The organism is Streptomyces kanasensis, from assembly GCF_043077165.1.
GTDB lineage: Bacteria > Actinomycetota > Actinomycetes > Streptomycetales > Streptomycetaceae > Streptomyces > Streptomyces changanensis.
Genome location: NZ_JBIBSF010000012.1, coordinates 57,672 through 170,035 on the forward strand (window position 1 = coordinate 57,672; position 112,364 = coordinate 170,035).

Below are 112,364 nucleotides of genomic sequence, written 5' to 3' on the forward strand. Positions count from 1 at the left end.
TCGCGGTCGACGTGACCGTGGCCTGCATGCCGCCGATGTCGTTCGCGATGCGGGACTGCACCTCGCCCGTCCGCGTCCGGGTGAAGAAGGCGAGCGGCATGCGCTGGAGCTGGGCGTAGACGGCGGTGCGCAGGTCGTGCATGACGCGCTGCCCGACCGTGGTGGAGATCAGCGTCTGCAGGACGCCGAAGACGCTGGTCACCACCGCGGTGAGGATCATGCCGAGCGCGAGGAGGGTCAGCAGCCCCGTGCGGCCCTGGGGGATGGCGGTGTCGAGGATCTCCCGCAGCAGGAACGGCGAGGCGACCCCCACCAGGGAGGAGGCGCCGACGAGCAGGCCCACGAAACCCAGGCGGCCGCGGTACGGCCGGAAGAGCCGGAGGATGCGGCGGATCTGCGCCGGGGGCTGGTCCGGGTCGTGGGGCGGTGGCGTCCAGGTGGACTCGGCGTGGATGCGCATGGCTCCTTCGAGAGGTCGTCGTGTCCCGCGGCCACGGGACGCGCCTGCGACGGAGAGCATAGCTCATTGTGAGGACAGGTAACAGTGAACATGCTCCTGCTACCCTGCCGATTATGAACGCACCCGACGCCGACGGCCTCCTCGCCGAGCAGCTGCTGCGGCTGACCCGCCGGCTCCACCGCAGCCAGAAGCGGCAGTTGGAGGCCGTGGACATCCGCATCACGCCCGCCCAGTCGCGCCTCCTGCGGACGGTCGCGCACTACGAGTCGCCGCCGCGCATGGCCGACCTCGCCGAGCGTCTGGAGGTGGTGCCCCGGGCGGTGACCAGCCTGGTCGACGGGCTGGAGGCGAGCGGCCGGGTGCGCCGCGTCCCCGACCCGGCCAACCGCCGGGTGATCAGGATCGAGCTCACCGAGGAGGGCCGCGCCACGCTGCGGCGGCTGAGGAGCGCGCGCCGGGCCGCCGCGGAGGACGTCCTGGCACCCCTGACCACCGGCCAGCGCGAGGTGCTCGGCGGGCTGCTGTCCGCCCTGGTCGACGGGGTGCCCGACCAGCGCTGCTGAGCCGGCGAGCGCCCCGGGGCGAGGCGACCGCCCGCCCGCCCCGAGGCGCGGTACCGGCAGGTCCTCGACGATCCTCCCGGGGCCCGCACTCGGCACGGCCACCGGCACCGCCTCGGCACCCGGCGGCGTTCCCCGCCCAGGCCGGCGCCGCCGTCCCCGGCCGCCCGTCCCCGGCCGCACGCGCCGAGCCCACCCGGCACGCCCACCCGGTACGAACACCCGTATCCGGCCGGTCGCGGTCCCCGGCGCACGCACGCGCCGCGGAAGGCCGATCCTCTCCCTTGCGCACCCCCGGCCGGGCGGCCAGGGTCCTTCCCGGGACAGGTGAACCAGCCGTGCACGTCATGTACTGGAGGTTCCATGAGCGACTCGGTTCCCGGCGACGACGCGGTGCCCGGTGCCCCCCGGGTCCCCGCCGCGCCCTCACGCCGCGGCGTGCTGCGGACCACGGCGGGCGCGGCGGGCGCCGGGCTCGGACTCGCCGCCCTCGGCGCCGCACCGGCCGCGGCGGCCGCCCCGCGCCCCGCCGGCGGAACGGCGGCGGGCCCGGCGGAGCCCGCGCCGCCACCCCGCCAGGGCGCCACGATGGCGGGCGTGCCGTTCGAGCGGCGCAGCACCGTACGGGTCGGGATCGTCGGACTGGGGAACCGCGGCGACAGCATGATCGACCTGTTCCTCGCCGTCCCCGGCACGCGCGTCACCGCCGTCTGCGACCCGGTCCGGGAGAAGGCGGCGCGGGCGGCCGCCAAGGTGGTGGCCGCCGGGCAGCCGGCGCCGGCGGTGTACACGCACGGCGACGGCGCCTACGCGCGGCTGTGCGAGCGCGGCGACGTCGACCTCGTGTACGTCGCCACTCCGTGGGAGCTCCACTTCGAGATGGCGCGGACCGCCCTGCTCAGCGGCAAGCACGTCGGCGTCGAGTGCCCCGTGGCGATGACCCTGGACGAGCTGTGGGCCCTGGTCGACCTGTCGGAGCGGACGCGGCGCCACTGCATGCAGCTGGAGAACTGCTGCTACGGCAGGACCGAGACGCGCGTGCTGCGCATGGCGCACGCGGGGAAGTTCGGCGAGCTGCTGCACGCCGCCGGCGCGTACCACCACGACCTGCGCGAGCTGCTGTTCTCCCCGACCTACTACGAAGGGCCGTGGCGGCGGCTGTGGCACACCCGGCTGCGCGGTGACCTGTACCCGAACCACGGCTTCGGGCCCGTCGCCAACTACCTGGACGTCAACCGGGGCGACCGCGTGGTCGGCATCAGCAGCTTCGGCACGCCGGCCCTGGGGCTGGCCGAGTACCGGGCGGCCCACATGCCGCCGGACCACCCCAGCCGGAAGGAGTCCTACGTCGGGAGCGACCGCACCGTCAGCATGCTGCGGACCGCCAAGGGCCGGGTGATCCGGCTGGAGCACGACGTGTCCACGCCGCACCCGTACAGCCGGGTCAACAGCCTGGGCGGCACCCGCGGGGTCTTCGAGGACTACCCGGCCCGCGTCTACCTCGAACCTGACCACAAGGACCACCAGTGGGGCGACTTCTCGGTCTACGCCGGGGAGTTCGACCACTGGCTCTGGCGGGAGCACGCCGACCCGCCGGGCGGGCACGGCGGCATGGACTACCTCATGGTGTACCGGCTGACGCAGGTCATGCGGCTGGGTCTCGTACCGGACTTCGACGTCTACGACGCCGCCACCTGGTCGGCGCCGGTGCCGCTGAGCCACTCCTCGATCCGGGCCCAGGGCGCCCCCGTGGCGTTCCCGGACTTCACCCGCGGCGAGTGGCGCCGTTCGCGGCCCGGGGTGGACTCGGAGCGCCCGGCCGAGGCGTAGCCCGCGGCGCCCCCGCCCGCGCCCCCGCCCCGCCGGCCCGGTGGCGGGCGCGCGGAGGGGCGGGGCGGTGGCGGTGGGGTGCCGGCGGAGGGTTCAGCAGCGTGTGCGGTCCTCCGTCACCACCCCCTGCGCGGTGCGCACGAGGCGGTCGTGGCAACCGGCTGAGCCGCGGAGCCGGTAGTGCTCGGCGGACGAGCCGACCGCGTGGCGCTGGTCGCGGGGGACGCCCGTCGTGTACGTCGCGTCGCCGGTGTACGTGTCGTCCAGCCGTGACCAGGTGGGCGGCCGGCCGCCGCGGGTCGCGACGGTGTGGGCGTGGTCGCCGAGGGTCAGCACCGTCCGCAGCCGGTCGCCGGCGCCGACGGTCGTCGTGCCGTCCATGGTGTACGTCCTTCGGGTGCGCGTGGTCGCGCCGCCCGCGGTGACCGTCTCGTGGTCGCTCCAGGTGGCGTCGAGGGCGTCGGGGTTCTCGTCGGCGCCCCAGCGGTGGACGGAGGTGTGGGTGAGCGCGCGGGTGACGGTCGTGGCGGTCCTGCCGCGGGAGGTGTCGACGTGTCCGGCCACCGTGAGCCGGTGGGCCGCCGCCGTGTCGACGCGGTGCTCGGCGCCGGGGGTGTGGCGGGAGGTTCCGGTGGCGCCGCCGTCCTCGTGCCGGGTGAGGGCGCCGGTGACGACGGCGCGGCCCTCGTCCCGCCACAGCAGCAGGTTCGTCGGGGTGCTCCAGCCGGGCCGTCCGGCCGGCACCCCGGCGACGGTCACCTCGACGCGGTGCGGGCGGCCGTCGTTGAGGAGTCCGGCGAACGGCGTCAGGTCGAGGACCACGGGCTGGACGTCGAAGGCCCGGGGGCCGGGGACGACGTACCAGAGGAACGGGTTGGACCAGCCGCCCGTCCAGACCGTCGGGAAGGGCGCGGCGATGCCGGCGAGCCGGCCGTCGACGCTGACGCGGACCTCGCGGTGGGGGCCGCCCTCGGCGGTGCAGCCGTAGGGCGCCCCGGTGGGGACGGTCAGGTACCAGTACTCCTCGCAGCCGCCGCCCGAGCCGGTGGCGTACACCTCGGCGAGGATCCGTTCGGTGTTGCGCGGGGTGGTGACGGAGCCGCCGTCGCCGAGGGGGAGGACGAGCTCCGGGGTCGCCGCCGGGTCGGGGGCGGTACGGCCGGGTGCGGTGCGGTCGCCGGGTGCGGCACGTCCGGGGGCGGCGTAGAAGGTGAGGGTCACGGTGACGTCGATGACGCCGGTGTGGGTGTCGTCGACGACGTTGCCGATGAGCATCTCGACCGGCTGGGGCCGGCTCAGGGTGTCGCTGTAGCGGGTGACGTCCTTCTCCACCGACCAGGCGATGCCGTCGGGGGACGGCTGGGGCGTGGACGTGCGCAGGACCTCGACGCCCCCGACGGCGAGGTGGCCGAGCCGGTCGTACTGGCGTCCCCGCACCCGGCCGTCGAGCCGGAGGACGACCGCGCTCCACCGGTCGCCACACCCCTCGGGTGGCGTGTAGGCGCCACGGTAGGGGGTGAAGTCGCGGAACTGCGCCCGGGCGACGGTGACCTCGCAGGAGGGCACCCCGCGCGGCCGGTGCACCGGGGGCGCGGCGGTGAGTGGGTCGTGCCAGTCGGTGCCGAACTCGGCCGGTGGCTGCGGGAGTCGGCCGGCGGTGGCGGCCGGCGGGCCGGTGAGGAGCGCACCGGCGGCGAGCGCCAGGGCGCTGAGCGTGCTCATGACTGCGCGTCGTCTCATGGGGCGGAAGTGAAGCGCCGGACGGAGTCGGGCGCCAGGGACGGGACGCGGCGTTGGCGCGTTCCGTGCGAGGCGGCGGAAAACCCTTTGCCCCGGGCCCGTCGGCGGGGTGAACCTGACACGTCTCCGCCGCGCCCCGGCCGTCGGCGGTGTCCTCCGCCCTGCCCGCCGCCCCCGCCTGCGCCGCCGACCGCCGTCGACCGCCGTTTCCGCCCGCCGCCCCCCTCGCCCCGCCCGCACGCACCCGCCCCCGCCCGTACCCGCCGAGAATGTCTGGGACGCCATGCAGATCCGCCACCTCCCGTACGCCGACCCCGGCGAACCCGACGTCCGTTCCGGTGCCCGCTTCCTGGTGTGGCTGGGCAGGCGCCAGCTGGGCGGGCAGCTCGCCTCGCTCGGCTGGGGGCTGGTGATGAACCTGGGCATCATCGGGCTGCCGGTGGGCGTCGGCCTCGCCGTCCAGGCGGTCGTGGACGGGTCGGGTGTCCGGCTCTCGCTCGCGGGCGGGCTGATCGCCCTGCTCGGCGTGACCATCGCCGTCGGGGATGTGATGCTGCACCGGACCGCGGTGACCAACTGGATCACCGCGGCGACCCGCGTGCAGCAGTTGCTCGCCCGCAAGGCCGCCGAGTTGGGCTCCGTGCTGACCCGCAGGGTGGCGGCCGGTGAGGTGGTGGCCGTCTCGACCGGTGACGTCGAGAAGATCGGCTGGTTCGTGGAGGCCCTGTCCCGGTTCGCCGCGGCGGCCGCCACGCTGGTCGCCGTCTGCGCCGGCCTGGTGCTGTACCACCCCGCCCTCGGCACCGTCGTCGCGCTGGCCGTGCCGGTACTGGCGCTGGCGCCCCTGCCGCTGCTGCCCCGGGCGACCCGCCGCGCCGACGAGCAGCGCGAGAAGGCGGGACGGGCGACGGAGCTGGCGACCGACACGGTCGCCGGACTGCGGGTGCTGCGCGGCATCGGGGGCGAGGAGCTGTTCCTCGACCGCTACCGCGCCGCCTCACAGGAGGTGCGCGGCGCCGCCGTGCGCAGCGCCCGCTCGTGGGCGCTGATCGCCGCCGTACAGGTGGTCCTGCCGGGACTGCTGCTGATCGGCGTGGTGGGGTACGGGGCGCGGCTCGCGCTGGACGGACGGATCGCGGTCGGCGACCTGGTGGCCGTGTACGGGGCGGTGCTGCTGATCCAGCACCCGCTGCGCCAGTTCGAGGAGATCGCCATGGCCTACTCGTTCTCGCGGCCCTCGGCGCGCCGCGCCGCGCGGGTGCTGGCGCTGTCGCGCACCGGGCCGGGGACCGGCGGAGGTGCCGTGCCGCCGGGCGGGGACGGGTCCCCGCCTCGGCACGAGGGCGGGCCCCTGCCGTCGGGTGAGGGCGGGTCGTGGCCGCCGGAGGGGGAGTTGCACGACCCGCTGACGGGTCTGCGGGCCGCAGCCGGGCGGTTCACCGCCGTGGTGTGCGGCGACCCGGACGCCGCCGGGCGGCTCGCGGAACGGCTGGGCGGCCATCCGGCCGACGGCGGCCCGGAGCACGTACCGGTTCTCGTGGGCGGCGTCGCGCTGGACGGGCTGCCCTTGTCGGTGGCCCGCACCGCGGTGCTCGTGCAGGACAAGGACCCGGTGCTGCTGTCGGGGACGCTGCGGGAGCTGCTGGACGTGCCCTCGTCCGGTGCGGTGACCGCCGCCCGGGCGCTGGAGGCCGCCCGGTGCGGGGACGTGCTGGACGCCCTGGCGCAGGCGTCCGCCGAACCGGACGGCGACCCGATGGAGACCCCGATCACCGAGCGCGGCCGGTCCCTGTCGGGCGGGCAGCGGCAACGGCTCGCCCTGGCCAGGTCGTTGGTGACCGACCCCCCGGTGCTGGTGCTGGACGAGCCGACGTCGGCGGTCGACTCGCACACCGAGGCGGCGGTCGCGGCCGGGATCCGGCGCCTGCGCGAGGGGCGCACGACGGTCGTGTTCACCTCGTCGCCGCTGCTGCTGGACGTGGCCGACCGGGTGGTCCTGGTCCACCGGGGGCAAGCGGTCGCGGCGGGCGCCCACCGGGAGCTGCTGCGCACCGAGCCACGCTACCGGGCGGTCGTCTCCCGCGACACCGGCCCCGACGCCGCACCCGGCACCCGGCCCGACGCCGGACCGGACGCCCAGCCCGGCACCCCCGCCGACGCCAGAGCCGGCACGGGCACGCGCACCGGCACCCCGGCCGACGCCGGCGGCCCGCCGAGCGCTGTCCCCGTGCCCGTACCGGGCACCGAGGCCGTGCCCGTGCCCGCCGCCACGGAGCCCGCGGCGGCCGAGTCCGCCGCCCGTGCCCGTACCGCACCACTCCCCGGACGGGAGGAGTCCGCATGACCGGGCACGCCCTGGTACCACCGCAGTACGACCCCGCGGCGCCGCGATCCGCCACCACGCTGCCCGTCGGCAGCCCCGCCACCGTGCGCCGGTACGTGCGGGAGCTGCTGCGCCGCCACCGGCGGGCGTTCACGCTGCTCGTCGCGGTCAACGCCGTGGCGGTCGTCGCCTCGATGACCGGCCCGTACCTGCTCGGCTCGCTGGTGGACCGGCTCGCGGCCGGGGAGGACCGACTGCACCTCGGGCGGACCCTGCTCCTGTTCGCCGTCGCGCTCGCCGTGCAGACGCTGTTCGTGCGGCTGGTGAGGCTGCGCGGGGCGATGCTCGGCGAGGAGACGCTGGCGGACCTGCGCGAGGACTTCCTCGTCCGGTCGGTCCGGCTGCCGCCCGGCGTGCTGGAGCGGGCGGGGACGGGGGACCTGCTGTCGCGCGTCACCACCGACGTCGACCGGCTGGCCGAGGCCATGCGGCAGGCGGTGCCGCAGCTGGCGATCGGGGTGGTCTGGGCGGGCCTGCTGCTCGGCGGGCTCGCGGTGACCGCGCCCCCGCTGGCGCTGTGCGTCCTGGTGGCGGCGCCGCTGCTCGTCGTGGGCTGCCGCTGGTACTTCCGGCGGGCGCCCGCCGCGTACCGCTCGGAGGCCGCCGGGTACGCGGCGGTGGCCGCCGCGCTCACCGAGACGGTCGACGCGGGCCGCACGGTGGAGGCGCACCGGCTCGGGGCGCGCCGCGTGGCGCTCTCCGACCGTCGGATCGGGCAGTGGACGGCGTGGGAGAGGTACACGCTCGCCCTGCGCTCGGTGTTCCTCCCGGTCATCAGCCTCACCCACACCACGGTGCTCGCCTCCGTGCTGCTGATCGGCGGGGCGTTCGTGCTCCAGGGCTGGCTGGACGTCGGCCGGCTGACCACCGGGGCGCTCCTCGCGCAGATGCTGGTGGAGCCGGTGGGGATCATCCTGCGCTGGTACGACGAGCTCCAGGTGGCGCAGGTGTCACTGGCCCGGCTGGTCGGCGTGCGGGAGATCGAGCCGGACGCGGGGGACGCGTCGGTGCGGCCCGAGGGGCGCGAGGTGCGGGCGGACGAGGTGCGCTTCGGCTACCGGGAGGGCGTCGACGTGCTGCACCGGGTGTCGCTCGGGGTACCGCCCGGGACGCGGCTCGCGCTGGTCGGCCCGTCGGGCGCCGGCAAGTCGACCCTGGGCCGGCTGCTCGCCGGCATCTACGCGCCGGGCTCCGGCCGGGTCACGCTGGGGGCGGCGGAGTTGGCGCGGATGCCCGCCGAGCGGGTCCGGGAGCACGTGGCGCTGGTCAACCAGGAGCACCACGTCTTCGTCGGGTCGTTGCGGGACAACCTGCTGCTGGCCCGGGCCGGGGCGGACGACGGCGCGCTGTGGTCGGCGCTGGCCGCGGTCGGCGCCGACGGCTGGGCACGGGCGCTGGAGGGCGGTCTCGACGCGGAGGTCGGTTCGGGCGGACAGGGGCTCACCCCGGCGCAGGCCCAGCAGGTGGCGTTGGCCCGGCTGGTGCTGGCGGACCCGCACACGCTGGTGCTGGACGAGGCGACGTCGCTGCTCGACCCGCGGGCCGCGCGGCACCTGGAGCGGTCCCTGGCCCGGGTCCTGGAGGGGCGTACGGTCGTCGCCATCGCGCACCGGCTGCACACCGCGCACGACGCCGACCTGATCGCGGTGGTGGAGGGCGGCCGGATCACCGAGCTGGGCGGCCACGACGCGCTGGTGGCCGCGGACGGGGCGTACGCGGCGCTGTGGCGGTCCTGGCACGGGTAGCACCGACCCGCTCCCCCGCCCGGCGCTCCGGCAGGACACCGCCGCCCCGCTCCCCCGCCCGTCCCGCGGGACACCGCCCCCACCCCGCTCCCCCGCCCGTCCCGCGGGACACCGCCCCCACCCCGCTCCCCCGCCGGGGCGCACGCGCCCCGGCGGGGTCAGACCAGGCCCAGCGCGAAGGCGCCGCCCACGCCGCCGAGCACCATGAACACCGGCATGAGCACCCGCACCTCGACCCAGCTGCCCGCCCGGAAGCGCAGCACCTTGGGGGGCCCGATCGGGTACCAGCGCTTGCCGCCTATCGGTATCGGCCACAGGATCGGGCAGCCGGAGACGGTGAGCGCGTCACCGACGTCGTGGACCAGCGCGCCGAGCACGACGGGCAGCCCCAGCCACAGGTACTCCTGGCCCGGCGCCTCGAACAGCCAGTTCGCGCCGTTGCCGGGCTGGTCCAGGATGCCCGCGAGGATCCAGGCGCCGGCCGCGCCCAGCAGCCACACGAGGATGTCGCTGGAGACCCGGGCGGCCCGCCACAGCAGGCCCTCGACGGCCAGGACGACGTGGACGAAGAGGAGCGCGAGGACCCCCCACCGGCCGCACTGGACGGCGAGCGCCGAGGCGCCGGCGCCGATCGCGGCCGCCCACACCCAGGTGTGGGTCAGGGTGCGGTGGCCGCCGCTCCGGCGCGCGTCGGCGCGGGTGCGGGTGGCCTTGTAGACGGCGTAGGACAGCTTGTCGACGACCTCGCACACCCACTTGGACAGCGGCCCGAAGGCGCGCGAGATCGTCGCCGACTTGTGGTCGAGGTCCGGGGCGAGGGCCGCACCGGCGCAGATCAGCGCTCCGGCGACGAGGACCGGCCACGGCATGGCGTGGCCGGCCGCCGCGGTGGCGGCGCCCACGCCGAGCCAGGCCGCCGCCCCGGAGAGTGAGTGCGCCGGTCCCATCATGTGCGTGCCGCCCCCGTGGTCGTGTGGTGGTGCCGAGTTGACGGCACAGGCTACCGCTCGTGATCTTGGTGCCGGTGGCCGGTTCCCGCTTCACGGGGGAAGCCAGGCAAGATGGGGTCGTGACCCTTATCGATCAGCTGCCGCAGACCGCCGATCCCGACGCCCTCTTCGAGGCCTTCTCGTCCTGGGCGGAGGGCCGTGGCATCTCCCTCTACCCGGCCCAGGAGGAGGCGCTGATCGAGGTCGTCTCGGGCGCCAACGTGATCCTGTCCACGCCCACCGGCTCCGGCAAGAGCCTGGTGGCGGCGGGGGCCCACTTCACGGCGCTCGCCAACGACCAGGTCACGTTCTACACGGCGCCGATCAAGGCGCTCGTGTCGGAGAAGTTCTTCGACCTGTGCAAGCTCTTCGGCACCGAGAACGTCGGCATGCTCACCGGCGACGCGTCGGTGAACGCCGACGCCCCGGTGATCTGCTGCACGGCGGAGGTGCTCGCCTCGATCGCGCTGCGCGACGGCAAGGACGCCGACATCGGCCAGGTCGTCATGGACGAGTTCCACTTCTACGCGGAGCCCGACCGCGGCTGGGCCTGGCAGATCCCGCTGCTGGAGCTGCCGCAGGCGCAGTTCGTGCTGATGTCGGCGACGCTCGGCGACGTGTCGATGTTCGAGAAGGACCTCACCCGCCGCACGGGCCGCCCGACGGCGGTGGTCCGCTCGGCGACGCGACCGGTCCCCCTCTCGTACGAGTACCGGCTCACGCCCATCACCGAGACGCTGACGGAGCTGCTGGAGACCAAGCAGGCGCCCGTCTACATCGTCCACTTCACGCAGGCGCAGGCCGTGGAGCGCGCGCAGTCGCTGATGAGCATCAACATGTGCTCGCGCGAGGAGAAGGACCGGATCGCCGAGCTGATCGGCGGTTTCCGCTTCACCACGACGTTCGGCAGGAACCTCTCGCGGTACGTGCGGCACGGCATCGGCGTGCACCACGCGGGCATGCTGCCCAAGTACCGGCGGCTGGTGGAGAAGCTCGCCCAGGCCGGCCTGCTGAAGGTCATCTGCGGGACGGACACCCTCGGCGTCGGCGTCAACGTCCCCATCCGCACGGTGCTGTTCACGGCGCTCACCAAGTACGACGGCACCCGGGTGCGCACGCTGCGGGCCCGCGAGTTCCACCAGATCGCGGGCCGTGCCGGCCGGGCGGGCTTCGACACGGCCGGGTTCGTGGTGGCGCAGGCGCCCGAGCACGTCATCGAGAACGAGAAGGCGCTCGCCAAGGCGGGCGACGACCCGAAGAAGCGCCGCAAGGTGGTCCGCAAGAAGGCCCCGGAGGGGTTCGTCGGCTGGACCGAGAACACCTTCGAGAAGCTGATCGCCTCCGAGCCGGAGCCGCTGACCTCCCGCTTCCGCGTCACGCACACCATGCTGCTGTCGGTGATCGCCCGCCCCGGCGACGCCTTCACCGCCATGCGCCGGCTGCTGGAGGACAACCACGAGCCGCGCAGGAACCAGCTGCGGCACATCCGCCGCGCCATCGCGATCTACCGCTCGCTGCTGGACGGCGGCGTCGTGGAGCAGCTGGACGAGCCGGACGCCGAGGGGCGCAGGATCCGGCTCACCGTCGACCTCCAGCAGGACTTCGCGCTCAACCAGCCGCTGTCGACGTTCGCGCTCGCGGCGTTCGACCTGCTCGACCCGGAGTCCCCGTCGTACGCCCTCGACATGGTGTCGGTGGTCGAGTCGACGCTCGACGACCCGCGCCAGATCCTCGCCGCCCAGCAGAACAAGGCGCGCGGCGAGGCGGTCGGCGCGATGAAGGCGGACGGCGTCGAGTACGAGGAGCGGATGGAGCGGCTCCAGGACGTCTCGTACCCCAAGCCGCTGGAGGAGCTGCTGTGGCACGGGTACAACACCTACAAGACGTCGCACCCGTGGGTCGGTGACCACCCCGTCTCGCCGAAGTCCGTCATCCGCGACATGTACGAGCGGGCGCTGACCTTCACGGAGTTCACGTCCTTCTACGAGCTGGCGCGGACCGAGGGCATCGTGCTGCGGTACCTGGCGTCCGCGTACAAGGCGCTGGACCACACCATCCCGGACGACCTGAAGACGGAGGACCTTCAGGACCTGATCGCCTGGCTGGGCGAGATGGTGCGGCAGGTCGACTCCTCGCTGCTGGACGAGTGGGAGCAGCTGGCCAACCCGGAGGTGGAGACGGCCGAGGAGGCCCAGGAGAAGGCCGACCAGGTCAAGCCGGTCACGGCCAACGCCCGCGCCTTCCGGGTCCTCGTGCGCAACGCCCTGTTCCGCCGCGTGGAGCTGGCCGCGCTGGACCAGCTCGCCGAACTGGGCGCGATGGACGGCGAGTCCGGCTGGGACGAGGAGCGGTGGGCGGAGGCGATGGACGCGTACTGGGACGAGTACGACGACCTCGGCACCGGCCCGGACGCGCGCGGCCCGAAGCTGCTGTCCATCGAGGAGGACGCGGAGCACGGCCTGTGGCGCGTCCGGCAGACCTTCGCCGACCCGAACGGCGACCATGACTGGGGCATCAGCGCGGAGGTGGACCTGGCGGCCTCGGACGAGGAGGGCCGCGCGGTCCTCCGCGTCACCGACGTCGGCCAGCTCTGAGAGGACCCACGGATGACGAACCCCGCCGAGAGACTCGTCGACCTGCTCGACCTGGAGCAGATCGAGGTCGACATCTTCCGCGGCGCCAGCCCGCAGGAGTCCCTGCAACGGGTCTTCGGCGGGCAGGTCGCCGGGCAGGCCCTGGTCGCCGCCGGCCGGACGACGGACGGCGGCCGGCCGGTCCACTCGCTGCACGCGTACTTCCTGCGGCCGGGCATCCCCGGTGTGCCGATCGTGTACCAGGTCGAGCGGGTCCGGGACGGCAGGTCGTTCACGACCCGCCGGGTCACCGCGATCCAGCAGGGCAAGACGATCTTCAATCTGACGGCCTCCTTCCACCAGCCGGAGGAGGCGGGCTTCGAACACCAGCTGCCGCCGCGGCTGGACTTCCCGCCGCCGGAGGAGCTGCCTTCGGTCACGGACGAGATCCGCGAGCACCTGGGCGCTCTGCCGGAGTCGCTGGAACGGATGGCGCGCCGCCAGCCGTTCGACATCCGCTACGTCGACCGGCTGCGCTGGACGGCGGAGGAGGTCGAGGAGGCCGACCCGCGCAGCGCGGTGTGGATGCGCGCGGTGGGCCCGCTCGGCGACGAGCCGCTGATCCACACGTGCGCGCTGACGTACGCCTCCGACATGACCCTGCTGGACGCGGTCCGCATCCCCATCGAGCCGCTGTGGGGCCCGCGGGGCTTCGACATGGCGTCGCTGGACCACGCGATGTGGTTCCACCGCCCGTTCCGCACCGACGAGTGGTTCCTGTACGACCAGGAGTCGCCGATCGCGACGGGTGGGCGGGGCCTGGCGCGCGGCCGCATCTACGACCGCGGGGGCCGTCTGCTGGTGTCGGTGGTCCAGGAGGGCCTGTTCCGGCGCCTCTGAGCGTCACAGCCCCGGCAGCGCCTCCTGATCGACCTCGTGGCGCCGCGTCCTGATGTCGGGGCCCGCCGGACGCAGCTTGGCATCGCAGGCGGGCCCGAGTCCGGTGCGCCGGGAGGCGGCGCCGGTCAGCGGCCGCCCGCACAGCCGGCACCGCACCGGCCGTGGGCCGGGGGCGACGGTCTCGGTCTCCAGCGGAGGCTGTTCCTGGTCCACACCCGCCTGTCTACCAGGCGGGGCGTGTTTTGATCGACCCTGTTGGCAGTGCCCTTGGAGGAGGAGTCCCGCATGTCCCTGTACGACATCCCGCTGCACGGCCTGTCCGGTGAGGCGACGACCCTGGCCGAGTACGAGGGCAAGGTGGTCCTGGTGGTCAACGTCGCCTCGAAGTGCGGGCTGACCCCGCAGTACGAGGGTCTGGAGCGGCTCCAGAAGACGTACGGCGCCCGGGGCTTCACGGTGCTGGGCGTGCCGTGCAACCAGTTCGGCGGCCAGGAACCGGGCACGGCGGAGGAGATCGGCGCGTTCTGCTCGGCGACCTACGGCGTGACGTTCCCGATGCTGGAGAAGACGGACGTCAACGGCCCGGGCCGGCACCCGCTGTACGCGGAGCTGACGAAGACCGCGGACGTGGACGGCGAGGCCGGGGACGTCCAGTGGAACTTCGAGAAGTTCCTGATCTCCCCGCGGGGCGAGGTCACCCGCTTCCGCCCGCGCACGGAGCCGGAGGCGGCCGAGCTGGTGGCGGCGATCGAGGCGCGGCTGCCGCGGGCCTGACGGGCGTCAGGGGGCCGGGCACGCGGACCACAGGCCCGCACCGGCCTGGCGGGCCGCGGCCTGGGCCTCGGTCATCGTCTTCCCGTGCTTGTCGTTCGGCTCGAACAGCACGCTGGTGGCGTGACCGCTGCGGACGAGGGACTCGTTGACGAAGACGCCCCTGTCGTTCCAGACGTAGAGCAGGTACCGGCCGTAGCGGTCCTTGAGCTCGACGTCGCGTTCCGTGCGCAACCTGCTGCCGACGGGCAGGAGCTCGGCGGTCCGGGCGGTGGCCTCGCGGCTGAAGCAGTCGCCCCGTTCGGGGGCGTCGACCTCCAGCAGGCGGACGCGGGCGACGGTGCCGTCGGGGATGACCCTGCCGTCGCCCCGCACTTCGACGGTGTCACCGTCGATGACGCGCAGCACGACCGGTCCGCGCGGCCTCACCCGGTCCGGCTCGCCGGCGGTCGCGGTGGGCACCGGCCCGGCGAGGCCCACGGCGACGGCGAGGGAGACCGCGACGGCGCCGGACCGGCTCCTGCGGCGCGGTGAGTTCCCTGAACAGGAGTGCATGGCGCCCCCTCTCGTCCGGGTTTCCCTCCTTCAGTACAGCGCCGTGACGCGGGTCACGCGAGCGCGCTGAGGGTGTCCGCCAGGCGGCGGCGGGCGGCCCGGGCGGCGGGGAGGACGGCGAGGGCGACCGCGCCGGCGACGGCGGTCACGATGAGCGCCAGGAGGTGGAGCGGTGTCGGACCGTGGGCGATGCCCGCGCCGACGCCGCTGGTGCGGCCCTCCTGGTCGATGAGCCAGTGGGCGAGCGGTACGCCCAGGGCCGTGCCCGCGGCGGCCGCGGTGAGGGTGGTGAGGCCGACGGCGGTGAGCGTCACCGCGGTGACCTGCCGGGGCGACAGGCCGATGGCCTTCAGGGCGAGCAGGTCGCGCTCGCCGTCGCGCACGGCGCCGCCGATGGCGGTGGACACCTCCGTGAGGCCGATGAGGGCGAGCACGGCGATGAGTCCGGCCGCCACGCCGCGCAGGGCGGCCAGCCGGTCGGCGGGACCGGAGACCTCGTGGATGTCCAGGCGGCCCCGCGCCTCCCGGAGGAGTTCGGAGCGGACCGTGCCCGGGTCGGCGTCGGGGCGCAGCCGCAGGTGGTAGACGGCGGGTTCGAGGGCCGGGTCGTTCTCGCGGAGGGTGTCGAGGGACGTGGAGACGGTACGGCCGCCGTTGCCGGGTTCGATGCTGCGGCCGACGATGTGCAGCACCTGCGGCCGGCCGCCGACGGTGAGCCGCACCCAGTCGCCGACCCCGACGCCGAGCAGGTCGAGGAGGCCCTGCCCGGCCACCGCCTCGTCCGGTCCGGCGGCCGGCCGGCCCTCGGCGACGGTGTACGGGTAGGGGTCCTGCCGGGTGCCGAGGCCGCGCAGGGCGATCGTGCCGGTCTGGCCGGGGACGAGCGCGGCGACCTCCAGTCCGCGGTGGGCGTCGAGCACGTCGGGGCTGCGCTGCAGGAGGGCGCGGGCCTCGCGGTCGCCGAGGCCGTCGGCGGGGCGGGCGGTGAGCGCGGCGGGCAGGCCGAGCTGCTCGGGCCGGGTGTCGAAGCGTTCGATGGTGGTCCACGCGCCGAGGACGACGGTGATCAGCAGCAGGGGCAGGGCGAGCCGGGCGACGGTCGCCGGGGCCTGGCGGCCGCGGCCGAAGGCGCGGTGCCAGCCGAGGACGAGCGGGGCCGGCACGCCGGGCAGGGCGAGCGCGCGGAGCGCGGGCCGGGACAGGCCGCGTCCGGCCGGGGCGGCGGCCGCGGATCCGGCGGGTACGGGGGGCACGCGTCCGGCGCGCCAGGCGGCGAGGCCGGTGGCGGCGCCGATGAGGGCGACGACGGCGGCCGGGACGCCGAGCAGCGCGGCGGTGTGTCCGGGCAGGCCCTGCCAGACGCCGACGGCGTCGCCGGGCCGCCCGGGGAGCCGGCTGCCGAGCGCTTGGACGGCCGTGGTGGCGAGGGCCGCGCCGAGGACGGCGTAGGCGAGGTGCTGGGCGAGGAAGACGCGGACGACCTGGCCGGGGGTGAAGCCGATGGCCTTGAGGACGGATATGTCGCGGAGGTGGCCGCGTACGCGGGTGCTGATCGCGCCGAACACGGCGAGCGCCGCGGCGGCGAGCGCGCCGAGCCCGAAGAGTCCGAGGACCCGGCCGAGGAGCCGGGTGTCGCCCTGCGCCTCGGCGCGGGCCTGCTGCCAGTGGGTGACGTCGGTGACGGCGTCGGCGCCGAGAGCGGTGACGGCGCGCTGGACGACGTACTCGGCGTCGTCGCCGTCGGTGAGGCGCAGCCCGGTGACGCGGCCGGGCCGGCCGGGGGCGGCGCGTACGGTGTCGGCGGTCGCCCAGACCGTGCCGGCGCGCTCGCCGGGGCGGTAGCGGGGTTCCGCGGTGTCGGCGACGCCGACGACGGTGAGGGCGCGGGCGGCGGCGCCGGGCAGGGTGAGGGTGTCGCCGGGTCCGGCGACGAGGGCGGCGGCGAGACCGCTCTCCAGGACGACGCCGTCGGGGGTCGCCGGGTCGAGCCAGCGGCCGGCGGTGATCAGGGGGCGGCCGGTGGCGGGGGGCCGGGCGGGGGCGGCGCGCAGTTCGACGGCGGCGCGGGCGCCGCGGGAGGCGACGGTGGTGGCGACGGTGTCGTAGGGGCCGGCGACGGCGGCGACACCGTCGAGCGCGGCGAGGCGGGCGGGATCGGCGGTGCGCGCCGGGTCGGTGGTGCGGGCGAGGTCGGTGGTACGGCCGGTGTGGAGCCAGACGTGGGCGCCGTGGGACTGGGCGAAGACCCGCTGCCAGGGGTTGGTGGCGTAGCCGAAGAGGGCCGCCGCGACGAGCAGCGAGGCGACGATCCCGGCGGTGGCCGAGACGAGGAAGAGCGCTTCGCCGCGGTGGGTCCGCAGGTCGGCGTGTGCCCAGCGCAGCATGGCCCGCACGGCGGTCAGTCCCTCAGCTCGACGACGCGGGCGGGGCCGGCGGCGGCCTCGTCGGCGAAGGTGACGTCGTCGGTGACGCGGCCGTCGAAGAAGCTGATCACGCGGTCGGCCGCGCTGGCGAGCCGGGCGTCGTGGGTGACGAGGACGATGGTCTGGCCGCGCTGGTGGAAGCGGGCGAGGAGGCGCATCACCTCGCGCGTCCCCTTGCTGTCGAGGCTGCCGGCCGGCTCGTCGGCGAGGAGCAGGCGCGGCTGGTTGACCAGGGCGCGGGCGAGGGCGACGCGCTGCTGCTCGCCGCCGGAGAGCTCGCCGGGCATGCTGCGGGCCTTGGCGGCGAGGCCGAGCTCGTCGAGGAGCCGTTCCCGTTCGGCGCGGGCGTGGCGCGCGGAGGCCCCGGCGAGCAGGGCGGGGAGCTCGACGTTGTCGGCGACGGCGAGGTTGGAGACGAGGTTGAAGAACTGGAAGACGAAGCCGATGCTGCGGCGGCGCTCCACGGCCCAGCGGGCCTCGGTGTAGCCGTCGGTGGACTCGCCGTCGAGGCGGATGGTGCCGGCGTCGGGGCGCTGGAGCCCGCCGAGCATGTGCAGCAGGGTGGACTTGCCGGCGCCGGAGGGGCCGGTGACGGCGACGAACTCGCCGCGCCGCACGGTCAGGTCGACGCCGCGGACGGCGTGGACGGGGCCGCCCTCGCCGTGGTGGGTCCTGACCAGTCCGCGGGCCTCCAGGAGGGGCGGGGGCGCGGCGGGCGCGGGCGTGGGGGCGGGGGTGTCGCTCATCGTCCCTCCGTCCCTTCCAGCTCCTCCTGGCAGCGCTCCAGCCAGTCGAGGTCGGCCTGGAGGTGGAGCATGGCGCCCTCGATGAGCAGGTGGGCCGTGCGGTTGTCCCGGTTCTCGGTGGCGGCCAGCTTGGAGAGGGTGCGCATGGTCCTGAGGTACTCGCGTCGCTGTCGGTTGATGAGGGTGATCTGGTCGGCGAGGCCGGTGCGGGGGGCGAGGGCGAGCTTCATGAAGAACTCGTCCCGCACCCGGGGTTCGTCCGCGGTCTCCTCGAACCAGGCGTGCAGTGCCTCGCGGCCCGCGGCGGTGAGGCGGTAGATCTTCTTGTTGGGCCGGCTCGACTGGGCGACCTCCTCGCCCTCGATGAGCCCGCTCTTCTCCAGCCGGCCGAGGGTGACGTAGACCTGGCCGACGTTGGGCTGAGGGTACGCGGCGCCCAGCAGCTGCTCAAGGTCCTGCTTGAGCTCGTACCCGTGCGCCGGCCCGCCGGCGAGGAGAGCGAGCAGCTGCATGCGCACGCGGGGGCTCTCCTTCGGTCGCGATACGGGCTCGATGTGCTGTGCGCCCTAGTATCGCGCAATGCCTAACAGGTATACATGCCCCTGACCTGACGAGGACGTCCGGTGCCGGTGCCACAGGGAGGAACCTATGCGGTGGACGCGTGCCGCGGGTAGGGGCCTCCTGGTCGCGGCCTTGCTGCTGGTGGCGGCGGTGGCGTCCGGCGTGCCCGGCGAGGGGCGGCGGGAGGGCGGACGCGGCCCGGTGACGCTGGCCACGGCGGGCGACCTCACCGGCTACCTCGGCCCGCTGCTGGAGGACTGGAACCGGCGGCGGCCCGCGGAGCGGGTGACGCTCGTGGAACTGCCCGACTCGGCGGACGAGACGCGCGCGCAGATGATCACCGATCTGCGGTCGGGTGACGGCGGCCGGTTCGACGTGCTCAACATCGACGTGGCGTGGACGTCGGAGTTCGCGGCGGCCGGCTGGATCGCCCCGCTGGAGCGCCGGCGGTTCCCCCTGCAGGCGTTCCTGCCACCGGTGGTGGACACCGCGACGTACGAGGGGCGGCTGTACGCCGTGCCGTACGTGACCAACGCCGGGATGCTGTTCTACCGCGCGGACGTGCTCCGGGCGGAGGGCGAGCGGCCGCCGCGCACCTGGGCGGAGCTGGCGCGGCAGGCGCGCACGCTCGCGCCGCGCCACGGCCTGGAGGGGTACGCGGGCCAGTTCCTGCCGTACGAGGGCCTCACGGTCAACGCCACGGAGGCGGTGTACTCGGCGGGGGGCGCCGTCCTCGACGGCGAGGGCGGGCGGGTGGCCGTGGACTCGCCGGCGGCGCGCGCGGGGGTGGCGTTCCTGGCCGGGGGCGTGCGGGAGGGGTGGATCCCCCGTGAGGCGCTCACGTACACGGAGGAGGAGTCCCGGCGGGCCTTCCAGGACGGCGGGCTGCTGTTCCTGCGGAACTGGCCGTACGCCTGGGCGGGCGCCTCGGGTCCCGGGTCGAAGGTCGCGGGCCGCTTCGGCGCGGTGCCGCTGCCGGGTCGGGACGGACCGGGGACGAGCGTGCTGGGCGGGTCGAACCTCGCCGTGTCGCAGCGGGCGCGGCACGCGGAGACGGCCGCGGACCTGATCGCGTACCTGACGAGCGACGCCGTACAGCGCAGGGTCCTGACGGAGGGCGCCCTGCCGCCCGTGCGGGCCGCGCTGTACCGGGACGCGGCGCTGGTGGAGCGGTTCCCGTACCTGCCGGCCCTGCGGGAGAGCGTGCTGGCGGCCCGGCCGCGGCCGGAGAGCCCCCGCTACCAGCAGGTGAGCCTGGCCGTGCAGGCCGTGCTGCACGACGCGCTGGCGCAGCGCATGACGCCCGGGGCCGCGGTGCGGCGCCTCGCGGCGGAGCTGGACGCGGTCGCCCGCCGCGGCTGACCGCGCGCCCTCCCACCACCCGCGCTCTCCCTTCCTTCTAGTTACCTGTTAGGCAATAGGCGCTGCTCTGCAGCGCCTATTCTTCATGTCCGGCCGGGGTCAAAACACCACAAATACCGGTAACCGGCCGGTGTTTATGACTTCGTCGTTGACACGAGGTGAACCGCGCTACCTAACATGCATGCATAACCGCTGCTCCTCTGAGCGGCGCGCACCCTTCACGCAGAACAGGTCAACGGGTGATGCTCACAGCCCCGGCCGGCGACGGCCTCTCGCACCGCCTCACGCACCCCTGGTGGCGCGACGCAGTGATCTACCAGGTGTACGTCCGCAGCTTCCTCGACAGCACCGGCGACGGCATCGGCGACCTCGCCGGCGTCCGCACCGGTCTGCCGTACCTGAAGAAGCTCGGCGTGGACGGCGTCTGGCTGAGCCCCTTCTACCCCTCGCCGCAGCACGACCACGGCTACGACGTCGCCGACTACCGCGACGTCGACCCGGTCTACGGCGACCTCGCCGAGTTCGGGCAGCTGGTGGCCGACGCCCATCGGCTGGGGATCAAGGTGCTGCTGGACGTCGTCCCGAACCACTGCTCCAGCGAGCACCCCTGGTTCCGCGAGGCGCTCGCCTCCGCGCCCGGCTCCGCGGCCCGCGCCCGCTTCCACTTCGCCGACGGCCGCGGGCCCGGCGGCTGCGAGCCGCCGAACAACTGGCACGCGATGTTCGGCGGGCCCGCGTGGAGCCGGGTGACCGAACCGGACGGCACGCCCGGCCAGTGGTACCTGCACATGTTCACCCCCGAGCAGCCCGACCTGAACTGGCGCGAGCCGGCGGTCGGCGCGTACTTCGAGGAGGTGCTGCGGTTCTGGCTGGACCGCGGCGTGGACGGCTTCCGCATCGACGTGGCGGCGGGCCTGTTCAAGCACCCGGACCTGCCGGACTCCCCCGACCCCGAGGCCGACGCCCGCACCCGCGACTCCGTGAACCCGCTCGCCTGGAACCGCCCCGAGGTGCACGACGTGTGGCGCAGGTGGCGGGCGGTGTGCGAGGGGTACACCGCCCGCGACGGTCGCGAGCGACTGCTCGTCGGCGAGGTCTCGGTGCCGACGGCCCGCGAGCACGCCCTGTACGTCCGCCCCGACGAGCTGCACCAGGCGTTCTTCTTCGACCTGCTGGGCGCGCCCTGGGACGCCGCCGCCTTCCGCGGCGTCATCGACGAGGCGCTGCGCGACATCGCCGGCACGGGCTCCAGCGTCACCTGGGTGCTGAACAACCACGACCAGGTCCGCACCGTCACCCGGTACGGGGAGTCCGGCACCGAGGGCAGCGGGCTCGGCGCCGCCCGCGCCCGCGCCGCCGCCCTGCTGATGCTGGCCCTGCCCGGCGCCGCGTACATCTACCAGGGCGAGGAGCTGGGCCTCCCGGAGGTCGTGGACCTGCCGGACGAGGTGCTCACCGACCCGATCTTCCGCAGGACCGGCAGCCGCGCCCGGATACGCGACGGCTGCCGCGTGCCGCTGCCGTGGTCGGGGCACGCCTCGCCGTTCGGGTTCAGCGGCGGGGCCGAGGCGCGCCCGTGGCTGCCGCAGCCCGGCTGGTTCGCCGAGCACGCCACGGACCGCGCTCTCGCCGACACCCGCTCGTTCTGGCACCTGTACCGCGAGGGCCTCCAGCTGCGGCGCGGCCTGCCCCAGCTGGGCGAGGGGCCGCTGCGCTGGCTGGAGGCGCCGCCGGGCGTCCTCGCCTTCGAACGCGGCGAGGGCCTGGTGTGCGCCGTGAACTTCGGCACCGCTCCGGTGCCCGCCCCCGCCGCCGGGCTCCCGCTCCTGTCGAGCGGGCCGTGCCCGCCCGGCACGCTGCCCGGTTCCACCGCCGCCTGGTGGATCTCCGGCGGCACCCCCTGCCCCACCCCCTGACGTCCCACCGCCCTCCCGAACCCGAACCCCCTTCGAAAGGTACGGACATGATGAGACGACGCTTCACCACCGCCTGCTGCTCGGCCCTCACCCTCGCCCTGGCCCTGGGCACCACCGCCTGTGGCGGCGACCCGGTGACCGCGGCGGGCGGCGGCGGGAAGGACCTCGCCGGGAAGACCCTGACCGTCGCCGGCGTCTGGTCGGGCGCCGAGCAGAAGAACTTCCAGAAGGTGCTGGACGCCTTCACCGAGAAGACCGGCGCCCAGACCCGGTTCGTGTCGACCGGCGACAACGTCTCCACCGTCGTCGGCAGCAAGATCGAGGGCGGCAACGCCCCGGACGTGGTGATGGTCCCGCAGGTCGGGGTCCTGCAGCAGTTCGCCGCCCGCAAGTGGCTCAGGCCGCTCTCCGAGAAGGTCGGCACGTCGGTCGACGCCGGGTACGCCCCGGTGTGGAAGGAGTACGGCTCCGTCGACGGCACCCTGTACGGCCTGTACTTCAAGGCGTCCAACAAGTCGACCGTCTGGTACAGCCCGGAGGCCCTCGACCAGGCGGGGGTCAAGCCGCCCCGGACGTACGAGGAGATGCTCGCCGCCGGCCGCACGGTCGCCGACTCGGGCCTGCCGGCCTTCTCGGTGGCCGGCGAGGACGGCTGGACGCTGACCGACTGGTTCGAGAACGTCTACCTGTCGCAGGCGGGGCCGGAGAAGTACGACCGGCTCGCCCGGCACGAGATCCCGTGGACCGACCCCAGCGTGGTCCGGGCGCTCACGACGCTCTCCGCGCTCTTCTCCGACGACCGGCTGCTGGCCGGCGGCCGCAAGGGCGCCCTCGCCACCGACTTCCCCGGCTCGGTCGAGAAGGTCTTCGGCCCGAAGCCGGGGGCCGGGATGGTCTACGAGGGCGACTTCGTGGCCGGGATCGCCGCGACCGAGTTCGGCCGGAAGATCGGCGAGGACGCCACGTTCTTCCCGTTCCCGCCGGTCGGCACCGGAGCCGCGCCGGTCGTCAGCGGCGGTGACGCGGCAGTCGTCCTGAAGGACGGCAGGAACCAGGAGGCCGCGATGGCGTTCCTGGAGTTCCTCGCGACGCCGCAGGCGGCCGCGGTCTGGGCGGCCGAGGGCGGTTTCATCTCCCCGAACAAGGGCCTCGACCTCGGCGCGTACGGCGACGCCACGCTGCGGGCGACCGCCAAGTCCCTCGTGGAGGCCGGGGACTCCGTCCGGTTCGACATGTCGGACCAGGCGCCTGCGGCGTTCGGCGGGACGAAGGGCGCCGGCGAGTGGAAGATCCTCCAGGACTTCCTGCGCGACCCGTCCGACCCCGCGGCCACCGCCGCGCGGCTGGAGGCGGCCGCGGCCAAGGCGTACCGCACCGCGAACCAGGGCTGAGGCGGCCGGCCACATGACCGACGTCACCACACCCGTCCGGCGCGGACCCGCGGACCCGCGGCGCCGCGCCGGACGGCGCCGGCGCACCGTCGCCGTCGCCTTCGTCCTGCCCGCGCTGCTGCTGCTCGGCGCGCTGGTGGTGTACCCCGTCCTCTTCTCCGTCGGCCGCAGCTTCTTCGACGCGTCCGGGACCCGCTTCGTCGGTGCCGACAACTACACGGCGATGTTCCGCGACCCGGCCACGCTCCAGGCCGTCCGCAACAGCACGATCTGGGTGGTCGTCGCGCCCACGCTGCTGACCGGCCTCGGGCTGGTCCTCGCGGTGCTCGTCGAGAGGATCCGCTGGGCGTCCGCGTTCAAGCTGCTGCTCTTCCTCCCCATGGCGGTGTCGTTCCTCGCCGCGGGCATCATCTTCCGGCTCGCGTACGAGGAGGACCCCGACAAGGGCGTGCTCAACGCGGCGGTGGTCGGCGTGCACGACGTGTTCGCCGAAGGGTCCTCGTACCCCGGTGCGCGCGCCCGGGACGCCGAGGGGCTGCGCCGGACCGCGGACGGGGCGTACGAGACGGCCGGGCCACTGGCGCCCGGCGGTACGGCGCTCCCGCTCGGGCTGGTCGGCGTCAGACCGGCGGACGTCCCCGACGGGGCGCGCCCCGCCACCGGGGCGGCCTCGGCCCGGCCGGGCCCCGGCGAGCTGCGCGGCGTCGTCTACCTCGACTTCACCCCGGGCGGCGGGGGGCGCCCGGGACGGGTCGACGCGGCCGAGCGCGGCCTGCCCGGCCTGACCGTGGAGGCGGTGCGCGACGGCGACGCGGTCGCCACCGCCACCACGGCGGCGGACGGGGCGTTCCGCTTCGACGGCCTGGACGCGGGCGGCACGTACACGGTCCGTCTGCCGGCGGAGAACTTCGCCGCGCCGTTCTCCGGCGTGTCGTGGCTGGGCCCGGCCCTGGTCACCCCGGCGATCATCGGCGCGTACCTGTGGATCTGGACCGGCTTCGCCATGGTCCTCATCGGCGCGGGCCTCACGGCGCTGCCTCGCGACGCCCTGGAAGCGGCGCGGATGGACGGGGCGAGCGAGTGGCAGGTGTTCCGCCGGATCACGGTGCCGCTGCTGGCGCCGGTGCTGACGGTCGTCTTCGTCACGCTGGTCATCAACGTGATGAAGGTCTTCGACCTGATCTACATCATCGCGCCGGGCCCGGTGCAGCAGGACGCGACGGTCCTGGCCACCCAGATGTGGCTGGTGTCGTTCGGCGGCGGCAACGACCAGGGGCTCGGCAGCGCGCTGGGCGTCCTGCTCCTGCTGCTGGTGGTCCCCGCGATGGTCTTCAACGTCCGCCGCTTCCGCAGGAGCCAGTCATGACCGCGACCGCGACCGCCCCCGTGACGCCGCCGGCGGCGGCGCCCGCCCCGCCGGCACCCCGCCCCCCACGCCACCGTCCCCGCCGCCGGCTGCGGCGGTGGCTCGGCAACGGCCTCGTCCAGGCGTTCCTGCTGGTGGTGGGGCTGGTCTGGATCACTCCGGTGGCCGGTCTGCTGCTGTCGTCACTCCGCTCGGCGCAGGACAGCGCGTCGAGCGGCTGGTGGACGGCGCTGGCCGACCCGGGGTCGCTCTCCTTCGCCAACTACGCGTCCCTGCTGGAGAACGCGGGCATGACGCAGGCGTTCTGGAACACCGTGCTGATCTCCGTACCGACGACCGTCCTGGTCGTCGTCATCGCGGCGCTCGCCGGGTACGCCTTCGCCTGGCTGGAGTTCCCGGGCCGGGACTGGTTGTTCCTGCTGGTGGTGGCCCTGCTGGTGGTGCCGGTCCAGGTGGGCCTGCTCCCGGTGGCCAAGCTCTTCGGCCAGCTGGGCCTGTTCGGCACCATCCCGGGCGTCGTCCTCTTCCACGTCGCCTACGGGCTGCCCTTCGCCGTCTTCCTGCTCCGCAACTACTTCGCGGAGATGCCGCGCGAGATGCTGGAGGCGGCCCGGATGGACGGCGGGGGCGAGTGGCGGATCTTCACGCACCTGGTACTGCCGGTGGGCCGCCCGGCCATCGCCAGCCTCGCCGTCTTCCAGTTCCTGTGGGTGTGGAACGACATGCTCGTGGCGCTGCTGTTCGCCGACTCGTCGTCCCAGCCACTGACCGTGGAACTCCAGTCGCAGGTACGGCAGTTCGGCAGCAACGTCGACGTCCTGGCGCCGGGCGCGTTCCTCTCCCTGGTCGTCCCGGTGGTCGTGTTCCTGGTGTTCCAGCGCCACTTCGTGCGGGGGGTGATGGCCGGTTCGGTGAAGTGACGCGTCAGCGGATCGGCACGCCGGAGAGGGTGCGGGCGATGACCAGGCACTGGATCTCGCTCGTGCCCTCGAAGACGCGGGTGTGCGTGGCACCCCGGGGATGCGCGAGTGGCCGGCGTGGAATGGCGATGCCCCGCTCGGTGGCGGGGCATCCGGTTCCGCTGAGGTCGGCCGTCAGAAGTTGCCGTTGGCGAGGATCTCGCCTGCCGAGTCGTACACGGTGACAAGACCGTTCTCGGAGCTCTTCCACTCGGCGAACGCGCTCGCCAGGAGCTTTCCGTTGCCGCCGTGCGGGCCGAGGAGTCCGCCGGTGTAGTCGGTGTGGATCTCGGCGGTGTCCAGGATGTTGTTCTGTTTGTCGGCGCCCTGGACACGGGTCACGTGCTTGACGGCCTTCTTCTCGGCGGCGGTGCCGTTCTTCTCCACGAACGACTTGAACTGCTCCGTCTGCGATTGCGCCTTGGGCTTTTCGGCCGGCGGCTCCTCGGCCGGCCGCTTCTCGGCCGGGTCGGATGCCGGGCTGCTGGTCGCCGGGGCGGGCTTGTTGCTCGTGTCGCCTGTGTCGCTGGTGCCGGTGAGGGCTGAGCCGATGGCGCCGATGACGACGAACAGGACGACGACGCCAAGGCAACCCAGGCCGACGACCTTGCCGGTGCTGGACTTCTTCGGCGGGGGCGGGGGCGTGCCCCCTGCGGGATTCTGGGGCGGGTTGGGCTGCTGGCCGGGCGGCGGCTGGTTCACGGTGTCCCCTGTGAGCGGTGGTAGCGGTGGTGTGGGGGGGGGTGGCGAACGTACGTCAGCAGCGCGGGACATGTGGGCTGTTCGGGTGATCTGTCACTCGCACGTGTCCCGCCCGCGGGGGCGCTGTTCCGGCGGGCGGGTCCGGACTCCTGCGTGCAGGAGTTGTGGGAGGAGTTCCGGCGGGTCGCGCCGGACCGAGGGGAGTTCGGCCCCTGTCCCCCGCTGGTGCCGACGGAGGACCAGCGGCGGAAGCGGCGTCACCGTGTAGGCAGACGATCTCCGGATGATCTCCCAGAGATGTTCCGAGCAGACCGTCCGAGCGAAGTCGGCCCCCTTCCGCAACGGGAAGGGGGCCGACTTTTCGAGACGGTCCTCTGCGCGTCCTCCTGCTGTGACGCGTCAGCGGATCGGCACGCCGGAGAGGGTGCGGGCGATGACCAGGCGCTGGATCTCGCTCGTGCCCTCGAAGATGGTGTAGATCGCGGCGTCCCGGTGCATGCGCTCGACCGGGTACTCGCGGGTGTAGCCGTTGCCGCCGAGGATCTGGACGGCCTGGGCCGTGACCTCCTTGGCCACCTCGCTCGCGTACAGCTTCGACATGGAGCCCTCGGCGGCCGTGAAGGGCTTGCCGCTGGTGGCCATCCAGGAGGCGCGCCACACGAGGAGGCGGGCGGCGTCGATGCGGGTGCGCATGTCGGCGAGCTGGAAGGCGACGCCCTGGTTGTCGATGACGGGCCGGCCGAACTGGTGGCGGGTGGTGGCGTAGTCGAGGGCGACCTCGTACGCGGCGCGGGCGGTGCCCACGGCCATCGCGCCGACGGCCGGGCGGGACGCCTCGAAGGTGGCCATGGCGGCGTTCTTCACGCTCCCCCCTCCTCCGGCGGGGGAGCTCGTCCCGCCCTTGCGGGCCTTCTCCCGGGCGCGGGCGAGGCGCTCGTCCAGCTTCTCCTTGCCGCCCAGGAGGCAGGACCCGGGGACGCGGACGTCGTCCAGGACGACCTCGGCCGTGTGCGAGGCGCGGATGCCGTGCTTCTTGAACTTCTGCCCCTGTGCGAGGCCGGGGGTGCCGGGCGGGACGATGAAGGAGGCGTGGCCCCGGGAGCCGAGCTCCGGGTCGACGACGGCCACGACGACGTGGACGCCGGCGATGCCTCCGTTGGTGGCCCAGGTCTTGGTGCCGTTGAGGACCCACTCGTCCTTGGCCGCGTCGTACACGGCGCGGGTGCGCATGGCGGCGACGTCGGAGCCGGCGTCGGGCTCGGAGGAGCAGAACGCGGCGACCTTGACGTCGTCGGGAGTGCCGTACATCTGCGGGATCCAGGTGCCGATCTGCTCCTCGGTGCCGTTGGCGAGGACGCCGACGGCGGCGAGGCCGGTGCCGACGATGGACAGGGCGATGCCGGCGTCGCCCCAGAACAGCTCCTCCATCGCCACCGGGATGCCGAGGCCGGTCGGGTCGAAGTACTGCTGCGCGTAGAAGTCGAGGGAGTAGATGCCGACCTTGGCGGCCTCCTGGATGATCGGCCAGGGGGTCTCCTCGCGCTCGTCCCACTCGGCGGCGGCCGGGCGGATCACGTCCTCGGCGAATCCGTGCAGCCAGTCACGGACCTGCTTCTGGTCGTCGTTGAGCTCGAGCGTGAACCCGGCCATGCGTCCTCCTGCGGCGTACATTGTTACTAGCGGTAACCGCAGTCTGTTACCGGTAAGTAGAGGCTGTCAACCGGCAGCGGGCACCGGGTCGGTGTTACGTTGCGCTGGCCTCAGGAACAGCGACGGGCGGGGAGAGACGCTATGGAGACCACACACCGGACCGAGCAGCAGCGGTCGGCCGAACAGCGGCGGCGCGAACTGCTGGAGGCGGCCGACCGGGTGGTCCTGCGCGACGGACCGCAGGCGTCCATGAACGCCATCGCCGCCGAGGCCGGCATCACCAAACCGATCCTCTACCGCCACTTCGGCGACAAGGGCGGGCTGTACCGCGCACTCGCCAAGCGCCACACCGACGCCCTGCTCGCCGCGCTGCGCGCCGCGCTGGACGCCCCCGCCGGGCGCCGGCAGCGCGTCGAGGCGACCCTCGACACGTACCTCGCCGCGATCGAGGCCCGCCCGCAGGTGTACCGCTTCCTGATGCACCCCTCCGAGGACGCCGCCCAACAGCAGGAGCAGGGCTTCGACGTCGGCCGCCACTCGGCGCCGGTGCTGCGCCGGATGGGCGAGGAGCTCGCCGACGTCATCGCCGAGCGCATAGACCTGGGCGAGGGCGGCGAGGCCGTGGCCCGGGTGTGGGGCCACGGCATCGTCGGCATGATGTACGCGGCCGGCGACTGGTGGCTGGGCGAACGCCCCTGCGGCCGCGCCGCGCTGGTGTCGGCCCTGGCCGACCTGTTGTGGGGCCGGCTCGCCGAGGCCGAGGACCGCATCGGCGTCCCGCGCTTCTGAGCAGCCCGGCGGGGTCAGCGGGCGCGGCCCCATGCCGGGAGGGCAAGCCGGGCAGGCAGGGTCAGCCGACGCCGCCGCACGCCGGGAGGGCCAGCCGGGCCACCCGCCCACACCGGCGGGGTCAGCCGGGCACCACCCCACACCGGGGGTCAGCCGCGCCACCCCACACCGGCGGGGTCAGCGGGCGCCGCCCCAGGGGGCCCGGCGGGCCGCCCGCAGCACCCGGGCGCGGCGCCAGCCGCCGAGGCGGTCGGGGTAGACCAGCCCGTCCAGGTGGTCGCACTCGTGTTGGAGGCAGCGGGCGAAGAACCCCGTGCCCTCGACCCGCACCGGCTCGCCGCGCACGTCGACGCCCTCGACGACGGCCCGGTCGAACCGCTCGGTCCCGGCCTCCAGCCCGGGCAGCGACAGGCAGCCCTCGGGACCGCGCACCGTGACCCCGTCCGCCTCCACCAGGCGGGGGTTGACGACGTGGCCGAGGTGACGGACGTCCTCGTCGTCCGGGCAGTCGTAGACGAAGACCCGCTGGGCGACCCCCACCTGGTTCGCCGCCAGACCGACACCTTCGGCCGCGTACATCGTGGCGAACAGGTCCTCCACCAGACGGGCGAGGGAGGGACCGAAGTCGGTGACGGTCTCACAGGGGGCGTGCAGCACGGGCGAGCCGAGCAGGCTCATCGCCCGCACGGCGCCGGAACTGCCGGGGATCGGCCGGTTTCGCATGGCGTCAGGGTACGTTCCGGTCCGCCACCAGCTCCTCGGCAGGTGGCGGGGTTCGGGACCACGACCGGATCTCGATAGGCTGAGGCGGACCCACGCTAGGAGGAACAAGGACGATGGCAGGCAACTCGGAGCCGCTGTCGCCGCGCGCCAAGCTGGCCGTGACGGCGGGCAAGGCCGCGGCGGCGGTGTCTCGCGCGGCGGGACGCGGCAGCGGATCGGTGATCGGCGGCCGGGTGGCGCTCAAGCTCGACCCCGACCTTCTGGGCCGGCTCGCGCAGCACCTGGACGTCATCCTGGTGTCGGCGACCAACGGCAAGACCACCACCACGCGACTCATCGCCGAGGCGCTGCGCGCCAGCGGCCCGGTCGTCTCCAACGCCCTCGGCGCGAACATGCCCGCGGGCATCACCTCCGCCCTGGCCGGCGGATCGGACGCGAAGTACGGCGTCATCGAGGTGGACGAGAAGTACCTCGCCGGAGTCGCCCGTGACACCACGCCGAAGGTGATCGCGCTGCTGAACCTCTCGCGCGACCAGCTGGACCGCGCCGCGGAGACCCGCATGCTCGCGGAGAAGTGGCGCGAGGGCCTGGCCGGCACGAAGGCCGTGGTCGTCGCCAACGCCGACGACCCGCTCGTCGTCTGGGCCGCCTCCTCCTCCCCGAACGTGGTGTGGGTGGCGGCCGGCCAGGAGTGGAAGGACGACGCCTGGTCGTGCCCCGCCTGTGGCGGTGTGATGCAGCGCCCCGGCGACGACTGGTTCTGCGGCGAGTGCGGCTTCCGCCGCCCGGCCCCGACGTGGGCGCTCAGCGGCGACCACGTCCTCGACCCGCACGGTTCGGCCTGGCCGATCCACCTGCAGCTGCCGGGCCGCGCCAACAAGGCCAACGCCGCCAGCTCCGCCGCGGTGGCCGCCGTGTTCGGCGTGCCGCCCCAGGTCGCGCTGGAGCGCATGTACCAGGTGCAGGCGGTCGCCGGCCGGTACGACGTCGTGTCCTTCGAGGGCCGTGACGTGCGGCTGCTCCTGGCGAAGAACCCCGCCGGCTGGCTGGAGACGTTCTCCCTCATCGACCGGCCGCCGACGCCGGTGGTGCTCTCGGTCAACGCGCGCGGCGCGGACGGTACGGACACGTCGTGGCTGTGGGACGTCGACTACACGCGGCTCGCCGGCCACCCGATCTTCGTGATCGGCGACCGCAGGCTGGACCTCGCCGTCCGGCTGGAGGTCGCGGGCCTGGACTTCCGGGTGTGCGAGACGCTCGACGAGGCGGTGCAGCTGGCCCCGCCCGGGCGCATCGAGCTGATCGCCAACTACACCGCGTTCCAGGACGTACGCCGCCGCGTCGGCAACTGACCCCGACCTCCGATAGGACGAGAGAGCATGAGCGACAGCAGCCTGCGTCTGGTGTGGGTCTACCCCGACCTGCTCAGCACCTACGGCGACCAGGGCAACGCCCTCGTCGTCGAGCGCCGCGCCCGGCAGCGCGGCCTGGACGTGCAGCGCGTGGACGTCCGCAGCGACCAGCCGGTGCCGACCTCCGGTGACATCTACCTGATCGGCGGCGGCGAGGACCGGCCCCAGCGGCTGGCCGCCGAGCGGCTGCGGCGCGACGGCGGTCTGAGCCGCGCCGCCGAGAACGGCGCGATCATCTTCTCGGTCTGCGCCGGGTACCAGATCCTCGGCCACGAGTTCATCAACGACCTCGGCGAGCGGGAGCCGGGCCTCGGCCTGATCGACGTGGTCTCCACGCGCGGCGAGGGCGAGCGCTGCGTCGGCGACGTGCTCGCCGACATCGACCCGCGCCTGGGCCTGCCGCAGCTGACCGGCTTCGAGAACCACCAGGGCGTCACGCACCTCGGCCCGACGGCGCGCCCCTTCGCGCGCACCGTCTTCGGCAAGGGCAACGGCACGGGCGACGGCACGGAGGGCGCGTACAACGACACCGTCTTCGGTACGTACATGCACGGCCCCGTCATGGCCCGCAACCCGCAGATCGCCGACCTGCTGCTGAAGCTGGCCCTGGACGTGAACGCGCTGCCGCCGACCGACGACCGGTGGTACGAGGCGCTGCGCGCCGAGCGCATCGCGGCGGCCAGCCAGCCGGCCTGACCGCCGGCCGGGGACGCCCGGCCGAGGACGCCCCGGGGCGGCCGCACGACCCGTGAGCGGGCGGCGGCCGCCCCCGCGCGTACGTCTTCGTCTGTTCCTCCGAAGTCCGTCCACGGGTCGGACGTCCGGTTCGGCTGCCCCGCCCCTCGCCGGTAGGGTGGCGGTGATCCAGGCCGGACGACGTGGTCCGGGAGTCGGCCCACGTTGCAAAGGTATTTCGGGCTATGCGCATTGGTGTGCTCACCTCCGGCGGCGACTGCCCCGGTCTGAACGCAGTCATCCGTTCCGTCGTGCACCGCGCCGTCGTCGACCACGGTGACGAGGTCATCGGATTCCACGACGGGTGGAAGGGTCTGCTCGAAGCCGACTACCGCAAGCTCGACCTCGACGCGGTGGGCGGCATCCTCGCCCAGGGCGGCACGATCCTCGGTTCCTCCCGGGTCCAGCCGGCGCACCTCGTGGACGGGGTGGAGCGGGCGAAGGGGCACGTCGCCGACCTCGGCCTCGACGCAATCATCCCGATCGGCGGCGAGGGCACCCTGAAGGCCGCGAACCTGCTCTCCGAGGCGGGGCTGCCCATAGTCGGCGTCCCCAAGACGATCGACAACGACATCGCCTCGACGGACGTCACCTTCGGTTTCGACACGGCCGTCGGCGTGGCCACCGAGGCGCTGGACCGGCTGAAGACGACGGCGGAGTCGCACCAGCGCGTGCTCATCGTCGAGGTCATGGGCCGGCACACGGGGTGGATCGCGCTGCACTCCGGCATGGCGGCCGGCGCGCACGCCATCGTCGTACCGGAGCGGCCGTTCGACATCGACGAGCTGACCGCCCGCGTCGGCGCCCGTTTCGCGGCCGGCAAGCGGTTCGCGATCGTCGTCGCCGCCGAGGGCGCCAAGCCGCGGGCCGGCTCCATGGACTTCGACGAGGGCGGCAAGGACATCTACGGGCACGAGCGGTTCGCGGGCATCGCGCGGCAGCTGTCGACCGAGCTGGAGCGGCGCCTCGGCAAGGAGGCCCGCCCGGTGATCCTCGGCCACGTCCAGCGCGGCGGCACGCCCACCGCGTACGACCGCGTCCTCGCGACGCGCTTCGGCTGGCACGCGGTGGAGGCGGCGCACCGCCGGGAGTTCGGCATGCTGACCGCGCTGCGCGGCACGGACATCGTCATGGTGCCGCTCGCGGAGGCCGTCGAGACCCTCAAGACCGTCCCCACCGAGCGGTACGCGGAGGCGGAGACCGTCCTCTGACCCGACGCCGCCGTGAAGCCGCCCCCGGTCGCCGACGCGACCGGGGGCGGTTCTAGTCTGGTGCCGCAAGCGGACAAGCCAGCACGAACCAGGAGCCGCCGGATGGATCACGGGCACGGCATGACGTCGGACCTGCCGCCGTTCACGCTGGAGCGGGGGCTCGCGTACTCGCCGGACACGTTCTTCCTGGTCGGCTGCCTGCTGGCGCTGGCCCTGTACGGCTGGGGCGTGCTGCGGCTGCGGCGGCGCGGTGACGCCTGGCCGGTCGGCCGCGTCGTCTTCTTCACGCTCGGTGTGCTCTCGGTGGCGCTGGTGATGTGCACCGGGCTGAACGACTACGGCATGGTCATGTTCAGCGTCCACATGGTGCAGCACATGGTGATCAGCATGCTGTCGCCGATCCTGCTGCTCCTCGGCGCCCCGGTCACCCTCGCGCTGCGGGCGCTGCCGGTCGCGGGCCGCGGCCGCGGCAAGGGACCGCGCGAGCTGCTGCTGTGGCTGCTGCACAGCCGGTACATGCGGGTGATCACGCACCCCGCCTTCACGATCCCGCTCTTCATCGCGAGCCTGTACGCGCTGTACTTCACCCCGGTCTTCGACTTCCTCATGGGGTCCACGACCGGGCACATCGTGATGATGGTGCACTTCCTCGCGGTGGGCGTGGTCTTCTTCTGGCCGATCATGGGCGTGGACCCGGGCCCGCACCGCCCCGGCTACGTCATGCGGATGCTGGAGCTGTTCGCGGGCATGCCCTTCCACGCCTTCTTCGGCATCGCGCTGATGATGGGCTCGGAGCCGATGGTCGGCACGTACGCGAACCCGCCGGCCTCGCTCGGCATCGACGCCCTGGCCGACCAGAACGCCGCCGGTGGCATCGCGTGGGCGTTCAGTGAGATCCCGTCCGTGGTCGTGCTGGTCGCGCTGCTGTACCAGTGGTACCGGTCCGAGCAGCGGGTGGCGAAGCGCGCCGACCGGGCCGCCGACCGGGACGGTGACAAGGAGCTCGCCGCGTACAACGCCTACCTCGCCTCCCTCCAGGTGCGCGGCCGGTAGAGCCGGGGAGCCGGCCGGTGGCGCCGGGGGGCCCTGCGGGGCGACCATGGCAGCAGGCCCGCGGGCCTGGAGGAGGGCGCCATGTCCGGAACCAAGACCATGGGGACGCTCACGGTGGGCGCCCTGGTGCTGATCACGGCGTACACGGTCGGGCTGGGCAGCAGCGGCTGGCTGTGGTTCGCCTGGATCGTGCTGGGCCTGGTGACGCTCGGGATGGTCGCGACCCGCGACGGCTGAGCGACGGGCCGATTTTCTCTTCCTCACGGGCGGCAACCCATCCGGTGGCGGCGGCGACCACCGGGTGCACGTACCCCCCAGCAGAGGAATCACATGAGTTCGACCACACAGCCGCGCGCCCGGCACCGCCGTACGCTCACCCGCCGCCGCGCGCTCGTCGGCGGGGCCGCCGCGCTCGGCCTCACCGGCGCCGCGCTCGCCGGGACGGGTCTGCTGAGCCCCGCGGGCGCCGCTTCCGCCTGGCCCGCGCCGAAGGAGAACGTGCCCGTCACCAAGACGATCACGTTCGGCGGCACGTACGACGGCAAGCTGCAGCGCTTCCGCGGCAGCGGCGCGCTGGGCGACGGCGGGCAGGGCGAGAACCAGGCGCCGCTGTTCACGCTGAAGGACGGCGCGGTCCTCAAGAACGTCGTGATCGGCGCCCCCGCCGGGGACGGCGTCCACTGCCTGGGCAGCTGCACGCTGCAGAACGTCTGGTGGGAGGACGTCGGCGAGGACGCCGCGTCCTTCAAGGGCAAGTCCGCCTCCGCGGTCTACCGGGTCGAGGGCGGCGGCGCGCGGAAGGCGTCCGACAAGGTCTTCCAGTTCAACGGCGCGGGCACCCTGCGGATCAGCGGCTTCCAGGTCTCCGACTTCGGCAAGCTGGTCCGCAGCTGCGGCAACTGCTCCAAGCAGTACAAGCGGACGATCGTGCTCGACGGGGTGGACGCGACCGCCCCCGGCAAGCAGCTGGTGGGCATCAACTCCAACTACGGCGACACGGCGACGCTGCGCAACGTCCGCATCCACGGGGACAAGGGCCGCAAGCTCCAGCCGTGCGCCCACTACCAGGGCAACAGCAGCGGCAAGGAGCCGAAGCAGCTGGGCAAGGGCCCGGACGGCAGCTTCTGCCGGTACGCCGCGTCGGACGTCACGTACCGGTGACGTCGTCGGACGTCACCCACCGCTGAGGTGACCCGCGCCCGGGCGGCGCGGGGAGGCACGCACCGAAGGACCCGGGGGGGCGGGGGGGGGGGGGGGGCCCCCCCCCCCCCCCGGGGGGGGGGGGGGGGGGCCCCCCCCCCCCGCCCCCCCGGCACGTGTCCGGGGCGGTGCTGCGCCGAACGGGGTGGTGCGGTCGGCCATTGAGTACGCGTACGGATGAGAGGAACCGGGCGGGCCGGGAAGATGCAGAGGAGGAAACCTTTCCGCCGCGGTCGTGGCCGCAGTAGGGAGCAGGACCGTGTTCTATTACGTGCTCAAGTACGTGCTCCTCGGGCCGCTGCTGCGGCTGCTGTTCCGGCCGAGGACCGAGGGGTTGGAACATGTGCCGGAGACGGGTGCGGCCATCGTGGCGGGCAACCACCTGTCGTTCTCCGACCACTTCCTGATGCCGGCGGTGCTGAAGCGCCGCATCACCTTCCTGGCGAAGCAGGAGTACTTCACGGGGCCGGGTCTGAAGGGGCGGCTGACCGCCGCGTTCTTTCGCAGCGCCGGGCAGATCCCCGTCGACCGCTCGGGCAAGGAGGCCGGGCAGGCCGCGATCCGGGAGGGGCTCGGGGTGCTGGACCGGGGTGAGCTGCTGGGCATCTACCCGGAGGGAACCCGCTCCCACGACGGCCGGCTGTACAAGGGCAAGGTGGGCGTCGCGGTGATGGCGCTGAGGGCGGGCGTCCCGGTGGTGCCCTGCGCGATGGTCGGCACGTTCGAGATCCAGCCGCCCGGCAAGGTCGTCCCGAGGATCCGGCGGGTGACGGTCCGCTTCGGCGAGCCGCTGGACTTCTCCCGGTACGCGGGCATGGAGAACGACAGGACCGTCGTCCGCGCGGTGACGGACGAGATCATGTACCGGATCCTGGAGCTGTCGGGCCAGGAGTACGTGGACGACTACGCGGCGGACGTGAAGGCCGCGGCGGCGCGGGAGCGGCCGACCGGGCTCCGCGCCGCTCGCCGGCGCTCCGGTCCGGGCGCGACGGCGGCCGGGCCGGGCGGGACGGCGAGCGAGCCGCGGGCCTCGACGGGCGAACCGGGGGTGACGGCGACCGGGGCGGAGGCCGCCACCGCCGGGCCCGGCGCCGCGGCGACCGGGCCGGAGGCCGCGCGCAGGCAGGACGGCTGACGCGCTACCCGTCGTCGCGCGTGAGGCCGGCGAGGGCCTTGTCCAGGACCCGGCGCAGGGCGCGGGCGTCGGGGGCCAGGGCGGTGACCAGTGCGGCCGGACCGGTCAGCGGGGTGAGGACGGCCGTCGCGCCCAGCTGTCGCGGTACCACCGGTTCCGCCTCGAACGCCCCGTCGACGACGAGGAGTTGCCCCACCGCCCGGTGCCCCGCCAGGACGGCGGGGCCGTCCCAGCCGCCGGGGGCGCCCGGGCCGCAGGCGAGCTCCTGGTCGAGGAGGGGTCGCCCGGCCCGGTGCACGGTGAGGCGGGTGAGGAGGGTGCCCGGTTCCTCGTCGGTGCGGCCGAGCACCTGCTCCTCGCGCAGGACGAGGCAGGCCGTCGCGGAGAGCTCGACCGTCGTGCGCATCCGGAGCGACGAGCCTTTCGCGGCGATCAGCTGCTCGGGGAGCCACACCAGCCGGGCCCGCTCACCGGCGGCGAGGTGCACGTCGTAGTGGGCGGTCGCGCCGGTGGGGCCGGGCAGTGACACCGTCGCCGCCGCCGCGTCGACGGTGAGGTGGGCGCCGTCGCCCGCGCGGGCCTCCAGGGCGAGCCGGTCGCCGCCGAGCGGCGCGCTCATGGCGCCGACGACGGTGACCCGCGCGGTGCCGGCTTCCCGGGCGCGGGTGCGGCGTACGGCGAGCGGGCCGTCGCTCTCCAGGACGGGGAGCGCCCCGCCCGCCCGGGCGACGATCCGGGCGGTGGCGCGGACGCTCACGCGACGGGGGTCGACGTCCACGCGGCGAGCCGCTCCCGGACCCAGTCGACGACCGGGGCGACGCCGTCCTCGGCGGTCAGCGAGGTGAAGGCGACGGGCAGGTCGCCGCGCTGTGCGCGGGCGTCGCGGGCCATCCGGTCGAGGTCGGAGCCGACGTAGGGGGCCAGGTCGGTCTTGTTGACGACGAGGAGGTCGGCAGTGGTGACACCGGGCCCGCCCTTGCGGGGGATGTCGTCACCACCCGCCACGTCGATGACGAAGACCTGCGCGTCGACCAGCCCCTTGGAGAACGTCGCCGTGAGGTTGTCCCCACCGGACTCCACCAGGATCAGATCCAGCGGCCCGACCGCGTCCTCCAAGTCCTCCACCGCTTCGAGATTGGCGGAGATGTCGTCACGGATCGCCGTGTGCGGACAGGCACCGGTCTCCACCGCCGCGATCCGCTCCGGCGGCAACACCGCCTCCCGCAACAGGAACTCCGCGTCTTCCCGCGTGTAGATGTCATTCGTCACCACCGCCAGGGACAACTCCTCCCGCAGCGCACGGCACAGCGCCGCGACCGTCGCCGTCTTGCCCGACCCGACCGGACCCCCCAGACCGATGCGCAACGCCCGGCGCGTGCCGTCCGGGCGGGTCACGTCGGCGCTGAGGGCGCCGGGGCCGGTGTCGTCGTGGGTGTGGGTCAGGTGCACGGTGCGGCTCCCATGGGTGTTCCGAAGGGGTGTGCGGGTGTCAGGAGGCGAAGAGGCGTACGGGCCAGGCCGCGTGCTGCTCCGCCGTGATGTCGAGCAGCGGCGCGGAGGCCGCGGGGAGCGCGTCGACGCCCTCCCGCGCGGCCGCGGCGGCGCGGGCGGCCACGCGGTCCGTGTCCCCGGCGAGCCGGGCCAGGACGGCGGTGGCGAGGAACGGGTCGAGGCCGAGCAGCCGCACGGCGGCGGTGGCCGGCCCGCTGACCGTCTCGTACGCGGCGCAGTGGGCGGCGTCCTCGGGTCCGAGCCCGGCGGCGCGGGCGGCGGTGCCGAGGACGACGGGCTGGTGGGCGCCGCGGGGGAAGTCGCGGGCCAGCGCGTCGAGTCCGGCGTCGGGCCAGGCGGCGCGGGCGGCGCGCAGGAGTTGCCGTCCGAGGCGCCGCGCCGCGGCCCGGAGGGCCGGTGAGGGGGTGCGGGCGTCGGCGGCGGCGTCCAGCGCGGCGGCGTCGTGCCCGAGGGCCGCCGCGGCCGCGAGGCCGGCCGTGGTGAGGCCCGTGGTGTGCAGGCGGCCCCGGCAGAAGTGCTCCAAGTCGGCGGCGTCGCGCAGGCGGCCGGCCTTGACGGCGGCCTCGGCACCGCCGGAGTGGGCGTGCCCGCCCGCGGGGAACCGCCCGTCGGCGAGGACGAGGAGTGCGGATCGGCTCATGGCGTACGCCCGCTTCAGAAGAGGAAGTAGCGCTGGGCCATGGGGAGTTCCGTGGCGGGGGCGGGTTCGACCGGGTCGCCGTCGATGGTGACGGTGAAGGTGTCGGGGTCGACCTCGACGCGGGGCGTGGTGGCGTTCTCGCGCATGTCCGCCTTGGTGACGCCGCGGGTGCTGGTGATGGCGGCGAACCGCTTGCCGAGGCCGAGCCGGTCGGGCAGTCCGTCCTCCAGGGCGGCGGGTGCGACGAAGTTGACGGAGTTGGCGGCGGGCGCGCGGCCGTGGGCGCCGAACATGGGGCGGGGCAGGACGGGCTGGGGGGTGGGGATGGAGGCGTTGGCGTCGCCCATCTGGGCGTAGGCGATCTGGCCGCCCTTGAGGACGAGCAGCGGCTTGACGCCGAAGAAGGCCGGTTCCCACAGGACGAGGTCGGCGAGCTTGCCCGTCTCGACGGAGCCGGTCTCGTGGTCGATGCCCTGCGCGACGGCCGGGTTGATCGTGTACTTGGCGACGTAGCGGCGGGCGCGGTGGTTGTCGGCCCGGCCGTCGCCGGGGAGGGCGCCGCGGCGGCGCTTCATGACGTGCGCGGTCTGCCAGGTCCGGGTGACGACCTCGCCGATGCGGCCCATGGCCTGGGAGTCGGACGAGATGATCGAGATGGCGCCGAGGTCGTGCAGGACGTCCTCGGCGGCGATGGTGGTGGGCCGGATGCGGGACTCGGCGAAGGCGAGGTCCTCGGGGACGGCCGGGTTGAGGTGGTGGCAGACCATCAGCATGTCGAGGTGCTCCTCGACGGTGTTGACGGTGTGCGGGCGGGTCGGGTTGGTGGAGCTGGGCAGGACGTACGGCTCGGAGACGACGGTGATGATGTCCGGGGCGTGGCCGCCGCCCGCGCCCTCGGTGTGGTACGCGTGGATGGTGCGCCCGGCGATGGCGGCGAGGGTGTCGCCGACGAAGCCGGCCTCGTTGAGGGTGTCGGTGTGGATGGCCAGCTGGGCGCCGGTCTCCTCGCACACGCCCAGGCAGGCGTCGATGGCGGCGGGGGTGGCGCCCCAGTCCTCGTGGATCTTGAATCCGAGGGCTCCGGCGCGCAGTTGGGAGTGGAGCGCTTCGCGGGACAGGGTGTTGCCCTTGCCGAGGAGGCCGATGTTGACGGGGAAGCCGTCCAGGGCCTCCAGCATGCGGGCGAGGTGCCAGGGGCCGGGGGTGACGGTGGTGGCCTTGCTGCCCTCGGCGGGTCCGGTGCCCCCGCCGACGAGGGTGGTGATCCCGGAGGCGAGGGCCTGGTGCACGAGGGTGGGTGAGATGAAGTGGACGTGGGCGTCGACGGCCCCGGCGGTGAGGATCCTGCCGTTGCCGGCGATGATCTCCGTCTCGGGGCCGATGACCAGGTCGGGGTGGACGCCGTCCATGGTGTCGGGGTTGCCGGCCTTGCCGATCCCGGTGACGCGGCCGTCGCGGATGCCGACGTCGGCCTTGACGACGCCCCAGTGGTCGAGGACGACGGCGCCGGTGATGACGGTGTCGGGCGCGCCCTCGGCGCGGGTGAGGCGGGACTGCCCCATGGACTCGCGGATGACCTTGCCGCCGCCGAAGACGGCCTCGTCCCCGGCCCGGCCGGGTCCGCCGCAGCGGTCCTCCTCGATCTCGACGAGCAGGTCGGTGTCGGCGAGGCGGACGCGGTCGCCGGTCGTGGGGCCGTAGAGGTCGGCGTGGACGGCGCGGTCGAGCAGGAGGGGGCGGGGGTCAGCCATCGAGGGCACCTCCGGTCGCGCCGCGCAGCCCGGGGACGATCCGCGCGCCGGCGAGGGGGACGAGGTCGACGTCGACGGGGACGCCGGGTTCGAAGCGGACGGCCGTGCCGGCGGGGACGTGGAGCCGCAGGCCGTGTGCGGCGGCGCGGTCGAAGCGCAGCCCGGGGTTGGCCTCGGCGAAGTGGTAGTGGGAACCCACCTGGACCGGGCGGTCGGCGGCGTTCAGCACGGTGAGGCGGGTGACGGGGCGGCCCTCGTTGACGGCGACGGGCTCGTCCGCGTACAGGATCTCTCCGGGTGTCACGGCGGCCCCTCAGACGATGGGGTCGTGGACGGTGACGAGCTTGGTGCCGTCCGGGAAGGTCGCCTCGACCTGCACGTCGCGGATCATCTCGGCGATGCCGTCCATGACGTCGTCGCGGCTGAGGACCTTCCGGCCGGACGCCATGAGTTCGGAGACGGTGCGGCCGTCCCGGGCGCCCTCCAGGACGTGCGTGGTGATCAGCGCGACAGCCTCGGGGTGGTTGAGGCGCACGCCGCGGGCCCGGCGCTTCGCGGCCACGTCGGCGGCCACGTGGAGGAGCAGGCGCTCTTGTTCATGGGGGGTCAGTCGCACGGCTCCACCTCACAGTTCCCGCCCGGCGGCGTCCCGGGCACAGCGGGACACTATCCGGCTTCAACACCTTGTTGACCTGCGGGGACGACTGTGACAGGGATTTATTTCCATCTCTCGCAGAAGTCTTTCCGGCGCGTTAACCAGCCTTTTGCCGGCCCATGGACATCAGCCCCCGCAGCCCGTCCTGGAGCACCGACACGGGGGCCGCGCCGAAGAGGGCCTGCTGGGCGGCGAATCCCTGGGCCGCGGCGATCAGCGTGCGGGCCACGTGCTCGGCGGGCACGTCGTCACGCATGAGCCCGGACGCCTGGTAGGCCTCGACCACGCCGACCCACGCCTCGTGGACGCGGGAGTACCCCTGCCGCATGGTGGCGGAGAGCCGGTCGTTGCGGAGGGTCTCGGTCCACACCTGGATCATGAGGCGGGGCAGGCTCTCCTCCCCCTCGTACGGCAGACCGGAGCGCTCGGTGAGGACCTCCGTCATGACCCGGCCGACGAGGACGTCTGGCGGGGGCGGCGGGGTCTGGGCCGCGGCCGACTCGAAGGTGTCGCGGATCGCGTCGAGCACCTCGGTGACGATGGCCTCGATGAGCTGCTCCTTGCCGCGGAAGTACCGGTAGACGGCTCCGGCGGACAGGTCGGCCTCGCGGAGCACGTCCTGCATCGACGTGGCGTGGAAGCCGTTGCGCGCGAAGCAGCGCGCGGCGCCGTTGAGGATCTGGCGGCGCCGGGCGTCGAGGTGTTCCTGGGATACACGAGCCATGATCAAAAGGGTAAAACGAACGTTCATTCTTGACAAGAAGGCCCCCGCGGCGGGAAATTGAGGGCAGTAAAACGAACGATCCTTCTCTTTCCCTGGTACGCCCTGGAGGCACCCCATGTCCGCCACGCCCCAGCGCCGCATGACCGCGGCGATGGTGCTCGTCCCGGTGTTCGCCGCGCTCGCCGTCTGGGCGTTCGTCTGGCCCGCCGCCCGCGTCGCCCCGCGCGACCTCCCCGTCGGCGTGGCCGGCCCGGAGACCGCCGTCACCCAACTGGAGAAGGGCTTCCGGCAGGGGGGCGGCGCATTCGAGCTGCACCGCTACGCCGACGCCGACGCCGCCCGCGCGGCGATCGAGGACCGCTCCGTGTACGGCGCGGTGGTCGCCGGCCCCGCCGGCCCGGAGGTCCTCGTGGCCTCGGCCGCGGGCCCCGCCGCGGCGCAGCTGCTCCAGCAGGCGGCCGCGGCCCAGAGCCCGGACGGCCGGGTGAAGGTCACCGACGTGGTGCCCTCCCCGAGCGGCGACCCGCGCGGCAGCGGCATGATCGCGAGCATCCTCCCGCTCGCCCTGGCCGGTCTCGCCGCCGGCGCCGTGGTGACGCTGCTGGGACTGCGGGGCTGGCGCGCGGCGACCGCCCTCGTCGGAGCCTCGGCCCTGGTGGGCCTGGTGGCGGCCGCGATCACCGACAGCTGGCTCGGCACGATCGACGGGCCCTGGCTCGCCGAGGCCGGCGTGCTCGGGCTGACCGTCCTGGCCACGGGCTCCGCGGTGGCCGGGTTCGCGGCGCTGATCGGCCCGCCCGGGATAGGGATCGGCGCCGTCCTGATGGTGCTGCTGGGCAACCCCTTCTCCGGGGTGACGAGCGCGCCGGAGATGCTGCCCGAGCCGGTGGGGACGCTGGGTCAGCTGCTGCCGCCGGGGGCGGGGGCGTCCCTGCTGCGCTCCGTGGCGTTCTTCGACGGGGCGGAGGCCGCGGCGCCGCTGATCACGCTGGTCGTGTGGGCGTTGCTCGGGCTGGCGCTGGTCCTCCTGGGCGCGCGCCGAGCCCCGGCCGGACCGGGCGGGCGCCCGGCGCCCGGCGCGGCCACGCCGGAGCCGGCACCCGTCGGCTGACCCCACGCGTGGACGGCCGCGCGCCCCCTGCCCATCGGGCGGGGGGCGCGCGGCCTTCGCGTGTGCGCGGCAGGGGGCCGTCAGCCGCCGTGGGGCCGGTGCTCCGCGGCGATGCCGAAGCGACGGTGTTCGCGGGGAGCGGACGGCGCGTTCCCGAGCTCCACCACCGAGCCGGCGACCGACTCCGGCGCGGAATCCCGGTCCGCCTCCAGTCGTTCGAGGTCAGCGGCGGAGACGAGGGCGACGAGGGGCTTGCCGTGGCGGGTCACGACGACCCGCTCGCCGCCGTAGACGACGCGGTTGATCAGGTCGGCGAGCTCCGCCCGCGCTTGCGTCACCGGAATCTCGTAGGTCATGCTCCCATTCTAACCTCCTGTACATCCTGTACATTTTTTAGCGATGGAGACGCCCATGGACCCGACCTCGCGCCACGTGCTCCCCGAGTTCACCGAGCGGACCGCCTGGGGGACCCGCACGCTCGACCCGTACGCGAAGCTCCTCGAGGGGCGGATCGTCCTCGTCGGCGCGCCGCTCGACGCCACCACGGCCAACGACGTGATCGCCCAGCTCGTCCACCTGGAGTACGCCGCCCCGGACCAGGACGTCTCGCTCTACATCAACTCCCCCGGCGGCCCGCTCGACGCCATGACCGCGGTCTACGACGCCATGCAGGTCATCGCCTGCGACGTGGCCACCACCTGCGTCGGTCAGGCCGCGTCCACGGCCGCGCTGCTGCTCGCCGCCGGTGCGCCGGGCAAGCGCGCGGCGCTCCCGGGTGCCCGGGTCGTCCTGCGGCAGCCGGCGCTCGACGAGCCGCTGCGGGGCCGCCCCTCGGACCTGGAGGTCCACGCCCACGAGGTGCTGCGACACCGCGAGTTCTTCACCGGGCTGCTGGTCCGGCACACCGGCCGCGACCGCGACCTCGTCGAGGCGGACCTCGACCGGGACCTGGTGCTCGACGCGACCGGCGCACGGGCGCACGGACTGGTGGACCACGTCGTCCCCGGCCGCCGGAGCTGACCGTGCGCCCTCCGGAGCCCCCGCCCCTGCCCGCGCTGACCCGCGCCGAAGGCGCCTACGTGGACGCCTACCTCGACGTCGTCGACCAGCTGGGACGGCTCAACCCCGCCCGGGCCGCGCACACCTACGGCGCACTGCGGGCCGCCCAGGCGCTGGTCGCGGGGGCGGAAGCGCTGCGCGCGGCACTGACGCTGATGCACGGCAGGGGCGAGGCCGAGGTGCACGCGCGGACCCTGGCGCGTGCGCTGCGTGCGCTGGACGGTGAGCGGCGCACCGAACGCGTGACGCTGCCTCACGATCGTTGCGACTGACCGGTTTCGGACCCACTCGGAGGAAGACCCCTCGGCCGTTCGGTTGAGGCAAAGGGGGGAACTTCGTCCCGGACGAGTTGCGGACCGCGTGTACGTGGCGCTCGGCCCACGGGCCCTCCACCGCAGGTGCGGGGGTCGGCAACGCACCGCCCGCGGGCGCGGAACGGGCCGTGTCCACCCGTTCGGATCAGTCGTGACGAGGCTCACACAGGCTCGTCGGACCTCGGGAATCCGGGGTCCGGCGGGAAAGATCCGTCTCGACGACAAGCCCCCGCCACCCCGGCGGGGCGGTCCGGACGGACGCCGAGTCCTGCCGCCGTCCGGACGCCTGGTCGACACCAGTGGATCGGCAGGAGTGGAGGACCCGAGCAGTACGGGAGGCCACCGCACGCGGTGCGGGCCGGTCCCCCTTGGGGTGAAGCCGCGTCAGCGGCCGGGCATCTTCGTCCTGTCCGAACCCGACAGGCAATCCTTCACAGGCGGGTTGACGAAGGGTACTGCATTGTCCGCGCAGAATCAGGTCCCGGTCCAGCCCTCCGACACCGCACCCGCTCCGGTCGGGCTGTCCTCCCCGGCCCCCTCCCCCACCCACTCGATGCCCGTCCGGATCACCCGGGTCACCCGGGCGTTGTCGGCCCTCACCCTGGCCGCGGTCGGCGGCACGATGCTCGCGCCCGGCGCGGTGCCGGACGCGCACGCCGCTCCGGCCGCCGCCGGCAAGGCGCTGAACGTCGCCGCGTCCAAGCGGGGCGCCCCCTACCAGTGGGGCGCGATCGGCCCGCACCGCTTCGACTGCTCGGGGCTGACGCTCTACTCGTACAAGCGCGCCGGGAAGAAGCTGCCCCGGACCGCGCAGGCCCAGTACAACAAGACGCGCCGCATCGGGCGTTCGGAGCGGCGCAAGGGCGACCTGGTCTTCTTCCACGGCCGCGGCGGCGTGTACCACGTCGGCATCTACGCCGGGAAGAACAAGATCTGGCACTCCCCCAAGTCCGGTTCGTGGGTGAAGCTCGACCGGATCTGGACGGGATCGGTCTCCTACGGACGCGTGCGCTGACGGCACGCCACGGCGCGGGTGCCGCGTGATCCGCGGTGCGGGGGCCGGGCGGCGGCCGGGCCGGCGTCCCCGTACCGCGGGCCGCGGCGCCGGGGTCCGCGGTCGGCACGGCCGGCACCCGCCGGCCGGGGGCCTTCCGCGGCGGGACCCTCGTGCCGGCTCGGCGCCTCGCGCGGCGGAGGACGTCCCCCGCCGGGGGCTTCCGCCGGGAGCCGGGGGCTTCCCGCGACGGGCCCGTTCGTACGGGCCGGAGCCTCGCGCGGCGGAGGGCCGCCCCCGGCCGGGGCCTTCCGCCGGGAGCCGGGGGCGCTCGGGGTCAGCCCTGGACCGGCGCCGTCCAGGGCAGGGCGATCCACACCGTCTTGCCGCCCTCGTCGGTCGGCGTCACCGACAGGCGACCGCCGCACTCGGCGGTCAGCCAGCGGACGATGACCATGCCGCGGCCGTTGTCCTGCTGGACGGCCGCGGGGAGCCGCTGCGGCCAGCGCGGGTGGCTGTCCGTCACCCCGATGCGCAGCCGCTCGTCCCGGTCGAGCCTGAGGTCGACGGTGAAGGTCGGTGACTGGCCGAACGTGTGCTGCACGGCGTTGGTGGCCAGTTCGGAGACGATCAGCCGGACGGTGTCCGCGGCGTCGGCGTCGTCGGGGAGCCCCCACTGGGTGAGCACGTCGGACACGTACCTCCGGGCCTCGGAGACCGAGGCGGGATCGCTCGGCAGAGTGACGGACGCTTCTTGATGGTCTGCCATGGCGACGCTGTCCCTTTCCCACCGAGGCCCGACTCCGACATGTCGTGGATTTCAGGTCAGACCGGCCTCGGATTACGCTTCGCGCCAGACTGCCACTCCTGTCGCCGCGGGGGGAGGGATCCACCGGGATAGGGAGATATCTGTCGCTCGATGCGGTGAACCCTGCGACGGGAGAGCGGATTCGCGGGACGGACCGGCGGGTCCACGCCCGGTTGACGGCCGGTCAGCCGAGGTCCGCCGCGGCGGGCGGGGCGGTACGCACCACCGTGGCCACCGCCCACGCGATCTGCTCCTCCGTCAGGTCCGCCCGGGCCGTGAGCCGCAGCCGCGACACCCCGTCCGGTACGGACGGGGGCCGGAAGCAGCCGACCGCCAGCCCCTCGGCGCGGCAGTCCGCGGCCCAGCGCACGGCCTCCGCCGCCGAGGGTGCCCGTACCGACACCACCGCGGCGTCCGGCCGTACCGCCGACAGACCCGCGGCGGTGAGCCGCCCGTGGAGCGCCGCCGCCACCGCGCGGACCCGGTCGGCCAGCTCGGGCCGGTCGCGCAGCAGGCGCAGGCTCGCCAGGGCGGCGCCGGCCGCGGCCGGGGCGAGCCCGGTGTCGAAGATGAAGGTCCGGGCGGCGTTCACCAGGTGGTCGACGACCCGGGCCGGGCCGAGGACGGCGCCGCCCTGGCTGCCCAGGGACTTGGAGAGGGTGGCCGTGGCGACCACGTCGGGCGCGCCCGCCAGGCCCGCGGCGTGCAGGGCGCCGCGTCCGCCCGCACCGAGGACGCCGAGGCCGTGGGCGTCGTCCACGACGAGGGCCGCGCCGTGTGGCCGGCAGGCGGCGGCGAGCGCGGCGAGCGGGGCCGCGTCGCCGTCGACGGAGAACACGGAGTCGCTGACCACGAGCGCCCGCCGCCCGGGGTGGGCGGCGAGGGTCTTGCGCACGGCGTCGGGGTCGGCGTGCGGCACGACCTCGGTGTCGGCACGGGAGAGCCGGCAGCCGTCGACGATCGACGCGTGGTTGCCGGCGTCGGAGACGATGAGCGACCCGCGCGCGGTGAGCGCGGTGAGCGCGGCCAGGTTGGCGGCGTACCCGGAGGAGAAGACCAGCGCCGCCTCGAAGCCGCAGAAGGCGGCGAGCTCCCGTTCCAGGGTGGCGTGCAGCTCGGTCGAGCCGGTGACGAGGCGGGAGCCGGTCGCGCCGGCGCCCCAGCGGCGGACGGCCCCGGCGGCGGCCCCGGTCACGTCCGGGTGGCGGGTCAGCCCGAGGTAGTCGTTGCCCGCGAGGTCCAGGGCCTCCGCCTCGGCGGGACGGGGGCGCAGCGTGCGGACGAGGCCGGCGTCGGCCCGGCGGCGCGCCTCGGCGCCGGTCCAGTCGAACGGGGCCTGGGGCTCGGCGGCGTCACCGGGCACGTCCATCGGCATGAGTGGGTCCCCTTTGTAGGCAGCGCACAGACCCTAACGAAGAACAGCCGTGGTCAGAGTGTGGTCATCCACACACCCCAGACCGGCTCCGTTGTCGGCTTCCTCCTTGGCCGCGGGGCGTGCCGTAGGCCAGGATCAGCGCCATGGACCTGTTGAACACGCTGGTGGACAAGGGGCTGCGGCGGGAGCTGCCGACCCGTGGAGAGGCGCTCGCCGTGCTGGCGACCTCCGACGACGAGCTGCTGGACGTGGTGGCCGCGGCCGGGAAGGTGCGGCGCCACTGGTTCGGGCGGCGGGTGAAGCTCAACTACCTGGTCAACCTGAAGTCGGGGCTGTGCCCCGAGGACTGCTCGTACTGCTCGCAGCGGCTCGGGTCGAAGGCCGACATCCTCAAGTACACCTGGCTGAAGCCGGAGGACGCCTCCAAGGCCGCCGCCGCGGGCATCGCGGGCGGCGCCAAGCGGGTCTGCCTCGTCGCCAGCGGCCGGGGGCCCACGGACCGGGACGTGGACCGGGTGTCGAAGACGATCGAGGCCATCAAGGAGGAGAACGAGGACGTCGAGGTCTGCGCGTGCCTCGGCCTCCTCTCCGACGGCCAGGCGGAGCGGCTGCGGTCGGCGGGCGCCGACGCCTACAACCACAACCTCAACACCTCCGAGGGCACGTACGGCGAGATCACGACGACCCACACCTACGCGGACCGGGTCGACACGGTGCAGAAGGCCCACGCCGCGGGCCTGTCGGCCTGCTCGGGCCTGATCGCGGGCATGGGCGAGAGCGACGAGGACCTGGTCGACGTGGTCTTCGCGCTGCGCGCGCTGGACCCGGACTCGGTGCCGGTGAACTTCCTCATCCCCTTCGAGGGGACGCCGCTGGCCAAGGAGTGGAACCTCACCCCGCAGCGGGCGCTGCGCATCCTGGCGATGGTCCGCTTCGTCTGCCCGGACGTCGAGGTCCGGCTCGCCGGCGGGCGGGAGGTGCACCTGCGCACGCTCCAGCCGCTCGCCCTGCACCTGGCCAACTCCATCTTCCTCGGCGACTACCTGACCAGCGAGGGCCAGGCCGGCGCCTCGGACCTGGAGATGATCGCCGACGCGGGCTTCGAGGTGGAGGGCGCGGAGACGACGACGCTGCCGGAGCACCGCGCGGACGCGGCGGCGCGGGGCTGCGGTACGGGCGGCGGCTGCGGCTCGGACGACGCCGGCGGCGGCGTGTGCGGGTCCACGGCCGCGGGCCCGGCGACCACGGCGAGCGCCCCGGCCGCCGGGGACGGGCCGGCCGACGGGACGGCCCCGACCGGTGGGGACGGCGGGGAGGGGGCCGCGACGGCGGCACGCCCCGACCTGGTGGCGGTGCGCCGCCGCGGCGCCGGCACCGACCTCGCGCCCAATGCCTGAGCCCCGCCACACCCCGGGCGAGCTGCTCGCCCTGGACCGGGAGCACGTCTGGCACCCGTACGGCCCCATGCCCGGCCGCGACGACCCGCTCGTGGTGGAGTCGGCGTCCGGGGTGCGGCTGCGGCTCGCCGAGCCGGCGCAGGGACGGTCGGAGCTGGTCGACGGCATGTCGTCCTGGTGGTCGGCGGTGCACGGCTACAACCACCCGGTGCTCAACGAGGCGGTGCGCGGCCAGCTCGACCGGATGAGCCACGTGATGTTCGGCGGGCTCACCCACGAGCCTGCCGTCCGCCTCGCCGCCCGCCTCGTGGAGATCACCCCCGAGCCGCTGCGGCACGTCTTCCTCAGCGACTCGGGATCGGTCTCCGTCGAGGTCGCCGTGAAGATGTGCCTCCAGTACTGGCGGTCGACCGGCCGCCCGGCCAAGCGGCGGCTGCTGACCTGGCGGGGCGGCTACCACGGGGACACCTGGCAGCCGATGTCGGTCTGCGACCCCCAGGGCGGGATGCACGACCTGTGGTCCGGGGTCCTGCAGCGGCAGGTCTTCGCCCCGCCGCCCCCGGTCGCGTACGAGGAGGGGTACGCGAGGGAGCTGCGCGCCCTGATCGCCCGGCACGCGGACGAACTGGCCGCGGTGATCGTCGAGCCGGTGGTGCAGGGCGCGGGCGGGATGCGCTTCCACTCCCCCGACTACCTGCGGGACCTGCGCGAGGCGTGCGACGCGCACGACGTGCTGCTGGTGTTCGACGAGATCGCCACGGGCTTCGGCCGCACGGGCCGGCTGTTCGCGGCCGAGCACGCGGGGGTCACGCCGGACGTGATGTGCCTGGGCAAGGCGCTGACCGGCGGGTACCTCTCCATGGCGGCCACCCTGTGCACCCCGAGGGTGGCGGACGGGATCTCGCGCGGTGACGTGCCGGTGCTCGCGCACGGCCCCACCTTCATGGGCAACCCGCTCGCCTCGGCGGTGGCGTGCGCCTCGATCGACCTGCTGCTGGGCCAGGACTGGGCACAGGAGGTCAAACGGATCGAGGCGGGACTCGTCGAGGGCCTCGCCCCCGCGCGGGAGGTGCCGGGCGTCCGGGACGTGCGGGTGCTCGGGGCGATCGGCGTGGTCCAGCTGGACCACCCGGTGGACGTGGCCGCGGCCACCGCCGCGGCCGTGCGGGAGGGCGTGTGGCTGCGCCCCTTCCGCGACCTGGTGTACGTGATGCCGCCGTACGTCACGGGAGACGAGGACGTGGCACGGATCTGCGGCGCGGTGGTCGCCGCCGCGAGGGAGGGGTGACATGGCGGTCCTGGTGGTGAGCGGTACCGGTACGGAGATCGGCAAGACGGTCGTGACGGCCGCCGTCGCCGCGGCGGCACGGGCGGCGGGCCGTTCGGTGGCCGTGCTGAAGCCCGCCCAGACGGGCGTCGCGCCGGGTGAGCCGGGCGACGCCGACGAGGTCGTACGGCTGGCCGGGGACGGGGTGACGGGCCGGGAACTGGCCCGGTTCCCCGAGCCGCTGGCACCGGAGACCGCGGCCCGGCGCGCCGGCATGGCGCCGGTGCGCCCCGCCGCGGTGGCCGCCGCCGCCGAGGAGCTCGCCGCCGGGCACGATCTGGTGCTCGTCGAGGGCGCGGGCGGTCTGCTGGTGCGGTACGACGGGGAGGGCGCCACGCTGGCGGACGCGGCGCGGCTGCTGGGCGCGCCCGTGCTGGTCGTGGCCGCCGCCGGGCTCGGCACGCTGAACCTGGCGGCGCTGACCGGGGAGGCGTTGCGGGCGCGGGGCATCGCCCAGGCGGGGGTGGTGGTGGGCAGTTGGCCCCAGGCGCCCGGTCTGGCCGAGCGGTGCAACCTGGCCGACCTGCCCGCCTCGGCGGGCGCCCCGCTGCTGGGCGTGGTCCCCCAGGGCGCCGGGGCGCTGGCGCCCGCCGCCTTCCGCGCGGCCGCGCCGACGTGGCTGGCCCCGGCGCTGGGCGGCGACTGGGACGCGGCGGCGTTCACCCGCGCGCACGCCTGACGGACGGTCGTGGACGCCCCGAGGAGGGCCTGGGGCGCCTACGCTGGCCGGTATGCGCGTGACAGTGAACGAGATCGTCTTCGACTGCGCGGACCCGGCCGCGCAGGCGAGGTTCTGGGCCGGACTGCTCGGCGGGGAGCCGGTGGACCGGGCGGCGGACTGGTCGTACGTCGATCCGCCGGGGTTCGTGCGGGTGGCGTTCCAGCGTGTGCCGGAGGGCAAGGCGGTGAAGAACCGGCTCCACCTCGACCTGGACGCGAGGGACGTGGCCGGGGCCGCCGACGCCGCGGTGGCGCGGGGCGCCGAGCGGGTCGGCGGAATCGTCCGGGACGAGCAGGGGTGCTTCCAGGTCCTGCGCGACCCCGAGGGCAACGAGTTCTGTTTCGTGGGCGACTGACCAGCTCCGCGCGCGTGCGGGGAGCGGGTGCGGGCCGCGTCAGGTCGGGGGGCCGGGGCGGTTCGGCCGATCGGTACAGGTCCGATCGGGGCGGGTCGGGGCCGACCGGGTCGGGTCCTCTCGGGTCGGGTATCGATCGCTGTGCGCGCCCCTCCCGCCGGACGTCCCGGGCTCCCCGGGCGTCGAACGGGCGGTCCCGGGCGCGGGCGGACACGCTGCCGGAGGAGGAACCGTGATGACCGAGAGCAGGAGCGAGGCCGGTCCGGACGCCGTGCACCACCCCTGGTTCGCCCGCTTCTACGCCCGCCTCAGCGTGCGGGCCGAGACCGGGGCCGGCGTGGGGCCGCTGCGTCGGGAGTTGCTGGACGGGTTGTCCGGCCGGGTCGTCGAAATCGGCGCCGGCAACGGGTTGAACTTCCCGCACTATCCCGCCGCCGTCTCCGAGGTGGTCGCGGTCGAACCGGAGCGGGTGCTGCGGCGGCTCGCCGTCGAGGCGGGGCTGCGCGCCGGGGTGCCGGTGGACGTGGTGCCCGGGACGGCGGAGGCGCTGCCGGTGCGGAGCGAGGCGTTCGACGCGGCGGTGGCGTCGCTGGTGCTGTGCAGCGTGCGGGACGTGCGGCGGTCGCTGGCCGAGGTGTGGCGGGTCCTCAAGCCCGGGGGTGAGCTGCGCTTCTTCGAACACGGCCGCGCGCGGGGCCGGGTGGCTCCGATGGTGCAGCGCGGCCTCGACCTCACGGTGTGGCCGCGCCTGTTCGGTGGCTGTCACACGGCGCGGGACCCGCTGGACGCGATCGCCGCGGCAGGATTCGAGATCGTCGCATTCCGGCGGCTCCGCCTGCCGGAACGGGGTGTTCCACTGCCGTCGTCGCCGTGTGTGCTGGGTGTGGCGCGCCGGCCGTACGCGTCGGGCGGCGGCGCCTGAGCCGGCCACGCCCGTGGCCGCGCAGCTGCGCCGGGGTGACGTGGGCGCGGCCGCCGTTGGTGATGAGGGCGTTGACCGGGGTCATCGGGTCGGCGGCCATCGCCTTGGCGAACAGGACGCCGAGGGCGAGCGGCAGGAGCGCTCCGGCGAGGGCCGTGCCGAGCGCGACGAGCTGCCCCGGTGCGGGGCGGCGGACGGGTGCGCGGTTCATGGGCCCATTCGACCGGCCGGGCGGGGCCGGGGACATCCGGTGGCGTACTCAGCCGCCGGGCCGCGGGTACTCAGCGGCCGACCGGTCAGAGGGTCCAGCGTTCCAGTTCGGCCGCGATGTCACGGATGTCCGCGCCCCTGCCCTTGACGAGCCGCGCCAGGTCCCTGACCCGTTCCGGCGAGGTCGTCACGCGCAGCCCCGCCGCGACGAGGTAGCCGTACGCGACCGCCGACGCGAACAGCGCGTTGGAGTGTTCCAACGCCGGGACGTGCAGCAGTAGTTGGAGGAGGGCGGCGGCCCGGACGTGCGGGTCGTCGTACACGGGCATGCCGAAGATCTCCGCGTCGTGCCGACCGACGGCGGCCACGAGGGCGCCCCAGTCGACGACCTGGGGGTCGTTGGGGGCCTTCTGCTCGGCGACCATCAGCAGCCAGGCGAGGTCGATGGAGAGGTTCATGCGTGCGCGGACGCCCTCACCGACCGCCCTCCGGCCGGGGTGCGGGCCCGAGCGCCGGTTCGCCGCGGAACTCCTCGGCGAACACCGACTCGTACTGCTTCATGAAGTCGGCCGCCGCGTCCACGAAGGTGCGGCCCGTCTCGCCCACGTCGCGCTGGACGAGCTCCTCGATGTACCGGTTCACACTGACCCCCCGCTGCTGCGCCCTGCGGCGGGCGGCCTCGGCCGTCGCCTCGTCCACCCGTACGTTCAGCTGAGTCTTCGCCACCTCATCACGCTAGCGCGAAGACGCTAGCGCCCGCAAGGGGAAGGCGGGCGTCCCGACGGGACGGAACCGGTTCCGCGCCTCGGAGGCGGAAATTCCGTCGCCCCGGCCGGACGGGCGGTGGTGGGATGTCCCACGTGAGCGATCTTCGGATGAACGGCACTCCCCCGCCCCCTCCCCCGCACGACCGGACCGGCACGGACGCCGCCGGGGACGGCACGGGCAGCGCAGGCGGCACGGGCCGCGGGGGCGGCGCAGGCGGCACGGGTGGCCTGCGGGTGCGCCCCGCGACCCCCGCCGACCTGGACGCCGTGCTGGCCTTCTGGAAGACGGCCGCCGAGGGCACGAGCATCAGCGACGACCGGGAGGGCGTCGAGCGGCTCGTCGCCCGCGACCCGGAGGCACTGCTGCTCGCCGAGGACGCCGACGGCGTGCTCGCGGGGACCGTCATCGCCGGGTTCGACGGCTGGCGGTGCCACCTGTACCGGCTCGCCGTCCGCCCGGCGCTCCGGCGGCGGGGCGTCGGGACGGCGCTGCTCGCAGCCGCCGAGGAGCGCTTCGCCCGGCTGGGCGGCCGCCGTTCCGACGCCATGGTGCTGGACCGCAACGACACCGCCCACCACGCCTGGCGGGCTGCCGGGTACGCGCCGCAGCCGGAGTGGAGCCGGTGGGTCAAGCCGCTCGCCCCCTGACCGGCGCCGGGGACACCGCGTGCGGCCGCCCACGCCGCGCGCACGCCCCGCCCCGACACGCGGAAGGTGTGTGAACGTGCGCGCACGGGCGACGCTCCCAGTGGTCGTAGCCGGCATCGCGGAGATCCGCCCTCTGGGCGATCATGGGACGGAGGTGAACCGATGACGGAAGTGCTGCTGCTGCTCCTGGCGCTGCTGCTCGCGCTCGCGTGCGGGGCGTTCGTCGCGGCGGAGTTCTCGCTCACGACGGTCGAGCGGGGCGCGCTGGAGGAGGCGGTGGAGCGCGGTGAGCGTGGCGCCGCCGGGGCGCTGCGGGCCGTACGGTCGCTGACCTTCCAGTTGTCCGGCGCCCAGCTGGGCATCACGGTGACCAACCTGGTCGTCGGCATGCTCGCCGAGCCGTCCGTGGCCCGTCTGATCAGCGGCCCGCTCCGCGACCTGGGTGTGTCCCCGTCGGTGGCCTCGTCGCTGGCGCTGGTCATCGGCACGGCCCTGTCGACGGTCGTGCTGATGGTCGTCGGCGAGCTCGTGCCGAAGAACTGGGCCATCTCCTTCCCGCTCGGGGTCGCCAAGGTGGTGGGTACCCCGCAGCGGATCTTCAGCGCCGCCTTCAAGCCGCTGATCAGCCACCTGAACAACACCGCGAACCGCATCGTGCGCCGGCTGGGCATGGAGCCGGCGGAGGAGCTGGCGTCGGCCCGCAGCCCGCAGGAGCTGGTCGCCCTGGCCCGCCACTCGGCGCGCGAGGGCGCGCTGGAGCCGGACACCGCCGAGCTGTTCGTCCGTACGCTGAACCTCGCGGAACTCACCGCCGAGAACGTCATGACGCCCCGCGTGCAGGTCATCGCCCTGGAGGCGCGGGCGACGGCCGAGGACGTGGCCAACGCGACCCGGGCGACCGGTCTGTCCCGCTTCCCCGTGTACCGGGGCGTCCTGGACACCGTCATCGGCACGGCCCACATCAAGGACGTCCTGGCCGTGCCCGCCGACCGGCGCCACCGGACACCGGTGGTGGAGCTGCTGCGGGAGCCGGTGCTGGTGCCGGAGAGCCTCACCGTGGACCGGTTGCTCGACCGCATGTACGGCAGGGCCACCATGGCCGTGGTCATCGACGAGTACGGCGGCACGGCGGGCGTGGTGACGATGGAGGACATCGTGGAGGAGGTCGTCGGCGAGGTGCGCGACGAGCACGATCCGCACGAGACGCCCGACCTGCTGCGGGCGGGGGACGACGCCGACGGGCGCGCGTTGTGGTCCGCCGACGGTGCCGTGCGCACCGACCAGCTGCGCTCCCTGGGGCTGAACGCGCCGGAGGGCCCTTACGAGACGCTCGCCGGACTGGTCGCCACGGAGCTCGGCCGCATCCCGGAGGTCGGCGACGCCGTCGAGGTCGCCGGGTGGCTGCTGGACGTGGTCGACGCCTCGGGGCGCCGGGCGGCGCGCGTACTGCTGCACGCCCCGACGGCAGGGACCGCCGAGACCGCCGGGGACGCCGGGGACGCCGGGACCCGCCGGGACGGCGGAGGCGGCCGGGACGACGGAGGCGGCCGGGACGGCGGGGACGGCCGGGACGGCGGGGACGGCGGCCGCCGGGGCGGCGCGCGGACCACCGGCCGCACCGGGGGGAGGGCGGGACGGTGATCGTCATCCAGTTGCTGGTGGGACTGCTCACCCTGGTCCTTAACGCCTTCTTCGTGGGGGCCGAGTTCGCCCTCATCTCCGTTCGCCGCAGCCAGATCGAGCCGCAGGCGGAGGCCGGTGACCGTCGGGCGCGCGGCGTCCTGTGGGGGCTGGAGCACGTGTCGGCGCTGCTGGCGGCGGCGCAGCTCGGCATCACCCTCTCCACGCTGGTCCTCGGCATCGTCGCCGAACCGGCCATCGCGCACCTGCTGGAGCCGTTGTTCGAGGCGGTGGGCGTGCCGCACGGCCTCGTGCACCCGATCTCCTTCGTGATCGCCCTGTCGGTCGCCACGTACCTCCACATGCTGCTGGGCGAGATGGTGCCGAAGAACGTCGCCCTCGCCGAACCGGTGCGCACGGCGCTGCTCCTCGGGCCGCCCCTGGTGGCGGTGGCGCGCGCGCTGCGTCCGGTGATCTTCACGGTGAACGCGTCCGCCAACGCGCTGCTGCGGCTGATGCGGGTGGAGCCGAAGGACGAGGTCGGGGCGACGTTCTCGGACGACGAGCTGGCCCGCATGGTGACCGACGCCGGAGACGCGGGTCTGCTGGACGACCGTGCCGCCGAGCGGCTGCACGACGCGCTGGAGCTGGGCCGGCGCCCGGTGCGGGACGTCGTCATGCCGTTGGAGCGGGTCGTCTACGTGCAGCTGGGAGCCACACCGGAGGAGGTGGAGGGGCTGGCCGCGCGGACCGGCTTCTCCCGTTTCCCGGTGGTGGACGCCACCCGCCGCATCCTGGGCTACCTGCACGTCAAGGACGCGCTGGACGTCGGCTCCCGCGACCTGCCCTTCCCCGTGGCGGCGATGCGGCCGATCGCCCGGGTGCGGGCCGCGACCCCGCTCGATGACGTGCTGACGGCGATGCGCCGCAGCCGTACGCACCTGGCCGCCGTCCTCGACGAGGACGGCCGGCTCGCGGGGCTGGTCACCATGGAGGACGTGCTGCGCGAACTGGTGGGCGGACCAGCCGCCTGAGACACCACACCGTCCGGACGGTACGATCGCTCCGCCATGGAGATGAATGCTACGTACACGAGTTTTGTCGCGGTGGGCGACAGCTTCACCGAGGGCATGTCGGACCTGCTGCCCGACGGCTCCTACCGGGGGTGGGCGGACCTCCTCGCGGCCCGGCTCGCCGCCCGCACGCCCGGGTTCCGCTACGCGAACCTGGCGGTCCGCGGGAAGCTGATCGGCCAGATCGTCGCCGAGCAGGTGGGGCCGGCGGCCGCGATGGGCGCCGACGTGATCACCCTCGTCGGCGGGCTGAACGACACCCTGCGCCCGAAGTGCGACATGGGGCGCGTGCGGGGGCTGCTGGAGGAGGCGGTCGAGCGGCTGGCGCCGGTGTGCAAGCAGCTGGTCCTGATGCGCAGCCCCGGCCGCCGCGGCCCGGTCATGGAGCGGTTCCGCCCGCGCATGGAGGAGCTGTTCCAGCACGTCGACGACCTGGCCGCGCGGCACGACGCGCTGGTGGTGGACCTGTACGGCGCGCACGTGATGGGCGACCCGCGGATGTGGGACGTGGACCGGCTGCACCTGACGGCGGAGGGCCACCGCCGGGTCGCCGAGGCGGTGTGGCAGGCGCTCGGCCTCGACGCCGCGGAGGACTGGCGGGTACCGCTGCCGCCGGACCTGCCGGGCCCGTGGGCGGACCGCCGGCGTGCGGACCTGCGCTTCGCGCGGCAGCACCTCGGCCCCTGGATCGGCCGGCGGCTGACGGGCCGCTCCTCCGGCGACGGCCGGCCCGCGAAGCGCCCGGACCTGCTGCCGTTCGAGGAACCGACGGCGTAGGGCCGCCCGGCGGCAGCGGCGGCGGTCCCGGTGACCGCATGCGCACGGGCGCGTGCCGGGGAGGCGGGGCGTGCGGGCCCGGGGTGCGCGCACGGGGGGTGGCGTGCGTCTCGTAGCAAGGCACGAACCGGGCCGCCGCGCCGACCTGCAGGAACCGCCAGTAGAATCCGTCCACGTGACTGCAAAGCCTCGTATCCCCAATGTCCTCGCCGGCCGCTACGCCTCCGCCGAGCTCGCCGTCCTCTGGTCCCCCGAGCAGAAGGTGAAGCTGGAGCGCCGGCTGTGGCTCGCCGTGCTGCGCGCCCAGAAGGACCTCGGGATCGAGGTGCCGGACGCCGCCCTCGCCGACTACGAGCGCGTCCTCGACCAGGTCGACCTGGCGTCGATCGCCGAGCGGGAGAAGGTGACGCGGCACGACGTGAAGGCCCGCATCGAGGAGTTCAACGACCTCGCGGGCCACGAGCAGGTACACAAGGGCATGACGTCCCGCGACCTGACGGAGAACGTCGAGCAGCTCCAGGTCCGGCTCTCCCTGGAGCTCGTGCGCGACCGCACGGTGGCGGTCCTCGCCCGGCTCGGCAAGCTGGCCGGCGAGCACGGCGAGCTGGTCATGGCGGGCCGCTCGCACAACGTCGCCGCGCAGGCCACGACCCTCGGCAAGCGCTTCGCGACCGCGGCGGACGAGCTGCTCACCGCGTACGCGCGGCTGGAGGAGCTGCTGGGCCGCTATCCGCTGCGCGGCATCAAGGGGCCGGTCGGCACCGCGCAGGACATGCTGGACCTGCTCGGCGGCGACGCGTCGAAGCTGGCGGAGCTGGAGCAGCGGATCGCCGGGCACCTGGGCTTCGCCCACGCCTTCACCTCGGTCGGCCAGGTCTACCCCCGTTCGCTGGACTACGAGGTCGTCACCGCGCTGGTGCAGCTGGCGGCCGCCCCGTCCTCGCTGGCGAAGACGATCCGGCTGATGGCCGGGCACGAGCTGGTCACCGAGGGCTTCAAGCCCGGCCAGGTCGGTTCCTCCGCGATGCCGCACAAGATGAACACCCGCTCCTGCGAGCGCGTCAACGGCCTCATGGTCATCCTGCGCGGTTACGCGTCGATGACCGGCGAGCTGGCGGGCGACCAGTGGAACGAGGGGGACGTCTCCTGCTCGGTGGTGCGCCGGGTCGCGCTGCCCGACGCGTTCTTCGCGCTCGACGGGCTGCTGGAGACGTTCCTGACCGTGCTCGACGAGTTCGGCGCCTTCCCCGCGGTCGTCGCCCGCGAGCTGGACCGGTACCTGCCGTTCCTCGCCACCACCAAGGTGCTGATGGCGTCGGTGCGCGCCGGCGTGGGCCGCGAGGTGGCGCACGAGGCCATCAAGGAGAACGCCGTCGCGTCGGCGCTGGCCATGCGCGAGCAGGGCGCCGAGCGCAACGAGCTGCTCGACAAGCTCGCCGCCGACGACCGCATCCCGCTGGACCGCGCGCAGCTGGACGCGGCGATGGCGGACAAGCTGTCGTTCACGGGCGCCGCAGCCGACCAGGTCGGCGCGGTGGTCGCCCGGATCGAGGAGATCGCCAAGCGGCACCCGGAGGCCGCCGGTTACGTCCCCGGTGCGATCCTCTGACACGGGGCACACGTCCCGCATGACACCTGAGGAACTCCAGGCCGCCCGTGACCGCGTCGTCCCCGACGTGGTGGCGGGCGGTCTGTCCGTGCTCTTCTGCGGCATCAACCCGGGGCTGATGTCGGCCGCGACGGGCCACCACTTCGCCCGCCCCGGCAACCGCTTCTGGCCCGTGCTCCACCTGTCGGGGTTCACGCCGCGCCGGCTGGTGCCGGCCGAGGAGCGCGAACTCCTGGCGTACGGGCTGGGCATCACCAACGTCGTGGCCCGGGCTACGGCCCGCGCGGACGAGTTGACGGCGGAGGAGTTCCGCGAGGGCGGCCGGACCCTGACCGCCAAGGTGGAGCGGCTGCGTCCGCGCTGGCTGGCGGTCGTCGGCATCACCGCCTACCGCACCGCCTTCGGGGAGCCGAAGGCCGTGATCGGACCGCAGGAGCGGACGATCGGTGACACCCGGATCTGGGCGCTGCCCAACCCCAGCGGTCTCAACGCGCATTGGACGGCGGCGACGATGGCGGAGGAGTTCGCCCGGCTGCGCGTCGCCGCTACGGCGGATCGGTCTCGGTGACGACGGCGAGCAGCTGGTAGGGCAGCTCACGGTCCCACTGCGAGACGCCGAGGGCTATCCATCGGCCGTCCACCCGCCACAGGTGGACGTCGGGGACGTGGGCGGCGAGCCCGGCCCATGGCTCGGAAAGCTCCTCGCCCTGCTCGCCCCGGAGGAACACCGACCAGAGGGAGAACACCTGCGGCTCCCCCCACCGCGCGCTCAGACAGGCCGCGAGGGCGTCGCGCTCCGCCTCGTACTGCTCCGCCACCTCCTCGGCGCGGCCGGGGTCCTCCCAGAAGTCCTCGCTCGTGGCGAGCTCGGCGACGTGGTGGCCGGGGCCGCTGTCGCCCGCGTCCGACCGTCCGCGCCGCCCGGGGAAGGGGCGGCTGCGCAGCAGGTCGATGGTCGCCAGGTGCCGGGCCGTGGTCATGACTCCAGTAAACCGGCCCCCACTGACAATTGGCGGCGCGTCAGGAGGCCCGCGCAGCGACCCTCCCACCGGCCGGCCCGCTCGCGGTACCGCCCTCTCCCGCGGGGTCGACGTGGTCCGCGTGGCCCGTGGGGTTGCGCGTCGCCACGCGTGGCCCGCGTGTTTGCGCGTGGCTCCGTGCCGGGACGGTCGCGGCTCGCCCGGCCCGGCCGCCCGGCACCACGGGCGACGCCTGGGCTCCGCGGGGGCGGCGCGTCGGGTGCCGTGGGACGGCGCGGGAGCCGGCCGCCGGGGAGGGCCCGCCGGTGCGACCACCGGCGCGGTCCGCGGGCGGCCGGGCGGGGCCGCCCGGCGCGGACGGCCCGCGCTCGCCGCTCCACCCGGCATTGAGTACGATCCGGCAGACACGCGGCACGAGCTGGGAGGACAGACGGTGGGGCGACTTACCGGCGGTGACCCGTCGCTGCTGCGGCGGATCAACTCCGCGGTGGTACTCCATGCACTGCGCGGCGGTGACGCCCGCACGCTGACCGACCTCACGCGTCTCACGGGCCTCTCGCGTCCGACGGTGGAGGGGGTGACCGAGGGGCTGATCGAAGCGGGTCTCGTCATCGAGGCGGGCCCCGAGGAGGGCGAGGTACGGCGCCAGGGCCGACCGGCCCGCCGGTTCCGCTTCCGTGCCGAGGCGGGGCACCTGCTGGGCATCGAGATCGGGCCCCACCGGGTGGCCGCGCTGCTCTCCGGACTGGACGGCCGGATCATCGGGGCGGGCACGCGGGAGGTGTCCGAGACCGCGTCGGCCGACGAGCGGCTGGAGCGGGTCCGCGCGGCCGTCGCCGACGTACTGCGCCGCACCGGTGTCGCGCGCGGCACCCTGCGGGCGGTCGGCGTGGGCACGCCCGGGATCGTCGAGGCGGACGGCAGGGTGCGGCTGGGGACGGCGCTGCCGGGGTGGACGGGGCTGGCCCTGGGCGAACGGTTGAGCCGGTCCTTCCGCTGCCCGGTGCTGGTGGAGAACGACGCCAACGCCGCGGCGGTCGCCGAGCACTGGAAGGGCGCCGCGATCGACTCCGACGACGTCGTGTTCGTCCTGGCGGGACTCAGCCCGGGCGCCGGGGCGCTGATCGGCGGGCGGCTGCACCGGGGGTTCGGCGGGGCGGCCGGGGAGATCGGCGCGCTGCACCTGCTCGGGCGCGGCGCGACCCCCGAGACCCTGCTGTCGACGACGGGCGAGCCGCTGCACCCGCTGGACGAGCACGCGGTGGCCGAGGTGTTCGCGCGGGCGCGGCGGGGCGACGCCGGGGCGCTGGCGGCGGTGGACCGGTTCACGCAGCGGCTGGTGCACGACGTGGGCGCGCTGGTGCTGGCGCTCGACCCGGAGCTGGTCGTGGTGGGCGGCTGGGCCGCCGGCCTGGACGGGGTCCTGCCGCCGCTGCGGGAGGAATTGGCGCGGTTCTGCCTGCGGCCGCCGCGCGTGGCGCTGTCGCTGCTGGGCGAGGCGGCCGTGGCGACGGGCGCGCTGCGCCTGGCCCTGGACCACGTGGAGGAGCAGTTGTTCGCCGTGGAGGGCACGGTCACCGCCCGGCGCTGACCGCACCGGCGACCTGGCGGTGGTGTCAGCGGTGACCGCGGAACGGCCCGGCGGGACGCACGGGCGTCCCGGGCCGGGCCGGAGTCGCACGGCGTCGCCCATGGGTCGGGCCCGGGGCAAGCGGCCCCTCGGACGTGGGTTTCCAGGGACCGGGCGGGAAGGCCCTTGAGCTGGCTCGGAAGGGCCCCTCAGGCGTGGTTCAGGAGGCGATCCGGAGGTCGCCCGCGTCGCCGAAGGTCAGGCGGCAGGTGTCGGCGCGGTAGGTGGCGACGGAGACCGCGGCGGTACGGCCGCCGGAGAGGTACCGCGTGGTGACGACGAGGACCGGCGCGCCGGGGAGGCGGTCGAGCTCCTTGGCGTCGTCCGCGCGGGCCGAGCCCAGCTCGACGGCGCGGTCCTGGCCCTCCAGGGGCAGCCGCTCCAACTCCCGCAGTACGCGGTGCGCCAGGGCGGTGCCGCTCTGCGTCCCGGGCACCACCAGGCCGGGCACCGAGGAGGCGGGCACGTACAGCTGCTCCGCCGCGACGGCCTGGCCGTGCGTCGCCCGCAGCCTGCGGACCACGTACACGGGACGGTCGACGTGCGCGGCACCGGTACCGGCGTCGGACTCGGCGTCCAGGAGGCGCAGGACGGCGACGGGCGGCTCGGCGGCGGCGCAGTCGACGGCCTGCCAGTTGTCGTCGCCCGCGGCGGGCCAGCGGTGCCGGGCGGTGGAGACGTCGACGCCTACGCGCGGCGGGGCGACGGTCGTGCCGACGCCGCGGCGGCGCTGCAGGCGGCCCTCCAGCTCCAGCTGTTCGAGAGCCTGGCGGAGCGTGGCGCGCGCGACGCCGAAGCGCGCGGCGAGCTCGCGCTCGTTGGGGAGGATCTCCCCGACCTGGAACTCGGAGTCGAGCGCCTCGCCGAGCACGGTCTTCAGGTGCCAGTACTTGGGCTCCGGCACCGCTTCCAGCTGCGTGGTCCCCACCCTGATCCTCCGCGATCGCCGTGTACCGGACGACTTTTTCCTCGGCCTTGTTTATTAAAGGACCCTGCACTATCCCTGCGACCATAGGACGGGGCACCCGCTTGGTCAAGACCAATCGTGGCCGAAGCGGGGAACGCGGCGGCGGGGCGTGGCCGAGCTTCGGCCGAACACGGGGCTACCGCCCGGTAATCGCGGCTGACAAGCTGTCCGCGCGAAGCGGGGCGGGCATCGGCCGGGGCGCGGCGGGCGAGCGTCCGCGGGCCCGGCCCGACGGACGGCAGGGAGGGCGACATGGCCGCGGAGGTCTCGTTCACGGTGGACACGCCGCGGGGGCCGCGTGCGCTGTCCGTGCGGTACGAGCGCAGGGGCGGAGGGGAACCGCTCCTGCTGCTGCACGGGATAGGGCACCACTGGCAGGCGTGGGAGCCGGTGCTGGACGTCCTGGCGGGCGAGCGGGACGTGATCGCCGCGGATCTGCCCGGGTTCGGGGCGTCGGGGGCGCTGCCCGACGGGCTCGCGTACGAGGCGGCGACGGTCGTGCCGGCCCTGGGGGCTCTCTGCGCGGCGCTGGGGGTCGACCGTCCGCACGTGGCGGGCAACTCCCTGGGCGGCCTGCTGGCGCTGGAGATGGGCCGGGCCGGGCTCGCCCGGTCGGTCACGGCGCTGTCGCCGGCCGGATTCTGGTCGGAGGGCGAGCGGAGGTACGCGTTCGCGACCCTCCGGGCGATGCGGCTGGGCTCCCGCGCGCTGCCGGTGCCGCTCATCGAGCGGTTGTCGCGGTCGGCCGCCGGGCGGGTGGCGCTGACCGGCGCCGTCTACGCCCGGCCCGCCCGCCGCTCGCCGGAAGCGGTGGTCGCCGAGACGCTGGCACTGCGTTCGGCCGCCGGCTTCGAGCAGACGCTGGCGGCCGGGCGGGGCGTGCCGTACCGGGAGGACGTGCCCGGCGTGCCCGTGACGATCGCCTGGGGCACGCGGGACCGCCTGCTACTGCCGCGGCAGGGCGTCCGCGCGCGGGGCGTGCTGCCCGGGGCCCGTCTGGTGCGGCTGCCGGGGTGCGGGCACGTGCCCATGCACGACGACCCGGCGCTCGTCGCGCGCGTCGTCCTGGACGGCAGCGGCGGCCGGGCCGGCCGCCGGGCCGACCCCGGCCGCGGCGCCGGCCGTGCTCCCGGCGCCACGGCTCCCGGCACCCCGGCCGCGGAGGATCCGGCGCACCCCTGACAGACCGCGCGGGACGACACCCGTGAGCACCCCGGAGCCGAACGCCACCCCGGCGCCCACGAGGGCGCTGCCCACCGCCTGGGCCGGTCCGTACGAGCCCGCGGCCACCAGCGGCGCGGTGAGCGCGGCGGACACCGGGATCAGACCGGAGAAGAGCGTCGCCCGCTCGGCGCCGATCCGCTGCACGCCCATGTACCAGCAGACGAAGCCGACGACCGTGACGACGACGGCCTGCCACAGCAGCGCCACCGCCTCCGCCGGGACGGGGAGCCGCAGGGCGTCCGCCCCGCCGGTGACCGCCGCGAGCAGGGCGGACTCCACGGCGGCGACCCCGCACACCGTCGCCGCCAGCAGCCTCGGGCCCAGCGGCTTCAGGACCGGGACGGCCAGCACCGCGAAGCCCACCTCGCCGGCGAGGGCGCACACCGAGAAGAGCACGCCGGCCGCGTCGGTGCGCCCCCACCCCTGCACGGTGAGGGCGCCGACGGCGACCAGCACCGATCCGTACAGGACGGGCCGCGTGGGCCTGCGGCCGTCCAGGAGCGGTACCAGGACGGCGACCACGACGGGCGCGCAGCCGACGAGGACGCCCGGCACGGCGGGTTCCGCGGTGCGCTCGGCGGCGAGCACCGCGAGGTTGAAGCCGACCATGCCGATGGCGGCCAGGGCGGCGAGGCGGACCCACGAGGCGGCGGACAGGGCGCGCAGGGGCGCCAGTCCGCCACGGCCCAGCAGGGGCAGGAGGAGCAGGCAGGCGAGCCCGTACCGGAGGGCCTGACCGCCCGCGTACGGGTAGGAGCCGAGGACGCTGTTGGCGGTGAAGGAGGCGCCGACGAGGACGCAGGCGAAGGCTGCGAGGAGGGCGCCGCTCCGTGAGGTGGTCATGACGTCGACGCTAGGGAACGTGGTTGTCCTGCTTGAGGACCACTTTCCTCCTTTCTTCGGGGACCACTTTCTGCTCCGCAACCTAGTGCGCGGCACTGACAACGCCCGCCGGCCCGCCGCCTTGTAGGGTCCCGGTCATGTCGGTACGCGAAGAGGGCGGCGGAACATGGGAGTTGCTGGCCCCGGCGGCGGCCGCGCCGACCCGGCGACGGGGCCGCGCCCTCCAGGAGTCCCTGCGCGGCGCGGTGCGCTCCGGGCGGCTCGCGGCCGGCACGCGCCTGCCGTCGACCCGGGAGCTGGCGGCCGAACTGGGGGTGTCGCGCGGGCTGGTGACGGAGGCGTACGAGCAGCTGACCGCCGAGGGGTACCTGCACAGCGCCCGGGGGGCGGGGACGTGGGTCGGTGACGCGGTGCGCGCGGCCGCGCCGGGCGGCGTGCGGGACCTGGCACCGCACTCCCCCGGCGTGCGCGTGGACTTCCGGCCGGGGGTCCCGGACCTGTCGCTGTTCCCGCGCGCGGCGTGGGCCGCGGCGTACAAGACGGCGCTGGGCGGGCTGGCGCACCGGCAGTTCGGCTATCCGGACCCGCGCGGCCTGCCGGAGCTGCGGACCGCCCTGGCCGCTCTCCTCACCCGGCGGCGGGGCGTGGTGGCGGACCCGGAGCGGCTGGTGGTGTGCGCGGGCGTGGCGCAGGCGCTGACGCTGGTGGGGGCAGTCCTGCGGGAACGCGGTGAGCGGTCGGTGGCGGTGGAGGACCCGGGCAGCCCCAACCACGGCACGCTCTTCGCGGCGGTCGGGCTGCGCGCCGTCGGGGTGCCGCTGGACTCCGAGGGGCCGGAGCCGGCGGCGCTGGCCGCCTCGGGCGTCCGGGCGGTCGTGACGACACCGGCGCACCAGTTCCCGCTGGGGATCGGGTACTCGGCGGGGCGGCGGGCCGCCCTGCTCGACTGGGCGCGCGGGGTGGACGGGTGGGTGGTCGAGGACGACTACGACGGCGACTTCCGCTACGACCGGGAGCCCGTCGGCGCGCTGCAGGGACTCGACCCGGAGCGGGTCGTCTACACCGGCTCGGTGAGCAAGTCGCTCGCCCCGGGGCTGCGGCTGGGATGGCTGCTGCTGCCGGAGTCCCTGGCGGAGGCCGTGGTCGAGCGGAAGCGGATGGCGGACCTCGGCTATCCGGTGCTCGACCAGGCGGTGCTGGCGGACTTCGTCACGCGCGGCGGCTACGACCGGCACCTGCGGCGGTGCCGCAGCGCGTACCGCGAGCGACGGGACGCCCTGGTGCGCGCACTGGCGGCGGACCTGCCGGGCACGGAGGTCAGCGGCATCGCCGCGGGCCTGCACATCATCGCGCGCGTACCGGCGCGGTACGGGCCGGCGCCCGTGCTCCTTGAGCGGGCGGCCGCGGCGGGCGTCGGGCTGCACACCCTCACCGACTACGGCGCGGACCGGGACGACGCCTGCGGACGCCCGGCCCGTGCTGCGGGCGGAGGCGCGGGCCGGGGCGGTGTGGCGTTGGTGCTGGGGTACGCGCACCTGGCCCCGGCGGACATCGCGCGCGGCGTCCGCACCCTCGCGGAAGCCGTGCGCGGGACGGGGCCGGGCGCCCCTTAGACCGGTACGGACGGGCCCGCGTGGCCCGGCGGGCGGCCGACGCCGCTTCCCTGGCCGGCCCTACGGGGCGCCGGGGGTGTTGGTCCAGGCGCGCTCGCACAGGACGAGCCGGTAGCCGTCCGGGTCCTCGACGGTCACGCCCCACTCGTTCCAGTACGGGTTGGGGGAGGTGACGCGGCGGCCCCCGTGCGCCTCCAGACGGGCGACGAGGTCGCCGGGGACGGGCTCCTCCAGGTACAGGACGAGGAGGTCCTCGTCGGTGGGGCGCGCCTCGGCGTGGCGGTCGGGGGCGCCGACCAGTTCGAGGTGCCAGGAGGCCCCGGGCAGGCCGAGCATCAGCAGGTCGTGGGCGCCGGGCTCGCCGTCCGCGGGCTTGCGGTACACGACCCGCAGGCCGAGCCCGTCGGTCCAGAACCGCTCGGCGGCCGCCAGGTCGCGCGACGGGCGGGCGACGCGGACGTGGGTGCGGGCGTGGACGGACACGGGTTCCTCCTGGTGTGCCGGTCCGCGCCGGCGGGGTGGGGGGCGTGGTGGGAGCGTAGGCCGCGGGCGGGCGGCCGGTCGATCGGCCCTTCGGCCTCGGCCGCCGGTCGCCCGTCTCCGGTCGCCGGTCCTCGGTCTTCGGTGGCCGGTCCTCGGTCGCCGGTCCTCGGTCTTCGGTGGCCGGTCTTCGGTGGCCGGTCTTCGGTGGCCGGTCCTCGGTCGCCGGTCTTGGTTCGTCGGTCTTCGGTCGCCGGTCCCGGTCGCCGGTCTCCCGTCCCTCTCCGGTCGTACGGGAGGCGGGGTCCGTGGGCGGTCGGATGTCCTCGGCCGCGGGTCCGGCCGGTGCCACGGGCCGCCGGGCGGGGGGTGGTTGGCGCCCGGGCGGCGCTGTCAGTGGTGGGGCCTACCGTCGGAGACATGACGCGATCCGTTCGGGCACTCGCCCACGCACGCCCGCCCGTCCCGGACTCCTCACGCCCGGGGCGATCACTCCTTCCGGAGACGTCGGGCGGGCTCATCCCGCACGGGACCGCCGGCGCCGGGGCGCGCCCCCGCTTCTCCTCCGGCCGGCTGACGCCTCCTCGGACACCGGCGCGGGCGCCGCTCGCCGTGGCCGACGCCGCCGTGGGCGAGCGCCGCCACCGGGTGCGGGAGGCGGACGGCGTCTCCGGCCGCACGTGCCGGTGGGGGGCGGGGCACCGGGCCGGGCACGGCCCCCGGGGGCACGCGTTCGCGGCGCGGCCGGCGCGCCGCGGTACGACGGTCGGCGGGGGTGTGCGGTGACGGAGCTGCTGGACGCGGTGCGACAGGGCCGGTTCCGGGACGTGCCCGGGCTCGTGAGGGGGCTCGCCCCGGCGGACCGGGCGGCCGCGCTGGGCGGGTTGAACGCACTGCGCGCGGAGGTGCGCGACTGGGGCTGGGGCCGCTGGGACGAGGGGTGCGCCGTCCAGCGGGCCCTCCTCGTGGCGGGTGCCGCCTGCCACGGCGACGCGGCCGCGGCGGGCGCGTGGATCGCCGCCCGCGACCTCCGGCGGTGGGTACCGGTCCCCCACGAGCAGGTGCTGGAGGCGGTGGCCGACCGGGACCCGGCGTGGCTGGGTGACCTGGCGCACCGGCTCGCGGGCCGCTCGGCCACGGCGCGGGACGACTACTCCCTCATCCGCGAGCTGGTGCGGCGCGCGGGGTGCGCGGTGCCGAAGACGGACGGCTACGTGCACGGCTGGGTGGACTCGCTGTCGCGGCGCGGGGCGCGGCCGGACCTGGTGTCCGACCCGCAGGCGCCGGAGCTGGTGCCCCGGCTGTTCGAGACGGCGGAGGCGGCCGAGGGCCTGGTGTGGCGCAAGGACTGGACGGAGGCGCTCGTGGCGCTGCCCGCCGCGGGCACCGTCACCCGGCCGGTCCTGGTGGACGGGTGCGTGTCGCGGCTGCTGCGCGGCGGCCGGCAGGGCGACGTGCGGTTCTTCCTCGGGCTGCTGTCGGCCCTGGAGCTCACGGCGGACGAGGAGCGGGCGCGCGCGGCCGACTGGGCTGCGCTGGCGGCGGACGCCCCGTCGACGGTGGCGGGGTACGCCCTGGAGGTGCTGTCCCGGCTGGCCGCGTCCGGTCACCTGCCGGTGCGGCAGGCCGCCGAGGCGTCCGCCTCGGTCCTGTTCCGCACGGAGAAGAAGCTGGTGCGCGCCCAACTGTCGCTGCTCGGCCGGATCATGCGGGACGACCCCGGCGCGGCCGGGGAGTTGCTGCCCGTGGTGGCCGAGCTGTTCGGGCACGAGGACACCGACCTGCAGGAGCGGGCGGTGAAGCTGGTGGGCCGGCACCTCGGCGCGGTGGACGCGGACGTGCGCGCCGTCCTGGTCGGTACCGCCGTCGAGTTGCTGAGCCCCGTGCACCGGGACCTGGCGGCGGAGGTGTTCGGGGGGCTGCCCGAGCAGGCCGGTGCGGACGGCCCGTACGAGGAGCTGCTGCCGCCCGCCCCGGAGCGGCAGCGCGTGGCCCCGGCCGCGGGGACGCTGCCGGAGCTGGTCCGGGACCTGGCCGTGGCGCTCCGCCCCGGCGAGCCGGACCCGATCGACGACGAGCGGGTGCTCGACGGGCTCGTACGCCACGCCCACGCGGACCCTGACGCGCTGCGCGAGGCGGTGTCGGCGCTCCTGCCGGGCGTGTGGTGGCGCGACGAGACGCGGCTCGGCCCGCAGCGGCTGGACGGGCTGCACCTCGTCCTGGCCGCGCTGCTGGGCCGGGTCGACCCCGGGGACCTGCGCCGCGCGCTGCGGCGGGAGGCGGCACCGGAGGCGTGCGTCCACGACCGCCTCGCGCACGTCCGGCTCGCGCGGGCGCAGGAGGTGGCACTGCGGGTGCGGACCGAGCCGCTGCCCTTCCTGCTGGCCACGCCCACCTGGCACACGGGGGCGGTGGACGCCGCCGAGCTGGTCGCGCGGCTGGCGGAGTACCGGCGGCTGGACGTGCGGCCCGCGGAGTGCGACCTCGCGCAGGCGTTGCTGCGCGTCGAGCGGAGGGGCCCGGGGACGGCCGCGGCCGCTGAGGCGGCGGCGGCGCTGGGCACCCCGGCGGGAGAGCGCCTCGGCGCCGCCCTGCTGGAAGGCCGGCCGGGGTACGGCCCGGGCACCCGCGTGGTCGTCGAGGCCGCGCGGGACGCCCGGGCGCGGAACGCGGGCCGCCCGCCCGTGGTCCGCGCGGCCGTGACGACGCCGGAGCCGCCCGGGATGCGGCAGTGGTTCCCGCCGGGGCTGCGGGCCCTGGCGCGACCCTTCGCGGGTACGGACGACGGCTGCCACTGCTGGGGGACGGTGAGCGGGCACCTGTTGACGGTGCTGCCCGAGGACCGGGAGACGCTCGCGACGTGGCTGCTGCCGCAGGTCACGCGCGCCGTCGACGACGAGGGGCGGGACGGCGCGCGGTTCCTGCCGGCCCTCGCCGAGGCGGGCGGTGAGGCGGGCCCCTCACTGCACCTCGTGCTGGCGTGCGGGCTCGGCGCGCGGCACTCGGAGGACCGGCTCGCCGCCGTCGACGCGCTGCTGGTGCTGGCGACGCGCGGGGAACTGGACCCCGCCCGCCTCGGCCGGGACCTGGCGGAGCTGGTCCGCCTCGGCACGGTGAAGGTGAACCGGCTGGCCGACGCCGTGCGCACCGCCGCGGCGACGGGCGCGTACGCGACGGTGTGGACGGTACTCGCGGCCGCGCTGGCGCCGCTCCTCACCGGTGGTGAACCGCCGCGCGGTCTGGGCGAGGTGCTGGCGGTGGCCGCGGACTGCGCCGAGCGGTGCGGTGACGCCCGGCACCTTCCCGGCGGGCCGCCGGAGGGGCTGGCCGGGACGGCGGCGCGGCGGGGGTCCTCGCGGCTCGTCGTCCAGGCGAGACGGCTCGCGGCGGCACTGGGGATAGCGGAACAACGACCGGCGCGTCGATCGACAGAGCCGCAAACTGCAAAAATCAACCATTAAACATGCAGATCCATGCTTAACCAGGCAGTCACAAAGCGTTCGTGATCGCGCAACACCACTGCGCGAGAGTGCTGCCATGACCGACACGACCCCCGCGACGACCGTCGCCCCCGCTCCCGCGCAGCGTACCCGCCGTCAGCACCACTGGCGGCGGGACCTCGTCGAGCTGGCCGCCCTCTTCACCGCCGTGGCGGTCGCGGACGCGATCGCGAACACCATCGCGCACGGTCCGGACGGGCCGTACCTGCTGGTCGTCTCCGCGGTGGCCCTGGTGGCCACGGCCGCCTTCCACACCTGGTGGGCGCGGCGGCACAGCCATGCCCCTCCCACACCACCCGCCACGACCACCCCGCCCACCACGGCCGCAACCACGGTCGCAGCCACAGGAACGGGAACCGTCACAGGGACGGTCCGCGGGACGGAGGAGACCGTCCTGTGGCGGATGCGGACCACCGTCCGCGACGCGCCCGGCAGCCTGGCCGTCCTGTGCGCCGCCCTCGCGGAGCTGCGGGTCGACATCCTCACCCTGCAGACCCACCCCCTGGCCGACGGCACGGTCGACGAGTTCCTGCTGCGCGCCCCCGAGCCGCTGCAGCCGGCCGAACTGACCCGCCGGGTCGCCGCGGCGGGCGGCGCGCACACCTGGGTCGAACGGGCCGACGCCCACGACCTGGTCGACTCCCCCACCCGGGTCCTCACCCTCGCCACCCGCACCGCCCTCGATGCCGCCGAACTCCCCCTCGCGCTGCGACAGTTGCTGGGCCGCTGCGCCATCCGCTCCCACCCGGCCGTCTCCCCGACCGGCCGCCCCAGCGAGCGCACCGCACCGGTGGAGGGCGCGTTGGAACAGGGCGACACGGTCATGCTGCTGCGCGACCCGTACGGCGGCGTGCTCACCGTCGAGCGCCCCTACCTGCCGTTCACGCCGAGCGAGTTCGCCCGCGCCCGCGCCCTCGTCGAGCTGGACGCGCGGCTCGGGCCGCGGGTGCCGCGCAGCCAGGACGTCCTGACGCTGCCCGAGGGTGGCGAGATCACCGTCCGCCGCGCCGACCAGGACGACCTGGAGGCCGCGCGCGCCATGCACGACCGCTGCTCCGAGCGCACCCTCGGGCTGCGGTACCACGGCCCCGTCGCCGACGCCGACCGCTACCTCGGCCACCTCCTCAGCCCGCGCTTCGGGCAGACGCTCGCCGTCCGGTCCGCGTCCGGCCGGCTCGTCGCCCTGGGGCACCTGCTGTGGGACGGCGACGAGACCGAGGTCGCCCTGCTCGTCGAGGACGACTGGCAGCGCCGCGGCATCGGCTCGGAGCTCCTGCGCCGCCTGGTGGGCCTCGCCGTGGACGCCGGGTGCGACAGCGTGTACGCGGTCACCCAGTCGTCCAACACGGGCATGGTCGCCGCGATGCGCGCGCTGAACCTGCCGCTCGACTACCAGATCGAGGAAGGCACCCTGGTGATCACCGCCCGGCTGCACACCCTGCACGCCGAACGTCACAAGTCGGCCGGGGACCACGATCGCCGCGGTCCGTACGCCGAGCGGTCCGCCGGGCAGGGTCCCGCCGGTCAGAGCGCCCCGCACCGGCCCCGGCCCTGATTCCCGTCCTGCGGGAGGGACACGATCCGGCCAAAGTCGGCCACCCCGCGAACCGGGCCGCACCTCCGCCCCACCCGGCCGGCGGCCCGCCCGCCACACGCCGGGACGGCCGGGCCGCCCCCGTCCCGCCGGCCCGGCACCCGGCCGGCGGGACGGTCCGGCCCGGCTCCGTCACAGGTCGCGCCGACCCCCGGCGCGCCCGGTCCCGGCGCCGCGCCGCGGCGGACGCACCGACGCCCCTCCACCCCCCGGCGGTCCGGCGCGGCGCACCGCGCGACCGGGGTGCGCGAGGGTCGCTCGTTTGTCAGCCGACTGTGATCGAATGAGGTGACGCGGGCGGCGGCCGCGTACCAGGATGGGGGCATGCCAGATACCCCCAGCAGCGCTCTTCCGCGACAGGTCGCGGACGCCTTCGTGGACGCCCTCGTCGCCCTCGACCCGGTCACCGGCACGTACCTGGGCGTGCGGGAGTGCTCCGCGCTCCTCCCCGACTTCTCCCCCGCCGGCCAGGAGGAACTGGCCGTCCTGGCCCGCGAGACGCTCGCCCGACTCGACGCGGCGGAGCTCCTGCCGGGGGCCGCAGGAGACGCCGAACGCCGCTGTGGGCGGCTCCTGCGGGAGCGCCTCACCGCCGAACTGGCCGTCCACGAGGCACAGGAGGGCCTGCGCACCGTCAGCAACCTCCGCTCCCCCGCGCACAGCGTGCGGATGGCGTTCACGGTGATGCCGACGGAGACGGACGAGGACTGGGGGGCCGTCGCGGAGCGGCTGCGCGCCGTTCCGGCCGCGCTCGACGGGTACCGGGAGTCCCTCGCGCTGGGGCTGGACCGCGGGCTGCCGGGCGGACCGCGCGCCACGGCCACCTTCGTGGACCAGCTGGGCAAGTGGGCCGGCAGCGCCGAGGGTGCCCGCGGCTGGTTCGAGGAGTTCGCCGCGGCCGGGCCGTCCGCGCTGCGCCGGGAGCTGGACGTGGCGGCGCGCGGCGCCACCGCGGCGGTCGCCGGGCTGCGGGACTGGATGCGCGACGTGTACGCCCCCGCCGTGGCGGACGCGCCGGACACGGTGGGCCGCGAGCGGTACGCCTGTTGGTCCCGGTACCACAACGGCACCGACTTCGACCTGGACGAGGCGTACGCCTACGGCTGGGACGAGTACCACCGGATCCTCGGCGAGATGGAGAAGGAGGCCGCCAAGATCCTGCCGGGCGCCGGCCCGTGGGAGGCGCTGGCCCACCTCGACGAGCACGGGACGCACATCGAGGGCGCGGAGGAGGCCCGGGTCTGGCTCCAGCGGCTCATGGACGAGGCGATCGACGCCCTCGACGGCACGCACTTCGAACTCGCCGAGCGGGTCCGGCGCGTCGAGTCGCGCATCGCGCCCCCGGGCAGCGCGGCGGCGCCGTACTACACGGGCCCGTCGGAGGACTTCTCCCGGCCCGGCCGGACCTGGCTCCCCGTCAACGGCGAGACGCGCTTCCCCGTGTACGACCTGGTCTCCACCTGGTACCACGAGGGCGTGCCGGGGCACCACCTCCAGCTGGCTCAGTGGGCGCACGTGGCGGACCGGCTCTCCCGCTACCAGGCGACGGTCGGCATGGTCAGCGCCAACGCGGAGGGCTGGGCGCTGTACGCGGAGCGGCTCATGGACGAGCTGGGCTTCCTCCCCGACCCGGAGCGGCGGCTCGGCTACCTCGACGCGCAGATGATGCGGGCGTGCCGGGTGATCGTCGACATCGGCATGCACCTCGGGCTGGACATCCCCGCGCACTCGCCGTACCGGCCCGGTGAGCGGTGGACGCCGGAGCTCGCGCAGGAGTTCTTCCAGCGGCACAGCAGCCGGCCGCCGGAGTTCGTCGAGAGCGAGATGGTCCGCTACCTGTCGATGCCGGCGCAGGCCATCGGCTACAAGCTGGGCGAGCGGGCCTGGCTGCTGGGCCGGGAGAACGCACGCCGGGCCCACGGCGCCGCGTTCGACGCGAAGAAGTGGCACATGGCGGCACTCTCCCAGGGCCCCCTCGGCCTGGACGACCTGGTGGACGAGCTGTCCCGACTCTGACGCCGCGCAGGCGGGGGCCGCGGGCGGGGCGCTGCCACGTCACGGCCCGGCCCGCGCCCGGCCGCGTGTCGGAGGCGCCCCGCCCGGCCCGCCGCCCCGGCCCGAGCCGCGGGCGCGGGCGGGGCCGCGGGCGCGGGCGGGGTCAGCAGCCGCAGGCGTCCGCGGCGACGGGTGCGGTGAGGGGGTCGGCCTCCCGGTGGCGCCGGCCCTCCCGGGTCTCGTACGGGAACCCCTCGCGGACCCAGTACTCGAAGCCGCCGAGCATCTCCTTCACCCGGAAGCCCCGTTCGGCGAGGGCGAGGGCGGCGCGGGCGGCCCCGTTGCAGCCGGGGCCCCAGCAGTAGGTGACCACCGGGACGGCCCGGTCGAGGAGCCGTTCGGCGTGCTCGGCGACGAGGGCCGTCGGGAGGTGGACGGCGCCGGGGACGTGCCCCTGCTCCCACGCCTCGGTGGAGCGCGAGTCGAGCACGACGAACCCGGGGTCACCGTCGGCGGCGAGGGCGGCGGCGACGTCGGAGACGTCCGTGTGGAAGGCCAGGCTCGCGGCGAAGTAGGCGGCCGCCGCGGAGGGTGCGGCGGGCGGCACGCGCAGCACCGGGCTGACGGCGGCGGCGGGGGACGCGGCGGGGGACGGGGCGGCGGGGGACGCGGGGTCCTCGGCGTGCGTGGTGGTCGCCGCGGGGTCCGTGGAGGTGGTCATGGCAAGGAATCTACGGTCGACGATCATTCCGGTGAAGTGACGATCCCCGGCCCGGCCCTTGAACCGCCGGGGAATCCCCTGCTATTCCTCGTCCATGACGGAACATTCACCGGACGCCACGGACTGGCGCATACTCCAGGCCCTCCAGGAGGAGGGACGGGCGAGCTTCGCGGAGCTGGCGCGGACCGTGTCGATGTCGGCGAGCGCCGTGACCGAGCGGGTCCGCCGGATGGAGGAGGCCGGGATCATCGCCGGCTACACGGCGGTCGTGGACCACGAGCGGCTGGGCCTCCCCATCCTGGCCTTCGTACGGTTGCGCTACCCGCACGGGAACTACAAGCCGTTCCACGACCTGCTGGCGACGACGCCGGAGGTCCTGGAGGCGCACCACGTCACGGGGGACGACTGCTTCGTGCTGAAGGTCGCGGCCCGTTCGATGGCGCACCTGGAGCAGGTGGCCGGCAAGGTCGGCGCCCTCGGCTCGGTGACGACGAGCGTCGTGTACTCGTCACCGCTGCGGCGCCGTCCCGTCAGCCGCTGAGGCCCGTCCCGGCCCGCAGCCGGACCCGGGAGCCGTCGCGGCCCTTGACGACCTCCAGCTGTGCGGGAACGCGGCGGCGCAGGTCGGGGACATGGCTGACGATGCCGACGCGGCGGTCCCGTTCGCGCAGCGAATCGAGGACGTCCAGCACCTCGTCGAGGGTCTGTTCGTCGAGGCTGCCGAACCCCTCGTCGATGAAGAGGGTGTCGAGGCGGACGCCGCCCGCCTCGTCGGTGACGACGTCGGCGAGGCCGAGCGCGAGGGCGAGCGACGCGAAGAACGTCTCCCCGCCGGAGAGCGTCGCCGTGTCGCGTTCGCTGCCCGTCCAGGCGTCGACGACGTGCAGTCCCAGGCCGGCGCGCCGGCCACCGGAGCGCGCGTCGGAGTGGACGAGCGTGTAGCGGCCCGACGACATTCGCTGGAGGCGCTCGGTCGCGGCGGCCGCGACCTGTTCGAGCCGGGCGGCGAGGACGTACGACTCCAGACGCATCCGCCGCTCGTTCTCGGCGGACGTGCCGGCGGTCAGCGCGGCGAGCCGGGCGACCCGGTCGTACTCGGTACGCAGCGGACCCAGTCGGCGCAGCTCCTCCACCACGCGGGCGGACAGCCGGTCCAGCTCGGCGCACCGTTCGCGGTGCGCCGCCCGGGCGGTGGCGGCGGCCCGGACGGCGCGTTCGGCGGCGTCCTGGGCGGCGAGGGCGGCGGGCACGTCGGGGGGCGGGCCCTCGGCGGCGGCGCGTGCGCCGTCCTCGGCGAGCCGGTCGGCCACGGCTGCGGCCTCGGCCTGCCAGGCGTCGACGCGGCGCTGGAGGTCGCGCTGCCGGGCGTCGTCGAGGAGGGCGTCCGCGGCGGCGCGCGGGGTGGCGAAGCCGGCCCGGTGGGCGGCGTCGGCGAGCCGCTCGTCCGCCTCCTCGAACCGCCTGGCGGCGGATTCGGCGGCGCGTACGGCGCCGGCGGCCGCGGCGAGGGCGGCGATGCGGCGCTCCAGCGCGGCCTGGCGCCGCGCGACCGTGTCGCGCCCGTTGCCGAGGATCCGGGCGAGCTCCGCCTCCAGGGCGGCCTGCTCCTGGTCGAGCGCTTCACGGCGTGACGCCCTGGCGGCGGCCCGCACCTCCGCCTGCCGGTGCTCGTCGAGGCGCCGCGTGTGCTCCCGCTCGGCCCGTTCGAGGGCTTCCCGGGCGGGGTGGGCGGCGGCGGCCAGCTCGTACGCCTCGGCGTGCCGCCGCTCCAGGTCGGCGACGACGTCGGCCAGTTCGGCGGCGGTCGGCCCGGCGACGGCGAGGACGGCGACGGCCGACCCGCTCCCGGACCCGGGCCCCGAGGCGGCCCCGGACCCGGACGCGGCCGCCGACCCGGTCCCGGGCGCGGGGGGCGCCGACGAGGACGCGGAGTCGGAGCCGACGCCGGAGGCGCCGGGCGCTGCGGCTGCTTCGGGCGGCCGGGGCGCCGCGGTCGCCTCGGGGGACGCGGCGGGGCGGGGCACGGTGGGGCGGGCGGCCGGGTCCCCGGGGCCCTGTTCGGCGCCGTCCGGGTCCGCCGCCTCGGCGGCCGCGGCGGCCAGGGCCTCAGCGAGGGCGACCAGTTCGCGTTCGGCGGCGGCGCGGGAATCGGCGGCGCGTGTGTGCGCCTCGTAGGCCGCCGCCTCGGCCGCGCGGTCGACGTGGTCGGCGGTGGGTCGGGCGGGGCGCGGGTGGTCGGCGGAGCCGCAGACGGCGCAGGGAGCGCCGTCCGCGAGGTGCTCGGCGAGTTCCGCGGCGATGCCCCGCAGGCGGCGTTCGCGCAGGTCGAGCCAGGTCTCGTGGGCCGTGTTGGCCCGGTCCCTGGCGGCGGTGAGGCCGGTTTCGGCGGCTGCCGCGTCCCGGGCGAGGGCGTCGCGGCGGCGGGCGGCGGCCAGTCGGCGGCGGGCCGGTGCGAGCCGACCGGCGAGGTGCTCGGCGCGGGTGGCGGCCTCGCGGGCGGCGTCGACGCGGTCGGCCAGGGCGCGGCGGGTCGCGTCCCAGTCGGCCAGCCAGGCGGCGGCCTCGTGGAGGGTCTCGTCGTCGGCGCGCGCCTGCCGGTCGAGGTCGGCGCGCTCGCGGGTGAGGAGCACGACCCGCTCCTCGGCGCGGCGGGCGGCATCGAGGGTGCCGAGCTCCTGGCGGTGTGCCTGTTCGAGGGCGGTCAGCCGGTCGGCGTCCGCCCCGGCCAGGTCGGCGGGGAGGACGGCCAGGGCCCGCGCGTGCGCGGCGTCGGCCTCGTCGTGGTCGCGCCGGGCGGCGTCGCGCAGGGCGAGCGGTCCGGCGACGCGCTCGGCCCGGCGCGCCTCGTCGAGCCGGGCCTGCCAGGCGTCCCGCTCGGGCCGGCGCGCGTCGAGGTCGGCGGAGCGGCGGCGGGCGTCCTCGTACCGGGCGCGGCGGGCGGCGCGGTCCCGGCAGGCGTCGAGCGCCAGGCGGGCGGCGGCCTGCCGGGACTCGGCGGCGGTGAGCGCGAGGTCGGCGGTGTCGAGCGCCTCCCGGGCGCCCGAGCGGGCGACCGCGGCCCAGCCGAGGACGGCCTCGGCGAGTCCGGGCTCCCCGGGCGCGCCGGCCGGCGCGGGCCAGTCGCCCGCGGCGTCCCCCGCGGCCTGCGCCATCCGGTGGGCCAGGGCGAGCAGCCGCTGGTCGCCGTCGCGCACCCGCTGTTCGGCGGCGCGGCGCAGGTCGGCGAGGCGTTCCTCGACGGCGGCGAAGCGGCGGGTGTCGAAGAGGCGGCCGAGGAGCTTGCCGCGGGCTTCGGCGTCGGCGCGCAGGAAGCGGGAGAAGTCGCCCTGGGGCAGCAGGACGACCTGGCAGAACTGGTCGCGGCTCATGCCGATGAGCTGGGCGACCTCCTCGCCGATCTCCTGGTGCGAGCGGCTGAGGCCGCTCCAGGTGCCCGTCGCGGGGTCGTACTCGCGCAGCCAGGACTGCGCCTTCTCGGTGGTGAAGCCGGTACCGCGCTTCTTGGGGCGGGGCTGGGCGGGCCGGCGGGTGATCTCCAGCCGGCGGCCGGCGACGGTGAGGTCGAGGAGCACCTCGGTGGCGGTGCCGGGCGCGGCGTGGTCGCTGCGCAGCGTGGCGCCGGGGGCCTGCCGGGCGCCGGGCACGGAGCCGTACAGGGCGAAGCAGACGGCGTCGAGGACGGAGGTCTTCCCCGCGCCGGTCGGGCCGTGGAGGAGGAACAGGCCGGCGGCGGAGAGGGCGTCGAAGTCGACTTCCTGCGCGGTGCCGAAGGGGCCGAAGCCGGTGACGCGGAGCCGGTGGAGCCTCACCCGCCCACCTCGCGCTCGCGTACGGACGCGTCGGCGCGGACGTCGGCGAAGGCGCCGTGCAGCGCCGCGCGCTCGTGCGCGTCGGGTGCGGCGCCGCCGCGGACGTGGGCCACGAAGTCCTCCGCGATCTGCTGGTCGGTGCGCCCGCGCAGCCGCAGGGCGTACGAGGGCGGTCCGTCGTCGCCCTCGGTGCGCTCGGGGTCGAAGACGAGGCCGAGCGTGTGGGGGAAGCGTTCGGCGAGCCGCGCCATGGGGTCGGCGGGGCGGGCGGGGTCGGTGAGGGTGGCCTCGACCCACGCGTCCTCGTACCGGGCGAGCGCCGGGTCGGCGAGGAGGTCGTCGAGCCGTCCGCGCAGGCGGGCGAGGGGACGCGGTACGGGGCAGTCGACCCGCTCGGCGGTGACGCCGCCGTCGGGGGCGAGGTCGACGAGCCAGGTGGTCTTGCGGTGCCGCCATTCGGAGAAGGAGTACGCGAGGGGCGAGCCGGAGTAGCGGACGCGGTCGGTGAGGGCCTGTGCGCCGTGCAGGTGGCCCAGGGCGACGTAGTCGACGCCGTCGAAGACCTCCGCCGGGACCGCGGCGACGCCGCCGACGGTGATGTCGCGTTCGCTGTCGCTGGCCTCGCCGCCCGCGACGAAGGCGTGCGCGAGGACGACGGAGCGGGTGCCGGCGGGGCGGCCGGCGAGGTCGGCGCGGACGCGGTCCATGGCGGCGGCGAGGACGGCGCGGTGACTCGTGGCGGCCGCGCCGAGCGGGTCGCGGGCCAGGGCCGGTTCGAGGTAGGGCAGCCCGTAGCAGGCGACGTCGCCGTGGGGCGGGTCGGGCAGCAGGACGGGCGTGCCGATGCCGGCGGGATCGGTGCGCAGGTGGATGCCGGCGCGCCGGATGAGGCCGGAGGCCACGCCGAGGCGGCGGGCCGAGTCGTGGTTGCCGGAGATCATCACGGTGGGGACGCCGGCGTCCGCGAGCCGGTGCAGGGCGGTGTCGAAGAGTTCGACGGCGGCGAGCGGCGGTACGGCGCGGTCGTAGACGTCGCCGGCCACGAGGACCGCGTCCACGGCGTGCTCGCGGACCGTGGCGAGGAGGTGGTCGAGGAAGGCGGCTTGGGCGTCGAGGAGGCTCACGCGGTGGAAGGACCGGCCGAGGTGCCAGTCCGAGGTGTGCAGAAGTCTCACGGTGCCGCTCCGCCCCCATCCGTCCCACTCGTCCGCCACCCGGGCCGGTAGGCAAGTCTGCCATCCGCCGGGGGTGGCTCCGGCCGTCGGGCCTCCGGACCTCGCCGTCGCCGGGCCACCGCCGCCGCCCGGCCTCGCCGCCGCCCGGCCGCCGCCTCCGGCCGGTGGCGCCGTGGCCGGGCCCGGGGAACGACCGCGGTGGTGGGAGCGGGTCGGGGCCCTGTCGGGACCCTGAGTGGCCGAGCGGTGGAGGCATGGGGCGGTGCCGGCGGGGGCGGTACGGGTCCGGGGGGCGGTGCCTGCGTGGGCGTACGGGTCGGGAGCGGGCGGGGCCGGTCGGGGTCAGTCCGCGCCGTACGCCTCGCCGCCGAGCTCCAGGACGGCGGTGCCTGCCGTCGCGTCGGCCAGCCAGCCACGGAAGGCGTCGACGTCCGCGTCCGGCAGGCCGACCCCGATGCGGACGGCGTCGGCGTACCGGACGTCGCGGACGGCCCGGCCGGCGGCCCGCAGGTCGTTCTGGAGCTTGCCGGCGCGCTGGTGGTCGACGGTGACCGTGGCGAGCCGGTAGCGGCGGCGCGTGACGGTGCCGAGCTCGTCGAGCGCCTCACCGACGACCCCGCCGTAGGCACGGATCAGCCCGCCGGCGCCGAGCTTCACTCCGCCGTAGTACCGGGTGACGACGGCGACGGCGTACCGGACGTCGCGCCGCAGGAGCATCTGGAGCATCGGCGCGCCGGCGGTGCCGCCGGGCTCGCCGTCGTCACTGGCCCGCTGGACGGCGGCGTCGGCGCCGATGACGTACGCGAAGCAGTTGTGGGTGGCGGTGGGGTGCTCCCGGCGGACGCGGGCGACGAAGTCCTGCGCCTCGCGCTCGGTCGCGGCGGGGGCGAGCGCGCAGAGGAAGCGCGACCGGTTGATCTCGGTCTCGTGCACGCCCTCGCGGGCCACCGTGCGGTACTGCTCCTGCATCCCGCCACCCTACGGGGTGGTTCACCGGCCGCCGGGGGTGGCGTCCTCCGCCAGGCGCCGCCACGCCTCGTCCCAGTGGACCGGCAGTGCGTCGGTGGTCGTCTCCCAGAAGGTGAAGGCGGAGTCCCGGGTCGTGGAGCGCAGCTCCTTCATGATCGTCCTGTGGGGCTCGGCACGGGCGTAGGCGTACAGGGCGTCGCGGTCCTGCCAGGCGGAGAGGGTGTAGAAGGTCCGCCGCAGCGGCCGGGCGACGAGCGAGGCCCCGTAGGCACCGGGGGCGGTGGCGACCTGGCGCCAGGCGGCGAACGACCGGAGGAGGAAGCGCGGCACGTCCGTCAGGGAGCGCACCTCGAAGCGCGAGGCCATGACGTAGGCCGGGCCGCTCGACGGCGGGGTGGTGGGCGTGGTCCAGGGGATCGTGGGCATGACGGGACTCCTCGGCGAGCAACGAATGGATAGCGGCACTACCTACAAACAGATAGTTACACTATCCGAGTGTGAGGGGAAGACATTCCTCCTCCCGGCCCGCCCGTTCCCGCCGGCGCCCACCGGGGTCCGGCACGGCGGACGCCGTCGGGGGAATGGCGGGCGGCCCGGCGCGGTTGCCCGCTACGAAGCGGCCCCCGGCAGGGGCCCGGACAGGTGGGAGAACGCACGTGTACGGCGACACGGAGACCATCCGCAGGATCCTGACCGAGACCGGCGACACCTGGGCCGTGGTCGGCCTGTCCGGCAACCGGTCCCGCGCGGCGTACGGCGTGGCCGCCGTGCTCCAGCGCTTCGGCAAGCGGATCGTGCCGGTGCACCCCAAGGCCGAGACCGTGCACGGCGAGAAGGGGTACGCGACCCTGGCCGACATCCCCTTCCCGGTGGACGTCGTGGACGTCTTCGTCCACAGCGCGCTGGCCGGGGGCATCGCTGACGAGGCGGTGGCGAAGGGGGCCCGGGCGGTCTGGTTCCAGCTCGGCGTCGTGGACGAGGAGGCGTGGGAGCGCACGCGCGCCGCCGGTCTGGACATGGTGATGGACCGCTGTCCCGCGATCGAGATCCCCGCACTCGGCCTGGCCTGACCTCCGGCCCGGACCACCCGCCGGACTCCCGGCCCCCGGACGGGGCGCACCCCGGGGCGGTCCCGGACCGACAGGCACGACCGGGGCGGTCCCGACCGGGGCGGGCCCGACCCGACGCGGACCCGACCGGGGCGGACCCGACCGGGGCGGACCCGACCCGGCACGGACACACCCCGACGAGGGTCCAAGCCGGCACGGGTCCCGCCGAGCCGGAAAACACCCGGCAGCGACCCCCGGCACGGCTCCCACCGAGCCGAGCCCCACCCTCGGCACGGCCCCACCTCGGCGCGTGCCCGCGTGCCGGCACGGGACCGACCCGGCGGCGTGCCCGCGTGCCGGCACGGGACCGACCCGGCACCGCCCCACCCCGGCGCGTGCCCTCCCGGCGCGGTACCGACCCGGCACGCGGGCACGGCCCGGCTCCGTCCCCGTCAGGCCCTGCCGTGTTCCCGGCGGGTGCGCCGCGTCACGCTGTCCAGGACCACCGCCGCCAGCAGCACGCAGCCGGTGACCATGAACTGGACGGCCGCCTGGATGCCCAGCAGGGACATCCCGGAGGCGATCGACTGGATGACGAGCATGCCGAGCAGGGCGGACCAGGTCGTGCCGCGCCCCCCGAAGAGGCTGGTGCCGCCGATGACGGCCGCGGCGATGGCGTTCATCAGCAGCAGCCCCGACCCGGACGTCTGGCCGGCCGAGGTGATGCGCGACGCGAGGAACAGCCCGCCGACCGCGGCCATCGTCCCCGACAGCACGAAGACCGACACCCGCACGCGCACCACGTCGATGCCGGCGCGGCGGGCCGGCTCGATCCCGCCGCCGAGCGCGTAGACGCTCCGCCCGTACCGCGTGCGGCGCAGGACGAGGTCGAGGCCGCCGACGACGGCCAGGAAGGCGAGCAGCGCCAGCGGCAGCCCCTGGAAGCGGTTGAGGACGTGCGCGGCGGCGAACGCCACGAACGCGACCGCCCCGGTCCGTACGGCGACCTCCGTGAGCCGCCGGTGCGGCAGGCCCGCGGCCCGGCGCCGGCGGCGGTCCCCGTAGTGGACGAGGAAGCAGACGAGGGTGCCGAACGCCGCCAGCGAGTAGGCCGCGGCCACGTCGTGGAAGTAGAAGCCGGTCAGCTCGGCGACGAGCCCTCCCTCGTCGAGGTTGACCGTGCCCCTGGTGCCGAGGACGTACAGCATCAGGCCGTTCCAGCCGAGCAGCCCCGCCAGGGTGACGACGAACGCCGGCGCGCCCGCCCGGGCGACGAAGGAGCCGTGGACCGAGCCGGCCAGGGCGCCGCCGGCCACGGCGACCAGGACGGCGAGCCACTCCGGCACGCCGCGCTCCACGTTGAGCACGGCGAACACGGCGGCGGCCAGTCCGCTGACGGAGCCGACGGACAGGTCGATCTCGCCGATCAGCAGCACGAAGACCACCCCGACGGCGATCATGCCGGTGCCGACGATGTCGACGCTGAGGTTGGACAGGTTCCGCGGGGACAGGAAGTTGGAGTTGAGGATCTGGAAGACCGTCCAGATCACGACGACGCCGGCGACGACCGGAAGCGCCCCGAGCTCGCCGCCGCTCAGCCGCCGGGCGAGGGCACCGCCGCCGCTCCTGAGGACCCGCCGGAGCGCGTTCACCGCTCCCCCCGGCGCGCGTGGGGGGGACGGCGGCCCGCGCCGTGGAGGGTGGTGACGCCGGTGACGGCCGAGATGATCTGCTCCTGCGCGGTGGTGCCCACGTCGAAGAACCCGTTGTTCCGCCCGAGGTGCAGCACGGCGACGCGGTCGGCGACGGCCTTGATGTCACCCAGGTTCTGGCTGATCAGCAGCACGCCCGTGCCCCGGTCGCGCAGCGACTCGACGAGGTCGAGGAAGCGGCTGGTCTGCTGGACGCCGAGGGCCGCCGTCGGCTCGTCGAGGAGGAGCAGCCGCGGTTCGCCGACGAGCGCGCGGGAGATCGCGACGGTCTGCCGTTCGCCGCCGGAGAGGGCGGCCACGGGCGCCCTCAGGTCCGGCTCGTGGATGGCGAGCGACCCCAGCAGGTCCCGGGTGCGCCGCTCCATCCCGACCTCGTCGAGGAGACCGGCCCGGCACGGCTCGCGGCCGAGGAACAGGTTGGCGACCACGTCGAGGTTGTCGCACAGCGCGAGGTCCTGGTAGACGGTCGCGATGCCGAGGGCGTGGGCGTCGTCGGGGCGTTTCATCCGGACGGGGCGGCCCTCCCACTCGACGGTGCCCGCGTCGGCGGGGCCGACCCCGGCGATCACCTTGACGAGGGTGGACTTGCCGGCGCCGTTGTCGCCCATGAGGGCGACGACCTCACCGGCCCTGACCTCCAGCTCCACGTCGTCGAGGGCCTGGACGGCGCCGAAGCGCTTGCAGATCCCGCGCAGCGACAGCAGGGGCGGGACCGACACGGCGAACCACCTCCTCTCCGCCCGATTACACGGTGAGTCCGGCCTCCGCGCACGCCGACGCGTACTCCGGGGTGCAGATCCGGGCGACGGTGTACATGCCGTCCCGGACGACGGTGTCCTTGATCGTGGCGGCCGTGACGGGTACCGGGGCGAGCAGCACGGCCGGTACGCGCCGCCCGGTGCCGTCGCCTGCCACGTGCGGGGCGACGGCGTCCAGCGGGTCGCCGCGGCCGAGTGCGACGGCCATCGCGGCGGCGGCCTCGGCCTGCGGCCCGAACGGCTTGTACACCGTCATGTACTGCTCGCCCAACAGGATCCGCCGGATGGCGGAGAGGTCGGCGTCCTGCCCGGTCACCGGCGGGAGCGGCCTGATGAAGTTGGCCTTCATCGAGGCGATGACCCCGCCGGCGAGTCCGTCGTTGGCGGCGTACACGCCGTCGATGTTCCCCGCGCCGAGCGCCGCGACGGCGCCGGTCATGTCGGTGTGGGCGATCTCCGGGCGCCACCGCTCCGTGTCGTACGACTTGCCGATCCGCACCTTGCCCCGCAGGACGTCCAGGGCGCCGCGCTCCAGCGCGGCCGCGTTCGGGTCGGCGGGGTCGCCGTTCACCATGACGATCTGTCCGCCGTCCGCGGCGGGGCCCATGGCGGTGAGGAGGGCCTTCCCCTGGAGCCTGCCGATCTGGCGGCCGTCGAAGGAGACGTAGCCGGAGACGGGGCCTTCCGCGAGCCGGTCGTAGCTGACGACGGGGACGCCCGCCCGGTCCGCCTTGCGTACCGAGGAGCTGAGGGCGCGGGCGTCGACGGGGTCGAGGACGAGGACGTCGACCCCCTTGGTGATCATCGATTCGACCTGGGCCTTCTGGGTCGCCACGCCGCCCTGCGCGTTGGCGTACTCCACGCCGCACCCGGGGCACAGCTGGAGGACCTTCGCCTCGAACAGCGGCCGGTCGAACGTCTCCCACCGCGCGGTGTGCGTGTCGGGCAGCAGGAGGCCGATCCTGGGCGTGAACTCCGTCTCGGGGCGCGGCCCGCCGTCCAGGTACGCCTGGTCGGCCGTACCGCAGGCGGCGAGGGCCAACGAGAGCGACAGCGCCGCGGCGACGGCGGGCCGGCGGCGGCCGCGCCGGCGACGCCGCCGCAGAGGGACCACGGGAAGCACGGGGACCACCTCCTCCTCACGGACCGCCCGGCGGGGCGGCTCCCGCGCCCGCGCCCACGGGCCCGGGCGCGGGGTCGACGACGAACTCGCTCCACACCTGCTTGCCGCCGCTGACCGGCACCGAGCCCCAGGTCGCCGACATGGCCTCGACCAGCAGCAGCCCCCGGCCCCCGGTGGACTCCCAGTCGGCGACGACCGGTTTGGCGGGGGCCCGCGGCGAGGCGTCGGTCACGGCGATCCGCATCCGGTCGCCCGCGAGTGTGAGGTCGAGCCGGACGGGGCCCTGTGTGTGGATCAGGGCGTTGGTGACCAGTTCGGAGACGACGAGCAGGGCGGCGTCGGCCTCCTCGGCCACCCCCCAGCCGCGCAGGGTGCGGGCGGTGAAGCGGCGGGCGTGCATGACGGCGTCCGGCAGCCGCCACACGGTCCACCCGGCCCGGATGGGCCGGACGCTCGTCCCGTCGTAGCGCAGGAGGAGCAGCGCCACGTCGTCGTCGCGGCGGGAGCCGTCGCCGAGGAGCCCGTCGGCCATGCGCCCGGCGTCGGACGGGTCGGCCGCCGCCAGCAGCCCGCGCATCCGGCGCATGCCGTCCTCCAGGTGGAGGGCGGCGGACTCGACGAGCCCGTCCGTGAGGAGGGCGAGGACGGTGCCGGGGACGAGCCCGGCGGCGGTGATCGGGTAGTCGGCGTCCGCGAGGATGCCGAGCGGGAGGCCGCCCTCCGTCTCGATCTCCTCCGTGGCGCCGTCCGGGTGGCGCAGCAGCGGGGCGAGGTGCCCGGCGCGGACGATCCAGGCGTCGCCCTCCTCCATGTCGAGCTCGACGTAGCAGCAGGTGGCGAAGAGGTCGGTCTCCATGCCGACGAGGAGCCGGTTGGCGTGGGAGACGACGACGTCCGGCGGGTGGCCCTCCACCGCGTACGCCCGGATGGCCGTGCGGATCTGGCCCATGATGGTGGCCGCCCCGGCGCTGTGGCCCTGGACGTCCCCGATGACGAGCCCGACGCGGCTGTCCGACAGGGGGATGACGTCGTACCAGTCCCCGCCCACCTCCAGGCCGACCATGGCCGGCAGGTAGCGGGCCACGGCGACGCCGCCGGCGAGGGCGGGGAGCCGGCGGGGCAGCAGGCTGCGCTGGAGGGTCGTGGCGAGTTCGTGCTGGGCGTCGAAGGCGTGGGCGCGCCGGAGGGCCTGGCCGACCAGTCCGGCGGTCGCGGTGAGCAGGGACCGCTCCTCGGCGCCGAACTCGTGCGGCGCGTCCCAGCCGGCGAGGCACGCGCCGATGACGCGGCCCTCGGCGGGCAGCGGCAGGAGGGCCAGCCCGCCGGGCCCGACGCCCTCCAGCGCCGGCTCGAGCTCCGCGCCCGCCGGGCAGAGGCCGACCCGTACCTCGCGGAGCGCGGTGGCGAGGGTGGGCAGCGCGCGCAGCGGGGTGTCGGGCCATTCGGAGCGCCACTCGGAGCGCCAGATGTCCGGCCAGGCGGCGGGGTCGGGCGGGTCGAGGACGGTGACGACGAGCCGGTCGGCCTCCAGCCCGGCGACGGCGACGCGGTCGGCTCCGACGAGCGGGTCGCGCAGCGCCTCGACGACGGCGAGGGCGACGTCGCGGGCGGTCATCGTGGCGGCGAGGGCGGCCGACAGCCGCTGGACGAGGGCGACCTCGTCGGTCTCCGGGCGCAGCGAGGACGCGTCGACCACGACGCCGAGGACCCGCTCGGGCCGCCCCGCCGGGTCCTCCAGCACCCGGCAGCGCAGCCGCAGCCAGCGCAGTTCGCCGGAGGGCCGGCGGACCCGGAACTCCAGCTCCCGGCTGGCCGGGGCGCCCTTGCCGGGCTCGACGAGGGACATGAGGGTGGGCAGGTCGTCGGGGACGGCGTGGGCGAGGAGCGTCTCGACGCGGCCGTCGAACTCCCCGGGGTCGATGTCGACCAGCTCCAGCATCGACGGGTCGGCGGTGATGCGGCCGGTGTGGAGGGCGAGGGTGAACGAGCCGAGCGGTCCGGTGGCGAGGGCGTGGTCGGGCAGCAGGCCGCCGTGGATGCGCCCTCCTTCCGCCACGGGGACCGCGCCCGGCCGGCCCGCGGCGCCGATCCCCGCCGCCGCGGCGGCGCCCGGCGCCCCGCCGGGCGCCGCCGTCATACCGGGGCCGACCGCCGCGCCGGGGGTGGCGCCCGCCTCGATCCGGGCGGCGACCTGTTCCGCGTACAGCTCCAGGAAGGCGCGCCGGTCGGTGTCGAAGCCCTCACCGGTGCCGTCGACGACGACCAGGCAGCCGAGGCGCCGGTCGTCCGCGCCGATCGGGAGCACGCCCAGCGAGGCGTCGGCGGCGACCGCCCCGGGGACGGCCGCGCGGCGCTCCGCCGGCTCGTCCGGACCGAGCCACAGGGCGCGGCCGCCGCGGTACGCGTCGGCCACGGCCGACCGCCCGGACACGGCGTAGCCGGCGGGCCAGTCCGGCGGCACGCCCGACTCCCCCACCGGTCCGACGAGCCGCAGCTCCCTGCCGCCCCGGCTCGGCGCGTACACCGCCGCCAGTCTCGCCCCGGCGAACATCAGCGCCCGGCCGGCGGCCAGGGGCGCGCCACCGGGCGGCCAGGCGGCACCGGGGGCGCCGCCCGCGGGGTCCGCCCGCAGTCCCGGAGCCCCAGCCGCGCCGCCACCCTCGCTGGACACTTCGCCATCCACCTCACCCTCCATACTGGGCGTCCTCGCAGGAAGGCGGCCAGTCAGGCGGTCCGCCGGGGTGGCGGCGGAGCCGTGACGGGGAGGGGCGCCGCGCCGGCGGGGGCGTCGGCGCGATGGCGGCGGGCCCGTGACCGGGACGGGGTCGCGGCGGTAGGGGTGGCGACGGGACCGTGGCGGGAGGAGCGCCGCGCCGGCGGGTGCGTCAGCGGCCTTCCCAGTGGGCCAGTGCCGCGAGCTGCGCCGCGGTGACGTGGTCCGGAATCGGTACCGGCGGCGGCGTGCGCAGCGGGGGCTGCCACCCGGAGTCGGCGTCCCAGCGGCGTACGACGCGGGCCGGCGCCCCGGCGACCACGGCGTGGTCCGGCACCTCGCCCCGCACGACGGCCCCGGCGGCGACGACGACGTTCCGGCCGAGGCGCGCGCCCGGCAGGACCACCGCGCCCGTGCCGAGCCAGCAGCCGGGGCCGATCTCCACGGGGGCGGAGCGGGGCCACTGCCGGCCGATCGGCTCGTGCGGGTCGTCGTAGCTGTGGTTGGTCGAGGTGATGTAGACGTACGGTCCGCAGAAGGTGTCGCGGCCGATCGTCACGGGCGCGTCCGCCACCACGTGGCTGCCCCGCCCGAGGACAACGCCGTCGCCGAGGGTCACCACGGGGTCGGGGCCGAGGTCGAGGCCGGGCAGCATGCCGGCGCTGAGGGTCACCTGCTCACCGATGATGCAGCACTCGCCCAGCTCGATCCACGCCTCGCCGAAGACCGCGCCCTGGGGGAAGGCCAGCTTCGTGCCGGCGCCGATGCGCCGGAAGCGCAGGGGGCCCGGCCGTTCGGCCGTCACCGCGCCGGTCTGCTGCACCCAGCGCCAGCCCCGGTGCACCGCGGCCGACAGCGCCCGGCGGCGCCAGGCGGCGAGCGACGCGAACGAGAACGTGTTTCTGCTGCTGGGCACCCGGCCACGGTAGTGCGCCCGATCGGCGCCGGTCACAGCGCGGCGCTGTGATGTTCGCCCCACCGCCCGGCCCGGCCCGGCCGTCGCCTACGGTTCCCTCGGGCACGACGGGAGGACGGAGGCGCGACACCGCCGCCCGTCCGACGCACGACAGCGCACGAGAGCGCACGAGGAGCCGAGATGACGCGAGGACCGCTGATCACCGCCGTGGGCGGCAAGGAGCCGGAGGTGGACGACACGGCCTTCGCCGCGCCGACCTCCGTGGTGGTGGGCGAGGTGACGATGGGACCGGGGTCGAGCGTCTGGTACCACGCCGTGCTCCGCGCGGACATGGGCCCGATCGTCCTGGGCGCGGACAGCAACATCCAGGACAACTGCACCGTCCACGTCGACCCGGGCTTTCCGGTGACGGTCGGCGAGCGGGTCTCCGTCGGCCACAACGCCGTCCTGCACGGGTGCACCGTCGAGGACGACGTCCTGGTCGGCATGGGCGCGACCGTGCTGAACGGCGCGCGCATCGGGGCCGGTTCGCTGGTCGCGGCGCAGGCGCTGGTCCCGCAGGGGATGCGGGTCCCGCCCGGCTCGCTCGTCGCGGGCGTCCCCGCGAAGGTGCGGCGGCAGCTGACCGACGAGGAGCGGGAGGGCATCCGGGTGAACGCCGCGATGTACCTGGAGCTGGCGCGGGCGCACCGCGAGGCGCACGCCGCGGGGGCCTGACCGGTACCCCCGCGGCGGCGCCGGCGCCGTCCCGTCAGTCGGCCGCGGCCGTGGCCGCGACCGCGGCGGGGACGGTGTCCTGGTGCGGCCGCCCGGCGGCCGCGGCGTCGCGCTCGGCCTCGGACCTGGCGGCGGCCTTCTTCGCGCGGTTGCGCAGGACGAGCATCGAGGTGAGGCCCACGGCGACCGCGAGGACGAGGCCGAGCCACGAGAAGCGCTTCAGCCACGCCTCGGCGACGACGCCCACGGAGTAGACGACCGCGGTCGTGCCGCCGGCCCACAGGATGCCGCCGAAGACGTTCGCGACGAGGAACTTCCAGTACGGCATGCGCAGCACGCCGGCCAGCGGACCGGCGAAGATCCGCAGCAGCGCCACGAACCGGCCGAAGAAGACGGCCCACATGCCCCACTTCTCGAAGGACCGCTCGGCCATCGCGATGTTGGCCTCGCTGAAGTGCCGGGGGAACTTGCCGCCCAGCCACGCCAGCAGCGGCCTGCCGCCCTTGCGGCCGATGGCGTACCCGATCGAGTCCCCGATGATCGCGCCGGCCGTGGCGCAGGCGCCCAGGACGTACGGGTCGATCTCCCCGTGCTGGGACGCGAGCAGCGCCGAACTGACGAGGACGATCTCGCCCGGCAGCGGGATCCCGAGGCTCTCCAGCCCGATCACCACACCCACCAGGATGTAGATGCTGACCGCGGGAACGGTCTCGAGCCACTCCTGGACGTGCAACGCCGGTTCCTCCGTATCGACAGGTGACCCCTGGGGGCAGGCAGCCTACCGGGTCACGGGGGCGGCTCCCGGACGCGTGGGCGGGCCGCTGGTCACGGGGGGAGACGCCGGGACGGACCGCCCGGTTGCCCGCCCCGACGGACGGGCGGACGCGGTGGGTCGGGTCGGCGACGGCTCGGCGGTCGGGTCGGCGGGGTCGCGGAGGTCGGCGACGGCGCCGCCCCCGTACCCGGGGTCGGGTGCGGGGCGGGGGCGGGGCGGTGTGGTCCGCCGCGGCCGGTACGGGCCGGCGGCCAGTACGGGCCGCGCGTGCGGCACGGGGCGGTGTGGCTCAGGACTGGGGGCGCAGCGTCCAGGTGATGGTCATCTCGCCCGTGACCGCGCCGTCCTCACGCGTGATCGCGATGTGCACGGGGAACTCGGGGCGCTGCCCCGCGTCGAGTTCGGCGACGACCTCGTCGCGGGTGCGGCCCAGCGTGGCGGTGGCGGTGACCACGCCCATGGCGAGCTTCTTGTAGCCGATCTCCGCGTTGACGGCGAGCGGGACGGCCCGTCCCATCTGGTCCCCGAAGGCGCCGATGACGATGGCGCCGCTGGCCGACTCGCCGAGCGTGAACATGGCGCCGGCGTGCGGGCCCCCGACGTGGTTGTGGAAGTCCCGCTGGTCGGGGAGGCGCAGCACGGCGCGGTCGGCGGTCGCCTCGACGACCTCCAGGTTCAGGGTCTTGGCCATGGGAACCGTGGCCAGCAGCATCTCGCCGATGTTCGGCAGCGTCTCGGACATGCCCCGAAGTTACCAGGCAGTAGCTTGGTGGGGAAGCCTTCCGCACGGGGCCGGGCATGGCACCCCGCACCCCTCCCCTCTATGGTTACAGCCCATGTGGCCAGGACAGCAGCCGCCCGGGGGCGAGCAGAACCCGCAGGACCCGAACAATCCCTATCAGCAGCCGGGATACCCACAGCCGAACCCGTACCAGCAGCCGGGGTACCAGCAGCAGGGGTACCCGCAGCACAACCCGTACCAGCAGCCCACCGTGCCGCAGTACGCCGTGCCCGGGCAGCCTCCGGGCCCGCCGGTGCCGTCCGGCGACGACAAGAAGAAGACGACGCTCGTCGCGATCGGTGCCGCCCTCGTGGTCCTGGCCGCCGCCGGCGTGACGGGGTACCTGGTCCTCGCCGGCGAGGAGAAGGAGCCCGCCGCCACGGCCGGTTCGTCACCCTCCCAGAGCGCCTCGGCCCCCTCGGCCCCGGTGAAGCAGCCGGCGCAGTCACCCTCCGGCAACCCGCGTGACGGCTCACTGGCCCTCCAGCCGACCGTCCCGGGGTGGAAGGTCGTCCACAATCCCAAGCGCGGCACGCTCTTCGACATACCCGCCGACTGGGAGGTGCTGGGCTCGGGCGTCGCCACCGGCTTCGAGGACGAGAAGGCGGGCGACGGCTCCCCCGTCGTCACCATGTCGGCGCCGGGCCGCTTCAAGAGCGAGTGGTGCACCTTCGACGACGACAAGGACGGCTCCCTGGACAAGTGGAGCCTCGCCTCGGCGGGCACGAAGGGCGGCCAGGGCGCGAAGAGCACCGCCGAGGCGGCGTACAACGAGGCGGGCAGCTGGGTCTGGGCGGGATACGCGCAGACCGAGCCCAAGGGCACCGTGAAGATCACCAAGGCGGTCCCCTACACCTCGAAGTCCGGCCTGAGCGGCCACATCGCCACGGCGAAGGCCCTCGGCACCAAGCACGAGAACAAGTGCGACACCGACGGCAAGGCCATCGCGTTCTCCTTCAAGAACGCCAAGGGCGACTTCGTCTCCTGGGTCCTGTACGGGAACACCGGCATCCCGGACGAGGTGCCCGAGGCCACGATCCAGAAGATCCTCAGCACGGTCCGGCTGGCCGAGGGCTCCTGAGCCCGCGACCCGCTCACCTGCTCCGCGGATCTGACGGGTAATCCGTTTGGCGGCGCGGGGTTCCACCGGGGATAGTCCGGGATGTGAGAACCCCCGCCGCCGCCCTTCGCCCGCGACGACGCCGCCCGGAGTGGGCGGGACGCAACTACGTCCTGCTCACCGGCGCCGCGGTCATCACCTCCCTGGGCAGCCACGGCGCCCTGATCGCGGCGGCGTTCGCGGTGCTGGAGTCCGGCGGCGACGCCGGCGACGTCGGTCTGGTCGCCGCCGCGCGCACGCTGCCGCTCGTCCTCTTCCTGCTGGTGGGCGGGGCGGTCGCCGACCGGCTGCCGCGCCACCGCGTGATGGTCGCCGCGAACAGCCTCAACTGCGTCTCGCAGGCGCTCTTCGCCGTCCTCGTGCTCACCGGCCGTGCGGACCTGTGGCACATGATGGTGCTGTCCGCGCTGGGCGGCACCGGCCAGGCGTTCTTCAACCCCGCCGCCGAGGGCATGCTGATGTCGAGCGTCAGCGGGGAGCAGGCGAGCCGGGCCTTCGCCCTCTTCCGCATGTCCATGAACGGCGCCGCGATCGGCGGGGCGGCGCTCGGCGGCGCCATGATCGCCGCGATCGGCCCCGGCTGGGTCCTCGCCGTCGACGCCGCGGCGTTCGCCGCCGCCGGTGCGCTGCGCGCCTTCCTCGACGTGTCGCACATACCCGAGCGGGCAGCCGGTGGCGGGTTGCTCGCCGATCTGCGCGAGGGCTGGCAGGAGGTCGCCGGCCGCCCCTGGCTGTGGGCGATCGTCGCCCAGTTCGCGATCGTCGTCGCCGTCATCGGCGCGGCGGAGTCCGTGTACGGGCCGCTCGTCGCCCGGGACTCGCTGGGCGGTGCGCGGCCATGGGGGCTGGCGCTCGCCGCGTTCGGCGTGGGCACGCTCGCCGGCGCGGTGCTGATGATGCGTTGGAAGCCGCGCCGGATGCTGCTCGTCGGCACCTTGTGCGTGTTCCCGCTCGCACTGCCCTCGGCGGCGCTCGCCGTGCCGCTGCCGGTCGCCGGCCTCGCGGCGGTGATGTTCGTGTCCGGGGTGACCGTCGAGGCGTTCGGCGTGGCCTGGATGACCGCGCTGCACCAGGAGATCCCGGAGGACAAGCTGTCGCGGGTCTCCGCCTACGACTGGTTCGGCTCGACCGCGATGCTGCCGGTGTCGACCGCCCTGGCCGGGCCGGTCGCGGACACGTTCGGCCGGTCGCAGGCCCTGTGGGGGTGCGCGGCGCTGATCGTGGTCGTGACGGCGCTGGTGCTGCTCGTCCCGGACGTGCGCAACCTGACGCGCCGCGACCCGCAGGCCGCCGGCCGCCCGGGGATCCCTTCGCCGGGCCTGCCGGGCGCGGCGGCGGACAAGGCCGCCGGAGCGGTCGCCATGGCGGACGCCGCCGCCACCGGGACGTCGACCGCGGGAGCCGGCACCGGCACCGGACCGGCCACCGCGGCGGACGCCGCCGGCGGTTCGTCCACCACCGGGGCGGACACCGCCGCCGGGCGGGCAACGGGCGCCTGACCGCGCTCGGTCAGCCGATGCCGAAGGCCCCGCCCGGCGGCTCCGGCGACGCCACCGCGTCCGCGTCGCCCACCACCCGCGCGTCCCCCACCAGCCGGGCCAGCGCCGCGCCGTGCTCCACCCGCGCCGGGAAGGCGTCGGCGGCTGCCCGGCGCGTCAGCCGGGCCGTGTCGAGCGGCGCGTGCGAGGCCACCAGGACCGCGTTGCCGAACCGCCGCCCGCGCAGCACGGCCGGCTCGGCGACGAGCGCGAGCTCACCGAAGAGGGCGGCGAACGTGGCGAGCTGGGAGCGCAGGAAGGCGAACGGCGCCCCGTCGGCGAGGTTCGCGGCGTAGCAGCCGCCCGGCCGCAGCACCCGCTCGACCTCCCGCGCGTACTCGACGGAGGTCAGGTGCGCGGGGACGCGCGAGCCGCCGAACACGTCACCGACGACGATGTCCGCCGAGTCCGCGGGCGCCGCCGCGAGCCACTCCCGCGCGTCCGCTCCGTGCACGGTGACGCCCGCGCCCTCCGGGACGGGCAGGTGCTCCTCCACCAGCGCCAGCAGCCCCCGGTCCGCCTCGACGACGTCCTGCCGGGAGCCGGGCCGCGTCGCCGCGACGTACCGGGGCAGGGTGAGGGCGCCGCCCCCCAGGTGCACGACGTCGAGGGGGGCGCCCTCGTCGGCCGCGGCGTCCACGACGTGGGCGAGCCGGCGCGCGTACTCGAACTCCAGGTGCGTGGGGTCGTCGAGGTCGACGTACGACTGGGGCGCGCCGTCGACGGTCAGCAGCCACGCCCGCTCCCGGTCGATGTCCGGCATGAGCTTGGCGGTGCCGCCGTCGACGGCGCGCAGGACGGGGAGGGGCTCGGTCACCGTCCCATTCTCCCAGCCGCGCGGACCGCTACAGCAGTTCGCTCACGGTGCCCGCGCCCACCGTGCGGCCGCCCTCGCGGACGGCGAAGCCGAGCCCCGGCTCCAGCGGGACGTCCCGCCCGAGCTCGACGGTCATGGTGACCGTCTCGCCGGGGCGGGCGACGCCGGTGCCGCCCAGGTCGACGTCGCCGACCACGTCGGCGGTGCGGATGTAGAACTGCGGCCGGTACCCGGTCGTGAGGGGGGTGGTGCGGCCGCCCTCGCGGGCCGACAGGACGTACACCCGCGCGGTGAACCGCCGCCGCGGCACGACGCTGCCGGGTTGGGCCACGACGTGCCCGCGGCGGACGGCGTCACGCGGCACGCCGCGCAGGAGCAGCGCGACGTTGTCGCCGGCCTCCGCCCGGTCCATCGGCTTGCCGAAGGTCTCCACGCCGGTGACGACGGTCTCGGTGTCCGCGCCGAGCACCTCGACCCGGTCGCCGACGCGCACGGTGCCGCGCTCGACGGCGCCGGTGACGACCGTGCCCCGCCCGGGGATGGTGAGGACGTTCTCGACCGGCATGAGGAACGGCGCGTCCACGTACCGCTCGGGCGTCGGCACGTACGTGTCGACGGCGTCGAGGAGCGCCTCGATCGAGGCCGTCCACCGCGGGTCGCCCCGCAGGGCGCCGAGCCCGGAGACCCGGACGACGGGGACGGAGTCGCCGCCGTACCCGTGGGCGGTGAGCAGTTCGCGCACCTCCAGCTCGACGAGGTCGGTGAGCTCGTCGTCGCCGGCGTCGGCCTTGTTGAGGGCGACGACGATGTGGTCGACGCCGACCTGGCGGGCGAGCAGGACGTGCTCGGCGGTCTGCGGCATGACGCCGTCGACCGCGGAGACCACGAGGACGGCACCGTCCAGTTGGGCCGCGCCGGTCACCATGTTCTTGACGTAGTCGGCGTGGCCGGGCATGTCGACGTGCGCGTAGTGGCGGGTGTCGGTCTCGTACTCGACGTGCGCGAGGTTGATGGTGATGCCGCGTCGGGCCTCCTCCGGCGCGCGGTCGATCCGGTCGAACGGGACGAAGGTGCCGGCCCCGCGCTCGCTGAGGACCTTGGTGATGGCGGCCGTGAGGGTGGTCTTCCCGTGGTCGACGTGGCCCATGGTGCCGATGTTGAGGTGCGGCTTGGTGCGCACGTACGCCGTCTTGGACATGACGGGGTGGTTCCTCTCCGGAACTCGAAGCGTGGTGGGACCCCTCGGCCTGACCGACCCTCCCCCTGCGGGGTCCGCCGGACGTTCCGGGGAGGGTCAGCTTCGGGCGCCGTCCAGGACGATGGCGGCAGCCTTCGGCGCGTCCGCGACTGCGGACGGCGCTGCGAGGAAGGCGTACCGGAACATGGCGACGATCCTGCCCCGGCCGGACCGCCCGCGTCGACGGGTTTTCGGGTGGGGCGCCCCCGGTTCCGGCTGCGGGTGCGGTTCCGGTCACGGCGATCACAGGGGGCCGTCGGTTACGCTCCCCGGATGCTCCAGCCCGCCGTCCGGCCCCCGGCCGGTCCCGCCCTGCGCCGTGCCCGCCTCCTGGTGTCGCCCGGTGCGCGCCTGGCCCTCCTGGTCTGCCTGCTCGCGGGCGCAGCGGCGGCCGTCGTGGCGTACGAGCCGCACCGGCTGCTCGCGGACGGCGGCTGGCCGCCGCAGCCGGGCGGCGCCGGCGCGGCGGTCCTCTTCGGGGTCGCGTACGGCCTGTGCACCGCCGCCTTCGTGCCGAGGCCCGTGCTGAACCTGGCGGCGGGGGCCCTGTTCGGTACGCAGGCCGGGCTCGCGGCGGCCGTCGGCGGGACCGTCCTGGGAGCCGGCATCGCGTTCACGCTCGGCCGGGCGCTGGGCCGGGACGCGCTGCGCCCGTACCTGCGCGGCCGCTGGCTGGCTGCGGCGGACGGACAGCTCAGCCGGCACGGGTTCCGCTCTACGCTGGCGATCCGGCTCTTCCCCGGCGTCCCCTTCGCCGCGGCCAACTACTGCGCGGCGGTCTCCCGCATGGGTTACCTCCCCTTCCTCGCGGGCACGGGTCTGGGGTGCGTACCGAACACCGCGGCCTATGTGGTCGCCGGGGCCCAGGCGGCCTCGCCGACGTCCCCCGCGTTCCTCGCCTCCGCCGGGTTCATCGTCGTGACCGCGCTGGCCGGTGCGCTGGTCGCCTGGCGCAAGCGGCACCGGTTGCGCGCGGCAACCGCCTCCTGACACCGCTCCACGACACCGGATGATCACCGTCCGTTCATCCTCAGGCGATACGCTGCACCGACCCCAACGACCACACACGTACATTTCGGGACGGCCCTGGCCCCATGAATTGGTTCGAATCGCTCATCCTCGGACTCGTCCAGGGGCTGACGGAGTTCCTCCCGATCTCCTCCAGCGCCCACCTGCGCCTCACGGCCGCCTTCGCCGGCTGGCACGACCCCGGCGCGGCCTTCACGGCGATCACGCAGATCGGCACGGAGGCGGCGGTGCTGATCTACTTCCGCAAGGACATCGGCCGCATCCTGTCCGCCTGGTTCCGCTCGCTGACGGACCGGACGATGCGCTCCGACCACGACGCCCGCATGGGCTGGCTGGTGATCGTCGGCTCGATCCCCATCGGCGTGCTCGGCGTGACCCTCAAGGAGCACATCGAGGGCCCCTTCCGCGACCTGCGGCTGATCGCCACCACCCTGATCGTCATGGGCATCGTGCTCGGCGTGGCCGACCGGCTGGCGGCGCGGGCACAGGAGGGCGGCAGGCACCGGGCCTCGCCCGGCCCCAAGACGCTGCGGGACCTGGGCGTGAAGGACGGCCTGATCTTCGGAGTGTGCCAGGCCATGGCGCTGATCCCCGGGGTCTCCCGGTCGGGCGCGACCATCAGCGGCGGCCTGCTGATGAACTACACCCGCGAGGCGGCCGCCCGGTACTCCTTCCTCCTCGCCATCCCCGCCGTCCTGGCGTCCGGTCTGTTCGAGCTGAAGGCCGTCGGCGAGGGTCACGTCGCCTGGGGTCCGACCGTCTTCGCGACCGTGGTGGCCTTCGGTGTGGGCTACGCCGTCATCGCGTGGTTCATGAAGTTCATCACCACGCGGAGCTTCATGCCGTTCGTGGTCTACCGGATAGTGCTGGGTCTGGCGCTGTTCGCCCTGATCTGGCTGGGTGTGCTGACCCCCGACGCGGGTCAGCCGTCGCACTGACCGCGGCGTGGGAATCGTCACGGTGCGTGGCGGGTCACAGCGGATCGTCCGAATGGCCCATTAGTCTGGCGGCATGTCCAAGCCCGTGCCCGACCCCGACCTGCCCGACGCCGATGCCCTCAACCGCGCCATTCGCGAACTCTGGGCGCGCGCGGACGGACCCCTGTCGGAGGACGAGCAGCGGATCTACCAGGCACTGGTCCTGAAGTGGACCGCCGCCCAACAGGGTGACGTCGACGCCGTCGCCTGACCGCGGACGCCACCGACCCGCGGTACCGCCGCACTGCGGCTACCGCGGGCCGTGAAGAGGAGGGGGGCCGCCGGTAGGGGGGGTGACCGGCGGCCCGGGTCCCGGGGGTTCTCCGGCCCGGAATCCTTACCCATGAGGGTGCCGTGCGCCGGCCCGTCGGCGGGAGGGCGCACGGCGCGGAAGTGCGCGTACGCGGTTCACACCCCGTGTGAACCGCGTACGCGCCCGTCTGCCTGATCCTCGTGCCTCCCCGGCCGGTGCGCCACACCACCGGCGCCCGCCGCCCCGCCGCCCCCGCGTCCCCGACCGGTGCGCGCTGTCCCATACCTCCGACCGGTGCGCGCCTCGCCGGGTCCGCTGCCCGGCCGGTACGTGCCACGCCGCCCCGCCGTTTGGCCGGCCCCGTACCTCCGACCGGTGCGCCCCGCCATCCCGCCGGCCCCGCGCCTCCCGGCCGGTGCGCGCCACGCCGGGTCCGCCGCCCGGCCGGTACGTGCCACGCCGCCCCGCCGGCCCCGCGCCTCCCGGCCGGTGCGCGTCGCGCCGGGTCCGCTGCCCGGCCGGATCCCGCCGGTCCGCCTGATCCCCGGTCGGCTGCGATCAAGCCGGGTCCGGCGCATCCTGGGGCTGTGCCCCCACAGGCCCCGATCGTCGTGCACCGTCCGACCGCGAGCGGCGGGCGGCGCGTCACCGTGCGCGGCCGGATCCTCGGTCTGGCGCACAACGACGCCGACCTGCTGGAGTTCCTGCGGCGCGCGGGGCTGGACGAGCCCGACGTCGACCTGGACGACCCGCGGATGGTGGAGTGGCGCGGCGGCCGGGCCCACCAGTGGGAGGCGGCCTGACGGCCGCGCGCCCCCTGCGCTTCCCCCGCCGGGTGCTCCGGCCCCGGCCGCTCCGGGCTCGGGGCTCTCCTGTCGGGGACGCGCCGTGCCCGGCACCCTGTTCCCGGACTGATCTCCTCCGCCACACTGGAGTCCTGGTTCCCCACCGGGCGCGAGGAGGCGCGAGATGCGGTTGCCGACCGGGGACGGCGCAGTGGCCGTACGCCCACCACCACAGCGACGGCGGCGGTGGGGGCGCGGGGCGGCCGCGCTGGCCGCGGGCGCGCTGCCCGCGCTCGCCTTCCCGGCGCCCTCGCTGTGGTGGTGGGCGTACGGGGCGATGGTGCCGTGGCTCCTGCTCCTCCGTACGGCCCCGAGCGGGCGGCGCGCGGCACTCGACGGGTGGCTCGGCGGCGCGGGGTTCGTGCTGGCGGTGCACCACTGGCTCGTACCGAGCCTGCACGTCTTCATCCTGGTGCTCGCCGCGCTGCTGGCGCTGCTCTGGGTGCCGTGGGGCCTGCTCGCGTGGTGGGCGCTGCGCGGGGCGGAGCACTCTCCGGGGCGGGCGGTCGCCGCGTGTGCCGTGGTGCCGTCCGGCTGGCTCATGGTCGAGATGGTGCGGTCCGGGGAGGGCCTCGGCGGGCCGTGGGGGCTGCTGGGCGCCAGCCAGTGGGAGGTCTCGCCGGCGCTGCGGGTGGCGGCGCTCGGCGGGGTGTGGCTCGTGACGCTGCTGGTGGTGGCGGTCAACACCGCGGTGGCCCTGCTCGTGGCGGTGCCCTCCGTACGGGGCCCGGCCGTGGCCGCGCTGGTGGTGTGCGCGGTCACCGTGGGTTCGGTGTGGACCTGGCTGGAGCCACCCGCGCCGGTGGGGCGTGCGCGGATCGGCGTGGTCCAGCCGGGTGTGGTCGACGGGCCGAACTCACCCGAGCGGCGGTTCGCGCGGGAGGAAGCGCTGACCCGGACCCTGGCCGGGCGGGACGTGGACCTGGTGGTGTGGGGCGAGAGCAGCGTGGGCGCCGACCTGTCGGCCCGGCCGGACCTCGCCGCCCGGCTCGCGGCACTGTCGCGGCACGTGGACGCCGAGCTCCTGGTGAACGTCGATGCCCGCCGCTCCGACCTGCCGGGCATCTACAAGAGCAGCGTCCTGGTGGGACCGGAGGGCCCCACCGGCGACCGGTACGACAAGATGCGGCTGGTGCCGTTCGGCGAGTACGTGCCCCTGCGGTCGGTGCTGGGATGGGCGACGTCGGTCGGCCGGGCCGCGGAGGAGGACCGGCGGCGCGGTGCGGAGCAGGTCGTGATGACGGTCGGGGCGGGTTCCGGGCCGGACCTGGCGGTGGGCCCGCTGGTCTGCTTCGAGTCGGCGTTCCCCGACATGAGCCGGCACCTGGCTCGGGCGGGCGCCGAGGTGCTCGTCGCCCAGTCGGCGACGTCGACGTTCCAGGAGAGCTGGGCACCCGAGCAACACGCGTCGCTCGCGGCGCTGCGCGCGGCGGAGACGGGCCGGCCGGTGGTGCACGCCACGCTGACCGGTGTGAGCGCGGTGTACGGCCCGGACGGCGCGCGGATCGACGCCCCGCTCGGTACGGACCGCAGCGCCGCCGCCGTCCACGACGTGCCGCTGGCCACCGGGACGACACCGTACGTACGGTTCGGGGACTGGCCGCTGTGGGCGGCGGGAACCGTCCTGGCGGGCGCCGCCCTGGGGGCCGTCAGGCGGCGGTCTGCTCCACGACCGCCCGGACCACCCGCTCGCACAGCTCGTGGGTGAGCAGGGCGTCGTGGGCGTCGAGCGTCCTTCCGGCCCGTACGGCGTCCAGGAAGGTCAGCACGACCTGCTCGATGCCGCGCTGCCGGGCGACGGGCACCCAGTCGCCGCGCCGCCGCACGGACGGCTGCCCCTTGTGGTCGACGACCTCGGCCAGGTTGAGGACCTGCCGCTTGGTGTCCTGCCCCGAGACCTCCAGGACCTCCTCGGTGGAACCGCTCATCCGGTTCATCAGCCCGAGGGCGGTGAAGCCGTCGCCGGAGAGCTGGAGCACGACGTGGTGCAGGAGGCCGTCGCGGACGCGGGCGCGCACGTCGGTGTGCTCGACGGGCCCGGGGAGCAGGAACCGCAGGGTGTCGACGACGTGGATGAAGTCGTCGAGGACGAACGTGCGCGGGTCCTCGGGGAGGCCGACGCGGTTCTTCTGCATGACGATCAGGTCGCGCGGGTGGTCGGCGCACTGGGCGTAGGCGGGGGCGTGGCGCCGGTTGAAACCGACGGCGAGGGAGACGCCGCGCCGGTCGGCGAGGTCCACGAGGCGGCGCGACGCGTCGAGTTCGTAGGCGAGGGGCTTGTCGACGTACGTGGGGACGCCCGCCTCCAGCAGCCGCGTGACGATCTCCGGGTGCGCGGCGGTCGGGGCGTGGACGAACGCCGCGTCGAGCCCGGCGGCGAGCAGCCCGTCGAGGTCCGTGTGTCGGCGGTCCGCGGGCACGTGGTGCGTGTCCCCCACCCGCTCCAGGGTGGCCGGGGTGCGGGTCTGGAGGTGCAGTTCGGCACCGGGCACCGTGGTGAGCACCGGGAGGTAGGCCTTCCGCGCGATGTCTCCGAGTCCGATGCAGCCGACCCTCACGGGGGTCTCCTCTCACGTGGTGCCGTCCGACCCGGGCAGCATACGGGCGTGTGCGGGACGATCCTCCGGCGGGCCGTGACGACCCGTCGGGGGCGGTCGCCGGCCGGGCGCCACCACCCGTCGGGGGACGGCCGTTGCACGGGCCGGATCGGGGGCAGGATGCGGGACATGACAACCGATGAACGGGAAAGGCCCGACGGCTTGGCCGGCGAGCGGGAGATGCTGGAGGGCTGGCTCGAGTTCCATCGCGCCACGCTCGCCGCGAAGTGCGCGGGACTGGACGGCGAACAGCTGCGGGCGACCTCCGTGCCGCCCTCCGACCTGTCCCTGCTCGGCCTCGTCCGCCACCTGGCGGAGGTGGAGCGCGGCTGGTTCCGCCGGGTACTGGCAGGCGAGGACGTGCCGCGCATCTACTGCACCGGGGCCGACCCGGACGGCGACTGGCACCCGGCCGAGGACGACACCTGGGAGGAGGCGTACGCCACCTGGCAGGGCGAGATCGCCCGCGCCAGGGAGCTGGCGGCCGCGACACCGTCCCTCGACGCCGTCGGCGCGAGGCGGCACCGCACCGGCACCGCGCACAACCTGCGCTGGATCTACACCCACATGATCGAGGAGTACGCCCGTCACAACGGGCACGCCGACCTGATCCGCGAACGGATCGACGGCGCTGCCGGCGAGTGACCGGCTCGGCACCGGGCGGGCGGACCTGTGGCTCACGGACGGACGGCCGCCTCGACGCGGGAGCGGGCCGGCCGGTGCGCCGCGGGCGGACGGCCGGCGCCGTGCCGGAGCGGCCGACCGGTGACCGGCGCCGCGCCGGGGCGGGCGGCCCGTCGGGGCGCCCGCGGCGGGTGACCCTCGGTGCGGAGGTGGTCCGGCGTCGACCGCCCGGGCGGCGTTCACTCGTACGGGCCATAACCGCCGGTAGCGGGGTGCGCCCCCGGGCGGCGGCCCCCACAGTGGCCCGGTGCGAGGACGAGGAAGGCGTACGGGGACGTCGGGGGCCGGGCCGGGAGCCGAGGCGGGTGCGGGAGCGGCGGCGGTCGGGGTGGGCGCGGGCGGAGGTGGCGGTGCCGGCGGCACGTCGACGGTCCGGGTGCGGGTGCTGCTCGGCGTGGCGGTGGCGGTGACGGCCGTGTCGGGCTGCGTGTCGGTGGCGCCGCCGCCCGGCCCGGCGCACGTGCCCGCCGCCGGACACCCGACACGGGACCCGGAGCCGCTCGTCGTCGAGGCCCCGGCCCGTGAGGCCCTGGAGAGCACCGGCCCCGCGCCCCGGCCGGCAGCCCGTCCGGCTCCGGCCGGCCGGCCCCGGCCGTGGGCCGCGCAGCGGCGGACGGAGGGGGCGGCCCGCCCCGGCGCACCGCGCGGCGGGGCCGGGACGCAGCGCGCGGAGCCGGGGCGCCGGCAGCGCGCCGGCTCACCCGTGCCCCCGGTCCTCCCGGTGCCCCTGCCCGTGGGCACCGCGGTCAGGGTGCCGGACGCGTGTGGCCTGGCGGAACGGTACGGTGCGTGGCGGCCCGGCGGGCAGGAGGCCCGCAGGTGCCGGGAGGCCGCCCGGCGCTGACGGGGTGCCTCCCGGTCAGCACTCGCGCAGACGGCGGTCGAGCCGGTCCATGGCGGCCCGCACGCCCTCCCCGTACCGGTCGTCGGCGAGGACGTGGGAGGCGGCGCGGGCCCGGTCGAGGTGGACGCGGGCGTCGTCCGGCCGCCGCAGCCTCAGGTAGTCGGCGGCGAGGTTGACGTGCAGCGACGGGTAGAGGCACCGCAGGGCGGCGGCCGTGCCGTGCGGCGCCGGTGCCCCGTCGATCCGCTCGGCCGCGGTCAGCGCCCGCAGGTCCCAGGCGAGTTCGGCGTCCGGGTCGTCCTGCGCGTCCGCCATGTAGTGGGCCAGGGTGCAGCGGTGCAGTGGATCGCCGTCCGCGCCGATCCGCGCCCACAGGTCCTGGAAGCGGTTGCGGGCCTCCTCGCGGTCTCCCCCGTGCAGCAGCATCGTCGCCTGGCCGATGCTGGTCATGACCGCGTCGTCGGACGCGCCCTGCCGCTGGTCCGCCATGTGGCCGGCCTCCCTCGTCGTCGTACGACGACGCTAACCGGCGCCCGGCCCGACGGCCGTCACGCGCAGCCGTCGGTACGTCACGTGGCGGCGCCGGGGGACCCGACGGGAGGGCAGCGGGTGCGGCGCGGTCGTCCGGCCGACGAACCGCCGCGCACGCGCACGGCCCGCCCCCTGCGGCAACCGCCGAGGGTGCCGCCCGCCACGACCGGCGGCAGCGCCGGCCCGCCCGCCCCGTGCGGCACCCGCCCCCCTCTCGCGCCGGGGTCCCCGGGCCGGGAAACGCGGAGGGAAGCCGGGGTAGCGGTGGGGCCGGGAACACGCGGGGCCCGGGAAGGCAAGGGGGCCCGGGAAGGCAGGGGGCCCGAGAACACAGGGGCCGGAAGCGCAGGCCCCCGGACTTCACGGTCGAAGGGGCGTGACGGGGCGACCTGCCCCGCGGGGTCAGCCGAGGTTCGGGATGCGCCAGTCGACGGGGTCGTGCCCCTGCTCGGCGATGGCCTTGTTGATCTGCGTGAAGGGGCGGGAGCCGAAGAACTTCTTCGCGGAGAGCGGCGAGGGGTGGGCGCCCTTCACCACGGCGTGTCGCGACTCGTCGATGAGCGGCAGCTTCTTCTGGGCGTAGTTGCCCCACAGGACGAAGACGGCCGGGTCGGGGCGGGAGGCGACGGCCTTGATGACGGCGTCGGTGAACTTCTCCCAGCCCTTGCCCTTGTGGGAGTTGGCCTCGCCGGCGCGGACGGTGAGCACCGCGTTCAGCAGGAGGACGCCCTGCTCGGCCCACGGCATGAGGTAGCCGTTGTCCGGGACCGGGTGGCCGAGCTCCTCCTGCATCTCCTTGTAGATGTTCCGCAGGGAGGGCGGGGTCCGGACGCCCGGCCGCACCGAGAAGCACAGGCCGTGCCCCTGGCCCTCCCCGTGGTACGGGTCCTGCCCGAGGACGAGGACCTTGACCTTGTCGTACGGGGTGGCGTCGAGCGCGGCGAACACCTCCTCGCGCGGCGGGTAGACCGGCCCCTTGGCCCGCTCCTCCTCGACGAACTCGGTGAGCTGCGCGAAGTACGGCTTCTGCAGCTCGTCTCCGAGGACGCCTCGCCAGGACTCGGGCAGCATGGCGGTGTCGGTCACGTCAACAACCTCCGGTGTGGGATCGCTTGGCACCACAGAACCTACCTGCGGCCACTGACAACCGATCCCCCACCTCCTCGGGCGGCCCTCACCAGCTGGTCTTGCGGTGCAGCTCCCACATCTGCATGACCGTCTGCGGGTCGAGGGCGCGCTCGCCGCCGCCGATCTCCTCGCTGGCCGCGACGTACAGCTTGCCCTGCCAGAGCGGCAGGAGCCGGACGTCCTCGACGAGGATCTGCTGCGCGCGCTCGAACTGGGTGGTGACCGCGGCGCGGTCGCTCTTGCGGCGCGACTCGGGCAGCAGCTGGTCGGTGATCTCCGGCTGCTCGTACGGGGCGTTGTGGACGTTCTCCTTGCCGACGAACGGCGCGATGAAGTTGTCCGGGTCCGGGAAGTCGGGGAACCAACCGCGGCCGAAGACCGGGTAGTCACCCTTCTGGTACGCCTCCTGGAACTCCTTCCACGGCTTGCCGACGAGGGTGACCTCGAAGAGGCCGGACGCCTCCAGCTGGCGCTTGATCTCGGCGAACTCGGCGGCCGTCGAGGAGCCGTAGCGGTCCGTGGCGTACCCGAAGGTCAGCTTCACCGGCTCGTCGATGCCGGCCTTGCGGAGGATCTTCCGCGCCTTGTCGACGCTCGGGTCGCCGTACTGGTCGAAGAAGAGGGTGGTGTGCCCGGCGATGCCCTTGGGGACCATCGAGTACAGCGGCTCGGCGGTGCCCCGGTATGCCTTGGCGACGAGCGCGCCGCGGTCGATGAGCTGGGCGACGGCCTTGCGGACGGCGGGCTTGCCGGCCTGCGGGTCCTGGGGGTCGAAGACCAGGTAGTGGATGGTGGCGCCGGTCGACTCGACGACCTGGAGGCCCTCGTTCTCGGGCTTCTTCTCGCTCAGGTCGACGACCTCCTCGGCGGTCAGGCCGCGGTAGGTGGCGTCGATCTCCTTCTTCTTCAGCGCGGCGACCATCGCCTCGGAGTCACCGAAGTAGCGGATCGTGACGGCGTCGTTCTTGCGGTCGGCGTACCCCTTGTAGCTGGGGTTCTTGACCAGCGCCGCCTCCTGGCCCTCGGTGTAGTTCTCCAGGGTGTAGGGACCCGAGCCGACGACCTTGCCGTCGGTGCGGAGCTCGTCCGCCGGATACGAGGCCGGCTCGACGATCGACATGGCCGGGGTCGCGAGGACGAACGGGAAGGTGGCGTCCGACTCCTTCAGCCGGAAGATCACCGTCTTGTCGCCGCTGGTCTCGATCCGTTCGAGCGAGCCCAGGAGGCCGTTCGGACCGCCGTCGGCGTTGATCGCGCGGATCCGCTCGATGGAGTGCTTGACGGCGGCGGCGTCGAGTTTCGCGCCGGACGAGAACGTCAGCCCGTCGCGCAGGTCGCACTGGTAGACCTTGCTGACGGCGTCGGAGAACTTGCAGTCCGCGGCGTCCGGCTGGGGCGTCGTGCTTCCGGTCGGAAAGCTCAGCAGGGTCTGGAAGACGTTCCGGTACAACTCCCACGAGCTGTCCCAGGCGGCAGCGGGGTCGAGGGTGGTCGGAGAACTCGTCGTGCCCACGACGATCTTGTTTTCCGCCTCGGCCTCATCGTCCCCGAAGAGACTGCATCCCGCGAGCAGGGATATGGACGCAAGGGCTGCAGCCACCTGCAGACTGGTCCGGTTGAACACGTGCACACGCTCCTCGTTCAGCCACGGTCGGCCGACCATACCGCAGCGCCCCGCCAGGTCAATCGGGGAGGACCGGCGGGGCACTTGAGGCGTTAGACGGCCAATCGGGCGCAATTCGCCTCAGCCGACTCCGGCATTGAGGAAAATTCCCCCATCGATCATGAGGGTCTGTCCGGTGATCCACTCGGATTGGCCGGATGTCAGGAATGCGGCGGCCCCGCCGATATCCGCGGGGGTGCCCAGCCGGCCGAGCGGATAGGCCGCCGTGACCTCCTCCTCGCGGCCCTCGTAGAGCGCCTGCGCGAATTTCGTTTTCACAACGGCCGGGGCGATGGCATTGACCCGGACAATAGGGGCGAATTCATGGGCGAGCTGGAGCGTCAGATTGATCATGGCCGCTTTGCTCATGCCGTACGCGCCGACGAACGGCGAGGCGCCGACACCGGCGACCGACGCGATGTTCACGATCGACCCGCCGTTGTCCCGCTGCCACGCCTTCCAGGTCTGCTGGGCGAAGCCGAGCGCAGAGATGACGTTGGTCTCGTAGACCTTGCGCGCGACGGCGAGGTCGAGGTCGGCCATGGGACCGAAGACGGGGTTGGTCCCGGCGTTGTTGACCAGGTGGTCCACCCGGCCGAAGGCCTCCATGGTCCGCTCCACCGCGTGCGCCTGGTGGGCCTCGTCGTGGGCCTTGCCCGCGACGTACACGGCCCGGTCGGGCCCCAGCCGCTCGACGGCCTCCTTGAGGGCGTCCTCACCGCGGCCCGTGATGCACACCCGGTCGCCGCGGGCGACGAGGGCCTCCGCGATGCCGTAGCCGATGCCCCGGCTGGCGCCGGTGACGAGCGCGACCCGGCCGGACGGCTCGGGCAGTTCCCTGGCGTTCATGTCGTCGTCCGTCCTTCGCGTCAGTTGAGGGGGCCGCCGGCCACGTACAGCACCTGGCCGGAGACGAAGCCGGCATCGTCACCGGTGAAGAACGCGATGGCGTTCGCGACGTCCTCGGGGCGGCCCACGCGCTGGACGGGGATCTGGGTCGCGGCGGCGGCCTGGAACTCCTCGAAGCCCATGCCCACGCGGGCGGCGGTCTGCGCGGTCATCTCGGTGACGATGAAGCCGGGGGCGACGGCGTTGGCGGTGATGCCGAACTTGCCGAGCTCCTTGGCCAGGGTCTTGGTGAAGCCCTGGAGACCGGCCTTGACGGCGGCGTAGTTGGCCTGGCCGCGGTTGCCGAGCGCGGAGGACGAGGAGAGGCTGACGATCCGGCCGAAGCCCGCGTCGACCATGTGCTTCTGACACGCCTTGGCCATGAGGAACGCGCCCTTGAGGTGGACGTTCACCACCGTGTCCCAGTCGGACTCGGACATCTTGAACAGCAGGTTGTCGCGGAGGACGCCGGCGTTGTTGACGAGGACCGTCGGCGCGCCGAGCTCGTCGGCGACGCGGGCGACGGCCGCTTTCACCTGCGCGGCGTCGGAGACGTCGCAACCGACGGCGAGCGCCCGGCCGCCGGCGGCGGTGACCGCGTCGACGGTGTCCTTGCAGGCGGCCTCGTCGAGGTCGAGGACGGCGACGGCGCGCCCCTGGGCCGCGAGCCGTACGGCGGTGGCCGCGCCGATGCCGCGCGCCCCTCCGGTCACGACGGCCACGCGCTGCTGGGTGGTGGACATGCTGGTTCTCCTCGCCCTTGAGTCCCTGGGGTCGTCGCCCTCCCGCAGTCCGCGGAATCGGTGAGCGACCGCTTAGTACCTTCAGCTGGACGAGACGCTAGAAGCCCTGGCACCCGGTGTCAACGGCCCACGGGCGGGTGCGGAGGACGCGCCGCCGGGGCGGGCCGCCCGGCGGGGGCGGTCGGAGCCGGTCCCGGGCGTGTCCGGGGCGGCCCCGGGGGTGCCGAGCGGGGCTCGGTACCCAGTTGAGGGGCATGCCGAGGGGGGCCTCGGGTGCCGAGCGGGGGCCTCGGGTGCCCGGGCAGGGCCTTCGGGGCGCCCCCGTGGGCGGCCGGGCGGTCTCGGACCGCGCGGGAGCCCCGCGACGGCCCCGTGTGCGGCTGGGCGCCGGACCGGGGCGACCGGTGCCGGATCGGGGGGCGCCCGACGCCGGGCTCGGGGCACAAGGTCGGCCCCCGGCGGCTGCCGGAGAGCCCCCCGGGGGATCCGGTGTTGGTCCTCCGGAGGGCCGGCACCGGGTGCGAGCTGTTCGGCCATCCAGCGGCGGTCCTTCCCCGAGGGAGCAGAACCTGGGGGCGGACCGGAGGCTCGCTGGGCGTCCGGCGGCGGTCCCGGAAGCCCGCGCGGCGTGCCGGGCCGGGGCGTCCGGCCCACGGACCCGGGGTGTTTCCGGGGGCCGGCGCCGGACGCCCGCCTGACGGCGGCCCCGCCTCAGCGGACGAGCAGGTCGAGCAGCCGCTCGACCTCGGCCTCCGGGTCGGCGGTCAGGCCGGTGTGCACGGGGCCCGGCTGGACGACCGTGGAGCGCGGGGCGACCAGCCAGCGGAAGCGGCGGCCCGCGTCGTCGTGCGCGGCCTGCCCGGCGTGGTCCCCTCCCCGGCACACGCCCTCCACCGCGCGCAGGGCGGCCCGCACACCGGCGACGTCGGCCCGGGGATCGAGCACCGCGAGCCTGGCCTCGTCCAGGTCGGTCCGCGCCGCGACGAAGGACCGGGCACGGCAGTAGACCACCACGCCGGCGTTGAAGCACTCGCCGCGCTCGACGCGCGGCACGACGCGCAGCAGCGCGTACTCGAAGACGTCCCGCCCGGTCACTCGCCGCCGTCCTTCCGGTGCTCGCTCGGGACGGCCCCGCCGCCGGCGGTGTGGGGCCACGGGGTGGCGTGCTCGGTGAGCCAGCCGGGCGGCTGGGCCTTGCGCTCGGTGCGCCGACCGAGGGTGACGTGCTCGTGGATGGTGGCGGCACGCGGCAGGAGCGCCTCCACGTAGGCGCGGCGGACGGCGTCGGGCCCGTCGAAGCCGGGCTCGTCGACCAGCCACTCGTCGGGCACGTCGGCGGCCACCTCCGTCAGCAGCCCCTCGGTGACGCGGGGCGCCAGCTCGGCGGCAGCGGCGGCGACGTCGGGGCCGTAGGGGGCCAGGACGTGGTCGGAGGCGTCGTACGGCTTGGCGGCGGACGCCTGGGCCCCGGGCCAGTTGTGGTGCCAGATCATGGTGGCGCCGTGGTCGATGAGCCACGGTTCGCCGTGCCAGACGAGCATGTTGGGATTCCGCCAGGACCGGTCGACGTTGTTGATGAGCGCGTCGAACCAGACGACGCGGCCCGCCTCGACCGGGTCCATCTCGTAGGCGAGCGGGTCGAAGCCGAGGGAGCCGGGGAGGTAGTCCATCCCGAGGTTGAGGCCGCCGCTTGCCTTGAGCAGCTCCTGCACCTCCTGGTCGGGCTCGCCCAGGCCGATCACCGGGTCCAGCTGGATGGTGACCAGGTCGGGGACGCGCAGCCCGAGGCGCTGGCCGAGCCGGCCGCAGATCACCTCGGCGACCAGCGTCTTGCGGCCCTGCCCTGCGCCGGTGAACTTCATGACGTACGTGCCGAGGTCGTCGGCCTCGACGATGCCCGGGAGCGAGCCGCCCTCCCGCAAGGGCGTGACGTAGCGGATCGCTGTGACTTCGGAAAGCATCCCCCCAGGCTACGTGGCCGCCCGGGCGTCATCGAGCGGGTTTTCCACAGGCGGCACCGTGCGCGGCCCCGGCCGTCGGCACCTCCTGGCATGCTGCCCCCATGACCGAGATCACTGCTGCGGCCCCCGTCCGGGCCTTACCCGACTTCCCCCGCGCGTTCGCCCGCACCCGCCGCTTCTCCCTCGGGGTGCCGGGTCACTTCACGGTCTCGCCCGACGGCGAGCGGGTGCTGTTCGTCCGCACCGGTTCGGGCACCGATCCGGTCGGCTGCCTGTGGCTGTACGAGGACGGCGGGGAACGGCTCCTCGCCGATCCGGCGGGGCTGGGCGGGCCGGGGGACGACGCCCTCCCGGAGGAGGAGCGGGTCCGCCGCGAGCGGGCCCGCGTCCTGTCGTCGGGTGTCGTCGGGTACGCCACGGACCGCGGGGTCCGCTTGGCGGTCTTCGCGGTCGGCGGGGCGCTGTGGGCGGTCCGGACCCGGGGTGGCGCCCCATGGCGGATCCCTACGGCGGGCCCCGTCGTGGACCCCCGCCCCTCCCCCGACGGGTCGTCGGTGGCGTACGTGACGGACGGCGCGGTGCGCGTGGTGGCGGTGGACGGCGGCGGGGACCGGGCGCTCGCCGAGCCGGAGTCCGCCGACGTCGTGTACGGCCTCGCCGACCACGTGTCGGCCGAGTCGATCGGACGGACGCGCGGCTTCTGGTGGTCCCCGGCGGGAGACGCCCTCCTGGTGGCGCGCGTCGACAACACGCCGGTGGCCCGCTGGTACCTCGCAGACCCGGCGGACCCGGCGACGCCGCCGCGTGTGCTGCGCTACCCGGCGGCCGGCAGTGCGAACCCGGGGGTGACGTTGCACGTCCTGCGTCTCGACGGCGGCCGCACGGTGCTGCGGACGCCCGCCGCGGCCGACGCGGGCGGGCACCCCGCGGGCGCCTGGACGGACCGGCGCTTCGAGTACGTGACCGCCGCCGGCTGGGACGCCCACGGTCCGTACGCCCAGCTCCAGACGCGTGACCAGCGCACCGCGCAGTGGTTCGGCGCCGACCCGGAGACGGGAGACGTCCGACCGCTGCACGTGCTGCGGGACGACGCGTGGGTGGCCCTCACCCCGGGCGCGCCGCTGCGAACCGGGTCCGGCACCACCGTCGTGGCCGACGTCCGGGACGACGTGCGCGGCATACGCGTCGGCGACGCCCCGTCGCCGCCCGGCCTCCAGGTCCGCGAGGTGCTGGGGGCGGCCGATGAGCGGGTGTACTTCACGGCGAGCGAGGAGCCGACGGAGACGCACGTGTGGGTGTACGAGGGGGCGGGCGACCCGGTGGACGGCGGTCCGGACGACGCCGGGGCGAGCGGCCCTGCGGCGGACGGGGTGGACGGGCGTACGGGGGCCGGGGTGGACGGGCGTACGGGGACCGGGGCCGCCTCCCCTCCCGGGGCCGCCCCCCGTCCAGGGACCGCTTTCCGTCGGGTGAGCGAGCGGCCGGGCGTGCACACGGCCGCGGTCGGCGGCCGCACCGTGGTGCTCGACAGCCTGACGCCGGACGGCCGTTCGGTGACGGTTCTGCGGGACGGGTCGCCGGCGGGCCGCATCGCCGTCCTCGCCGATGAGCCATCGGTCCGCCCCCGGGCCGCCCGCCTGTCACTGGGGGCCCGCGCACTCCGTGCCCACCTGCACCTGCCGTCCTGGTACGACCCCGCCTCCCGGGAGCGGCTGCCGGTCCTGCTCAGCCCGTACGGCGGTCCCGGGATGCAGCTGGCGGTGTGCGGGCACGGGTGGTGGAGCGCCGTCGCGCAGTGGTTCGCCGAGCAGGGCTTCGCCGTGCTGGTGGCGGACGGGCGCGGCACTCCGGGGCGGGGCCGCGCCTGGGAGGTCGCGGTGCGCGGTGACCGGTTGGGCCCGGCGCTGGAGGACCAGGTCGACGCGCTGCACGCGGCGGCGGAGCGCTACCCGGGGCTGGACCTGGGACGGGTGGCGGTACGGGGGTGGTCGTACGGCGGTTACCTGGCGATCGGGGCGGTCCTGCACCGTCCCGACGTGTTCCACGCCGCGGTGGCGGGCGCCGCGCCGACGGACCGACGGCTGTACGACACGCACTGGGAGGAGCGGTTCCTCGGCCACCCCGACGTCGAGCCGGAGAACTACGTCCGGTCGTCCCTGCTGACGGAGGCACACCGGCTGACCCGGCCCCTGATGCTGGTGCACGGTCTGGCCGACGACAACGTGGTCGCCGCCCACACGCTGCGGCTCTCCGCCGCGCTGCTCGCCGCCGGGCGGCCGCACACCGTGCTGCCCCTGCCGGGCGTGGCGCACGCGGTGACGCGGGAGGAGGTGGTGAGCAACCACCTGCGGCTGGAGCTGGACTTCCTGACGTCGTCGCTGGGGAGGTGAACGGGGCGGCGCCGGGCTCCGTACCTCCGCATGACCTGGGGGACCCCAGGTGTGTCGAGGTGGAAGGAACGGCGCATGACCGGGACGGACGGAGCGGCGGCGGCACGGGGTGCGGGTGGGACGGTGGCGCGGCGGACCGTGGTCGCGGCGGCGGGGGGTGCGGGCCTCGCCGCGGCGTTGACGGCGTGCGCCGGGTCGGATGACGGGGGTTCGGCGGCGCCGCCGGCCGCGCCTCCCGCGGGCAGTGGCCCGGCGCAGGACGCCGGGGGCGGGGCGGCGGGCGGGGCGGGGCAGGTCCTGGCGAGGACGTCGGACATACCGGAGGGCGGCGGCCGGGTCTTCGGTGACCGGGGCGTGGTCGTCACGCAGCCGAAGGCGGGCGAGTTCCGGGCCTTCTCGGCGATGTGCACGCACCGGGGGTGCGCGGTGGGGGACGTCACGGACGGGGTGATCAACTGCCCCTGCCACGGCAGCCGGTTCGACGCGGCCGACGGGAGCGTGAAGGCGGGCCCGGCGACCGAACCGCTGCCGGCCGCGAGGATCACGGTCGAGGGCGACTCGATCAAGCTCGCCTGACGACACCCCCGCGCCCGGCACCCCGGTCCCGGCACCCGCTTCCGGCGGCCGGGCCGGTTCGGGCGGGCCAGGCGGGCCGGCAGGGGGTCGGCGTCGTCGACGCGGTCGGCGGGCACGGCCGCCGTGAGTCCGGCCCGTCCCGTCACCGGGCCTGGTCCTCCGTCGCCCTTCCCGTCGCCCGGCCCTTCCCGTCGCTTCCCGTCTCCCGGCCCGCCCCGGCCCGTCCCGACACGCCGCGGGGCGTCCCCTCGCCCCGGCCCCGGCCGCCCGTTCGCCTTCGGGCCGTGCCG

At 75.2% G+C, this 112,364-nt stretch carries 100 protein-coding genes and 3 pseudogenes (1 of these 103 only partly in view); 54 read left to right on the plus strand and 49 right to left on the minus strand.

What is annotated here, in order from left to right; translation table 11 throughout:
• On the minus strand, positions 1–460 hold the beginning of the coding sequence (locus ACF053_RS26445) for an ABC transporter ATP-binding protein (protein ID WP_391956283.1). 1,466 nt of this gene lie to the left of the window's left edge; only the first 460 of its 1,926 coding nucleotides appear in the window; the start codon lies at positions 458–460; the stop codon falls past the left edge of the window.
• Positions 461–573: 113 nt separating this feature from the next.
• On the opposite strand from ACF053_RS26445, the gene ACF053_RS26450 reads away from it, so the two are divergent.
• Both ACF053_RS26450 and ACF053_RS26455 read left to right on the plus strand, forming a co-directional pair.
• Complete coding sequence (locus tag ACF053_RS26450; protein ID WP_391956284.1) at positions 574–1,023, plus strand: MarR family winged helix-turn-helix transcriptional regulator; 450 nt, start codon at positions 574–576, stop codon at positions 1,021–1,023.
• A 360-nt stretch (positions 1,024–1,383) separates the two neighbouring features.
• Complete coding sequence (locus ACF053_RS26455; protein ID WP_391956285.1) at positions 1,384–2,850, plus strand: Gfo/Idh/MocA family protein; 1,467 nt, start codon at positions 1,384–1,386, stop codon at positions 2,848–2,850.
• Positions 2,851–2,943: 93 nt separating this feature from the next.
• Here ACF053_RS26455 and ACF053_RS26460 read toward each other — a convergent pair whose 3' ends face one another.
• The gene (locus ACF053_RS26460) at positions 2,944–4,590 is read right to left on the minus strand and encodes a peptide-N4-asparagine amidase (protein ID WP_391956286.1); all 1,647 of its coding nucleotides are present in this window, start codon (positions 4,588–4,590) and stop codon (positions 2,944–2,946) included.
• A 283-nt stretch (positions 4,591–4,873) separates the two neighbouring features.
• On the opposite strand from ACF053_RS26460, the pseudogene ACF053_RS26465 reads away from it, so the two are divergent.
• Positions 4,874–6,694: pseudogene (locus tag ACF053_RS26465) on the plus strand (ABC transporter transmembrane domain-containing protein); the annotation flags it as partial.
• Positions 6,695–6,930: 236 nt separating this feature from the next.
• A complete protein-coding gene (locus ACF053_RS26470) occupies positions 6,931–8,718 on the plus strand; it encodes an ABC transporter ATP-binding protein (RefSeq protein ID WP_391956287.1) in 1,788 nt (595 codons plus the stop codon).
• Between the two features lie 158 nt (positions 8,719–8,876).
• Here ACF053_RS26470 and ACF053_RS26475 read toward each other — a convergent pair whose 3' ends face one another.
• Complete coding sequence (locus tag ACF053_RS26475; protein ID WP_391956288.1) at positions 8,877–9,668, minus strand: metal-dependent hydrolase; 792 nt, start codon at positions 9,666–9,668, stop codon at positions 8,877–8,879.
• Between the two features lie 119 nt (positions 9,669–9,787).
• Here ACF053_RS26475 and ACF053_RS26480 point away from each other — a divergent pair, with 119 nt between their 5' ends.
• Positions 9,788–12,301 carry a DEAD/DEAH box helicase gene (locus tag ACF053_RS26480; RefSeq protein WP_391956289.1) on the plus strand — a complete coding sequence of 838 codons (2,514 nt, stop codon included), beginning with the start codon at positions 9,788–9,790 and terminating at the stop codon, positions 12,299–12,301.
• A gap of 12 nt (positions 12,302–12,313) precedes the next feature.
• Positions 12,314–13,180 (plus strand): acyl-CoA thioesterase, encoded by an 867-nt coding sequence (locus ACF053_RS26485; RefSeq protein ID WP_391956290.1) that lies wholly within the window; start codon positions 12,314–12,316, stop codon positions 13,178–13,180.
• A gap of 3 nt (positions 13,181–13,183) precedes the next feature.
• Here ACF053_RS26485 and ACF053_RS26490 read toward each other — a convergent pair whose 3' ends face one another.
• Positions 13,184–13,393: a DUF6011 domain-containing protein gene (locus ACF053_RS26490; RefSeq protein ID WP_391956291.1), complete on the minus strand. Its 210-nt coding sequence runs from the start codon at positions 13,391–13,393 to the stop codon at positions 13,184–13,186.
• A 72-nt stretch (positions 13,394–13,465) separates the two neighbouring features.
• On the opposite strand from ACF053_RS26490, the gene ACF053_RS26495 reads away from it, so the two are divergent.
• Positions 13,466–13,954: a glutathione peroxidase gene (locus tag ACF053_RS26495; RefSeq protein ID WP_391956292.1), complete on the plus strand. Its 489-nt coding sequence runs from the start codon at positions 13,466–13,468 to the stop codon at positions 13,952–13,954.
• A 6-nt stretch (positions 13,955–13,960) separates the two neighbouring features.
• Here ACF053_RS26495 and ACF053_RS26500 read toward each other — a convergent pair whose 3' ends face one another.
• From ACF053_RS26500 to ACF053_RS26515, 4 genes are read right to left on the minus strand one after another with little or no spacing between them, the layout of a single operon-like run.
• Positions 13,961–14,506, minus strand: coding sequence for a thermonuclease family protein (locus ACF053_RS26500; protein ID WP_391956293.1), 546 nt, complete (start codon positions 14,504–14,506; stop codon positions 13,961–13,963).
• Positions 14,507–14,559: 53 nt separating this feature from the next.
• Positions 14,560–16,899, minus strand: coding sequence for an FtsX-like permease family protein (locus ACF053_RS26505; protein WP_391956294.1), 2,340 nt, complete (start codon positions 16,897–16,899; stop codon positions 14,560–14,562).
• 5 nt (positions 16,900–16,904) lie between these two features.
• Positions 16,905–17,675, minus strand: coding sequence for an ABC transporter ATP-binding protein (locus ACF053_RS26510; protein ID WP_391956295.1), 771 nt, complete (start codon positions 17,673–17,675; stop codon positions 16,905–16,907).
• Entirely contained in the window at positions 17,672–18,193 is a 522-nt protein-coding gene (locus ACF053_RS26515) for a PadR family transcriptional regulator (RefSeq protein WP_391956296.1), read from the minus strand. Before ACF053_RS26515 ends, ACF053_RS26510 begins: the two co-directional genes overlap by 4 nt.
• Positions 18,194–18,323: 130 nt before the next feature.
• On the opposite strand from ACF053_RS26515, the gene ACF053_RS26520 reads away from it, so the two are divergent.
• The 5 genes from ACF053_RS26520 (at position 18,324) to ACF053_RS26540 (ending at position 25,191) form a co-directional block, all read left to right on the plus strand.
• Entirely contained in the window at positions 18,324–19,598 is a 1,275-nt protein-coding gene (locus ACF053_RS26520) for an ABC transporter substrate-binding protein (protein WP_391956297.1), read from the plus strand.
• Positions 19,599–19,840: 242 nt separating this feature from the next.
• Positions 19,841–21,514, plus strand: a complete 1,674-nt coding sequence (locus tag ACF053_RS26525) for a glycoside hydrolase family 13 protein (protein WP_391956298.1) — start codon at positions 19,841–19,843, stop codon at positions 21,512–21,514.
• Between the two features lie 47 nt (positions 21,515–21,561).
• A complete protein-coding gene (locus tag ACF053_RS26530) occupies positions 21,562–22,905 on the plus strand; it encodes an ABC transporter substrate-binding protein (protein WP_391956299.1) in 1,344 nt (447 codons plus the stop codon).
• A 13-nt stretch (positions 22,906–22,918) separates the two neighbouring features.
• A complete protein-coding gene (locus ACF053_RS26535; RefSeq protein WP_391956300.1) occupies positions 22,919–24,271 on the plus strand; it encodes a carbohydrate ABC transporter permease in 1,353 nt (450 codons plus the stop codon).
• Positions 24,268–25,191: a carbohydrate ABC transporter permease gene (locus ACF053_RS26540; protein ID WP_391956301.1), complete on the plus strand. Its 924-nt coding sequence runs from the start codon at positions 24,268–24,270 to the stop codon at positions 25,189–25,191. Before ACF053_RS26535 ends, ACF053_RS26540 begins: the two co-directional genes overlap by 4 nt.
• Positions 25,192–25,365: 174 nt before the next feature.
• Here the strand turns inward: ACF053_RS26540 and ACF053_RS26545 are convergent, their stop codons facing one another.
• Positions 25,366–25,932 (minus strand): hypothetical protein, encoded by a 567-nt coding sequence (locus tag ACF053_RS26545; RefSeq protein WP_391956302.1) that lies wholly within the window; start codon positions 25,930–25,932, stop codon positions 25,366–25,368.
• A gap of 399 nt (positions 25,933–26,331) precedes the next feature.
• Positions 26,332–27,582 carry an acyl-CoA dehydrogenase family protein gene (locus tag ACF053_RS26550; protein ID WP_391956303.1) on the minus strand — a complete coding sequence of 417 codons (1,251 nt, stop codon included), beginning with the start codon at positions 27,580–27,582 and terminating at the stop codon, positions 26,332–26,334.
• 141 nt (positions 27,583–27,723) lie between these two features.
• Between ACF053_RS26550 and ACF053_RS26555 the strand changes: the two genes are divergently transcribed.
• A complete protein-coding gene (locus ACF053_RS26555) occupies positions 27,724–28,371 on the plus strand; it encodes a TetR family transcriptional regulator (RefSeq protein ID WP_058944127.1) in 648 nt (215 codons plus the stop codon).
• Between the two features lie 177 nt (positions 28,372–28,548).
• Here the strand turns inward: ACF053_RS26555 and def are convergent, their stop codons facing one another.
• Entirely contained in the window at positions 28,549–29,094 is a 546-nt protein-coding gene (def, locus tag ACF053_RS26560) for a peptide deformylase (protein ID WP_391956304.1), read from the minus strand.
• Positions 29,095–29,207: 113 nt separating this feature from the next.
• On the opposite strand from def, the gene ACF053_RS26565 reads away from it, so the two are divergent.
• The 7 genes and pseudogenes from ACF053_RS26565 to ACF053_RS26595 all read left to right on the plus strand — a co-directional run.
• Positions 29,208–30,446 carry a Mur ligase family protein gene (locus ACF053_RS26565; protein WP_058944125.1) on the plus strand — a complete coding sequence of 413 codons (1,239 nt, stop codon included), beginning with the start codon at positions 29,208–29,210 and terminating at the stop codon, positions 30,444–30,446.
• 27 nt (positions 30,447–30,473) lie between these two features.
• Positions 30,474–31,202, plus strand: a complete 729-nt coding sequence (locus tag ACF053_RS26570; protein ID WP_058944124.1) for a type 1 glutamine amidotransferase — start codon at positions 30,474–30,476, stop codon at positions 31,200–31,202.
• Between the two features lie 224 nt (positions 31,203–31,426).
• Entirely contained in the window at positions 31,427–32,452 is a 1,026-nt protein-coding gene (locus ACF053_RS26575; RefSeq protein WP_391956305.1) for a 6-phosphofructokinase, read from the plus strand.
• 102 nt (positions 32,453–32,554) lie between these two features.
• Positions 32,555–33,505 carry a cytochrome c oxidase assembly protein gene (locus ACF053_RS26580; protein WP_058944122.1) on the plus strand — a complete coding sequence of 317 codons (951 nt, stop codon included), beginning with the start codon at positions 32,555–32,557 and terminating at the stop codon, positions 33,503–33,505.
• An 81-nt stretch (positions 33,506–33,586) separates the two neighbouring features.
• On the plus strand, positions 33,587–33,742 hold the full coding sequence (locus ACF053_RS26585) for a hypothetical protein (protein WP_198549427.1): 156 nt from the start codon (positions 33,587–33,589) through the stop codon (positions 33,740–33,742).
• Positions 33,743–33,835: 93 nt separating this feature from the next.
• On the plus strand, positions 33,836–34,666 hold the full coding sequence (locus ACF053_RS26590) for a pectate lyase (RefSeq protein ID WP_391956306.1): 831 nt from the start codon (positions 33,836–33,838) through the stop codon (positions 34,664–34,666).
• 298 nt (positions 34,667–34,964) lie between these two features.
• Positions 34,965–35,666, plus strand: a pseudogene (locus ACF053_RS26595) (lysophospholipid acyltransferase family protein); the annotation flags it as partial.
• Between the two features lie 178 nt (positions 35,667–35,844).
• Here ACF053_RS26595 and ACF053_RS26600 read toward each other — a convergent pair.
• The 7 genes from ACF053_RS26600 to ACF053_RS26630 form a co-directional block, all read right to left on the minus strand.
• A complete protein-coding gene (locus tag ACF053_RS26600) occupies positions 35,845–36,597 on the minus strand; it encodes an urease accessory protein UreD (RefSeq protein ID WP_391956392.1) in 753 nt (250 codons plus the stop codon).
• A complete protein-coding gene (gene ureG / locus ACF053_RS26605) occupies positions 36,594–37,289 on the minus strand; it encodes an urease accessory protein UreG (RefSeq protein WP_391956307.1) in 696 nt (231 codons plus the stop codon). Before ureG ends, ACF053_RS26600 begins: the two co-directional genes overlap by 4 nt.
• 40 nt (positions 37,290–37,329) lie before the next feature.
• A complete protein-coding gene (locus ACF053_RS26610) occupies positions 37,330–37,992 on the minus strand; it encodes an urease accessory protein UreF (protein ID WP_391956308.1) in 663 nt (220 codons plus the stop codon).
• Between the two features lie 14 nt (positions 37,993–38,006).
• Positions 38,007–39,743, minus strand: coding sequence for an urease subunit alpha (locus ACF053_RS26615; RefSeq protein WP_391956309.1), 1,737 nt, complete (start codon positions 39,741–39,743; stop codon positions 38,007–38,009).
• Positions 39,736–40,047, minus strand: a complete 312-nt coding sequence (locus ACF053_RS26620; RefSeq protein ID WP_058941290.1) for an urease subunit beta — start codon at positions 40,045–40,047, stop codon at positions 39,736–39,738. Before ACF053_RS26620 ends, ACF053_RS26615 begins: the two co-directional genes overlap by 8 nt.
• A 9-nt stretch (positions 40,048–40,056) precedes the next feature.
• On the minus strand, positions 40,057–40,359 hold the full coding sequence (locus tag ACF053_RS26625) for an urease subunit gamma (protein WP_058941289.1): 303 nt from the start codon (positions 40,357–40,359) through the stop codon (positions 40,057–40,059).
• Between the two features lie 136 nt (positions 40,360–40,495).
• Entirely contained in the window at positions 40,496–41,122 is a 627-nt protein-coding gene (locus ACF053_RS26630; RefSeq protein WP_058941288.1) for a TetR/AcrR family transcriptional regulator, read from the minus strand.
• Positions 41,123–41,237: 115 nt separating this feature from the next.
• Between ACF053_RS26630 and ACF053_RS26635 the strand changes: the two genes are divergently transcribed.
• Positions 41,238–42,233, plus strand: coding sequence for an ABC transporter permease (locus tag ACF053_RS26635; protein WP_391956310.1), 996 nt, complete (start codon positions 41,238–41,240; stop codon positions 42,231–42,233).
• A gap of 80 nt (positions 42,234–42,313) precedes the next feature.
• Here ACF053_RS26635 and ACF053_RS26640 read toward each other — a convergent pair whose 3' ends face one another.
• Positions 42,314–42,589, minus strand: coding sequence for a type II toxin-antitoxin system Phd/YefM family antitoxin (locus ACF053_RS26640; protein WP_058941286.1), 276 nt, complete (start codon positions 42,587–42,589; stop codon positions 42,314–42,316).
• A gap of 43 nt (positions 42,590–42,632) precedes the next feature.
• Here ACF053_RS26640 and ACF053_RS26645 point away from each other — a divergent pair, with 43 nt between their 5' ends.
• The 3 genes from ACF053_RS26645 (at position 42,633) to ACF053_RS26655 (ending at position 44,621) form a co-directional block, all read left to right on the plus strand.
• Positions 42,633–43,253, plus strand: coding sequence for an ATP-dependent Clp protease proteolytic subunit (locus ACF053_RS26645; protein WP_391956311.1), 621 nt, complete (start codon positions 42,633–42,635; stop codon positions 43,251–43,253).
• A gap of 2 nt (positions 43,254–43,255) precedes the next feature.
• Positions 43,256–43,564, plus strand: coding sequence for a hypothetical protein (locus tag ACF053_RS26650; protein WP_391956312.1), 309 nt, complete (start codon positions 43,256–43,258; stop codon positions 43,562–43,564).
• 595 nt (positions 43,565–44,159) lie between these two features.
• Entirely contained in the window at positions 44,160–44,621 is a 462-nt protein-coding gene (locus tag ACF053_RS26655) for a C40 family peptidase (RefSeq protein ID WP_391956393.1), read from the plus strand.
• A gap of 316 nt (positions 44,622–44,937) precedes the next feature.
• Here ACF053_RS26655 and ACF053_RS26660 read toward each other — a convergent pair whose 3' ends face one another.
• Both ACF053_RS26660 and ACF053_RS26665 read right to left on the minus strand, forming a co-directional pair.
• The gene (locus ACF053_RS26660; RefSeq protein WP_391956313.1) at positions 44,938–45,369 is read right to left on the minus strand and encodes an ATP-binding protein; all 432 of its coding nucleotides are present in this window, start codon (positions 45,367–45,369) and stop codon (positions 44,938–44,940) included.
• 223 nt (positions 45,370–45,592) lie between these two features.
• Entirely contained in the window at positions 45,593–46,783 is a 1,191-nt protein-coding gene (locus ACF053_RS26665; RefSeq protein ID WP_391956314.1) for an 8-amino-7-oxononanoate synthase, read from the minus strand.
• A gap of 143 nt (positions 46,784–46,926) precedes the next feature.
• On the opposite strand from ACF053_RS26665, the gene bioB reads away from it, so the two are divergent.
• From bioB to ACF053_RS26690, 5 genes are all read left to right on the plus strand, one after another.
• The gene (gene bioB, locus ACF053_RS26670; protein ID WP_391956315.1) at positions 46,927–48,180 is read left to right on the plus strand and encodes a biotin synthase BioB; all 1,254 of its coding nucleotides are present in this window, start codon (positions 46,927–46,929) and stop codon (positions 48,178–48,180) included.
• On the plus strand, positions 48,173–49,468 hold the full coding sequence (locus tag ACF053_RS26675) for an adenosylmethionine--8-amino-7-oxononanoate transaminase (protein WP_391956316.1): 1,296 nt from the start codon (positions 48,173–48,175) through the stop codon (positions 49,466–49,468). The genes bioB and ACF053_RS26675 overlap by 8 nt, the downstream gene beginning before the upstream one ends.
• A 1-nt stretch (position 49,469) precedes the next feature.
• A complete protein-coding gene (bioD, locus tag ACF053_RS26680; protein ID WP_391956317.1) occupies positions 49,470–50,186 on the plus strand; it encodes a dethiobiotin synthase in 717 nt (238 codons plus the stop codon).
• A gap of 52 nt (positions 50,187–50,238) precedes the next feature.
• Complete coding sequence (locus ACF053_RS26685) at positions 50,239–50,583, plus strand: VOC family protein (RefSeq protein ID WP_391956318.1); 345 nt, start codon at positions 50,239–50,241, stop codon at positions 50,581–50,583.
• A gap of 235 nt (positions 50,584–50,818) precedes the next feature.
• Positions 50,819–51,505: a class I SAM-dependent methyltransferase gene (locus tag ACF053_RS26690; protein WP_391956319.1), complete on the plus strand. Its 687-nt coding sequence runs from the start codon at positions 50,819–50,821 to the stop codon at positions 51,503–51,505.
• 296 nt (positions 51,506–51,801) lie between these two features.
• Here ACF053_RS26690 and ACF053_RS26695 read toward each other — a convergent pair whose 3' ends face one another.
• Together ACF053_RS26695 and ACF053_RS26700 are read right to left on the minus strand one after the other, a co-directional pair.
• Positions 51,802–52,173 carry a fic family toxin-antitoxin system, toxin component gene (locus ACF053_RS26695; RefSeq protein WP_391956320.1) on the minus strand — a complete coding sequence of 124 codons (372 nt, stop codon included), beginning with the start codon at positions 52,171–52,173 and terminating at the stop codon, positions 51,802–51,804.
• 16 nt (positions 52,174–52,189) lie between these two features.
• The gene (locus ACF053_RS26700; protein WP_391956321.1) at positions 52,190–52,441 is read right to left on the minus strand and encodes a toxin-antitoxin system HicB family antitoxin; all 252 of its coding nucleotides are present in this window, start codon (positions 52,439–52,441) and stop codon (positions 52,190–52,192) included.
• A 269-nt stretch (positions 52,442–52,710) separates the two neighbouring features.
• Here ACF053_RS26700 and ACF053_RS26705 point away from each other — a divergent pair, with 269 nt between their 5' ends.
• From ACF053_RS26705 to mug, 6 genes are all read left to right on the plus strand, one after another.
• Complete coding sequence (locus ACF053_RS26705; protein WP_391956394.1) at positions 52,711–53,130, plus strand: GNAT family N-acetyltransferase; 420 nt, start codon at positions 52,711–52,713, stop codon at positions 53,128–53,130.
• Between the two features lie 162 nt (positions 53,131–53,292).
• Entirely contained in the window at positions 53,293–54,771 is a 1,479-nt protein-coding gene (locus tag ACF053_RS26710) for a hemolysin family protein (RefSeq protein ID WP_391956322.1), read from the plus strand.
• Complete coding sequence (locus tag ACF053_RS26715; RefSeq protein WP_391956323.1) at positions 54,768–55,784, plus strand: hemolysin family protein; 1,017 nt, start codon at positions 54,768–54,770, stop codon at positions 55,782–55,784. The genes ACF053_RS26710 and ACF053_RS26715 overlap by 4 nt, the downstream gene beginning before the upstream one ends.
• Before the next feature lie 36 nt (positions 55,785–55,820).
• On the plus strand, positions 55,821–56,600 hold the full coding sequence (locus ACF053_RS26720) for an SGNH/GDSL hydrolase family protein (protein WP_391956324.1): 780 nt from the start codon (positions 55,821–55,823) through the stop codon (positions 56,598–56,600).
• 175 nt (positions 56,601–56,775) lie between these two features.
• On the plus strand, positions 56,776–58,209 hold the full coding sequence (gene purB, locus ACF053_RS26725) for an adenylosuccinate lyase (protein WP_058941272.1): 1,434 nt from the start codon (positions 56,776–56,778) through the stop codon (positions 58,207–58,209).
• Positions 58,210–58,228: 19 nt separating this feature from the next.
• Positions 58,229–58,777, plus strand: a complete 549-nt coding sequence (gene mug / locus ACF053_RS26730) for a G/U mismatch-specific DNA glycosylase (RefSeq protein ID WP_391956325.1) — start codon at positions 58,229–58,231, stop codon at positions 58,775–58,777.
• Here mug and ACF053_RS26735 read toward each other — a convergent pair.
• The gene (locus ACF053_RS26735; RefSeq protein ID WP_391956326.1) at positions 58,755–59,189 is read right to left on the minus strand and encodes a hypothetical protein; all 435 of its coding nucleotides are present in this window, start codon (positions 59,187–59,189) and stop codon (positions 58,755–58,757) included. The two genes, mug and ACF053_RS26735, sit on opposite strands and share 23 nt — an antisense overlap.
• Before the next feature lie 433 nt (positions 59,190–59,622).
• Between ACF053_RS26735 and ACF053_RS26740 the strand changes: the two genes are divergently transcribed.
• Positions 59,623–60,780 (plus strand): ROK family protein, encoded by a 1,158-nt coding sequence (locus ACF053_RS26740; protein WP_391956327.1) that lies wholly within the window; start codon positions 59,623–59,625, stop codon positions 60,778–60,780.
• Positions 60,781–60,979: 199 nt separating this feature from the next.
• On the opposite strand, the gene ACF053_RS26745 is transcribed toward ACF053_RS26740, so the two are convergent.
• Positions 60,980–61,747 (minus strand): GntR family transcriptional regulator, encoded by a 768-nt coding sequence (locus tag ACF053_RS26745; protein WP_391956328.1) that lies wholly within the window; start codon positions 61,745–61,747, stop codon positions 60,980–60,982.
• A gap of 291 nt (positions 61,748–62,038) precedes the next feature.
• Here ACF053_RS26745 and ACF053_RS26750 point away from each other — a divergent pair, with 291 nt between their 5' ends.
• Positions 62,039–62,968, plus strand: coding sequence for an alpha/beta fold hydrolase (locus tag ACF053_RS26750; RefSeq protein ID WP_391956329.1), 930 nt, complete (start codon positions 62,039–62,041; stop codon positions 62,966–62,968).
• A gap of 51 nt (positions 62,969–63,019) precedes the next feature.
• Here ACF053_RS26750 and ACF053_RS26755 read toward each other — a convergent pair.
• Positions 63,020–63,853 (minus strand): annotated as a pseudogene (locus tag ACF053_RS26755) (EamA family transporter); the annotation flags it as partial.
• A 137-nt stretch (positions 63,854–63,990) separates the two neighbouring features.
• Here ACF053_RS26755 and pdxR point away from each other — a divergent pair.
• On the plus strand, positions 63,991–65,466 hold the full coding sequence (gene pdxR / locus ACF053_RS26760; RefSeq protein ID WP_391956330.1) for a MocR-like pyridoxine biosynthesis transcription factor PdxR: 1,476 nt from the start codon (positions 63,991–63,993) through the stop codon (positions 65,464–65,466).
• Positions 65,467–65,526: 60 nt separating this feature from the next.
• Here the strand turns inward: pdxR and ACF053_RS26765 are convergent, their stop codons facing one another.
• A complete protein-coding gene (locus tag ACF053_RS26765) occupies positions 65,527–65,949 on the minus strand; it encodes a VOC family protein (protein WP_391956331.1) in 423 nt (140 codons plus the stop codon).
• A 779-nt stretch (positions 65,950–66,728) separates the two neighbouring features.
• Here ACF053_RS26765 and ACF053_RS26770 point away from each other — a divergent pair.
• From ACF053_RS26770 to ACF053_RS26780, 3 genes are all read left to right on the plus strand, one after another.
• Positions 66,729–69,407 (plus strand): DUF7825 domain-containing protein, encoded by a 2,679-nt coding sequence (locus tag ACF053_RS26770; RefSeq protein WP_391956332.1) that lies wholly within the window; start codon positions 66,729–66,731, stop codon positions 69,405–69,407.
• Positions 69,408–69,483: 76 nt separating this feature from the next.
• A complete protein-coding gene (locus tag ACF053_RS26775; RefSeq protein ID WP_391956333.1) occupies positions 69,484–71,001 on the plus strand; it encodes a GNAT family N-acetyltransferase in 1,518 nt (505 codons plus the stop codon).
• Between the two features lie 363 nt (positions 71,002–71,364).
• Positions 71,365–73,056, plus strand: coding sequence for a DUF885 domain-containing protein (locus ACF053_RS26780; protein WP_391956334.1), 1,692 nt, complete (start codon positions 71,365–71,367; stop codon positions 73,054–73,056).
• A 142-nt stretch (positions 73,057–73,198) separates the two neighbouring features.
• On the opposite strand, the gene ACF053_RS26785 is transcribed toward ACF053_RS26780, so the two are convergent.
• Positions 73,199–73,756 carry a rhodanese-like domain-containing protein gene (locus ACF053_RS26785; RefSeq protein ID WP_391956335.1) on the minus strand — a complete coding sequence of 186 codons (558 nt, stop codon included), beginning with the start codon at positions 73,754–73,756 and terminating at the stop codon, positions 73,199–73,201.
• Between the two features lie 94 nt (positions 73,757–73,850).
• Here ACF053_RS26785 and ACF053_RS26790 point away from each other — a divergent pair, with 94 nt between their 5' ends.
• Entirely contained in the window at positions 73,851–74,297 is a 447-nt protein-coding gene (locus ACF053_RS26790) for an Lrp/AsnC family transcriptional regulator (protein WP_391956336.1), read from the plus strand.
• Here ACF053_RS26790 and ACF053_RS26795 read toward each other — a convergent pair.
• From ACF053_RS26795 to ACF053_RS26810, 4 genes are all read right to left on the minus strand, one after another.
• Positions 74,287–77,565, minus strand: coding sequence for an AAA family ATPase (locus ACF053_RS26795; protein WP_391956337.1), 3,279 nt, complete (start codon positions 77,563–77,565; stop codon positions 74,287–74,289). The two genes, ACF053_RS26790 and ACF053_RS26795, sit on opposite strands and share 11 nt — an antisense overlap.
• Positions 77,562–78,740, minus strand: coding sequence for an exonuclease SbcCD subunit D (locus ACF053_RS26800; RefSeq protein ID WP_391956338.1), 1,179 nt, complete (start codon positions 78,738–78,740; stop codon positions 77,562–77,564). The genes ACF053_RS26795 and ACF053_RS26800 overlap by 4 nt, the downstream gene beginning before the upstream one ends.
• 342 nt (positions 78,741–79,082) lie before the next feature.
• Positions 79,083–79,709, minus strand: a complete 627-nt coding sequence (locus ACF053_RS26805) for a YigZ family protein (protein WP_391956339.1) — start codon at positions 79,707–79,709, stop codon at positions 79,083–79,085.
• Positions 79,710–79,730: 21 nt separating this feature from the next.
• Positions 79,731–80,135 carry a DUF3291 domain-containing protein gene (locus ACF053_RS26810; protein ID WP_391956340.1) on the minus strand — a complete coding sequence of 135 codons (405 nt, stop codon included), beginning with the start codon at positions 80,133–80,135 and terminating at the stop codon, positions 79,731–79,733.
• Between the two features lie 230 nt (positions 80,136–80,365).
• Between ACF053_RS26810 and ACF053_RS26815 the strand changes: the two genes are divergently transcribed.
• Positions 80,366–80,779: a CoA-binding protein gene (locus tag ACF053_RS26815; RefSeq protein WP_391956341.1), complete on the plus strand. Its 414-nt coding sequence runs from the start codon at positions 80,366–80,368 to the stop codon at positions 80,777–80,779.
• Between the two features lie 431 nt (positions 80,780–81,210).
• On the opposite strand, the gene ACF053_RS26820 is transcribed toward ACF053_RS26815, so the two are convergent.
• From ACF053_RS26820 to ACF053_RS26840, 5 genes are all read right to left on the minus strand, one after another.
• Positions 81,211–82,410, minus strand: a complete 1,200-nt coding sequence (locus ACF053_RS26820) for a sugar ABC transporter permease (protein ID WP_391956342.1) — start codon at positions 82,408–82,410, stop codon at positions 81,211–81,213.
• Positions 82,407–83,189, minus strand: coding sequence for an ATP-binding cassette domain-containing protein (locus ACF053_RS26825; RefSeq protein ID WP_391956343.1), 783 nt, complete (start codon positions 83,187–83,189; stop codon positions 82,407–82,409). Before ACF053_RS26825 ends, ACF053_RS26820 begins: the two co-directional genes overlap by 4 nt.
• A 25-nt stretch (positions 83,190–83,214) precedes the next feature.
• Positions 83,215–84,351: a substrate-binding domain-containing protein gene (locus tag ACF053_RS26830; protein WP_391956344.1), complete on the minus strand. Its 1,137-nt coding sequence runs from the start codon at positions 84,349–84,351 to the stop codon at positions 83,215–83,217.
• A 16-nt stretch (positions 84,352–84,367) separates the two neighbouring features.
• Positions 84,368–86,902, minus strand: coding sequence for a SpoIIE family protein phosphatase (locus tag ACF053_RS26835; protein ID WP_449336544.1), 2,535 nt, complete (start codon positions 86,900–86,902; stop codon positions 84,368–84,370).
• Positions 86,903–87,236: 334 nt separating this feature from the next.
• A complete protein-coding gene (locus tag ACF053_RS26840; protein ID WP_391956346.1) occupies positions 87,237–87,980 on the minus strand; it encodes an acyltransferase in 744 nt (247 codons plus the stop codon).
• A 180-nt stretch (positions 87,981–88,160) separates the two neighbouring features.
• Between ACF053_RS26840 and ACF053_RS26845 the strand changes: the two genes are divergently transcribed.
• A complete protein-coding gene (locus ACF053_RS26845) occupies positions 88,161–88,697 on the plus strand; it encodes a gamma carbonic anhydrase family protein (RefSeq protein WP_391956347.1) in 537 nt (178 codons plus the stop codon).
• A gap of 34 nt (positions 88,698–88,731) precedes the next feature.
• Here ACF053_RS26845 and ACF053_RS26850 read toward each other — a convergent pair whose 3' ends face one another.
• Positions 88,732–89,430 (minus strand): DedA family protein, encoded by a 699-nt coding sequence (locus ACF053_RS26850; RefSeq protein ID WP_391956348.1) that lies wholly within the window; start codon positions 89,428–89,430, stop codon positions 88,732–88,734.
• A gap of 331 nt (positions 89,431–89,761) precedes the next feature.
• Positions 89,762–90,214 (minus strand): DUF4442 domain-containing protein, encoded by a 453-nt coding sequence (locus ACF053_RS26855; protein ID WP_391956349.1) that lies wholly within the window; start codon positions 90,212–90,214, stop codon positions 89,762–89,764.
• A 94-nt stretch (positions 90,215–90,308) separates the two neighbouring features.
• Here ACF053_RS26855 and ACF053_RS26860 point away from each other — a divergent pair, with 94 nt between their 5' ends.
• Together ACF053_RS26860 and ACF053_RS26865 are read left to right on the plus strand one after the other, a co-directional pair.
• Entirely contained in the window at positions 90,309–91,334 is a 1,026-nt protein-coding gene (locus tag ACF053_RS26860; protein ID WP_391956350.1) for a hypothetical protein, read from the plus strand.
• Between the two features lie 83 nt (positions 91,335–91,417).
• The gene (locus tag ACF053_RS26865; RefSeq protein ID WP_391956351.1) at positions 91,418–92,872 is read left to right on the plus strand and encodes an MFS transporter; all 1,455 of its coding nucleotides are present in this window, start codon (positions 91,418–91,420) and stop codon (positions 92,870–92,872) included.
• Between the two features lie 10 nt (positions 92,873–92,882).
• On the opposite strand, the gene ACF053_RS26870 is transcribed toward ACF053_RS26865, so the two are convergent.
• Together ACF053_RS26870 and tuf are read right to left on the minus strand one after the other, a co-directional pair.
• Entirely contained in the window at positions 92,883–93,728 is an 846-nt protein-coding gene (locus ACF053_RS26870) for a spermidine synthase (protein WP_391956352.1), read from the minus strand.
• A gap of 28 nt (positions 93,729–93,756) precedes the next feature.
• The gene (gene tuf / locus ACF053_RS26875; RefSeq protein WP_391956353.1) at positions 93,757–94,926 is read right to left on the minus strand and encodes an elongation factor Tu; all 1,170 of its coding nucleotides are present in this window, start codon (positions 94,924–94,926) and stop codon (positions 93,757–93,759) included.
• Between the two features lie 312 nt (positions 94,927–95,238).
• On the opposite strand from tuf, the gene ACF053_RS26880 reads away from it, so the two are divergent.
• The 5 genes from ACF053_RS26880 to lnt all read left to right on the plus strand — a co-directional run bounded on the left by ACF053_RS26880 (position 95,239) and on the right by lnt (position 99,777).
• Entirely contained in the window at positions 95,239–95,955 is a 717-nt protein-coding gene (locus ACF053_RS26880; RefSeq protein ID WP_391956354.1) for a TVP38/TMEM64 family protein, read from the plus strand.
• A 104-nt stretch (positions 95,956–96,059) separates the two neighbouring features.
• Complete coding sequence (locus tag ACF053_RS26885) at positions 96,060–96,932, plus strand: undecaprenyl-diphosphate phosphatase (RefSeq protein ID WP_391956355.1); 873 nt, start codon at positions 96,060–96,062, stop codon at positions 96,930–96,932.
• Positions 96,933–97,005: 73 nt separating this feature from the next.
• Complete coding sequence (locus ACF053_RS26890; protein WP_391956356.1) at positions 97,006–97,182, plus strand: hypothetical protein; 177 nt, start codon at positions 97,006–97,008, stop codon at positions 97,180–97,182.
• 629 nt (positions 97,183–97,811) lie between these two features.
• A complete protein-coding gene (locus ACF053_RS26895; RefSeq protein ID WP_391956357.1) occupies positions 97,812–98,027 on the plus strand; it encodes a hypothetical protein in 216 nt (71 codons plus the stop codon).
• A 166-nt stretch (positions 98,028–98,193) separates the two neighbouring features.
• Positions 98,194–99,777 carry an apolipoprotein N-acyltransferase gene (lnt, locus tag ACF053_RS26900; protein WP_391956358.1) on the plus strand — a complete coding sequence of 528 codons (1,584 nt, stop codon included), beginning with the start codon at positions 98,194–98,196 and terminating at the stop codon, positions 99,775–99,777.
• Here lnt and ACF053_RS26905 read toward each other — a convergent pair.
• The gene (locus ACF053_RS26905) at positions 99,719–100,627 is read right to left on the minus strand and encodes a Gfo/Idh/MocA family protein (protein WP_391956359.1); all 909 of its coding nucleotides are present in this window, start codon (positions 100,625–100,627) and stop codon (positions 99,719–99,721) included. The two genes, lnt and ACF053_RS26905, sit on opposite strands and share 59 nt — an antisense overlap.
• 168 nt (positions 100,628–100,795) lie before the next feature.
• On the opposite strand from ACF053_RS26905, the gene ACF053_RS26910 reads away from it, so the two are divergent.
• Positions 100,796–101,311: a DinB family protein gene (locus ACF053_RS26910; protein ID WP_391956360.1), complete on the plus strand. Its 516-nt coding sequence runs from the start codon at positions 100,796–100,798 to the stop codon at positions 101,309–101,311.
• An 898-nt stretch (positions 101,312–102,209) separates the two neighbouring features.
• On the opposite strand, the gene ACF053_RS26915 is transcribed toward ACF053_RS26910, so the two are convergent.
• From ACF053_RS26915 to ACF053_RS26945, 7 genes are all read right to left on the minus strand, one after another.
• Positions 102,210–102,683 (minus strand): hypothetical protein, encoded by a 474-nt coding sequence (locus ACF053_RS26915; RefSeq protein WP_391956361.1) that lies wholly within the window; start codon positions 102,681–102,683, stop codon positions 102,210–102,212.
• A gap of 444 nt (positions 102,684–103,127) precedes the next feature.
• Positions 103,128–103,811, minus strand: a complete 684-nt coding sequence (gene ung, locus ACF053_RS26920; protein ID WP_391956362.1) for a uracil-DNA glycosylase — start codon at positions 103,809–103,811, stop codon at positions 103,128–103,130.
• An 88-nt stretch (positions 103,812–103,899) separates the two neighbouring features.
• A complete protein-coding gene (locus tag ACF053_RS26925) occupies positions 103,900–105,477 on the minus strand; it encodes an ABC transporter substrate-binding protein (RefSeq protein ID WP_391956363.1) in 1,578 nt (525 codons plus the stop codon).
• Positions 105,478–105,597: 120 nt separating this feature from the next.
• Complete coding sequence (locus ACF053_RS26930) at positions 105,598–106,365, minus strand: SDR family oxidoreductase (protein WP_391956364.1); 768 nt, start codon at positions 106,363–106,365, stop codon at positions 105,598–105,600.
• A 20-nt stretch (positions 106,366–106,385) separates the two neighbouring features.
• Positions 106,386–107,147, minus strand: a complete 762-nt coding sequence (gene fabG, locus ACF053_RS26935; RefSeq protein ID WP_391956365.1) for a 3-oxoacyl-ACP reductase FabG — start codon at positions 107,145–107,147, stop codon at positions 106,386–106,388.
• Positions 107,148–107,858: 711 nt separating this feature from the next.
• Complete coding sequence (locus tag ACF053_RS26940; RefSeq protein WP_391956366.1) at positions 107,859–108,242, minus strand: DUF3037 domain-containing protein; 384 nt, start codon at positions 108,240–108,242, stop codon at positions 107,859–107,861.
• On the minus strand, positions 108,239–109,108 hold the full coding sequence (locus ACF053_RS26945; RefSeq protein WP_391956367.1) for a HipA family kinase: 870 nt from the start codon (positions 109,106–109,108) through the stop codon (positions 108,239–108,241). The genes ACF053_RS26940 and ACF053_RS26945 overlap by 4 nt, the downstream gene beginning before the upstream one ends.
• 101 nt (positions 109,109–109,209) lie before the next feature.
• Between ACF053_RS26945 and ACF053_RS26950 the strand changes: the two genes are divergently transcribed.
• Together ACF053_RS26950 and ACF053_RS26955 are read left to right on the plus strand one after the other, a co-directional pair.
• Complete coding sequence (locus ACF053_RS26950) at positions 109,210–111,498, plus strand: S9 family peptidase (RefSeq protein ID WP_391956368.1); 2,289 nt, start codon at positions 109,210–109,212, stop codon at positions 111,496–111,498.
• Positions 111,499–111,573: 75 nt separating this feature from the next.
• The gene (locus tag ACF053_RS26955; RefSeq protein ID WP_391956369.1) at positions 111,574–112,074 is read left to right on the plus strand and encodes a Rieske (2Fe-2S) protein; all 501 of its coding nucleotides are present in this window, start codon (positions 111,574–111,576) and stop codon (positions 112,072–112,074) included.
• The last annotated feature ends 290 nt before the right edge of the window (positions 112,075–112,364 follow it).

Coding starts and splice junctions, on each gene's coding strand:
- ACF053_RS26855 (WP_391956349.1), bottom strand. CDS start 90,214: ATGTCCGAGACGCTGCCGAACATCGGCGAGATGCTGCTGGCCACGGTT.
- ACF053_RS26520 (WP_391956297.1), top strand. CDS start 18,324: ATGCGGTGGACGCGTGCCGCGGGTAGGGGCCTCCTGGTCGCGGCCTTG.
- ACF053_RS26910 (WP_391956360.1), top strand. CDS start 100,796: ATGACAACCGATGAACGGGAAAGGCCCGACGGCTTGGCCGGCGAGCGG.
- ACF053_RS26450 (WP_391956284.1), top strand. CDS start 574: ATGAACGCACCCGACGCCGACGGCCTCCTCGCCGAGCAGCTGCTGCGG.
- ACF053_RS26640 (WP_058941286.1), bottom strand. CDS start 42,589: ATGACCTACGAGATTCCGGTGACGCAAGCGCGGGCGGAGCTCGCCGAC.
- ACF053_RS26675 (WP_391956316.1), top strand. CDS start 48,173: ATGCCTGAGCCCCGCCACACCCCGGGCGAGCTGCTCGCCCTGGACCGG.
- ACF053_RS26540 (WP_391956301.1), top strand. CDS start 24,268: ATGACCGCGACCGCGACCGCCCCCGTGACGCCGCCGGCGGCGGCGCCC.
- ACF053_RS26460 (WP_391956286.1), bottom strand. CDS start 4,590: ATGAGACGACGCGCAGTCATGAGCACGCTCAGCGCCCTGGCGCTCGCC.
- ACF053_RS26660 (WP_391956313.1), bottom strand. CDS start 45,369: ATGGCAGACCATCAAGAAGCGTCCGTCACTCTGCCGAGCGATCCCGCC.
- ACF053_RS26945 (WP_391956367.1), bottom strand. CDS start 109,108: ATGCTTTCCGAAGTCACAGCGATCCGCTACGTCACGCCCTTGCGGGAG.
- ACF053_RS26775 (WP_391956333.1), top strand. CDS start 69,484: ATGACCGACACGACCCCCGCGACGACCGTCGCCCCCGCTCCCGCGCAG.
- ACF053_RS26805 (WP_391956339.1), bottom strand. CDS start 79,709: ATGCAGGAGCAGTACCGCACGGTGGCCCGCGAGGGCGTGCACGAGACC.
- ACF053_RS26750 (WP_391956329.1), top strand. CDS start 62,039: ATGGCCGCGGAGGTCTCGTTCACGGTGGACACGCCGCGGGGGCCGCGT.
- ACF053_RS26780 (WP_391956334.1), top strand. CDS start 71,365: ATGCCAGATACCCCCAGCAGCGCTCTTCCGCGACAGGTCGCGGACGCC.
- ACF053_RS26930 (WP_391956364.1), bottom strand. CDS start 106,365: ATGAACGCCAGGGAACTGCCCGAGCCGTCCGGCCGGGTCGCGCTCGTC.
- ACF053_RS26485 (WP_391956290.1), top strand. CDS start 12,314: ATGACGAACCCCGCCGAGAGACTCGTCGACCTGCTCGACCTGGAGCAG.
- pdxR (WP_391956330.1), top strand. CDS start 63,991: ATGTCGGTACGCGAAGAGGGCGGCGGAACATGGGAGTTGCTGGCCCCG.
- ACF053_RS26645 (WP_391956311.1), top strand. CDS start 42,633: ATGGAGACGCCCATGGACCCGACCTCGCGCCACGTGCTCCCCGAGTTC.
- ACF053_RS26575 (WP_391956305.1), top strand. CDS start 31,427: ATGCGCATTGGTGTGCTCACCTCCGGCGGCGACTGCCCCGGTCTGAAC.
- ACF053_RS26525 (WP_391956298.1), top strand. CDS start 19,841: ATGCTCACAGCCCCGGCCGGCGACGGCCTCTCGCACCGCCTCACGCAC.
- ACF053_RS26615 (WP_391956309.1), bottom strand. CDS start 39,743: ATGGCTGACCCCCGCCCCCTCCTGCTCGACCGCGCCGTCCACGCCGAC.
- ACF053_RS26835 (WP_449336544.1), bottom strand. CDS start 86,902: ATGTTCGCCGGGGCGAGACTGGCGGCGGTGTACGCGCCGAGCCGGGGC.
- ACF053_RS26685 (WP_391956318.1), top strand. CDS start 50,239: ATGCGCGTGACAGTGAACGAGATCGTCTTCGACTGCGCGGACCCGGCC.
- ACF053_RS26610 (WP_391956308.1), bottom strand. CDS start 37,992: ATGAGCCGATCCGCACTCCTCGTCCTCGCCGACGGGCGGTTCCCCGCG.
- ACF053_RS26735 (WP_391956326.1), bottom strand. CDS start 59,189: ATGACCACGGCCCGGCACCTGGCGACCATCGACCTGCTGCGCAGCCGC.
- ACF053_RS26885 (WP_391956355.1), top strand. CDS start 96,060: ATGAATTGGTTCGAATCGCTCATCCTCGGACTCGTCCAGGGGCTGACG.
- lnt (WP_391956358.1), top strand. CDS start 98,194: ATGCGGTTGCCGACCGGGGACGGCGCAGTGGCCGTACGCCCACCACCA.
- ACF053_RS26500 (WP_391956293.1), bottom strand. CDS start 14,506: ATGCACTCCTGTTCAGGGAACTCACCGCGCCGCAGGAGCCGGTCCGGC.
- ACF053_RS26845 (WP_391956347.1), top strand. CDS start 88,161: ATGACGCGAGGACCGCTGATCACCGCCGTGGGCGGCAAGGAGCCGGAG.
- ACF053_RS26810 (WP_391956340.1), bottom strand. CDS start 80,135: ATGCCCACGATCCCCTGGACCACGCCCACCACCCCGCCGTCGAGCGGC.
- ACF053_RS26655 (WP_391956393.1), top strand. CDS start 44,160: ATGCCCGTCCGGATCACCCGGGTCACCCGGGCGTTGTCGGCCCTCACC.
- ACF053_RS26580 (WP_058944122.1), top strand. CDS start 32,555: ATGGATCACGGGCACGGCATGACGTCGGACCTGCCGCCGTTCACGCTG.
- ACF053_RS26950 (WP_391956368.1), top strand. CDS start 109,210: ATGACCGAGATCACTGCTGCGGCCCCCGTCCGGGCCTTACCCGACTTC.
- ACF053_RS26720 (WP_391956324.1), top strand. CDS start 55,821: ATGGAGATGAATGCTACGTACACGAGTTTTGTCGCGGTGGGCGACAGC.
- ACF053_RS26630 (WP_058941288.1), bottom strand. CDS start 41,122: ATGGCTCGTGTATCCCAGGAACACCTCGACGCCCGGCGCCGCCAGATC.
- tuf (WP_391956353.1), bottom strand. CDS start 94,926: ATGTCCAAGACGGCGTACGTGCGCACCAAGCCGCACCTCAACATCGGC.
- ACF053_RS26785 (WP_391956335.1), bottom strand. CDS start 73,756: ATGACCACCTCCACGGACCCCGCGGCGACCACCACGCACGCCGAGGAC.
- ACF053_RS26510 (WP_391956295.1), bottom strand. CDS start 17,675: ATGAGCGACACCCCCGCCCCCACGCCCGCGCCCGCCGCGCCCCCGCCC.
- ACF053_RS26710 (WP_391956322.1), top strand. CDS start 53,293: ATGACGGAAGTGCTGCTGCTGCTCCTGGCGCTGCTGCTCGCGCTCGCG.
- ACF053_RS26550 (WP_391956303.1), bottom strand. CDS start 27,582: ATGGCCGGGTTCACGCTCGAGCTCAACGACGACCAGAAGCAGGTCCGT.
- ACF053_RS26455 (WP_391956285.1), top strand. CDS start 1,384: ATGAGCGACTCGGTTCCCGGCGACGACGCGGTGCCCGGTGCCCCCCGG.
- ACF053_RS26470 (WP_391956287.1), top strand. CDS start 6,931: ATGACCGGGCACGCCCTGGTACCACCGCAGTACGACCCCGCGGCGCCG.
- ACF053_RS26590 (WP_391956306.1), top strand. CDS start 33,836: ATGAGTTCGACCACACAGCCGCGCGCCCGGCACCGCCGTACGCTCACC.
- mug (WP_391956325.1), top strand. CDS start 58,229: ATGACACCTGAGGAACTCCAGGCCGCCCGTGACCGCGTCGTCCCCGAC.
- ACF053_RS26695 (WP_391956320.1), bottom strand. CDS start 52,173: ATGAACCTCTCCATCGACCTCGCCTGGCTGCTGATGGTCGCCGAGCAG.
- ACF053_RS26555 (WP_058944127.1), top strand. CDS start 27,724: ATGGAGACCACACACCGGACCGAGCAGCAGCGGTCGGCCGAACAGCGG.
- ACF053_RS26635 (WP_391956310.1), top strand. CDS start 41,238: ATGTCCGCCACGCCCCAGCGCCGCATGACCGCGGCGATGGTGCTCGTC.
- ACF053_RS26565 (WP_058944125.1), top strand. CDS start 29,208: ATGGCAGGCAACTCGGAGCCGCTGTCGCCGCGCGCCAAGCTGGCCGTG.
- bioB (WP_391956315.1), top strand. CDS start 46,927: ATGGACCTGTTGAACACGCTGGTGGACAAGGGGCTGCGGCGGGAGCTG.
- def (WP_391956304.1), bottom strand. CDS start 29,094: ATGCGAAACCGGCCGATCCCCGGCAGTTCCGGCGCCGTGCGGGCGATG.
- ACF053_RS26790 (WP_391956336.1), top strand. CDS start 73,851: ATGACGGAACATTCACCGGACGCCACGGACTGGCGCATACTCCAGGCC.
- ACF053_RS26570 (WP_058944124.1), top strand. CDS start 30,474: ATGAGCGACAGCAGCCTGCGTCTGGTGTGGGTCTACCCCGACCTGCTC.
- ACF053_RS26475 (WP_391956288.1), bottom strand. CDS start 9,668: ATGATGGGACCGGCGCACTCACTCTCCGGGGCGGCGGCCTGGCTCGGC.
- ACF053_RS26880 (WP_391956354.1), top strand. CDS start 95,239: ATGCTCCAGCCCGCCGTCCGGCCCCCGGCCGGTCCCGCCCTGCGCCGT.
- ACF053_RS26530 (WP_391956299.1), top strand. CDS start 21,562: ATGATGAGACGACGCTTCACCACCGCCTGCTGCTCGGCCCTCACCCTC.
- ACF053_RS26495 (WP_391956292.1), top strand. CDS start 13,466: ATGTCCCTGTACGACATCCCGCTGCACGGCCTGTCCGGTGAGGCGACG.
- ACF053_RS26665 (WP_391956314.1), bottom strand. CDS start 46,783: ATGCCGATGGACGTGCCCGGTGACGCCGCCGAGCCCCAGGCCCCGTTC.
- ACF053_RS26690 (WP_391956319.1), top strand. CDS start 50,819: ATGACCGAGAGCAGGAGCGAGGCCGGTCCGGACGCCGTGCACCACCCC.
- ACF053_RS26890 (WP_391956356.1), top strand. CDS start 97,006: ATGTCCAAGCCCGTGCCCGACCCCGACCTGCCCGACGCCGATGCCCTC.
- ACF053_RS26915 (WP_391956361.1), bottom strand. CDS start 102,683: ATGGCGGACCAGCGGCAGGGCGCGTCCGACGACGCGGTCATGACCAGC.
- ACF053_RS26955 (WP_391956369.1), top strand. CDS start 111,574: ATGACCGGGACGGACGGAGCGGCGGCGGCACGGGGTGCGGGTGGGACG.
- fabG (WP_391956365.1), bottom strand. CDS start 107,147: ATGTCCACCACCCAGCAGCGCGTGGCCGTCGTGACCGGAGGGGCGCGC.
- ACF053_RS26535 (WP_391956300.1), top strand. CDS start 22,919: ATGACCGACGTCACCACACCCGTCCGGCGCGGACCCGCGGACCCGCGG.
- ACF053_RS26585 (WP_198549427.1), top strand. CDS start 33,587: ATGTCCGGAACCAAGACCATGGGGACGCTCACGGTGGGCGCCCTGGTG.
- ACF053_RS26860 (WP_391956350.1), top strand. CDS start 90,309: ATGTGGCCAGGACAGCAGCCGCCCGGGGGCGAGCAGAACCCGCAGGAC.
- bioD (WP_391956317.1), top strand. CDS start 49,470: ATGGCGGTCCTGGTGGTGAGCGGTACCGGTACGGAGATCGGCAAGACG.